This is a genomic window from Streptomyces deccanensis (genome assembly GCF_022385335.1).
In the GTDB taxonomy this organism is placed as follows: Bacteria; Actinomycetota; Actinomycetes; order Streptomycetales; family Streptomycetaceae; genus Streptomyces; species Streptomyces deccanensis.
In genome coordinates this window covers 515,894-631,236 of the sequence record NZ_CP092431.1, presented here as the reverse complement: position 1 = coordinate 631,236, position 115,343 = coordinate 515,894, and the positions used below count along the sequence as shown (strand labels likewise).

At 72.1% G+C, this 115,343-nt stretch carries 96 protein-coding genes (2 of these 96 running past the window's edge); 53 read left to right on the top strand and 43 right to left on the bottom strand.

What is annotated here, in order from left to right; translation table 11 throughout:
* Nucleotides 1-554, bottom strand: partial view of an ABC transporter substrate-binding protein gene (locus L3078_RS02845; RefSeq protein ID WP_239750428.1) — the beginning only. Its footprint begins 982 nt before the window's first position; only the first 554 of its 1,536 coding nucleotides appear in the window; the start codon lies at nt 552-554; its stop codon lies beyond the left edge, outside the window.
* Between the two features lie 516 nt (nt 555-1,070).
* Between L3078_RS02845 and L3078_RS02840 the strand changes: the two genes are divergently transcribed.
* A complete protein-coding gene (locus L3078_RS02840) occupies nt 1,071-2,066 on the top strand; it encodes a LacI family DNA-binding transcriptional regulator (protein WP_239750427.1) in 996 nt (331 codons plus the stop codon).
* Between the two features lie 27 nt (nt 2,067-2,093).
* Here L3078_RS02840 and L3078_RS02835 read toward each other — a convergent pair whose 3' ends face one another.
* Complete coding sequence (locus L3078_RS02835) at nt 2,094-2,321, bottom strand: hypothetical protein (RefSeq protein ID WP_239750426.1); 228 nt, start codon at nt 2,319-2,321, stop codon at nt 2,094-2,096.
* Nucleotides 2,322-2,463: 142 nt separating this feature from the next.
* On the opposite strand from L3078_RS02835, the gene L3078_RS02830 reads away from it, so the two are divergent.
* Nucleotides 2,464-3,690, top strand: coding sequence for a PucR family transcriptional regulator (locus L3078_RS02830; protein WP_239750424.1), 1,227 nt, complete (start codon nt 2,464-2,466; stop codon nt 3,688-3,690).
* Here the strand turns inward: L3078_RS02830 and L3078_RS02825 are convergent.
* On the bottom strand, nt 3,680-5,551 hold the full coding sequence (locus L3078_RS02825) for an alkyl/aryl-sulfatase (protein WP_239760185.1): 1,872 nt from the start codon (nt 5,549-5,551) through the stop codon (nt 3,680-3,682). The genes L3078_RS02830 and L3078_RS02825 overlap by 11 nt on opposite strands.
* A 328-nt stretch (nt 5,552-5,879) precedes the next feature.
* Between L3078_RS02825 and L3078_RS02820 the strand changes: the two genes are divergently transcribed.
* The gene (locus L3078_RS02820; protein ID WP_239750421.1) at nt 5,880-7,937 is read left to right on the top strand and encodes an alpha-L-fucosidase; all 2,058 of its coding nucleotides are present in this window, start codon (nt 5,880-5,882) and stop codon (nt 7,935-7,937) included.
* Nucleotides 7,938-8,040: 103 nt separating this feature from the next.
* Here L3078_RS02820 and L3078_RS02815 read toward each other — a convergent pair whose 3' ends face one another.
* The 11 genes from L3078_RS02815 to L3078_RS02765 form a co-directional block, all read right to left on the bottom strand.
* Entirely contained in the window at nt 8,041-10,008 is a 1,968-nt protein-coding gene (locus tag L3078_RS02815; RefSeq protein ID WP_239750420.1) for a glycoside hydrolase family 97 protein, read from the bottom strand.
* Between the two features lie 109 nt (nt 10,009-10,117).
* Nucleotides 10,118-12,505 carry a carbohydrate binding domain-containing protein gene (locus L3078_RS02810; protein WP_239750419.1) on the bottom strand — a complete coding sequence of 796 codons (2,388 nt, stop codon included), beginning with the start codon at nt 12,503-12,505 and terminating at the stop codon, nt 10,118-10,120.
* The gene (locus tag L3078_RS02805) at nt 12,502-13,083 is read right to left on the bottom strand and encodes a hypothetical protein (RefSeq protein WP_239750418.1); all 582 of its coding nucleotides are present in this window, start codon (nt 13,081-13,083) and stop codon (nt 12,502-12,504) included. The genes L3078_RS02810 and L3078_RS02805 overlap by 4 nt, the downstream gene beginning before the upstream one ends.
* Nucleotides 13,080-14,018, bottom strand: a complete 939-nt coding sequence (locus tag L3078_RS02800) for a glycoside hydrolase family protein (RefSeq protein ID WP_239750417.1) — start codon at nt 14,016-14,018, stop codon at nt 13,080-13,082. The genes L3078_RS02805 and L3078_RS02800 overlap by 4 nt, the downstream gene beginning before the upstream one ends.
* A gap of 12 nt (nt 14,019-14,030) precedes the next feature.
* Complete coding sequence (gene arfA / locus L3078_RS02795; RefSeq protein WP_239750416.1) at nt 14,031-15,560, bottom strand: arabinosylfuranosidase ArfA; 1,530 nt, start codon at nt 15,558-15,560, stop codon at nt 14,031-14,033.
* Nucleotides 15,561-15,618: 58 nt separating this feature from the next.
* Nucleotides 15,619-16,698 (bottom strand): lactonase family protein, encoded by a 1,080-nt coding sequence (locus L3078_RS02790; RefSeq protein ID WP_239750415.1) that lies wholly within the window; start codon nt 16,696-16,698, stop codon nt 15,619-15,621.
* A gap of 41 nt (nt 16,699-16,739) precedes the next feature.
* Complete coding sequence (locus tag L3078_RS02785) at nt 16,740-17,642, bottom strand: sugar kinase (RefSeq protein WP_239760184.1); 903 nt, start codon at nt 17,640-17,642, stop codon at nt 16,740-16,742.
* A 62-nt stretch (nt 17,643-17,704) separates the two neighbouring features.
* Nucleotides 17,705-18,364, bottom strand: coding sequence for a bifunctional 4-hydroxy-2-oxoglutarate aldolase/2-dehydro-3-deoxy-phosphogluconate aldolase (locus tag L3078_RS02780; RefSeq protein WP_239750414.1), 660 nt, complete (start codon nt 18,362-18,364; stop codon nt 17,705-17,707).
* A gap of 87 nt (nt 18,365-18,451) precedes the next feature.
* The gene (locus L3078_RS02775; protein WP_239760183.1) at nt 18,452-19,273 is read right to left on the bottom strand and encodes a carbohydrate ABC transporter permease; all 822 of its coding nucleotides are present in this window, start codon (nt 19,271-19,273) and stop codon (nt 18,452-18,454) included.
* On the bottom strand, nt 19,273-20,316 hold the full coding sequence (locus L3078_RS02770; protein WP_239750413.1) for a carbohydrate ABC transporter permease: 1,044 nt from the start codon (nt 20,314-20,316) through the stop codon (nt 19,273-19,275). The genes L3078_RS02775 and L3078_RS02770 overlap by 1 nt, the downstream gene beginning before the upstream one ends.
* The gene (locus L3078_RS02765; RefSeq protein WP_338059451.1) at nt 20,313-21,659 is read right to left on the bottom strand and encodes an extracellular solute-binding protein; all 1,347 of its coding nucleotides are present in this window, start codon (nt 21,657-21,659) and stop codon (nt 20,313-20,315) included. Before L3078_RS02765 ends, L3078_RS02770 begins: the two co-directional genes overlap by 4 nt.
* Nucleotides 21,660-22,134: 475 nt before the next feature.
* Here L3078_RS02765 and L3078_RS02760 point away from each other — a divergent pair, with 475 nt between their 5' ends.
* The 8 genes from L3078_RS02760 to L3078_RS02725 all read left to right on the top strand — a co-directional run bounded on the left by L3078_RS02760 (nt 22,135) and on the right by L3078_RS02725 (nt 33,391).
* On the top strand, nt 22,135-23,184 hold the full coding sequence (locus L3078_RS02760; protein WP_239750412.1) for a LacI family DNA-binding transcriptional regulator: 1,050 nt from the start codon (nt 22,135-22,137) through the stop codon (nt 23,182-23,184).
* Nucleotides 23,181-23,945: an SDR family NAD(P)-dependent oxidoreductase gene (locus L3078_RS02755; protein ID WP_239750411.1), complete on the top strand. Its 765-nt coding sequence runs from the start codon at nt 23,181-23,183 to the stop codon at nt 23,943-23,945. The genes L3078_RS02760 and L3078_RS02755 overlap by 4 nt, the downstream gene beginning before the upstream one ends.
* A 200-nt stretch (nt 23,946-24,145) precedes the next feature.
* Nucleotides 24,146-25,291, top strand: coding sequence for a galactonate dehydratase (dgoD, locus tag L3078_RS02750; RefSeq protein ID WP_239750410.1), 1,146 nt, complete (start codon nt 24,146-24,148; stop codon nt 25,289-25,291).
* 87 nt (nt 25,292-25,378) lie between these two features.
* Nucleotides 25,379-26,245: an oxygenase MpaB family protein gene (locus L3078_RS02745; protein ID WP_239750408.1), complete on the top strand. Its 867-nt coding sequence runs from the start codon at nt 25,379-25,381 to the stop codon at nt 26,243-26,245.
* A gap of 63 nt (nt 26,246-26,308) precedes the next feature.
* Complete coding sequence (locus L3078_RS02740; RefSeq protein WP_239750405.1) at nt 26,309-28,603, top strand: serine/threonine-protein kinase; 2,295 nt, start codon at nt 26,309-26,311, stop codon at nt 28,601-28,603.
* A gap of 112 nt (nt 28,604-28,715) precedes the next feature.
* Nucleotides 28,716-30,332 (top strand): phytoene desaturase family protein, encoded by a 1,617-nt coding sequence (locus tag L3078_RS02735; protein ID WP_239750403.1) that lies wholly within the window; start codon nt 28,716-28,718, stop codon nt 30,330-30,332.
* A gap of 339 nt (nt 30,333-30,671) precedes the next feature.
* Nucleotides 30,672-31,784: an NAD(P)H-dependent flavin oxidoreductase gene (locus L3078_RS02730; protein ID WP_239750401.1), complete on the top strand. Its 1,113-nt coding sequence runs from the start codon at nt 30,672-30,674 to the stop codon at nt 31,782-31,784.
* The gene (locus L3078_RS02725; protein ID WP_275593117.1) at nt 31,781-33,391 is read left to right on the top strand and encodes an acyl-CoA synthetase; all 1,611 of its coding nucleotides are present in this window, start codon (nt 31,781-31,783) and stop codon (nt 33,389-33,391) included. Before L3078_RS02730 ends, L3078_RS02725 begins: the two co-directional genes overlap by 4 nt.
* Nucleotides 33,392-33,440: 49 nt before the next feature.
* Here L3078_RS02725 and L3078_RS02720 read toward each other — a convergent pair whose 3' ends face one another.
* Together L3078_RS02720 and L3078_RS02715 are read right to left on the bottom strand one after the other, a co-directional pair.
* Nucleotides 33,441-34,211 carry an SAM-dependent methyltransferase gene (locus tag L3078_RS02720; RefSeq protein ID WP_239750398.1) on the bottom strand — a complete coding sequence of 257 codons (771 nt, stop codon included), beginning with the start codon at nt 34,209-34,211 and terminating at the stop codon, nt 33,441-33,443.
* Nucleotides 34,212-34,351: 140 nt separating this feature from the next.
* A complete protein-coding gene (locus L3078_RS02715) occupies nt 34,352-36,772 on the bottom strand; it encodes a penicillin acylase family protein (RefSeq protein WP_239750397.1) in 2,421 nt (806 codons plus the stop codon).
* Nucleotides 36,773-37,002: 230 nt separating this feature from the next.
* On the opposite strand from L3078_RS02715, the gene L3078_RS02710 reads away from it, so the two are divergent.
* Nucleotides 37,003-38,502: an acyl-CoA synthetase gene (locus L3078_RS02710; RefSeq protein WP_239750396.1), complete on the top strand. Its 1,500-nt coding sequence runs from the start codon at nt 37,003-37,005 to the stop codon at nt 38,500-38,502.
* Nucleotides 38,503-38,511: 9 nt separating this feature from the next.
* Here the strand turns inward: L3078_RS02710 and L3078_RS02705 are convergent, their stop codons facing one another.
* Nucleotides 38,512-40,131 carry an acyl-CoA synthetase gene (locus tag L3078_RS02705; RefSeq protein ID WP_239750395.1) on the bottom strand — a complete coding sequence of 540 codons (1,620 nt, stop codon included), beginning with the start codon at nt 40,129-40,131 and terminating at the stop codon, nt 38,512-38,514.
* 168 nt (nt 40,132-40,299) lie between these two features.
* Here L3078_RS02705 and L3078_RS02700 point away from each other — a divergent pair, with 168 nt between their 5' ends.
* The 5 genes from L3078_RS02700 (at nt 40,300) to L3078_RS02680 (ending at nt 44,744) form a co-directional block, all read left to right on the top strand.
* Nucleotides 40,300-41,100 carry a crotonase/enoyl-CoA hydratase family protein gene (locus tag L3078_RS02700; RefSeq protein WP_239750394.1) on the top strand — a complete coding sequence of 267 codons (801 nt, stop codon included), beginning with the start codon at nt 40,300-40,302 and terminating at the stop codon, nt 41,098-41,100.
* Between the two features lie 144 nt (nt 41,101-41,244).
* Nucleotides 41,245-42,186 (top strand): Zn-ribbon domain-containing OB-fold protein, encoded by a 942-nt coding sequence (locus L3078_RS02695; RefSeq protein ID WP_239750392.1) that lies wholly within the window; start codon nt 41,245-41,247, stop codon nt 42,184-42,186.
* Nucleotides 42,183-43,253, top strand: coding sequence for a thiolase domain-containing protein (locus tag L3078_RS02690; protein ID WP_239750391.1), 1,071 nt, complete (start codon nt 42,183-42,185; stop codon nt 43,251-43,253). The genes L3078_RS02695 and L3078_RS02690 overlap by 4 nt, the downstream gene beginning before the upstream one ends.
* A complete protein-coding gene (locus L3078_RS02685) occupies nt 43,250-44,416 on the top strand; it encodes a thiolase domain-containing protein (RefSeq protein WP_239750390.1) in 1,167 nt (388 codons plus the stop codon). Before L3078_RS02690 ends, L3078_RS02685 begins: the two co-directional genes overlap by 4 nt.
* Nucleotides 44,417-44,498: 82 nt before the next feature.
* Nucleotides 44,499-44,744 (top strand): DUF397 domain-containing protein, encoded by a 246-nt coding sequence (locus L3078_RS02680; protein WP_045555673.1) that lies wholly within the window; start codon nt 44,499-44,501, stop codon nt 44,742-44,744.
* A 54-nt stretch (nt 44,745-44,798) separates the two neighbouring features.
* Here the strand turns inward: L3078_RS02680 and L3078_RS02675 are convergent, their stop codons facing one another.
* Complete coding sequence (locus tag L3078_RS02675) at nt 44,799-45,719, bottom strand: transglutaminase-like domain-containing protein (protein WP_239750389.1); 921 nt, start codon at nt 45,717-45,719, stop codon at nt 44,799-44,801.
* A 178-nt stretch (nt 45,720-45,897) separates the two neighbouring features.
* Here L3078_RS02675 and L3078_RS02670 point away from each other — a divergent pair, with 178 nt between their 5' ends.
* Nucleotides 45,898-46,500 (top strand): CGNR zinc finger domain-containing protein, encoded by a 603-nt coding sequence (locus L3078_RS02670; protein WP_239750387.1) that lies wholly within the window; start codon nt 45,898-45,900, stop codon nt 46,498-46,500.
* A gap of 68 nt (nt 46,501-46,568) precedes the next feature.
* A complete protein-coding gene (locus L3078_RS02665; RefSeq protein WP_239750386.1) occupies nt 46,569-47,066 on the top strand; it encodes a hypothetical protein in 498 nt (165 codons plus the stop codon).
* Nucleotides 47,067-47,136: 70 nt separating this feature from the next.
* Here L3078_RS02665 and L3078_RS02660 read toward each other — a convergent pair whose 3' ends face one another.
* Complete coding sequence (locus L3078_RS02660) at nt 47,137-49,107, bottom strand: N-acetylmuramoyl-L-alanine amidase (protein ID WP_239750385.1); 1,971 nt, start codon at nt 49,105-49,107, stop codon at nt 47,137-47,139.
* A gap of 230 nt (nt 49,108-49,337) precedes the next feature.
* Nucleotides 49,338-50,480 carry an aminoglycoside phosphotransferase family protein gene (locus L3078_RS02655; protein WP_239750384.1) on the bottom strand — a complete coding sequence of 381 codons (1,143 nt, stop codon included), beginning with the start codon at nt 50,478-50,480 and terminating at the stop codon, nt 49,338-49,340.
* A 236-nt stretch (nt 50,481-50,716) separates the two neighbouring features.
* Here L3078_RS02655 and L3078_RS02650 point away from each other — a divergent pair, with 236 nt between their 5' ends.
* Nucleotides 50,717-52,228, top strand: a complete 1,512-nt coding sequence (locus L3078_RS02650; RefSeq protein ID WP_239750383.1) for a DNA-binding protein NsdB — start codon at nt 50,717-50,719, stop codon at nt 52,226-52,228.
* Nucleotides 52,229-52,263: 35 nt separating this feature from the next.
* Here the strand turns inward: L3078_RS02650 and L3078_RS02645 are convergent, their stop codons facing one another.
* Nucleotides 52,264-53,694: a PP2C family protein-serine/threonine phosphatase gene (locus L3078_RS02645; protein WP_239750382.1), complete on the bottom strand. Its 1,431-nt coding sequence runs from the start codon at nt 53,692-53,694 to the stop codon at nt 52,264-52,266.
* A gap of 376 nt (nt 53,695-54,070) precedes the next feature.
* On the opposite strand from L3078_RS02645, the gene L3078_RS02640 reads away from it, so the two are divergent.
* Nucleotides 54,071-54,484: an SsgA family sporulation/cell division regulator gene (locus L3078_RS02640; protein WP_239750381.1), complete on the top strand. Its 414-nt coding sequence runs from the start codon at nt 54,071-54,073 to the stop codon at nt 54,482-54,484.
* A gap of 41 nt (nt 54,485-54,525) precedes the next feature.
* On the opposite strand, the gene L3078_RS02635 is transcribed toward L3078_RS02640, so the two are convergent.
* The 3 genes from L3078_RS02635 to L3078_RS02625 all read right to left on the bottom strand — a co-directional run bounded on the left by L3078_RS02635 (nt 54,526) and on the right by L3078_RS02625 (nt 58,141).
* A complete protein-coding gene (locus L3078_RS02635) occupies nt 54,526-55,632 on the bottom strand; it encodes a baeRF3 domain-containing protein (RefSeq protein WP_239750379.1) in 1,107 nt (368 codons plus the stop codon).
* A gap of 162 nt (nt 55,633-55,794) precedes the next feature.
* Nucleotides 55,795-56,325, bottom strand: a complete 531-nt coding sequence (locus tag L3078_RS02630; RefSeq protein WP_239750377.1) for a DUF4232 domain-containing protein — start codon at nt 56,323-56,325, stop codon at nt 55,795-55,797.
* Nucleotides 56,326-56,449: 124 nt separating this feature from the next.
* Complete coding sequence (locus L3078_RS02625) at nt 56,450-58,141, bottom strand: alpha/beta hydrolase (RefSeq protein WP_239750376.1); 1,692 nt, start codon at nt 58,139-58,141, stop codon at nt 56,450-56,452.
* A 349-nt stretch (nt 58,142-58,490) separates the two neighbouring features.
* On the opposite strand from L3078_RS02625, the gene L3078_RS02620 reads away from it, so the two are divergent.
* Complete coding sequence (locus L3078_RS02620; RefSeq protein ID WP_239750375.1) at nt 58,491-59,339, top strand: GNAT family N-acetyltransferase; 849 nt, start codon at nt 58,491-58,493, stop codon at nt 59,337-59,339.
* Here the strand turns inward: L3078_RS02620 and L3078_RS02615 are convergent.
* Nucleotides 59,317-60,447 carry an acyltransferase family protein gene (locus L3078_RS02615; protein ID WP_239750374.1) on the bottom strand — a complete coding sequence of 377 codons (1,131 nt, stop codon included), beginning with the start codon at nt 60,445-60,447 and terminating at the stop codon, nt 59,317-59,319. The two genes, L3078_RS02620 and L3078_RS02615, sit on opposite strands and share 23 nt — an antisense overlap.
* Nucleotides 60,448-60,702: 255 nt before the next feature.
* Here L3078_RS02615 and L3078_RS02610 point away from each other — a divergent pair, with 255 nt between their 5' ends.
* Nucleotides 60,703-61,497: a GNAT family N-acetyltransferase gene (locus L3078_RS02610; protein ID WP_239750373.1), complete on the top strand. Its 795-nt coding sequence runs from the start codon at nt 60,703-60,705 to the stop codon at nt 61,495-61,497.
* A gap of 7 nt (nt 61,498-61,504) precedes the next feature.
* Here the strand turns inward: L3078_RS02610 and L3078_RS02605 are convergent, their stop codons facing one another.
* From L3078_RS02605 to L3078_RS02590, 4 genes are all read right to left on the bottom strand, one after another.
* On the bottom strand, nt 61,505-62,383 hold the full coding sequence (locus L3078_RS02605) for a GNAT family N-acetyltransferase (RefSeq protein WP_239750372.1): 879 nt from the start codon (nt 62,381-62,383) through the stop codon (nt 61,505-61,507).
* A gap of 119 nt (nt 62,384-62,502) precedes the next feature.
* Nucleotides 62,503-62,766, bottom strand: coding sequence for a GlsB/YeaQ/YmgE family stress response membrane protein (locus tag L3078_RS02600; protein ID WP_239750367.1), 264 nt, complete (start codon nt 62,764-62,766; stop codon nt 62,503-62,505).
* Between the two features lie 159 nt (nt 62,767-62,925).
* A complete protein-coding gene (locus tag L3078_RS02595; RefSeq protein WP_239750365.1) occupies nt 62,926-63,465 on the bottom strand; it encodes a nucleoside/nucleotide kinase family protein in 540 nt (179 codons plus the stop codon).
* Nucleotides 63,465-64,685 (bottom strand): aminoglycoside phosphotransferase family protein, encoded by a 1,221-nt coding sequence (locus tag L3078_RS02590; protein WP_239750364.1) that lies wholly within the window; start codon nt 64,683-64,685, stop codon nt 63,465-63,467. Before L3078_RS02590 ends, L3078_RS02595 begins: the two co-directional genes overlap by 1 nt.
* An 88-nt stretch (nt 64,686-64,773) precedes the next feature.
* Here L3078_RS02590 and L3078_RS02585 point away from each other — a divergent pair, with 88 nt between their 5' ends.
* Entirely contained in the window at nt 64,774-65,562 is a 789-nt protein-coding gene (locus L3078_RS02585) for an ArsR/SmtB family transcription factor (protein ID WP_239750363.1), read from the top strand.
* A 44-nt stretch (nt 65,563-65,606) separates the two neighbouring features.
* On the opposite strand, the gene L3078_RS02580 is transcribed toward L3078_RS02585, so the two are convergent.
* Complete coding sequence (locus L3078_RS02580; protein ID WP_239750362.1) at nt 65,607-66,056, bottom strand: SPW repeat protein; 450 nt, start codon at nt 66,054-66,056, stop codon at nt 65,607-65,609.
* A 168-nt stretch (nt 66,057-66,224) separates the two neighbouring features.
* Here L3078_RS02580 and L3078_RS02575 point away from each other — a divergent pair, with 168 nt between their 5' ends.
* On the top strand, nt 66,225-67,367 hold the full coding sequence (locus L3078_RS02575) for a MerR family transcriptional regulator (RefSeq protein WP_239750361.1): 1,143 nt from the start codon (nt 66,225-66,227) through the stop codon (nt 67,365-67,367).
* Here L3078_RS02575 and L3078_RS02570 read toward each other — a convergent pair.
* Nucleotides 67,301-68,662, bottom strand: coding sequence for a cryptochrome/photolyase family protein (locus L3078_RS02570; RefSeq protein WP_239750360.1), 1,362 nt, complete (start codon nt 68,660-68,662; stop codon nt 67,301-67,303). The two genes, L3078_RS02575 and L3078_RS02570, sit on opposite strands and share 67 nt — an antisense overlap.
* Nucleotides 68,663-68,826: 164 nt before the next feature.
* Here L3078_RS02570 and L3078_RS02565 point away from each other — a divergent pair, with 164 nt between their 5' ends.
* Nucleotides 68,827-69,324, top strand: coding sequence for a MarR family winged helix-turn-helix transcriptional regulator (locus tag L3078_RS02565; protein WP_239760181.1), 498 nt, complete (start codon nt 68,827-68,829; stop codon nt 69,322-69,324).
* Nucleotides 69,325-69,445: 121 nt separating this feature from the next.
* Complete coding sequence (locus L3078_RS02560) at nt 69,446-71,509, top strand: MMPL family transporter (RefSeq protein ID WP_239750358.1); 2,064 nt, start codon at nt 69,446-69,448, stop codon at nt 71,507-71,509.
* Here the strand turns inward: L3078_RS02560 and L3078_RS02555 are convergent.
* Complete coding sequence (locus tag L3078_RS02555) at nt 71,504-72,424, bottom strand: LysR family transcriptional regulator (RefSeq protein WP_239750355.1); 921 nt, start codon at nt 72,422-72,424, stop codon at nt 71,504-71,506. The genes L3078_RS02560 and L3078_RS02555 overlap by 6 nt on opposite strands.
* A gap of 137 nt (nt 72,425-72,561) precedes the next feature.
* Between L3078_RS02555 and L3078_RS44860 the strand changes: the two genes are divergently transcribed.
* The 6 genes from L3078_RS44860 to L3078_RS02530 all read left to right on the top strand — a co-directional run bounded on the left by L3078_RS44860 (nt 72,562) and on the right by L3078_RS02530 (nt 78,149).
* A complete protein-coding gene (locus L3078_RS44860; RefSeq protein ID WP_385168806.1) occupies nt 72,562-72,645 on the top strand; it encodes a putative leader peptide in 84 nt (27 codons plus the stop codon).
* 126 nt (nt 72,646-72,771) lie between these two features.
* A complete protein-coding gene (gene sfnG, locus L3078_RS02550; RefSeq protein WP_239750353.1) occupies nt 72,772-73,881 on the top strand; it encodes a dimethylsulfone monooxygenase SfnG in 1,110 nt (369 codons plus the stop codon).
* 13 nt (nt 73,882-73,894) lie between these two features.
* A complete protein-coding gene (locus L3078_RS02545; protein WP_239750352.1) occupies nt 73,895-75,112 on the top strand; it encodes an acyl-CoA dehydrogenase family protein in 1,218 nt (405 codons plus the stop codon).
* 59 nt (nt 75,113-75,171) lie between these two features.
* Nucleotides 75,172-75,726, top strand: a complete 555-nt coding sequence (gene ssuE / locus L3078_RS02540; protein WP_239750351.1) for an NADPH-dependent FMN reductase — start codon at nt 75,172-75,174, stop codon at nt 75,724-75,726.
* A gap of 3 nt (nt 75,727-75,729) precedes the next feature.
* On the top strand, nt 75,730-76,959 hold the full coding sequence (locus L3078_RS02535; RefSeq protein WP_239750350.1) for an SfnB family sulfur acquisition oxidoreductase: 1,230 nt from the start codon (nt 75,730-75,732) through the stop codon (nt 76,957-76,959).
* A 47-nt stretch (nt 76,960-77,006) separates the two neighbouring features.
* Nucleotides 77,007-78,149 carry an LLM class flavin-dependent oxidoreductase gene (locus tag L3078_RS02530; protein WP_239750349.1) on the top strand — a complete coding sequence of 381 codons (1,143 nt, stop codon included), beginning with the start codon at nt 77,007-77,009 and terminating at the stop codon, nt 78,147-78,149.
* A 21-nt stretch (nt 78,150-78,170) separates the two neighbouring features.
* Here L3078_RS02530 and L3078_RS02525 read toward each other — a convergent pair whose 3' ends face one another.
* Nucleotides 78,171-79,214 (bottom strand): acyl-CoA dehydrogenase family protein, encoded by a 1,044-nt coding sequence (locus L3078_RS02525; RefSeq protein WP_239750347.1) that lies wholly within the window; start codon nt 79,212-79,214, stop codon nt 78,171-78,173.
* A 247-nt stretch (nt 79,215-79,461) separates the two neighbouring features.
* Between L3078_RS02525 and L3078_RS02520 the strand changes: the two genes are divergently transcribed.
* The 9 genes from L3078_RS02520 to L3078_RS02480 all read left to right on the top strand — a co-directional run bounded on the left by L3078_RS02520 (nt 79,462) and on the right by L3078_RS02480 (nt 88,125).
* On the top strand, nt 79,462-80,343 hold the full coding sequence (locus L3078_RS02520) for a hypothetical protein (RefSeq protein WP_239750345.1): 882 nt from the start codon (nt 79,462-79,464) through the stop codon (nt 80,341-80,343).
* 67 nt (nt 80,344-80,410) lie between these two features.
* The gene (locus L3078_RS02515) at nt 80,411-80,914 is read left to right on the top strand and encodes a MarR family winged helix-turn-helix transcriptional regulator (protein ID WP_239750344.1); all 504 of its coding nucleotides are present in this window, start codon (nt 80,411-80,413) and stop codon (nt 80,912-80,914) included.
* A 49-nt stretch (nt 80,915-80,963) separates the two neighbouring features.
* Complete coding sequence (locus L3078_RS02510) at nt 80,964-81,722, top strand: response regulator transcription factor (protein WP_239750343.1); 759 nt, start codon at nt 80,964-80,966, stop codon at nt 81,720-81,722.
* Between the two features lie 292 nt (nt 81,723-82,014).
* Nucleotides 82,015-82,902 (top strand): glycoside hydrolase family 19 protein, encoded by an 888-nt coding sequence (locus L3078_RS02505; RefSeq protein ID WP_239750342.1) that lies wholly within the window; start codon nt 82,015-82,017, stop codon nt 82,900-82,902.
* Nucleotides 82,903-83,156: 254 nt separating this feature from the next.
* Nucleotides 83,157-84,479, top strand: coding sequence for an ICP22 family protein (locus L3078_RS02500; RefSeq protein WP_239750340.1), 1,323 nt, complete (start codon nt 83,157-83,159; stop codon nt 84,477-84,479).
* Nucleotides 84,480-84,651: 172 nt separating this feature from the next.
* Nucleotides 84,652-85,047: a VOC family protein gene (locus tag L3078_RS02495; protein ID WP_239750336.1), complete on the top strand. Its 396-nt coding sequence runs from the start codon at nt 84,652-84,654 to the stop codon at nt 85,045-85,047.
* 52 nt (nt 85,048-85,099) lie between these two features.
* Nucleotides 85,100-86,176 (top strand): adenosine deaminase, encoded by a 1,077-nt coding sequence (locus L3078_RS02490; RefSeq protein ID WP_239750334.1) that lies wholly within the window; start codon nt 85,100-85,102, stop codon nt 86,174-86,176.
* Between the two features lie 348 nt (nt 86,177-86,524).
* A complete protein-coding gene (locus L3078_RS02485) occupies nt 86,525-87,355 on the top strand; it encodes a hypothetical protein (RefSeq protein ID WP_239750333.1) in 831 nt (276 codons plus the stop codon).
* Nucleotides 87,356-87,519: 164 nt separating this feature from the next.
* Nucleotides 87,520-88,125: a hypothetical protein gene (locus tag L3078_RS02480; protein ID WP_239750332.1), complete on the top strand. Its 606-nt coding sequence runs from the start codon at nt 87,520-87,522 to the stop codon at nt 88,123-88,125.
* A 181-nt stretch (nt 88,126-88,306) separates the two neighbouring features.
* Here the strand turns inward: L3078_RS02480 and L3078_RS02475 are convergent, their stop codons facing one another.
* Both L3078_RS02475 and L3078_RS02470 read right to left on the bottom strand, forming a co-directional pair.
* Complete coding sequence (locus tag L3078_RS02475; protein WP_239750331.1) at nt 88,307-88,813, bottom strand: mycothiol transferase; 507 nt, start codon at nt 88,811-88,813, stop codon at nt 88,307-88,309.
* Nucleotides 88,814-88,914: 101 nt separating this feature from the next.
* A complete protein-coding gene (locus tag L3078_RS02470; protein WP_239750330.1) occupies nt 88,915-89,535 on the bottom strand; it encodes a hypothetical protein in 621 nt (206 codons plus the stop codon).
* Nucleotides 89,536-89,782: 247 nt separating this feature from the next.
* Here L3078_RS02470 and L3078_RS02465 point away from each other — a divergent pair, with 247 nt between their 5' ends.
* Complete coding sequence (locus L3078_RS02465; protein ID WP_239750329.1) at nt 89,783-91,321, top strand: transcriptional regulator; 1,539 nt, start codon at nt 89,783-89,785, stop codon at nt 91,319-91,321.
* Here the strand turns inward: L3078_RS02465 and L3078_RS02460 are convergent.
* Nucleotides 91,311-92,216 carry a LysR family transcriptional regulator gene (locus L3078_RS02460; protein WP_239750328.1) on the bottom strand — a complete coding sequence of 302 codons (906 nt, stop codon included), beginning with the start codon at nt 92,214-92,216 and terminating at the stop codon, nt 91,311-91,313. The two genes, L3078_RS02465 and L3078_RS02460, sit on opposite strands and share 11 nt — an antisense overlap.
* Before the next feature lie 128 nt (nt 92,217-92,344).
* Between L3078_RS02460 and mgrA the strand changes: the two genes are divergently transcribed.
* From mgrA to L3078_RS02435, 5 genes are all read left to right on the top strand, one after another.
* Nucleotides 92,345-93,343, top strand: a complete 999-nt coding sequence (gene mgrA / locus L3078_RS02455) for an L-glyceraldehyde 3-phosphate reductase (RefSeq protein ID WP_275593116.1) — start codon at nt 92,345-92,347, stop codon at nt 93,341-93,343.
* A 487-nt stretch (nt 93,344-93,830) separates the two neighbouring features.
* Nucleotides 93,831-94,241 (top strand): hypothetical protein, encoded by a 411-nt coding sequence (locus L3078_RS02450; RefSeq protein WP_239750327.1) that lies wholly within the window; start codon nt 93,831-93,833, stop codon nt 94,239-94,241.
* Between the two features lie 75 nt (nt 94,242-94,316).
* Nucleotides 94,317-96,641: an FHA domain-containing protein gene (locus L3078_RS02445; RefSeq protein WP_239750325.1), complete on the top strand. Its 2,325-nt coding sequence runs from the start codon at nt 94,317-94,319 to the stop codon at nt 96,639-96,641.
* A 4-nt stretch (nt 96,642-96,645) separates the two neighbouring features.
* Nucleotides 96,646-97,359 carry a hypothetical protein gene (locus L3078_RS02440; RefSeq protein ID WP_239750324.1) on the top strand — a complete coding sequence of 238 codons (714 nt, stop codon included), beginning with the start codon at nt 96,646-96,648 and terminating at the stop codon, nt 97,357-97,359.
* On the top strand, nt 97,352-98,356 hold the full coding sequence (locus L3078_RS02435) for a serine/threonine-protein kinase (protein WP_239750323.1): 1,005 nt from the start codon (nt 97,352-97,354) through the stop codon (nt 98,354-98,356). Before L3078_RS02440 ends, L3078_RS02435 begins: the two co-directional genes overlap by 8 nt.
* Here L3078_RS02435 and L3078_RS02430 read toward each other — a convergent pair.
* Entirely contained in the window at nt 98,328-98,792 is a 465-nt protein-coding gene (locus L3078_RS02430; protein WP_239750322.1) for an RpiB/LacA/LacB family sugar-phosphate isomerase, read from the bottom strand. The two genes, L3078_RS02435 and L3078_RS02430, sit on opposite strands and share 29 nt — an antisense overlap.
* A 32-nt stretch (nt 98,793-98,824) precedes the next feature.
* A complete protein-coding gene (locus L3078_RS02425) occupies nt 98,825-99,280 on the bottom strand; it encodes a MarR family winged helix-turn-helix transcriptional regulator (protein WP_239750321.1) in 456 nt (151 codons plus the stop codon).
* 210 nt (nt 99,281-99,490) lie between these two features.
* Between L3078_RS02425 and L3078_RS02420 the strand changes: the two genes are divergently transcribed.
* Entirely contained in the window at nt 99,491-100,957 is a 1,467-nt protein-coding gene (locus L3078_RS02420; protein ID WP_239750319.1) for an MFS transporter, read from the top strand.
* 9 nt (nt 100,958-100,966) lie between these two features.
* Here the strand turns inward: L3078_RS02420 and L3078_RS02415 are convergent, their stop codons facing one another.
* The gene (locus L3078_RS02415) at nt 100,967-103,840 is read right to left on the bottom strand and encodes a helix-turn-helix transcriptional regulator (protein WP_239750317.1); all 2,874 of its coding nucleotides are present in this window, start codon (nt 103,838-103,840) and stop codon (nt 100,967-100,969) included.
* Nucleotides 103,841-103,965: 125 nt separating this feature from the next.
* A complete protein-coding gene (locus L3078_RS02410) occupies nt 103,966-104,697 on the bottom strand; it encodes a hypothetical protein (RefSeq protein WP_239750315.1) in 732 nt (243 codons plus the stop codon).
* 309 nt (nt 104,698-105,006) lie between these two features.
* Between L3078_RS02410 and L3078_RS02405 the strand changes: the two genes are divergently transcribed.
* Nucleotides 105,007-105,957, top strand: a complete 951-nt coding sequence (locus L3078_RS02405) for a Dyp-type peroxidase (protein WP_239750313.1) — start codon at nt 105,007-105,009, stop codon at nt 105,955-105,957.
* A gap of 3 nt (nt 105,958-105,960) precedes the next feature.
* On the opposite strand, the gene L3078_RS02400 is transcribed toward L3078_RS02405, so the two are convergent.
* A complete protein-coding gene (locus tag L3078_RS02400; RefSeq protein WP_239750311.1) occupies nt 105,961-107,523 on the bottom strand; it encodes an amidohydrolase in 1,563 nt (520 codons plus the stop codon).
* A 228-nt stretch (nt 107,524-107,751) separates the two neighbouring features.
* Here L3078_RS02400 and L3078_RS02395 point away from each other — a divergent pair, with 228 nt between their 5' ends.
* The 3 genes from L3078_RS02395 to L3078_RS02385 all read left to right on the top strand — a co-directional run bounded on the left by L3078_RS02395 (nt 107,752) and on the right by L3078_RS02385 (nt 112,594).
* Complete coding sequence (locus L3078_RS02395) at nt 107,752-109,515, top strand: ABC transporter transmembrane domain-containing protein (RefSeq protein WP_239750308.1); 1,764 nt, start codon at nt 107,752-107,754, stop codon at nt 109,513-109,515.
* Between the two features lie 131 nt (nt 109,516-109,646).
* Entirely contained in the window at nt 109,647-111,530 is a 1,884-nt protein-coding gene (locus L3078_RS02390) for an ABC transporter ATP-binding protein (RefSeq protein ID WP_420864156.1), read from the top strand.
* On the top strand, nt 111,530-112,594 hold the full coding sequence (locus L3078_RS02385) for an iron-siderophore ABC transporter substrate-binding protein (protein WP_239750306.1): 1,065 nt from the start codon (nt 111,530-111,532) through the stop codon (nt 112,592-112,594). The genes L3078_RS02390 and L3078_RS02385 overlap by 1 nt, the downstream gene beginning before the upstream one ends.
* Nucleotides 112,595-112,669: 75 nt before the next feature.
* Here L3078_RS02385 and L3078_RS02380 read toward each other — a convergent pair whose 3' ends face one another.
* Nucleotides 112,670-112,879, bottom strand: coding sequence for an MbtH family protein (locus L3078_RS02380; RefSeq protein ID WP_239750305.1), 210 nt, complete (start codon nt 112,877-112,879; stop codon nt 112,670-112,672).
* A gap of 35 nt (nt 112,880-112,914) precedes the next feature.
* On the bottom strand, nt 112,915-115,343 hold the 3' end of the coding sequence (locus L3078_RS02375; RefSeq protein WP_239750304.1) for a non-ribosomal peptide synthetase. It continues 16,483 nt past the right edge of the window; only the last 2,429 of its 18,912 coding nucleotides appear in the window; its start codon lies off the right edge, out of view — the gene reads right to left on this strand; its stop codon occupies nt 112,915-112,917.

The following is a 115,343-nucleotide window of genomic DNA, read 5'->3' as shown; positions in this document are numbered from 1 at the left end:
CTCGCGGGGTCGGCGACGGACTTGGGGCTGGAGACTGCGCCCCGGTTTCCGTACTGGGACAGCAGCAGGGGCACGATCGGGGACGGCGAGGCGAGGTTGAGCCGGACCGTGTACTCGCCCTCGGTCTCGACGGAGCCGATCGCGAGCGAGGTGACGTACGGTCCGGGCTGCTTGGCGAAGTACTCCAGCCAGGTCTTGACCGCCGCCGCGTTCAGCGGACTTCCGTCGGTGAAGCGGATCCCCTTCTTGAGGGTGAACTCGAAGACCTTGTTCCCGTCTCCGACGTACTTGTAGTCGCTCACCAGGGCCGGGCTGGCGGTGTAGTCGGCGTTCATGTGGAACAGGGACTCGTTCGTCAGCGAACGCAGCACGTTGGGCGCGCCGCCGCCGTCCTTGGCCGGGTCGAGCGTGAACGGGCCGAACGAGAGGCCGATGCGGAGCTCGTTCGCGCCTGTGCGAGCGGCTCCGTCCCCGCCGCTGCCGGCGCCGCATGCTGCTGTGCCGAGTGCCAGTGCCGATGCGGCGAGCAACGCGATCAATGGTCTGCGGTTCATGCGTGTTCTCCTGGAGAAGTCTTGGCTGGGCCGCGAGTGGCTGTGAGCACGCGTCGCCACCTGTGCGAGGGCAGCGGGTGATCGCCGGCCGGTCCACTGGACGGGTGTCCGCCGAACCTGGTGGTCAGGGCGGGGGCGGGGGTAACCGCGTCGGGCGCGGCAGGGCCCTGGCCGTCGCGTGCAGCAGGGCTCGGGTGGGTCGCAGGGGTGCGACGCGGAAGCGCCGTGGTCACCGGACCGGATCAGCGGCGGCAGGTGGCACGCGGCCGGATGTCGTCACGGTGCTGACGGGGATCGTGTCGTCCATGACAGATCTCTCTCGTGTGGACCCACCCCGTCGGCGCCTGCGAAGACGGTGATCGATCGGGGTGGCGGCTCGGGCAGATCAGGTGCGGGGCGTCCGTCCCCCACAAGCCATTGCGGCGACCGAAGCTGCGATCTAATACGTATTAGATCGCCTGGTGGCCGTAACGTAGCCTGTGTCCGAAAGCGTGGCAAGGGGTTCGGGGAGGGGCATTGCCGAGGGTCACCAGCAAGGACGTGGCGCGGGAGGCGGGCGTCTCGCAGACCACCGTGAGCTTCGTGCTCAACGGCAGGGAGGAGCACGGCCTCTCCGCGGAGACGCGCCGTCGCGTGCTGGAGACGGCGAAGCGGCTCGGCTACGTGCCGTCGGGGGCCGGCCGTGCGCTGCGCAAGGGCCGGAGCAGTGTCGTGCTCTGCGTGATTCCGGACTTCCCCGTCGCGGAGGCCATGGAGCAGTTCAAGCTGGCCCTCGGCCGGTCGCTGGGCGAGGCCGGTTACACCTGCGTGTACCTGCACCACGCCGGGACGGCCACGCCGCTGGCAGAGCTGTGGCAGCACGTCCAGCCCGCGGTGGTCGTCGCGTTCGGCAGCCTGCCGCCCGCCGACGCGCAGTCCCTGCACCGGGCGGAAATCCCGCTGCTCGACGGCGTGTTCACGCCGGACGGCACCGGCCTGACCGGGCTGAACCAGGAAGACATCGGACGGCTGCAGATCGAGCACCTCGCGGCCCGTGGGCACCGGCACATCGGCTACGCCGCGCTGGACGACCCACGGGAACGGCCTTTCTGCCTGCCGCGCCTGGAGGGAGCCACCCGGGCCTGCCGTGATCTCGGGCTGCCGGCGCCGCAGGTGGTCAGCATGCCTTACTCGCGGGCCGGCGCCCGGGCCGCCGTCGTGGAGTGGACGAGGGGCGCCACCCCGGTCACGGCGGTCGCCGCCTTCAACGATCTGATCGCCCTCGCGGTCCTGGCGAGCTGCCGTACGCAGCACGTCGTCGTCCCCGACGACCTGGCGCTCATCGGCGTCGACGACCTTCCCCTGAGCTCGCTCGCGGTACCGGCCCTGACCACCATCGGGATGGACCTCACCGCGGCGGCCGACAACCTCACCGCCGGCATCCTCGCGGCGGTCGGGGCTCCGGCTCCAGCGGCGCCGAGCGGGCCCGCCGCGGGCGACATCCTGGCGCTCGTGCAGCGCGAGACCACGTAGCCGCGGTCATTGTCAGGGATATTGAATTCACCCGCTCTCGCGGGGCGCTGTCGCGACTCCCCTGACGTCTCCGGGCAAGCGGACGAAGTCCCCGGCGGCCAAGTCCACCGGTTCGTCGAGGGGGCCGGTGCGCAGCTTCCCGGTGATCACGCAGATGTGGTGCAGGGTGCGTGCGGCATGCGGCGCCACGGTCTCGGGATTCGTGCCACTGGCGTCATCCGACGGCTCGCCAACTGCCGTGGTGTGCTGGGTCATAGGGGGAGGGGGCTCCTTCGCGCAGTCGTGTCACCGGCGTGGCGCCGATCCTGCTGGCTGCGGGCACGGGAGAACACCCATCGGCATCACAGTCGTACGCGCCCGCTACTGTGACGGATCACAATCGGTGGGGAGGTGAGCCATGGCGTACGAGGAACAATCCCGACCGGCTTCCGACGACCGTCCGCCGGGTCTGTCGCCCGCCGCGGCGGCGCTCGCGGCCCGGTGCGAGGCGCAGGTCAACGAACTCGCCCGGCGCATGGCCCGGGGCGCGTTCGAGCAGGTGCGCGGCTACACCGAGCTGCCGGGTGACGTGAAGGACGTGGAGATCGCCGCCACGGCTCGGCACGGCATACGGCTCTTCCTGCGCGGCGCCGCCGACGGATCCCGGTGGGACTCGCTGGAGTACTTCCAGGAACGCGCCGCCCAGCGAGCCGAGGAGGGCATGCCGCTCCACCTGCTGCTGCGCACCTACACCCTGGGCGCACGGGAACTGTGGCGGGCCCTGCGGGAGATGGCCGGCCCCGGCGAGCAACAGGCCCTGGCCGAGCTGACCGAGGCCCTGTTCACGGCAACCGATCAGGTCGTGGGCGCCGTGGCGGAGAGCTACCTCGACGAGCGGGTCGCCCTCGCCTCCGAACGCCACGAGCAGAACCGCTCCCGCGCCCGGGCCCTGCTGGACGGCCGGCCGGTCGTCGACGGGGCCACGCCTGACGGGCCCGTGCTGGTGCTGTTCGTGCGGTTCGGCACGCCGGCGGCCACCGACGGGCCTTCCCCGGTCACCGTCCGGCGGCTGCTGCGGCGCGTCCAGGCGGCACTGGACCGGGCCTTCGACACGGAGGTGCTCGCCGTGCTCGACGGCGACGGCGGGCACGTCGTCGTCCCCGGAGTGACCGAACCGCCCGCTCGGCTGCGGGAGTCGCTGCGTGAGACGGCGGGACCGGAGCTCCGGCTGGCGGCCGCTGCCGCGACGACCGTCGGCGACGTCCCGCGCGCCGCGCACCTGACCTCCGAGGTGGTCCGGGTCGCGGCCGCCTGCGGTGTGCGGCCCGGAATCCACCGGCTCGAGGACGTGCTGCTGGAGTACCACCTGTCCCGCCCGAGCGAGGGCAGCGCCCGCATCGTCGCCATGCTCGACCCCCTCGACGACCGCCCCGAACTCGTCGCGACCCTGCGCACCCACCTGGAACAGCGTCAGGACCGCCGGGCCACCGCCCACCTGCTCAACCTGCACCCCAACTCCGTGGACAACCGGCTCGCCCGGATCCAGGACCTGACCGGCCTGGACCTCGCCGACCCCCGGGACGTGGCCCTGACGCTGGCGGCCCTGCTGCTGCGCGACGCCGACACCGGTGCTGTCACGGAGTGACGAGGGCGAAGTCCGGGTCCGGTGATTCCAGCAGAGAGCCGAACGTGATCAGGGCGCCGGCGTCGCCGTCGAGCACGACGGCCCCGCCCATGATCTCGTCGGCGAAGGTCGTCGCCCCGCCCAGAACCGTGTTCAGGGTGGTGCGGGCCAGCCGCAGCACCACGGCGGGCCGCTCACCCCGCGGAGCGTCACCGCGCATCGGGGTGAGCGCCCCGTTGGACAGCAGCAGCGTCCACACCTCGCCGGTGTCGGTGAACTCCCAGCGCAGCAGCAGGCGGCCGGCCTCGGCCGCGCGCGGGCCGTCGACGCGTACGGCCATGGACTGGAAGATCTGCTCGGCCGTCAGCGCGGCCAGCACGTCCGGTGCGGTGGGCGTCGGCGTCCCGAGGATGCCGTCGCGCAGTTCGGCGGCGCCCATCAGGTAGAAGTTGCGCCATGGCCCGGACTCGGAGCCGTGCCCGAGCCGCTCGAAGGTGTCGGCCTGCAAGGCGCGAGCCTCGGGGTGGCCGCGTTCGGCGAACAGGACGTGGCTGAGCACTTCCGCGACCCACCGCAGGTCCCCGGCCTCGTACGACGCGCGCGCCTTGGCGACCACCGCGTCGGCTCCGCCCATGAACTCCACGTACCGGACGGCGGCTTCGGTGGGCGGATGCTGCCACAGGTGGGCCGGGTTGCCGTCGAACCAGCCCATGTAGCGCTGGTAGACGGCCTTGGCGTTGTGGCTGAGCGTGCCGTAGTAGCCGCGCGCGTGCCACGCGCTGTCGAGCGCGGGCGGGAAGGCCAGCTCCTCGGCGATCTCGGCCCCGGTGCACCCGGCGTTGATCAGCCGGACCGACTGGTCGTGCAGATAGGCGTAGGCGTCGCGCTGCTCCTCCAGGAAGCGGATCGCCCGCTCCTGGCCCCAGGTGGGCCAGTGGTGCGAGGCGAAGACGACGTCGGTGTCGTCGGCGAACAGCCGTACCGTCTCGGTCAGATACCGCGCCCAGGCGCTGGGGTCCCGCACCAGCGCCCCGCGCAGGGTGAGCACGTTGTGCAGCGTGTGACAGGCGTTCTCCGCCACGCACAGCACCCGCAGATCGGGGAAGTGGAAGTTCATCTCCGCCGGAGCCTCCGTGCCCGGCGTGAGCTGGAAGACCATCCGTACCCCGTCGACGGTCTCCGCCTGGCCGGTGCGGCTGATGTCGACCGTCGGCGCGATCAGGCCGACGGTGCCGGTCGACGTCGTCTGCCCGAGCCCGCAGCCGATCTGCCCGGCCGGCCCCTTCGGCAGCGCGGCCCCGTACATGTATCCCGACCTGCGGGCCATCGCCGTCCCGGTGAAGACGTTCTCGCTGGCGGCGTGCTCCAGGAACCCGGCCGGGGCGATGACCGGCACCCGCCCGGCCGTGACCTCGGCCGGATCGACGACGCCGCGGACACCGCCGAAGTGGTCGACGTGCGAGTGGGTGTAGATCACCCCCGTCACGGGCCGTTCGCCGCGGTGCTCCCGGTACAGGGCGAGGGCGGCGGCGGCCACCTCGGCGCTGATCAGCGGGTCGATGACGACGACACCCCGCTCGCCCTCCACGAAGGTCACGTTCGACAGGTCCAGGCCGCGCACCTGGTAGATCCCCGGCACGACCTCGTACAGCCCCTGCCGCGCCACGAGCCCGCTCTGCCGCCACAGCGAGGGATGGGCGGTCGGCGGACACTCCCCGTCCAGGAAGCCGTACGCGTCCGCGTCCCACACGACGCGGCCGTCCGCGGCCCGCACCACGCCGGGCTCAAGGCGGGCGATGAACCCCCGGTCCGCGTCGGCGAAGTCCCGGTCGTCGTCCCAGGCCAGGCCACCGCCCGTGGAATCGTGCCGCCTGCTGGTCATGGTCGTCTCGCTGCTGGTCATGGTCGTCGATCCTCACAGTTGCGGGCCGGTGGCGCCCGATGACGCATCACAGAAGATCCGCTGACCCGTCACAACCGACCGGGACGCCGGGCTGCGCGGTCCGGGAAGAGACCACCTCGATAGATCCGATGTATTGAGGGCGTTCTCGCAGTCGACCGACGTTCTCCCGGGCTCGGCCGCGCCTTCCGAAACTGCCTTCTTGCTGAGCTGATTTGGATGAATCCTGTCTCAGGTATAGACGCGGCCACCTTGGGACTCCTATAAATCCATCCGATGTCTCTTGTGCCCTGACAGATGGAGCCGCGCCATGTCCTCTGCCTCCCTCAGCAGACGCTCACTGATGAAGGCCGCCGCCCTCGCCGGAGGAGTGGTGGCCTTCGGGCTGCCGCAGGCCCTGTGGGCCCCCAGCGCCGAGGCGTACACCGTCCCCTCGAAGATGGACTGGTGGTACCAGGCCAGGTTCGGGATGTTCATCCACTTCGGGTCCTACTCGCACCTCGGCCAGGGTGAATGGGCGTTCGACAATCAGAACTGGAGCAAGGCGGACTACCAGAACGAGGTCACCGAGCCCTTCAACCCGACAGCGTTCAACGCGACCACCATCGCCGAACTCGCCAAGAACGCCGGCATGAAGTACGTCGTGATCACCGCCAAGCACCACGAGGGCTACGCGATGTGGAACTCCGACGTGGCGGGCTTCACCGACACCACCGGCACCAAGCAGTACAACCTGCGTGACTACAACGGCATCCAGACCGACCTGCTCATGGACCTCAAGACGGCGTGCGAGAGCCGGGGCCTCAAGTTCTGCCTCTACTACTCGATCCTCGACTGGAACCACCCGTCCCAGACCGACCGCCACGAGGGCGGTCTGACCACGATGTCCTCGCAGGCCGCCCGCACCGCCTACATCGCCGACATGAAGGCGCAGCTCCAGGAGCTGCTGGACCGCTACGACCCGGCACTGCTGTGGTTCGACGGCGACTGGTTCGCGGAGCCCTCCAGCCCCACCCTGGAGGACTGGTGGCTGACCTCGGACGGCGAGGACCTCTACGACTGGCTCATCGCCCGCAAGCCCGACCTCATCGTCAACGAACGTGTCAAGCGGGACCACGGCCTCGGTGACTACGCGGTCGCGGAGTTCGGGATACCCGACGGACCGATGGGCCGGCCGTGGGAGCGGTGCGCGACCATGAACGGCGCCTGGGGTTACGACGGGGCGAGGGAGAACTCGTACAGGTCGGTCACGGACATCGTCCGAGAGCTCGTGACGGTGGTGTCCCGGGACGGCAACCACCTGCTCAACATCGGCCCCAAGGGCGACGGTTCGGTCAGCGCGGGAAGCCAGACCATCCTGAACGGCCTGGCCTCCTGGATGTCGACGTACAGCGACAGCATCCACGGCACGAGCGGCAGCCCGTACACCACCGAACCCTCGTGGGGGAAGGTCACCAAGAAGACCGGCAAGCTCTTCGCCCATGTCTTCACCTGGCCCACGAACGGCCAGCTCCAGATCCCGGCGATCGACAACACGATCAGCCGCGTCTACCTCCTGAACAACCCCTCGGTCTCGCTCTCGTACACCGTCACCGACCAGATCAACGTCACCGTGCCGAGCACCGCGCCGGACGCCCGGGACTCCGTGGTGTGCGTCGAGGTCCAGGGCATGCCCGTGCGGGGTTCCACGGCGACGGTGTTCCAGAACGTCAACTACCAGGGCAGCCGCGCCGAGTTGCCGGTGGGCTCCTACACCTCCGCCGAGCTGACCGCCGCTGGCCTGGGGCCGGCCACGGCCTCCTCCATCCGCGTGGCCGACGGCTACCAGGTGACGGGTTACTCCGGGAACAACTTCACCGGCACCGCCTGGACGTTCACCTCGGACACCCCCGACCTGCGGGTGACCGGCAACAACGACGCCATCGCCTCACTGAAGGTGATGTTCAAACCCTCCACGTACCTCCGCCTGGTCAACGTCACGAGCAACCTGGCGCTGGACAGCGGCGGCAACGTCGCCAGCGGCTCGAACCTGAAGCAGTACCAGGTGATCGACCACGCCAATCTCCAGTGGCAGGCGGTCGAACTCGGCAACGGCTACTACCGGCTCGTCAACCGCACCAACGGCATGGTCGCCGACGGCTGGGGCTCCACCGCCGACGGCGCCCCCGCCCGGCAGAAGGCCTGGGACGGCAGCCAGACCCAGCAGTGGCAGATCACCCACCGCGGCCAAGGTCAGTACTCGATCGCCAACCGCAGCACGGGACTGGTTCTCGACAGTGGCGGAAAGGTCGCCTCGGGGTCCGTGACCAAGCAGTGGACCTGGCAGCAGAGCAACAACCTGCTGTGGACGATCAAGCCGGTCGGCTGACCGACGCCACCCGACGCAGGCTCGCGGACCGGGCACGGTCGTGAGCGTGCCGGATCCCCGCGCCCAGCGGGGATCCGTACGGGGCGGCGTGGGGCCAGGGGAGTCAGCTCGGCCTGAGGATGACCGCCTGACCACCCGCGCTGGTCATCGCCACGCTGAGGGTCGTCGACGAGGTGACGGTCCGGGTGCTGACCACCGTGGGCGTGGCACGCGGGACCGTTCCCGCCGGGCCGTCGGCGTAGACGGTGGCGGTGTAGGTGACGCCGGCGTCGAGGAAGTCCAGCGGGACCGACAGGGTGCGTGCGGTCTCGTTGGTCATCGCCCCGAGGAACCACGTGGTGCCGCTGCGGCGGGCGACCGCGATGTACTCGCCGATCGAACCGGTGAGGGTCGTGCTCTCGTCCCAGGTGGCGGGGACGGCGTCGAACCACGACAGTCCGGGCCAGTTGGCGGTGGTGGCGTACGACGACGGTGTGGAGTACCAGTAGAGGAAGTTGAGCGGCTGGTAGTACACCGCCGCCATCGCCATCTGGTGGTTGTTGGTCGTCTGGTTGCGGGACTGCCCGTAGCAGATGGTGTAGTCCATCGGTCCGCCGACGTTGCGGGCGAAGGGCAGAGTCACGTTGTGGGTGGCCGTGGGGAACTGCTCGTTGCCCCGGACGCCCTCCAGGCTGATCCAGTTGGGGTAGGTGCGCTCGTAGCCGAACGGCCGCACGTTGTCGTGCATGTCGATCAGCAGGTTGTACTTGGCGGCCGTCTTCGCCCAGGTGATGATCTGGTTGGTCATGGCCTGGGTGCCGTCGTTGATGAAGCCGAGCTTGATGCCGGTGACGCCCCAGCTCTTGTAGAGGGCGAACAGGCTGTCGGGGTTGGTCAGGGCCAGCCGGTTGACGTAGAGGAAGACGCCGATGCCGTTCGTCGTGGCGTGGTTGATCACCATGGGCAGGTCGATCTCCGCGATCGCCGTGGTCGCGTCGGTGGTGGTGAACTCCGGCCCGTACCAGCCCGCGTCGTACTCGATGTAGTCCAGGTTGCGGGCCACGGCGAAGTCCACGCCGGCGATTCCGGCGGCGGTGGTGAGGTTGCAGCGGAACACCTTGCCCGGACGGATCCACGACGTGTCGGCCAGGGCGCCCGCCGGGGCCAGGTTGAGGACCAGTTCGGCGTTGTCGACGAGGTCGGCGTCCGAGGAGCCGAGGACGAGCACCCGCCAGGGCGTGGCGAACGGGGTGGTGACGGTCGAGGTGGTCTGCACGGTGCCGCTGCCCCGAGCGGTCTTCTTCATCAGGTACGTCTTGAGGGTGTTGCTCTGTCCGGAGACCGAAGTGAGCATCCCTCGTGGGTAGTTCACCCGGGAGGACTCACAGACGCAGGCGCGCAGCGCGCCGGGCAGGGTGACCAGCAGCGGCATGTCGGTCAGCGGGCCGACGTCCGTGCCGGACGTGCCGGTGGAGGGGATCGCGTCCGGTGCGACGGCGCTGTACACGTTCTCGTCCCGGGCGCTGTACACGAGGGTGCCGCCGGGGAACACGAAGCTGGTCAGCTCGTCGGAGATGGTGGCCCTGCCCGTGCCGAGCAGCGTGTAGCGCAGCGCGACCCCGGTGTCGTAGGCGCGTATCTGGATGCCGAAGGCGATGCCGCTGCCGCTGTCCTGAAGGTTCCAGCGCATCTCCTGGTAGTGGTCGCGGATCGTCGCGTTGCGTCCGTACACCGGGGTCCAGGTGCTGTCCTTGGTCCAGTGCTGGTAGTTCGTCATCACGGTGTTCGCGGTGCCCAGCGTGGTGCCGTCACTCAACGCGAGTCCGAGCGCCGAGGTGTCGACGACCGTCGCGCCGGCGCGCTTGACGGACCAGGTGAGCGCTCCGCCGACCAGCGACACCGTGATCTTGTTGCTGCCGTCCGGTGACGTGGCGGTCATGGCGGCGTCGGCCGCGTGGGCCGCTCCCGTGCCGGCCAGGCCCAGTGCGGCGGCCCCCGCCGTGACCGCCGCTGTCCTGAGGACCCCGCGCCGGGACACCGTTCCCGGGCGGGCGACTCCGGGCAGACCGGGCTGACTTGCTGACGTTCCCATGGTCGTTTTCCACCTCTCTGTTGAATCCCATGAAGAAGACATCGACACAAGGCGCGCGTGGGCGTCCCGCACGGTCCTGGCCCCGTGCGGGACGCCCACGCGCTGCCGATCACTGCTCGGTCAGGGTGACCTCGTCGCAGTAGCCGTCGCCGCTTCCGGAGACGAGGTGGCAGTAGACGCGAGCGGTCGTCACACCTGCCCCTGTCGTGAAGGTCGTCGACTGCTTGGAGTAGGTGCTCGACGTGGTCGAGGCGCTCGTGACGGCGGAGCCGTTGTAGAGCTTGGCCTCCAGTGCCGTCGCGGTGCCGGCGGTCTGGCTCCTGATCGCGCCGCTCAGCCGGTAGGTGGTGCTCGGCTTGAGGGTGTAGATCAGCTGCCACAGGGTGCCGCCGCTCAGGGACGCGTTCGTCAGTCCGGCGGCGGTGCCGTTGGACGACGTACCCGTGAGTGAGAAGTCACCGTTGCGCCAGGGCACGGTGTGGCCGGACTCGAAGTTGCCGTTGATCACGTGGTTCTTGACGGGGGTGACGGCGAGATCGTCGCAGTAACCGTTCCCGCTGCCGGAGCTCTTGTAGCAGTACAGGCGCACGGTGCCGTTCGCCGCTCCGGTGGTGAAGTCGGCGGAGACGAAGGTCCACGCGGTGCCGCTGGCGCTCGCCACGGTTTCGAGGCCGCCGGTGTTCTTGACGCCGACGTTCATGACCTCACCCGCGACATCGGACTTCACCCAGCCCGAGACCCGGTACGTCGTGCGGGGTGCCACGGGGACGTAGTTCTCCACGGAGGCCGGCGAGGGCCCGACGCGGACCGCGTAGGTGCCGCCGTGGGCGCCCGAGTTCACCACCGAGGCGGAGTTCCACGCGCTCCACGCCGTGAGCGTTCCCTTCTCGAAGCCGAGGTTCTCGTTCGCGAGGCAGGTCGCGTCGGACGGCGAGCTGAACTGGTCGGCGCCGATGTCGGGGGCGCAGACCGAGGGAACGGTCGAGCCCCAGTAGTCCTTGCCGCCGTTGTCGGGCATGACGACTCCCGCGCCGATGGCCGGGGACGACGACGAGCTGATCTGGTAGCCCGCGACGCTGTTGATGCCCGTGCCACCGCTGCCGGGCGAGGTCAGCAGGGGATCGCCGGTGATGTTTCCGTTGCCGGTCGGCTCACTGGAGGGGTGGTTGCCGTAGAAGAGGTTGTTCCGCCAGGAGAAGTTCGAGGCGGGCTGGCCGCTGGTGTAGACGTAGCCGCCGCTGCCCAGGTTGTAGATGAGGTTGTTGGCGAGGGTGAGGTCGTTCCAGGCGCCGTCGACCTCGAAGACGTTCGCGGTCGATCCCGAGGGGATGTAGATGGTGTTGTTGTAGAACTGGGAGTCCTGCGAGCCGAGCATGTTGACGACCCGGAGGCGGTCGTCCTCGCTGACGTTGTAACGGACCACGGCGTTACTGCTCAGGCGTGACCCTCCGCCGCAGCCGCAGAAGAGCAGGAACCCGCCCTCGTTGTCGTGGCTGTAGTTGTACTGGACGACCGTGCCGTCCTGGCCGTAGTCGACGTCGAAGCCCTGGCCGTCGGGGTTCCCGGTGAGCTTCTTGGTCCCGTAGGCCTCGTTGTACTGGATCACGGTCCCGTCGGAGTCCCAGGCCCAGATGCCGGCGTTCGCCGCGTTGGGGGCCTTCGCCGCGTTGTAGACGACGTTGTGCTCGATGAGAGCGTCCTTCGACATCTGCACCACGATGCCGTCTCCGTCGGTGTCATGAACGGTGTTGTTCCTGACGACGACGCCGGTCCACGGGGTCCAGGCGGGGTTGTTGCAGCCGATGGACGGCCGGCACAGCCAGGTGCTGGACATGTTGATGCCGCTGCGGGCGATGTTGGCGACGGTGTTGCCGTCGATGACGACGTCGTCGAAGGCGCTGGGCGTCGTGGTCCCGAGAACGGCGAAGAGGATGCCGGCGCTGCCGTCGACCTCTTTCGAGTTGTTGCCGTTCACGTCATGGATGTTGAGGTTGCTGACCTTGTAGTGGTTGCCGGTGCCGTAGTTCTCGAGCACCACGTACACACCGCGCCGCGCGTTGGCGCCCTTGACCGCGCCGGTGTTCGTGATCTCCAGGTTGGAGATCTCCCAGTACTCCTGGTTGTGCAGGTAGATCGCGTCCGTGGCACCGCCTGCGGCGATGATCGGCAGGGCGCCCGTGCCGTAGGCGTCGATGGAGATCGACCCGTCCGCGGCGCTGCCCGAACCCAGCGGGTGCAGGGTTCCGTTGCAGGTCGTCCCTCTCTTCAGCAGCAGCTGGTCTCCCGGCGCGAAGGTCTTCGCGTTCGGGCCGGCCAGCGAGTTCCAGGGCGAGCCGGAGGTGCCGGTCCCGTTCGCCGCCGCCGAGCAGTCCACGTAGTAGGAGGTGCCGGCCGCCTGGGCCTGCACCGCCGGCGTGAGCACTACCGCGGCGCAGGCGAGCAGCATGGTGACGACCAGGCCTGCGACGAACCGTCTTATGTCGGTGACATGTCTCATGGTGCTTCTCCCCGCACAACATTGTCGGGATGGGTGGTGGGGCTCGCCGTGCTCTTGCGGAGCGCGGCGACGATCGCCTGCGTCGGAGCGGGCTGGTTCGCCCAATCGGCGGCCACGTGTCCGTCGGCGCCGATCAGGAGTGTGTGGAGCTGTCCGTCCTTGGACAGCCGGGTACCGGCGGACGGCGAGTCCGCGGCGACCACGAGTTCGGGCGGGATGGACCAGTTCGCCGCGAAGTTCTTGAGTGCGCCGTCGGTCGTGCGGCCGTCGGAATCGGTGATGAGGACCCGGACCTCGGGGTACTGCAGCGCCACGCTCTTGAGCGACGGGATCTGGCTCCGTGCGTGCGTGGCGCCGACGTCTCCCTGGTCGTCGACGGGGAGGGCGGCTATGAGGGTCGGGCCGGTGACCTCGATCCGGTTGCCGTCGAGCAGGGCCACCCCGGAGCCGGCCGGTTGTTCCTCGGCCTGGCAGGCGGTGACGAGCAGGAGCGCGGGAATCGAGAGGAGCGCGGCGACGAACCTGGTGGCCGCCGGGCGCCGACGTGCCCGCCTGGTCGCGTGTCGGATTCCTGTCATCGGACCGGCCCTTCGAGCGGAAGGACGGGTGCCTGAAGGGCTTCGTCGCGGTCGCACACGAGGGTGTCTCCGCTCACCCGCAGGCGGGAGACCTGGATCGAGCTTCGGCGGTCGTCGCCGTCGCCGTCCGCGCAGCGCCCCGGGTGCGTGAAGTAGAAGACGTAGGCGCCGAGTTCACTGGTGACGACATCGGCGTGGTAGCCGTATCCCCCGTCGTCCGGGCCCTGTCCGGGAAGGTCGAGGACGAGTCCCCGCGGTTCCCAGGTCTCCAGGTCCCGTGAGTGAAGAACGCGCAGGCCGTGCCATTCGTCGACGAGCATCCAGTAACTGCCGCCGAGTTCGAAGACGTTCGGGCCTTCATGCTCCGAGCACTCGACGGCGGGACCCCGGACGGTCCACCGCGCCAGGTCGTCGCTGTCCGCCGCGTAGGTGTGCGCGTGATCGGCCTCGTCCTTGTACCACATGCGGTAGCCGCCGGTGGGGAGCCGCAGGACGCAGGCGTCGATCACCCTCTCGGAGGAGAGCGACAAGGTGGACCGGTAGGTCCAGGTGAAGAGGTCGTGGCTCGTGTAGTGACGGATCACGCGTGCGTGGCCCGCCCACTGGGTGGGAACACCGCGGATCACACTGACGTACATGTGGTACTCGGTGCCGTCGTCCACGATCTCGGGCGCCCAGTAGGTGTGGCGCCCGGGCTCGATGTCCAGCCCTTCGGCGATGCCCCGGTACAGCCAGGTGGCGCCGCCGTCCGCGGAGGACGCGATCCCGATGTCGGACCCGTGGACCCAGCTCACGTCGTTCATCGGCGGCGCGTCGGCGCGCCGGCTCGTGTAGAACATCCACCACTCGCCGGCGTGCCGGTTGAACACGAGCGTGGGGTCGGTCGCGCCGTCGTGAACGGGGTCGCGGAACAGGGGGCGGGCCATGGCTGTCATCGGGTTCTCCCCTCAGTCCTGACGGGGCGTCAGGCGGATCATGTTCCAGGACAGCGGTTCGAGTTCGGCGTGGAGGACGCCGTCGGTGACGCCGGTGCCGAGGGCGGCGTGCGGGGTGACACGGTCGGGCCGGTCCGCGGTGTTGGTGGCCTCCGGGTCGCCGTCCGCCAGCACCAGGTGCTCCACGAGGGTGTGGGCGTCGACGCCGCGCAGGTCGATCGAGAGCGGCAGGGCCTCCGTCTGGCCGCGGTTGACCGCGAAGACGGTGACGGCGCCCGTCGCGTCGTCGATCACCGCGGTGGCGTGCAGCAGCGGTACGTCACCGAAGCGGGCGGTGGGGTACGTCGGGCTGTCCACCTCGACGCGCAGCACCCGGCCGCGTCCGTACGCCGACGCCTGGGCGAAGGGGTAGAACGTGGTCTGCCGCCACGCCGGGCCGCCCGGCTCGGTCATGATCGGCGCGATGACGTTGACGAGCTGCGCGAGGGAGGCCGAGGTGACCCGGTCGGCGTGCCGCAGCAGCGCGATGAGCAACGAGCCGAAGACCACGGAGTCGGTGACGGTGTAGACGTCCTCCAGCAGGCGCGGCGCCTGCTGCCACTCCTCGACGTGGTGCGGGTTGGGCCGCTTCTGGTACCAGACGTTCCACTCGTCGAAGGAGAGGTTGATGCGCTTGTCCGCCTTGAGGCGGGCGCGGACGTGGTCACAGGTGGCGACGACCGACTCGATGAAGTGCTCCATGTCCACGGCGGACGCCAGGAAGGAGTCGCGGTCGCCGTCGATCTCCTCGTAGTAGGCGTGCAGGGAGACGTAGTCCACAAGGTCGTACGCGGCCTGGAGGACGGTCGCCTCCCAGGAGGCGAAGGTCGGCATGGAGGAGCTGGAGCTGCCGCAGGCGACCAGTTCGAGGTCGGGGTCGACCTGCCGCATGGCGCGGGCGGTCTCGGCGGCGAGGCGGCCGTACTCCTCGGGGGTCTTGTGCCCGGTCTGCCAGGGGCCGTCCATCTCGTTGCCCAGGCACCACATCCGGATGCCGTACGGCTCCTTGTCGCCGTGGGCGGCGCGGCGGTCGGACAACTCGGTGCCGCCGGGGTGGTTGGCGTACTCCAGCAGCCGTACCGCGTCCTCGACGCCCCGCGTGCCGAGGTTGACGGCCATCATCGGCTCCATGCCGGTCTTGCCGCAGAAACCCATGAACTCGGAGAGGCCGAATTCGTTGGTCTCGGTGGACTTCCATGCCAGGTCCAGCCGGGCCGGGCGCTCCTCGCGCGGGCCCACGCTGTCCTCCCAGCGGTAGCCGGAGACGAAGTTGCCGCCGGGGTAGCGGACGGTGGTGACGCCGAGCTCCTGGACCAGTTCCAGGACGTCCTGGCGCAGGCCGTCCGCGTCGGCGGCGGGGTGGCCGGGCTCGTAGACGCCGGTGTAGACGCAGCGGCCCATGTGCTCGACGAACGATCCGTACAGACGCGGGTTGACGCTGCCGACGTCGAACGCCGAGTCGAGGGTGAAGCGGGCGGCGGGCGTGGTGCCGGGCTCGGACATGACTGCCTTTCGGATGTGACAGGGAAGGGGGTGGGAGGGGGGAGGAGGGACGGGGAGGTCAGAGGGCCAGCGCGCAGACCACCGAGGGGGCGGGGAGCGGCGGGTGGGGCTGGGTGAGAGTGCCGTCGTCCTGGATCCGCAGGGCGGCGAGCGTGCCGCTGTGCTGGTTGGCGACGAGCAGATGACCGGCCGCCAGGGTGAGGCCGCGGGGCCAGGTGCCGCCGGCGGGGACCTCGCCGAGCGGTTCCAGGGTGGTGTCGGTGAGGCGGAACGCGGCGACCGTGTCCGCGCCCCGGTTGGTCACCCACACGAAGCGTCCGCAGGGGGAGGCGACGATTCCGGCGGGCTGGTTGACGACGCCGTGGGCTGCCGTGGCGGGTACGGAGGACAGAGCTGTCAGGGTGCCGTCGGTGGCGTCGTAGCGGTGGCAGGTGACGGTCGAGGACAGCTCGTCGGCGCTGAACACCAGGTCGCCGCCGGGGGAGAAGGCGAGGTGGCGGGGGCCGGATCCCGCACTCATCGGATTCACCGCGATCCGCTCCAGGGTTCCGGTGAGGGTGCTCAGCCGGTAGGTGAAGACCGCGTCCGCCCCCAGGTCGGTGGCCAGGACGTAACGGCCCGCCGGGTCGACGAGTACCTGGTGGGCGTGGCTGCCCTCCTGGCGTCCGGCGACCGGGCCCGAGCCCTGGTGGACGACGAGATCGGTCGGCTCCAGCAGCCGTCCGTCCGCGCCGAGCCGGTGTACCGCGACCGTGCCCGGCGCGGTGTCGCTACCGTAGTTCGCGGTCAGCAGCCACTCGCCGCCCGGGTGGACGGTGAGGTGGCAGGGGTTCGCCCCGCCGCTGCTCATGGGGTCGCCCAGCGGGGCCAGGGTGCCGGTGCCGTCACCGTCACGGGCGACGGCGCTGACGGTCCCCGCCTCGGTCTCGTTGGTGCTGTAGACGACGTCGAGCGTGGGGTGAGCGGCCAGGAAGGAGGCGCCGCTGACGTGCAGCGGCTTCACCTCCTCGTCGTACGTCGTACGGCCGGTGGTGGGATCGAGGAGCAGTGCGGCGATGCCGGGGCCTTCCCCGCCGGAGTCCGGTGTGTAGGAGCCGGTGAGGAGGGGGAGCGCGCCGGTGGAGGGGCGTGTGGGCATGGGTGGTCCTGAGAGTCGCTGTGCCGGGACGGAAAGGGGTGTCAGCGGACGTTGTCGTCGTGGTGGTCCAGCAGTCCTAGTTCGGAGCGCCGGGGCAGGCCCTCCCAGTCGCCGGCGGTGCTCACCGCGAACGCGCCGAGCAGGGCCGCCGTCTGCAGCCGCCGCTCCGGCGGCTCTCCCGCGAGCAGTTCGGCCAGGTACCCGGCGGCGAACGCGTCTCCCGCGCCCACCGAGTCGTGGACCTGGACCGCGACGGCGGGTTGCCGGTGGGGCTTTCCGTCGATGAGGGCGTATGCCCCGTCGGCACCGATCTTGATCACGGCCCCGCCGGGCCCCAGGTCGCAGATGCCCTGGGCGAGTTCCTCCGGTCCGTCGGCGCCGGGCACCACGAGAGCGGCCTCGTGCGGTCCGGCGAAGACCAGGTCGCTCCTGCGCAGCAGAGGCAGCAGGACCGTCCGGGCCTCGGCCTCGCTCCACAGCAGGGAACGGAAGTTGACGTCCAGCGAGATGGTCACGCCGGCGTCGGCGGCGATGTCGACGGCCCGGGTCACTGCCGAGGCGGGGTCCTTCCCGAGCGCCGGGGTGATGCCCGTGATGTGGAGGACCGCCGCTCCCGCGACGACGTCCTCGGGGATGTCGTCGGCGGTGAGCCGGGCTCCGGCCGTGTGGGTGCGGTAGTAGCGCGTACGGCTGTGGGTGGACGTGCGGCGTTCCTTCAGCAGCAGGGAGGTCGGGGCGCCGTCGCGTACGGCGACGGTGGTGACCCCTTCGGCCCGGAGTTCCCGCAGGACGAGTTCGCCGAGTTCGTCGTCGCCCACCCGGCCGATCCAGGTCGCGGCTCCGCCGAGTCGGCTGACTCCGACGGCGACGTTGGACTCCGCTCCGGCGATGCCCAGACGCAACGGCGTGCCGAGCGCGAACGGGCCGGGATCCCGGGCCGCCATGACGGCGAGCACGTCGCCGAGGGTGACGAGGTAGGGCTCGCCGGACGGGGGTGAGGAGGTGTTCACGCGCCCACCTCCCCGGCCCGTACCGCGTCCAGCAGGGTGCGCGCCCTCGTGGTGAGCGCCTCCAGTGCCTGCTCGGTCGGGTCCTGGTCCGCCCCGCGCAGCAGCGGGGAGCCGATGCCGACCGCGCGGGCGCCCGCGTCCAGGTAGTCCCGCGCCTCGTCGACGCCGACGCCGCCGACGGCGACGAGGGGGATGTCGGGCAGCGGGGCGCGCAGTTGGCGCAGATGGGCGGGGCCACCCGTGCCCGCCGGGAACAGCTTCACGGCGGCGGCGCCGGCCCCCCACGCCTGTGCCACCTCGGTCGGTGTCCAGGCCCCCGGGTAGCACGCGACACCCCGGTCCGCCGCGTACCGGACGACTTCGGTGTCCACGACCGGGGCGACCAGGAACTCCGCTCCCGCCGCCAGGGCGTCCCTGGCCTGGGCGCAGGTGATCACGGTGCCGGCGCCCACCGCCACGTCGGGGCCGAGTTCCGCCCGGACGGCGGCCACTGCGTCGAGCGCTCCGGCGGTGGTGAGGGTGACCTCCAGGCAGGTGATGCCACCGGACGCGAGGGCCCGGGCCACGGCGGGCAAGGCGGAGGCGTCGGCCGACCTGAGTATGGCCATGACCCGTGTCCGGCCGAGCTGCGGGGTGAGGGCGGGACGCTCCGTCATGACCCCACCGCCGCAAGGGGTATGGCAGTCGACTGGGTGTCGGTCATGCGAAGTTCCTTTGCTGCGAGGTGCGTTGCTGAACGGGGGCTACTTGAGCCCGGAGGTGGCGGCGCCGGTGACGAAACCCCGCTGCACGATGAGGAACAGCGCCAGCACCGGGACCACGTACATCACGGCACCCGCGGCGACCAGGTTCGGCAACGGCGAGCCGTGCTCGTTGACGTAGCCGTAGGCGAGCTTGACCGCGAGCGTGGTGTGGGCGTCGTCCAGCAGCAGGGCGGGCGCGATGTAGTCGCCCCAGGTCCAGCTGAAGGAGAGGATCAGGCTGGTGGCGATGACGGGCCAGGACTGCGGCAGGAAGATCCGCCAGAAGATCCGGATCTGCCCGCAGCCGTCCACGATCGCGGCCTCCTCCAGTTCCTTCGGCATGTTCGAGAAGAACTGCCGGAACAGGAAGATCAGGTACGGGGCGCCGCACAGGCCCCACAGCACCCACGGCACATAGGTGTTGGTGAGGTGGATCTTGGCGAACAGCAGATAGGTCGGGATGAGCGTGAGGACCTGCGGCAGCATCATCGTCGACAGCAGTACGGAGAAGATCAGCCGCTTGCCGGGCGCCTGGAGGCGGGCGAAGCCGTAGCCCGCCCACGCGGAGGCCAGGGTGACCAGGACGGCGTAGAGGGTGGCGATCGTCAGGGAGTTGCGGGCGTAGCCGAGGTAGTCGATCTGGGTCAGGGCGTCCCGGAAGTTGCTCAGGGTGGGGTGGTGCGGCCACCAGTGGATGGGCAGCGCGCGCAGCTCGGAGGGAGCCTTCAGCGCGGTCTCCACCAGCCAGGCGAACGGGCCGAGGAAGAGGACGACGGCGCCGACCAGCAAGACGTAGACGGCACTTCTGCGGGGGAACACCATCACTTGCCTCCGATCGTGCGCGGCCGAGAAGGCTTGTCCGGCTCGGGGGCGACGGAGTAGAAGACCGCCCCCTTGCTGAGCCTGAAGACGAGGAAGGTGATCGCGACGATGATCAGGAACAGCACCCAGAGCATCGCCGAGGCGTATCCGTAGCGGCCGTTGGCGAAGTACTGGGCGAACACGTGGATCATGAACAGGTAGTTGCCCTCGGGGACCGCCGAGACGCCCCTGGGGGTGGGATCGAGGGAGATCAGCAGCGGCAGGAAGCTCTGTACGGCGGCGATGATGCCGGTGATGACCTGGAAGAACAGCACCGGGGAGAGCATCGGGACGGTGATCTTGATGAAGGACTGCCAGGCGTTCGCCCCGTCCATGCGGGCGGCCTCGTGGAGTTCCTTGGGGATGTCCTGGAGCCCCGCCAGGGAAATGATCATGGCGTTGCCGCAGCCCCACAGCATCAGGGTGATCAGGACCCAGCGGGCGTAGGGGTCCATCAGCCAGCTCACACCGTTGATGTTCAGGGCGTCGAGGACTCCGTTGGCGGCGCCCGAGTCCCGGTCGAAGATCAGCTTGAAGGTGAGCGCGGCGCCGACCGGTGGCACGACCGCGGGCAGGTACAGCAGGGTGCGGAACAGCCCGCGGGCCCGGACCGGCTGGTTGACCAGCACCGCGAGCAACAGCCCCGCCGCGATGCTCAGCGGCACCGTGATGGCGGTGAAGACGCCGGTGCGGGCGAGGGAGGACAGGACCTCCGGGTCGGACAGGACCTCCCGGTAGTTGTCCAGACCGACGAAGCGGGAGTTGTTCGACAACCCGTCGGAGTTGGTCAGGCTCAGCCACAGCGCGTAGCCGAGCGGGAAGGCCGTCAGGGTGAGGAAGCCCAGCACCCAGGGGCCGGCGAACACGTAGAAGGAGACGGCCCGGCGGGTGGTCAGCGAGGTGCGCCGACGGCCGGCGCGCCCGGGGGTGCGGGGCCCGGGCCGGGCGGCCGTCTCCCCGGAGGGGGACGGCGCGCCCGGCGCGGTGATCTGTCCGGTACTCACCCCACGAGCTCCTTGCCCTGGGCGAGCTGCTCGTTCATCCGGGAGTTGAGCGTGTCGGCCACCTTGCCCGCCGACGTCCCGGACTTCACGGCACCCGGCAGGACCTTGGTGAGCACGCCCTCCAGGGCGGCCTGCTGGGCGTACGGGGTGAAGCTGAGGACGGAGAAGTGCGGCAGCTCCTGCTCCTGCACCTGGAAGGCCTGCTTCTGGAAGGCGCTGGTCTGCGGCATGTTCGCGCGCAGCGACTTCAGGGAGGGGATGCCCCAGCCGCTGGCGGCCCGGTCCTGGGCGGGCTTGCCGCCGAAGTACCACTCGAAGAACTTCCAGGACGCGTCCTTGTTCTTGGCGTCCCTCGGGATCCAGAAGCCGGTGGCGCCGAAGCAGGAGCTGACGCGGTTGCCGCCGAACTGCGGCGCGGGCGCGAAGCGGGAGACCTCGGCGAGCTTGGCGTCGGCGCCGATCAGTCCGCCGAACCAGTAGCCGTTGCAGCTCATCGCCATCCGGTTGGCCTGGTAGGTGGGGCCGTCCCAGCCGTCCGGGTTGGGGTTGACGACGTTCGGGCCTATGTCGGCCTTGGCGTAGTCGAGGTACCACCGCAGCGCCTTGAGCGCCTCGGGGGAGGAGAAGTCCACCGTGGCCAGGTCCTCGGCGAACAGGCTGCCGCCGGCGGAGGCGGTCATCCCCATGAGCTGCGGGAAGACGCCCATGCCGGTGGCGTTCAGGCCGTACACCTTCACCTTGCCCAGGCGGCGCTTGACCAGCTTCTTGCCCAGGTCCAGCCACTCGTCGTAGGAGATCGGCTCGGTCTCGCCGGGCGCGTCCAGCTTTGCGGCCTCGAACATGTCGGTGCGGTACCAGAACATGGAGTCCTGGGAGTAGTCCTTCGCCATGCCGTAGCGCGGTCCGGCACCCTGCTTCTTGCCGTCGTAGCGCCACACGTCGTTGACCGGGTCGAGGTCCGAGTCCTTCAGCACCGAGCTCTTGGCGAAGTACGGGTCCAGGTCCGTCATCAGGCCGCGGGCGGCGAAGTACGGGGTCTCGGTCGCGCCGAAGCCGCGGACCACGTCCGGCGGGTTCTTGGCGGCCAGCATGGCATTGAGCTTGGTGGCGTCCCAGATGATGACGTTGAGGTTCATCCCCAACGACTCTTCCGCGGCCTTGAGGGTCTTCTTGTCCCACTCGTTCTCCACCGTCATCACGGTGAGCGTCGTCTTGCCGCTCCCGGATCCCTTCGTGCCGTTGTCGACGGAGCCGGCACAGGCGGACAGTCCGGTCGCGGCGACCGCGGTTCCGGCGGAGAGGGCGAGGAAGCGCCGTCTGTCGAGGGGCGATGACATGGGCATGTGAATTGCCTTTCGTGGCGGTGCGTGCGGCGGCTGCGGGGTGTGGGCGGAGTCCATGGCGGCATGGGGGGCTGCCGCGAGGAGCGGACGGGTGAGGGTGGCGGCCGGTGGCGCACCGGCTCGCCCGGGGTGATGTGAGACGCGTTGCACCGGGCACAGCCGTCTGCGTGGACGGTGCGCGCACGGTTGTCAGGGGGCCGCGAGTGCGACGGTGGTCGCTTGCGCGGCGGGTCGGAGTGGGACTCCTCGGCCGCGGTTGACGTGGAGTCAACTGTGGCCGACATCTAGCCAAACCGATATGACCGGTTTCGCAGGTTTCGCTCAGGTATACCGCTTATTTCCGTCTGAGGAAACCGGTTGACTGAAACTTTCGCGAACGTTAAGTTGCGTTTCCAGAAGGTGTCAAGAGGCCAGAACGCGTCACTCCGAATCCCGCACGGCGGACCAGGGCGACGCCCGCCGAGAGGGGGAGCACGTGCCGGAACAGCCCGTCCGGGCCAAGCTCGTGGATGTGGCACACGCGGCCGGGGTCTCCAAGGCCACCGTGTCCAAAGTGCTCAACGGCCGCCAGGACCTGTCCGTACGGCCGGAGACCCGCCGGCGTGTCCACGAGGCCGCCGAGGCGCTCGGCTACCGGCCTCACTCCGGGGCCCGGGCCCTCGCGGGAGCCAACACACACGCGCTGGCCCTGCTGATCCCGGCCCTCGCCAACCCCACGTACGTCACCATCGCCCGCGGTGCCTACCAGCGAGCCCGGGAACTGGGCTACCTCTCCCTGCTGGCCGAGGACTTCGACGGGCAGGAGGCCGACGAGTCCTTCAACGACCTGGTCCAGGAAGGCAGGGTCGACGGACTGCTCATCGCCTCGGCCCGCCCGGGTCACCCCCTGCTGGACGCGCTGAGCCGCAGCGCGGTCCCCCATGTCTTCCTCAACCGCTCGGTCGAGGGATCCGGCCGCAACGTCACCATGGACGTCGCCCGCTCCAGCGTGACGGCACTCGACCATCTGCACGGCCTCGGCCACCGCGCGATCGGCCACATCGCCGGTCCCCCCGGGATCACCCCGAGTGAGGTCCGCAAGGAGGCCTTCCTCCGGTACGCCGACACACTCGGGCTGGACGCGGCCCCCGTCGCGTCCGGGGACTTCACCGAGGACGGCGGCGGCTCCGCCGCGCGGGAGCTGCTGCGCCCCGCCGACGGCGACGGGCGGCCACCCGTCACCGCGCTCTGCACCAGCTCCCTCGCGCAGGCGATAGGCGCCATGGCCGCGATCCGCGACCTCGGCCTCCGGATCCCGGAAGACGTCTCCGTGGTCGGCAACGACGACCTGCCCGTGGCCGCGCACCTCAATCCACCCCTGACCACCGTCGCGATGCCCCTGCACGAACTGGGGACCGCCGCGGTGGACGCCCTGGTGGCCACCATCGAGGGCAAGCCGACGGGAGACGTCGTCGTACCGACCGAGCCGCGGCTGGTGCTGCGCGGCTCCACGGCCAGACCGGCAGCACGAGGAGGAACGCCATGACCGTCGCCGTACCGGCGCGTTTCACCGGCCGTACGGCCCTGCTCACCGCGGCCGCCTCCGGTATCGGGGCGGCCACCGCCCACCGGCTGGCCGCGGAGGGCGCGTCCGTCATGGTCACCGACGTGGACGCCGAAGGCGCCCGGCGGGTGGCCGAGGAGATCCGCGCCGGGGGCGGACGGGCGCGGGACCGGCGCCTCGACGTCACCTCGCCGGCGGAGTGGGCCGAGGCCGTCGCCGAGGCGGAGTCCTGGGCGGGACGCCTGGACGTGCTCCATCTCAACGCCGGCCGGAACCTGCCCGCGGCGGCACACGAACTGGACGACACCGGCTGGCACGACCAGCTGCGGCTCTCCCTCGACTCCGTGTTCTACGGCGTCCGGGCCGCCGTGCCCCTGCTGAGGACGGCCGGGGGCGCGGTGGTGATCACCTCGTCCGTGCACGCGGCCATCGGCTTCAAGGGCTTCCCCGCGTACGCGGCGGCGAAGGGCGGGATCGACGCCCTCGTACGCCAGCTGGCCGTCGAGTACGGAGGCCAGATCAGGTTCAATTCCGTCCTTCCCGGAGCCGTGGTCACGGCTCTCTGGGCCGAGACGCCCGAGGAGTACAAGGCACAGACCGCAGCACGCACCCCCGTCGGCAGGCTCGGAGCCCCCGAGGACATCGCCGCCGCCGTGGCCTTCCTCGCCTCCGAGGACGCCGCTTTCGTCACCGGCCAGAACCTGCTCGTGGACGGTGGCCGCAGCATCAGCTCCCAGGAGTAGGCGGCCGACCGCCCCGCCCGCCCCGAGAACGACCCGAGCGCCGCGACACGCCGAGCGGACACCCCGCCGCACGCGCCGCACGGCAGCCCCCGCGCACCACCCCTCCTTGTCGCTCCCCTCGACAGGGCATTCCCCCGCTCGACAGGGCATCCCCCCCCGCGCCATGCCCGCGCACCGCACAGGACCCGGAGGTCCCTCCCATGAAGATCACTGGATACGAGCTCTTCCTCGTCGAACCGCGCTGGCTCTTCCTGCGCGTCGACACCGACGAGGGCATCTCCGGCTGGGGCGAGCCCATAGTCGAGGGCAAGGCCCACACCGTCGCCCGCTGCGTCGAGGAGATGTTCGACTACCTGCTCGGCCAGGACCCGGCCCGGATCGAGGAGCACTGGCAGGTGCTCGCCAAGAGCGGCTTCTACCGCGGCGGCGTCGTCCTGAACAGCGCCCTGGCCGGCATCGACCAGGCACTGTGGGACATCGCCGGCAAGACCCACGGCGTCCCGGTCCACCAACTCCTCGGCGGCCACGTGCGCGACCGCGTCCGCGTCTACGGCTGGGTCGGCGGCGAGACCCCCGAGGAACTGGGCGAGTCGGCGGCCGCGCAGGTCGCCAAGGGTATGACGGCCGTCAAGCTCAACCCCTGCGGCCAGCTGGAGCCCCTCGCCACACCCGCCGCGATCGATGCCATCGTGGCCGGCGTGACCGCGGTCCGCGAGGCCATCGGCCCGGAGCGCGACCTGGCGCTGGACTTCCACGGCCGGTTCAGCGGCGCCATGTCCCGCCGTGTGCTCCCCTTCCTGGAGCCGCTGCTGCCGCTCTTCGTCGAGGAGCCCGTGCTGCCCGAGTTCACCCGGGACCTCGGCGCCGTGGTGCGCTCCACCTCGATCCCCATCGCCACCGGCGAACGGCTGTACTCGCGCTGGGACTTCCGCTCGGTGCTCTCCGACGGCATCGCCGTGGCCCAGCCGGACATCAGCCACGCCGGCGGCATCTCCGAGACCCGCCGGATCGCCGCGATGGCCGAGACCTACGACGTCCTGGTGGCACCGCACTGCCCGCTCGGCCCGATCGCCCTCGCCGCCAGCCTCCAACTCGACTTCGCCATCCCCAACTTCCTCATCCAGGAACAGGCACTGGGCATCGGCTACGGCGACAGCGGCGGCCTGCTGGACTACCTCGCCGACACCACGCCCTTCACGTTCCGCGACGGCTACATCGACCGCCCGACAGCGCCCGGTCTCGGCATCACCATCGACGAGGACGCGGTCCGCGCCGCCGCCGAACGCGGCCACCGCTGGCGCAACCCCGTCTGGCGCAACACCGACGGCTCACTGGCCGCCTGGTAGCCACACACGGCACACACGGCACACACGGCGCGCAGGGCTGCGAACGTGGCCCTGGTGTCGACTGTCGATCCCGGTCACACTGGCGGGGTGGATGCCCCCGATCACCCCGCCCCGGGCGACCCCGGTCTGTTCGGACCGGCCTCCGTGACCTGGCAGGTCCACGGCGACCCCATGATGTGGATCGCCGGGGTCCGCGCGCTGTACCTCCAGGCCCTGCACCCGCGCGCGGTGCGCGGCGTCACGCAGAACTCCGACTTCCGCAAGGACGCCTGGGGCCGGCTGCTGCGCACGGCGAGCTTCGTCGGCACGACGACGTACGGCACCACGGAGGCCGCCGAACACGCCGGCGCCCGGGTCCGGAAGATCCACAGCCTGCTCTCGGCGACCGACCCGGACACGGGGGAGCGGTACGGCGTCGACGAACCGGAGCTGCTGCTGTGGGTGCACTGCGCGGAGATCGACTCCTACCTCCACATCGCGCGCCGCTCCGGCTACCCCCTCACCCAGGCCGCCGCCGACCGGTACGTCGGCGAACACCGCGTCAGCGCCCGCCTGGTCGGCCTCGACCCCGCCGAAGCACCCGGTGACACGGCGGAGTTGGCGGCCTACTTCACGAAGGTGCGGCCCGAGCTGGCGGCCGGCCCCGAGGCACGGGAGGTCGACGACTTCCTGCGGCGCCCGCCCGCCCATCCGTTGCTCGTACCGGCACGTGAAGCACTGTGGCGGCGCGTGGCGAACCTCGCGTACGCCTCCCTGCCGCCGTACGCCCACGAGCTGTACGGCAGACCGGGCCCCCCACCCGACGTGGTCACCCGCCGCCTGCGGCTCACCGGAACCTTTCTTCGCTCCGTCCCCGCACGTCTGCGCTGGCAACTCCCGCCCAAACACATCCTCCGCGCCATGTCACGGCTCGGCCCCGGCTCCCGCCCGGCACCGTACAAAGTCGGCAGATAGGCCGCCATACTGGACGGGCCAGGGGAGGGCGGGTCCGGTCGGATACGGGGGCGATCGTCGGCGATGGGGGACACCAGGCTGATCCAGGGCCGGTACCGGCTGCTCGATCTGATCGGGCGCGGGGGGATGGGCGAGGTCTGGCGTGCGAGGGACGAGTCACTGGGGCGGCAGGTCGCGGTCAAGTGCCTCAAACCCCTCAACAGCCAGCCCGACCAGTCCTTCACACGGGTCCTGCGGGAGCGGTTCCGGCGCGAGGCGCGCGTCGCCGCGGCCCTCCAGCACCGGGGCGTGACCGTCGTCCACGACTTCGGCGAGTCCGACGGTGTGCTGTTCCTCGTCATGGAGTTACTGGAGGGCCGCAACCTCAGCCAGCTCCTGGAGGACAACAAACACCATCCGCTGGCGGTCCCGGCGGTCGTCGAGATCGCCGATCAGGTGGCCTCCGCCCTCGCCTACACCCACCGCCAGGGCATCGTGCACCGTGACCTGAAGCCGGCCAACATCATGCTGCTCACCGACGGCACCGTGAAGATCTGCGACTTCGGCATAGCGCGCCTGGGCCGTGACGTCACCTTCACCTCCCGCCTCACCGGCACCGGCATCGCGATGGGCACCCCGCACTACATGTCGCCGGAACAGATCGTCGGCGGTCAGGTCGACCAGCGGAGCGACCTCTACTCGTTCGGCTGTGTGCTCTACGAGATCGCCACCGGAGTGCCGCCGTTCGACCTCGACGACGCCTGGGCGGTGCTCATGGGCCACCGGGACACCGCGCCGACGCCGCCGCGCAGCCACCGCGACGAGGTGCCCGAGTACCTCGACCGGATCATCCTCGACCTGCTCGCCAAGGAACCCGAGGAACGACCCTACGACGCATGCGAGTTGGGCCGCAGGGTCGACGAGGGGCGGGCGGCGACGGCCGTGCCGCCGGGCCGCCTCCACGTCCTCGCCCCGACCGCGGTACCCCCTCCCGCCGCCCCTGCCGTCGCTGCCGGCGAGCCCCGGCCCTGGACGCGGCCCGGACAACTGCCGTCGCGGGAACCCCGGTTGCCCTCCTGGACCTGGGGCATGACCACCGGCCACAAGGCCGCCGGGACCGGACCGGGCCTCGCCCCGCCGGACGCCTCCGCCGGGCTCACGGGGGAGTGGATCGCCCGCCCCGCCGCCGGTCGCGTCGAGCACCCCGCACAGGACGAACGTCCGGCCCCGCCACCGGAGTTGATCACCACCCTGGCCGGCCGGCACAACGCGGGCCTGAGCCTCGGCCGCCTCGGCCGCTGGACGGAGGCCGGCGAGGTGCACCGCGCGGTCGCCGCCGAACGCGAGCACGCCCTCGGCCCCGACCACCCCGACACCCTCGCCAGCCGCTACGAGGTCGGCTTCACCCTCAGCCGCACCGGCCGCCCCGCCGACGCGCTGCGCGAGTTCGCCCACGTGGCCCGCGCCCGCGAGCACGCGCTCGGCGCCGAGCACCCCGAGACCCTCGCCGCCCGGCAGGAGATGGCGTACGTGCTGGGCCAGTTGGGCCGTCACCTCGAAGCCCACCAGGCCTACACCTCGGTCCTCGCCGTCCGCGAGCGCCTCGCCGGCCCCGACCACCCGGACACCCTGCGCTGCCGCCACAACCTCGCCTTCAACCTCAGCAGGCTCGGCCGTCTGGAGGACTCGTACCGCATGGCGAACGACGTGGCCGCCGCCCGCACCCGGGTCCTCGGCGCCAACCACCCCGACACCCTCGTCACCCGGTACGAGGTCGCCTACGCCCTCGGCCAGTTGGGCCGCTGGCCCGAGGCGCTGCGGACCTACGAGGAGGTCGCCGACGCCCGGGCCCAGGCCCTCGGGCCCGACCACCCCGACACGCTCGCCGCGCGCCACGAGGTCGGCATCAGCCTCGGCCGGCTCGGCCGCAGCGCCGACGCGCTCACCCTCTACCGCGCCCTCGTCGACGACCGCACCCGCGTCCTCGGCCCCGACCACACCGAGACGCTCCGCGCCCGGCACGGCCTCGGCGTCAACCTCGGCCGCCTGGGCCGTTGGGAGGAGGCCCTCGCCGAGTCCCGGGACGTCTGCGCCCTGCGGGAGCGCGTCCTCGGGCCGGACCACCCCGACACCCTCGTCAGCCGCCGCGAGGTCGCCGTCGGCCTCGGCTGGCTCGGCCGCTGGCCCGACGCCCTCACCGAGTACCGGCGGGTCGCGGACGCCCGCGAACACGTCCTCGGCCCCGACCACCCCGACACCCTCGCCAGCCGCAACGACGAGGCACACTGCCTCGAACAACTGGGCCGAGGCCAGGAGGCGGTGGAGCTGTACCGCCGAGTGGCGGCGTTACGCCGACCACGGACTACCGACCACCACTGACCCCACGGCCGGCCGAGGGCGACGCCCTCAGCACTGCTGACGGCCTCCGGACCGTTGATCCACCTGGCACGCAGCCCTGGCCGAGCTCGATCATGGCGTGTTACCAAGAGCCATGCCTGCCACCCCCGCGCCCTCAGATCGGCCCGCACGCCCCGCACATCCCGCACGCCCGAATGGGCCCCGGTCGCACGACTCGTACGACGCCGTGATCGTCGGAGGCGGTCACAACGGTCTGGTCGCCGCCGCGTATCTCGCGCGCGCGGGCCGTTCCGTACTCGTGCTGGAGCGGCTGGACCACACCGGCGGAGCAGCCGTCTCCACGCGCCCCTTCGCCGGGGTCGACGCCCGGCTGTCGCGGTACTCCTACCTGGTCAGCCTGCTGCCCCGGAAGATCGTGCGGGACCTGGACCTCGACTTCCGGGTCCGCGGCCGCACGATCTCCTCGTACACCCCCGTCGAACGCGACGGCCGCCCCACCGGTCTCCTCGTCGGCGGCGGCGAGCGCCGCACCCGCGCGGCCTTCGAACGACTGACCGGTTCGGGCCGAGAGTACGAGGCCTGGCAGCGGTTCTACGGGATGACGGGCCGTGTCGCCGAACGGGTGTTCCCGACGCTCACCGAGCCCCTCCCCACCCGGGACGACCTGCGCCGGCGCGTCGACGACGAGGAGGCGTGGCGGGTGCTCTTCGAGGAGCCGATCGGCGCCGCCGTCGAGTCGACGTTCACCGACGACCTCGTGCGCGGCGTCGTCCTCACCGACGCGCTCATCGGCACCTTCGCGGACGCCCACGACCCCTCGCTGCGGCAGAACCGCTGCTTCCTCTACCACGTGATCGGCGGCGGCACGGGCGCCTGGGACGTGCCCGTCGGCGGCATGGGCGCCCTCACGGACGCGCTGGCCGGCGCCGCGCGCGACGCGGGTGCGGTGATCGCCACGGGGCACGAGGTCCGCCGGATCGCCACCGACGGCCGGTCCGCCGAGATCACCTTCCGGACCGCCGACACGGAGGGCACGGTCGCCGCCCGGCACGTCCTGGTGAACGCCTCCCCGCAGGAGCTGGCCGCCCTGACCGGCGACCGACCGCCCGCCCCCGCCGAGGGTGCCCAGCTCAAGGTGAACATGCTGCTCAAGCGGCTCCCGAGGCTCCGGGACGAGTCCGTGGACCCGCACGAGGCCTTCGCCGGGACTTTCCACATCGCCGAGGGGTACGACCAACTGGCGGTCTCCTACGCCCAGGCCGCGTCGGGTGCGCTGCCCGAGGCCCCGCCGTCCGAGATCTACTGCCACTCCCTCACCGATCCGACCATCCTCGGCCCGGACCTGGTGGAACAGGGCTACCAGACCCTCACCCTCTTCGGTCTGCACACCCCCGCGCGGCTGTTCCAGGCGGACAACGACGGCGTCCGCACGGAACTCCTCAAGTCCACGCTCGCCCAGTTGGACGCCCATCTCGCCGAGCCCCTCGCCGACTGCCTCGCCACCGACGCCGACGGCCGCCCCTGCATCGAGGCCAGAACCCCCCTGGACCTGGAACGCGACCTGGGCCTCCCCGGCGGCAACATCTTCCACCGCGACCTCGCCTGGCCCTACGCCCAGGAGGATGTGGGCCGCTGGGGCGTGGAGACCCGCCACGCCAACGTCCTCCTGTGCGGCGCGGGCGCGGTCCGCGGCGGCGGCGTGAGCGGCGTCCCCGGCCACAACGCGGCGATGGCGGTCCTGGGGGAGTGAGGCAGGGACACCCCCGCCGGCCCCGGCCATTGTCCGGCCGCCCGACCACCCCTGCCAAACAATCCGCCGTGCGCTGAAATCGATGACGCGAGCGGCGCCGGGGGACCGTTCACGGGGGAAAAGGCCCTGCTGATTGCCCGCGATCAGCAGGGCCGCACCCCGCCCCGTAAGGGGCGCGGGGAACTGCGCGACCAGCCCCCACAAACCCGCACCCGCCGAACAACCTCCCAAGGCACCCCCTGACGCGCCCAAGGCGTCCGAGGCCCCCGCGCAGCCAAATCTGACGAGGCATCAGAAAACCCCTTCCCTCGTCCGGAGGACTACGGCATCCTGCGCACCATGCAGACGGAGCTGAGCAACACCCTCGGAGTCCAGTACGCCGTCTTCGGCTTCACCCCGTTCCCCGCGGTCGCGGCGGCCATCAGCCGGGCCGGCGGCTTCGGAGTGCTCGGCGCGGTCCGCTATACGGCCCCCGACGACCTCAAACGCGACCTCGACTGGATCGAGGCCCACGTCGACGGCAGGCCCTACGGCCTGGACGTCGTGATGCCTGCGAAGAAGGTCGAGGGCGTCACAGAGGCCGACATCGAGGCGATGATCCCCGAGTCGCACCGGCAGTTCGTCAAGGACACCCTCGCCCAGTATGGCGTGCCCGAACTCGCCGAGGGCGAGGCTTCCGGCTGGCGCATCACCGGCTGGATGGAACAGGTCGCCCGCAGCCAGCTCGATGTCGCCTTCGACTACCCGATCAAGCTGCTCGCCAACGCCCTGGGCTCCCCGCCCGCCGACGTCGTCGACCGCGCCCACGAGCGGGGGATCCTCGTCGCCGCGCTCGCCGGAAGCGCCCGCCACGCCCGCAAGCACGCGGACGCCGGTATCGACATCGTGGTGGCCCAGGGCTACGAGGCCGGCGGCCACACCGGCGAGATCGCCTCCATGGTGCTGACGCCCGAAGTCGTCGACGCCGTCGCCCCGTTGCCGGTGCTCGCCGCCGGAGGCATCGGCAGCGGACAGCAGGTCGCCGCCGCCCTGGCGCTGGGCGCCCAAGGGGTATGGCTCGGCTCGCTCTGGCTCACCACGACCGAGGCCGAACTGCCCTCGCCCCGGCTGATAGAGAAGCTGCTCGCCGCCGGTTCCGGAGACACGGTCCGCTCCCGTGCCCTCACCGGGAAACCCGCCCGCCAGCTCCGTACGGAATGGACCGAGGCCTGGGACGACCCGGCCGGACCGGGCACCCTGCCCATGCCGCTGCAGGGCCTGCTCGTCGCCGAAGCGGTCTCCCGCATCCAGAAGTACGAGGTGGAGCCGCTGCTCGGCACCCCGGTCGGGCAGATCGTCGGCCGGATGACCAGCGAACGCAGCGTCCAGGCCGTCTTCGACGACCTCACCCGGGGCTTCGAGGAGGCCGTCGACCGCATCAACCGGATCGCCGGAAGGAGCGAGGGACAGTGAGCCAAGCCCCCCAAGGCCAAGCCCCGCAGAGCCAAGCCCCGCAAGGCCAAGCCCCCCGAAGCCAACCTCCGCAGGGCTTCTGGGCCCAGGCCACAGCCGACCCCGACCGTACGGTGCTCATCGCGCCCGACGGGGAGCAGTGGACCGCCGGACGGCTGCACGCCGAGACCAACCGGCTGGTGCACGGGCTGCGCGCGGCCGGACTCGAACGCGGCGACGCCTTCGCCGTGGTCCTGCCCAACGGCGTCGAGTTCCTCGTCACGTACCTGGCCGCCACCCAGGCCGGTTTCTACCTCGTGCCCGTCAACCACCACCTCGTGGGCCCCGAGATCGCCTGGATCGTCTCCGACTCGGGTGCCAAGGTGCTCATCGCACACGAGCGGTTCGCCGAAACCGCCCGCGACGCCGCCGACGAGGCGAAGCTCCCCGACAGCCGCCGGTACGCCGTCGGCACGGTCGAGGGCTTCCGGCCGTACGGCGAACTCCTCGCCGGTCAGCCCGAGTCGGCGCCCACGGACCGGACCCTCGGCTGGGTCATGAACTACACCTCGGGCACCACCGGACGCCCCCGGGGCATCCGACGCCCGCTCCCCGGCAAGCTCCCCGAGGAGTCCTACCTCGGCGGCTTCCTCGGCATCTTCGGCATCCGGCCGTTCGACGACAACGTCCACCTGGTCTGCTCGCCGCTCTACCACACGGCCGTGCTCCAGTTCGCCGGCGCGTCCCTGCACATCGGGCACCGACTGGTGCTGATGGACAAGTGGACGCCCGAGGGGATGCTCCGCGCGATCGACGCCCACCGCTGCACGCACACGCACATGGTGCCGACCCAGTTCCACCGGCTCCTCGCGCTGCCCGAGGAGGTGCGCGCCCGCTACGACGTGTCGTCGATGCGGCACGCCATCCACGGGGCCGCACCCTGCCCGGACCATGTGAAGCGGGCCATGATCGAGTGGTGGGGCGAGTGCGTCGAGGAGTACTACGCGGCCAGCGAGGGCGGCGGAGCCTTCGCCACCGCCGAGGACTGGCTGAAGAAGCCCGGCACGGTCGGCAAGGCCTGGCCCATCAGCGAGTTGGCGGTCTTCGACGACGACGGCAACCGGCTGCCGCCCGGTGAACTCGGCACCGTCTACATGAAGATGAGCACCGGCGGGTTCTCGTACCACAAGGACGAGGGCAAGACGCGAAAGAACCGCATCGGGGACTTCTTCACCGTCGGCGACCTCGGTCTCCTCGATGAGGACGGCTATCTCTTCCTCCGGGACCGCAAGATCGACCTGATCATCTCCGGCGGCGTCAACATCTACCCCGCCGAGATCGAGGCCGCCCTGCTCACCCATCCCGCCGTCGCCGACGCCGCCGCCTTCGGCATCCCGCACGACGACTGGGGCGAGCAGGTCAAGGCCGTGGTCGAACCGGCCCCCGGATTCACCCCGGGACCGGTCCTGGCCGAGGAGATCCTGGCCCACTGCACCCGCCGACTGGCCGGCTACAAGCGCCCGAGAAGCGTCGACTTCACCGAGGCGATGCCCCGCGACCCCAACGGCAAGCTCTACAAACGGCGGCTGCGCGAACCGTACTGGGAGGGCCGGGAGAAGACCGTCTGAATCTCCGTCGGCACCGTCGGCACCGTCGGCACCGTCGGCGCCGTCGGTGTCACGGCTTGCGTGCGACTCCGCCCAGGGCGATGACCTCGCCGTGGACCGGGGTCGCGGGGCCGGGGCGCCAGTCGTTCAGCGGCACCACCCCGGGGTCCTGCAGCTCCAACCCGTCGAAGAATCCCGCGAGTTCGGTGGGGCTGCGCAGGTGGTAGGGGACCGCGCCGCTCTCGTTGTAGCGGCGGGTGGCCTCGGCGTTCGCCTCGTGCGTGTCCACGCTGTCGTTGAACGCGAACCAACTCCCCGACGGCAGCGCGTCCAGCAGCGCGCCGACGATGGCGCGCGCCTCGGCGTAGTCGGCGATGTGGCCGCTGACCTGCATCATCGTCAGCGCGACCGGTCGGGACAGATCGAGCGTCCGCGCGGCCTGTCGCAACACGGTCGCGGGGTCGTGCAGATCGGAGTCGACGTAGTCGGTCGCCCCCTCGGGCGTGCTGGTGAGGAGCGCCCGCGCGTGGGTCAGGACCAGCGGGTCGTTGTCCACGTAGACGACCCGCGCGTCCGGGGCCTGCCGCTGCGCGATCTCATGCGTGTTGTCCGCCGTGGGCAGCCCGGTGCCGATGTCGAGGAACTGACGTATCCCCGCCTCACCGGCGAGGAAGGTGACCGCGCGGCCGAGGAACGCCCGGGAGTCGCGGGCGAGATCGGTGATGCCGGGGAACACCGCGCGGAAGGCGTCGCCGGCCGCGTGGTCGACCGGGTAGTTGTCCTTGCCGCCCAGCCAGTAGTTCCAGATCCGGGCCGAGTGCGGAACCGACGTGTCGATCATGGCCGTCGAATCCGTCTCCCGACGTAACGAGTCCTGCGCCACCGAGGGGCCTCCTCATGAGGAACGGTTATATGCCCATGGCATGAGTGCTGTCATAAGAATGGTGCCGCCCCGCGGCGGGGCGGCACCACACCCCTCGCTCATTGGCTCACACGCACCACCTTCAGCTTCGGCGAGGACAGGATGTCCTTCTCGCAGAACCGCGAGGTCACCCACTTCTCCGCCGAGAACAACCGCGTCTGGTCCAGGTAGTGGGGTGAATTCGGGTTCGAGGACTGCGAGTACGTCAGCAGCGTGCGGGCCACCGGGCAGCGCCCGCCGTCCCAGCCGACCGCCTGGATGTGGCTGGAACCCGACGAGACCTCCGGGTAGCCGCCCTCGGCCCCGCGCCAAGGCGACTCGATCTTGTTCCACACGCCCAGCGACTCCGTACCGCCGGACACCGGGATGCGCAGCCCGTTCCGTACGACGAACTGGTGGTCACCGAGTTTCGCGTCCAACGCGACGCCCGCCGCCCGCAGTTCCGTCACCGTCTCCGCCAGGGCGGTCCCGAAGCCGGGCGCGTCGGTGTTGAGGGTGTTCGGCGTGTTGACCGGGTCCGCCGCCGAGAACGGCACCTTCCACAGCTGCGGGCGCGGCACCATGGCGTTCAGCCGCCGCCAGAACCGGTCGAAGAGCAGCGCGCCCCGACTGCCGCTGTCGACGGTCCGGTCCCAGGACCGCAGCACCCGGCACGCCTCGGACACGTCCACCACCCCACCGTCACCGGCCGTCGCCGTCCCGCCGGGCAGCGCGGCACACGCCCGGACCACGTCGTCGGCCGCGAGATCGGCCGCGGGCACCCGGTTGGCGAACTGCTGCCGTTGGAGGTCCCGTACGGTCAGGCCGCCCTTGTCCGCCATGGCGGCCACGTCCTCGATCGCGCCGCGCGTGCGCAGCGACCGCTGGGTGCCGACATTGCCGAAGACACGCTCGTACCCCGTCAGCGGCCGGTCCGCGTTGGCCAGCCACGCGCTGTCGTTGGAGTTCTCCGCGTACGGCGCGTCCTTCAGCGTCGGCATCCTCGCGGGCCCGAAGATCCCCGGCTGCACGGCGTCGGCGTCGCTGCCGAGCGCGCAGTCCGCACGCGAGCCGTCGAGGATCGCGACGCCCGCCGACGGATAGGTGGCCCGGCCCAGCGGCGTCGAGCAGCGCGCCGCGAGGTCGTCGGTGATCCGGGGGAGGGTCTGGGACTGGGTGAACAGGGTGTGCCCGGCGGAGTCGGCCGCGACGGTGTTCACCCACGGCAGGCCCTGGTGCCGGGCGAGCGACGTGAGGATGTCCGAGGTGCCGCGGGCCTTGGCGAAGCCCAGCGAGGTGTCCGTGAACCGCAGGTTCGCCGCGTTGGGGTCGAACACGGCGTACGCGGTACCGGTGGTCCAGGGCAGTGGAAGGTCGGCGCCGAGCGACGTGACGACCGGGCCGTACCGCGTCCACCACTGGGTGCGGGTGACCGGGGAGCCGTCCTTCACGCCGACCGTCACGGTCCGCTTCGTCATCCGCTCCGACACGCCGTCCACCAGATACGCGGTCGGGTCGGCCGGGTCCAGCGTCAGCTGATGGACGTTCATGGGGACGCCGGTGGCCACGGTGTGGCTCCACGCCACCTTCTCGTTGAACCCGATCTGGGTGACCGGCGAGCCGAGCAACGCCCCGCCGGAGACGTTCAGTTCACCGGGGATCGTCTGCTGCGCCTGCCAGAAGCGGCGCCCACCGGCCCACGGGTAGTGCGGGTTGCCCAGCAGCAGCCCCCGGCCGCCCGCCGTGGTCCCACCGCCGAAGGCCACGGCGTTCGAGCCCATGTCGGCGTTCGCGGCGTCGAACAGCTCGCTCGCGGCGCGGGCGGCGCTCTTCGGGTCCGGGGCGGCGGCCGTGGCCGGGACGCCTGCGGCGGGCGGCTGCGCGGTGGCGATGGTGTCCACGAGCCGGCCCTCGCCGCCGAGCACGGCCAGGGCGTACGCCCGCGAGAACACGTCGAGCGTGGAGACCGGCCGCACCCACGCGGCGCCCTTGCACGCCGGGTCGCTGATCCGGTTCTTCCTCAGCCACGCGTTGTAGCCGGCCGCCCAGCCCCGCATCAGATCCTCGACCGCGCGGCTCGGCCCCAGCGGCTCGGGCCGCTCCAGCAGCCGCCGCACGGTGCCGGCGTCCCGGACACCACGGAAGTACAGGTCGCTCGTGAGGTTCTTGGACGCGGAGGAGAGCGAGAAGTCGGGGGCGGCGTCGGGCCCGAAGTGGCGGGAGCGCTCCCCGCGCACGGTCACGAAGCCGTCGGCGAGCACGCACACCTGGTCGGCGGCCTGCGCCCAACCGGTGCCGAAGCCCAGGTTCGCGTAGTCCTTCGCGACGATGTGCGGAACGCCGTACTCGGTGTAGCGGATCACGGCGGACAGGCCGCCGTGGGACGCGCGCTGCCCACCGGCCCGCTCGCCGTCGGTGGCGGCGGTGGCCGAGGGCAGTACGGCCGAAGCGGTGAACAGAGCGACGGCCGAGACCACCAGCTGTCTCAGACGGGTGCGCATGGGCGACTCCCAACGTCGTCGGAGGAAGAGAGGGTTGAGCATGTCGACACGTGTCTGCGTAGTCCATACGGGTGATGGATCTTCCCTCAAGGTGACTCACCGTCCGAAGGCCCGGGTTGAGCGACTTCCCGCCATGTGCGCCGGGCACCGGCCGTACGGCCGGTCCGCTTGACCTGGCTCGCGCGACGGAACGAGGATCGCGAGGGAACCTGGACGAAGGAGAGCGGGACATGACGGCTGGTCGCAGCGTGACGGTCGACGGGACGCTGCGGCGCAGCGCCCGGCGCACCCCCGCCCGCGTCGCGATCCACTACGGCGAACGGTCCTGGACCTACGCCGAACTGGACGACGCCGTCTCCCGCGCGGCCCGCGCCCTGCGCGACACCGGCCTCGCACCGGGCGACCGGGTCGCCGCTTTCGGCCACAACTCGGACGCCTACCTCATCGCCTTCCTGGGCGCCGCCCGAGCCGGCCTGGTCCACGTCCCCGTCAACCAGAACCTCACCGGCGACGAACTCTCCTACATCCTTGACCAGTCCGGCAGCACCCTCGTCCTCACCGACCCGGACCTGGCCGGCCACCTCCCCGACGGCACCCGCACCCTGGCGCTGCGCGACACGGACGACTCGCTCCTCGCCCGCCTCGCCGCCACCGAGCCCTACGACGGCGACGAGCCCCGCGCCGACGACCTCGTCCAACTGCTCTACACCTCGGGCACCACCGCGCTCCCCAAGGGCGCGATGATGACGCACCGCGCGCTGGTGCACGAGTACCTCAGCGCCATCGCCGCCCTGGACCTTCAGGCGGGCGACCTGCCCGTGCACTCCCTGCCGCTGTGCCACTCCGCGCAGATGCACGTCTTCCTGGTGCCGTACCTCGCGGTCGGCGCCACCAACACGATCCTCGACGGCCCCGACGGCGACCGGATCCTGGACCTGGTGGAGGAGGGCCGCGCCGACAGCCTCTTCGCCCCGCCCACGGTGTGGATCGCGCTCGCGAACCGCCCCGACTTCGACACCCGCGACCTCGGCGGGCTGCGCAAGGCCTACTACGGGGCGTCGATCATGCCAGTGCCCGTCCTCGAACGCCTCCGGGAACGCCTGCCGAAGCTCGCCTTCCACAACTGCTTCGGCCAGAGCGAGATCGGCCCGCTGTCCATGGTCCTCGGCCCGTACGAGCACAAGGGCCGGATGGACTCCTGCGGGCGTCCCGTCATGTTCGTCGAGGCCAAGGTCGTCGACGAGGACGGCGAGGAGGTGCCCGACGGCTCTCCCGGTGAGATCGTCTACCAGTCGCCCCAACTCTGCGAGGGCTACTGGGAGAAGCCGGAGGAGACCGCCGAGGCCTTCCGCGACGGCTGGTTCCACTCCGGGGACCTCGCCGTGCGGGACGCCCACGGCTTCTTCACCGTCGTCGACCGGGTGAAGGACGTCATCAACTCCGGTGGCGTCCTGATCGCCTCCCGCCAGGTCGAGGACGCCCTCTACACCCACGACCGGGTGGCCGAGGTCGCGGTGATCGGCCTGCCCGACGACCACTGGATCGAGGCCGTCGCGGCGGTCGTCGTCCCCCGGGGCGAGGCGACCGAGGACGAACTGATCGCCCACGCCCGCGAGAAGCTCCCGCACTTCAAGGCACCGAAGAGGGTCTTCTTCGTGGACGAACTACCGCGCAACGCCAGCGGAAAGATCCTCAAGCGCGAACTGCGGGACCGCTTCGCGCACCCCTGAGCCTGGACATCACGCGTCCGCCGCCACCGCCACCGAGCGCGCCCAGCGGTAGTCCGCCTTGCCGCTGGGGGACCGTTGGATGGTGTCGGTGAGCACCAGCTGGCGGGGGATCTTGTAGCCGGCGAGACGGGTGCGGCAGTGGGTCTGGATGTCCTCCAGCGACGGCCGGGCGGCCCCCTCGCGCAGCTGCACCACGGCGGCGACATGGTTGCCCCACCGCGCGTCCGGCACCCCGGCGACCAGCGCGTCGTAGACGTCGGGGTGAGCCTTGAGCGCCTGCTCGACCTCCTCCGGATACACCTTCTCGCCACCGGTGTTGATGCATTGCGAACCCCGGCCGAGGACCGTGACGACGCCCTCCTCGTCGACGGTCGCCATGTCGCCGAGCAGCACCCAGCGCTCGCCGTCCCGCTCGAAGAAGGTCTCGGCGGTCTTCCTCGGGTCGTTGTAGTAGCCGAGCGGGACATGACCGCGCTGTGCCACCCGGCCCGGCACACCGACCGGGACGGGTTCGTACGTCGCCGGGTCCACGACCTGGGTACGGGAGTGGACGCGGATGCGGAATCCGTCGCCGGCGCCCGCGTCCTGCGTGGCCGTGCCGTTGAAACCGGACTCCGTCGACCCGAAGTTGTTCAGCAGCACGGCGTTCGGCACCAACGTCTGGAACTCCCGCCGGACCGTCTCCGACATGATCGCCCCGGACGACGACACGCTGAACAGCGACGAGCAGTCGGTGCCCTTCATCGGGCCGCCCAGCGCGTCGATCAGCGGGCGCAGCATCGCATCGCCGACCAGCGACACACTGGTGACCTTCTCCTTCTCGATCGTGCGCAGGACCTCCTCGGGCACGAACTTGCGGTGGATCACCACCCGTTGCCCGAAGTTGAACCCGATGAACGCGGTGAGTGTGGACGTGCCGTGCATCAGCGGAGCCGTGGGGAAGAACGTGATCCCGTCGCCCCCGGCCGCGACCCGCTCGGCCAGCTCCTCCGGCGACTTCACCGGCTCCCCGGTCGGCGCTCCGCCGCCCAACCCCGAGAAGAACAGGTCCTCCTGACGCCACATCACTCCCTTGGGCATGCCCGTCGTGCCGCCGGTGTAGATGATGAACTGGTCGTCGCCCGAGCGTGCCGGGAAGCCCCGGCCGTCGGACGCGGCGGCCTCCGCCTCGCTGAAGGGGACGGCGTCGAGGACGGGCGCGTCCGGCGCGGGGGCCCCCACCCGCACCAGGTGCCGCAGCTTCTCCGTCCGCGGCAGCGTGGCCGCCACCCGTCCCGTGAACTCCGCGTCGAAGACCAGACCGGCCAGGTCGGCGTCCCGGTAGAGGTAGACCAACTCTTCTTCGACGTAACGGTAGTTGACGTTGACCGGCACGATCCGCGCCTTGAGGCAGCCGAGCGCGGCTTGCAGATACTCGACGCCGTTGTAGAGATGCAGGCCGACGTGCTCGCCGGGCTCGATCCCGCGGTCGAGGAGGTGGTGGCCGATCCGGTTGGCCGCCGCGTCCAGTTCCGCGTACGTGAGCCGGTGCTCCGCGCCCGTACCGGGGAGATCGAGGTACGCGAGCGCCGCCCGGTCGGGGACCACGTCGACGACCGACTCGAACAGGTCGGCAAGGTTGTACTCCACCGCACTCCTCCTGACCCCGCTGCCCTCGGATGCCGGTCATCAGAGCAAAGGGCGGCACAACTGTGAAGAGTCCCCGCACAGAAATCTGACTGACTGTCAGAAAACCCTTGAAGTGCCGACCCGCCTACTGCAACCTGTTCTCGTTTCCTGTGGACGAAAGGACACCGGATGGGTGGCACCGAACACCTCACCGTGCGACGCGAAGGCGCCACACTGGTGCTCACGCTCAACAGGCCCGAGGCCAAGAACGCGCTCTCGCTGCCGATGCTGGTCGGCCTGTACGACGGCTGGATCCAGGCCGACGAGGACGAGGAGGTCCGCTCGATCGTCCTCACGGGAGCGGGCGGTGCCTTCTGCGCCGGGATGGATCTCAAGGCCCTCGCGGGCAAGGGGATGGAGGGGCAGGAGTACCGCGACCGTCTCAAGGCCGACCCCGATCTGCACTGGAAGGCGATGCTCCGCCACCACCGGCCCCGCAAACCGGTCATCGCCGCCGTCGAGGGGCACTGCGTCGCGGGCGGCACGGAGATCCTCCAGGGCACGGACATCCGCGTCGCGGGGGAGTCGGCGACGTTCGGCCTCTTCGAGGTCAGGCGCGGCCTCTTCCCCATCGGCGGCTCCACGGTCCGCCTCCAGCGGCAGATCCCCCGGACGCACGCCCTGGAGATGCTGCTCACCGGGCGGCCCTACAGCGCGCGCGAGGCCGCCGGCATCGGTCTCGTCGGGCACGTCGTGGCCGACGGCACCACCCTGGACAAGGCCCTGGAGATCGCCGAACAGATCAACGCGTGCGGGCCGCTGGCGGTGGAGGCGGTGAAGGCGTCCGTGTACGAGACGGCCTCGATGACCGAAGCGGAGGGGCTGGCGGCCGAGTTGCAGCGGGGGTGGCCGGTCTTCGACACGGCCGACGCGAGGGAAGGTGCCCGCGCTTTCGCCGAGAAACGGCCCCCCGTTTACAAGCGCGCGTAGGCGTACTCGCCCGTGAGGTCGTGTCTCGACCGCGGCTGGGTGGGGCTTCTCGCGCCCACGCGGCGGAGCCGCATATCGACAACGCCCCGCGCCCCTGAAAAGACGGGCGCGTGTCCGTGCCCCCATGTGGAGGAGGCAACCCCGATGTCCGCGATCCTCAAAGCGCCCCTCACCGTCGAGTTTCCGTTCACCCGGTCTGTCGGGCCCGTGCAGAGCGCCTTTCTCACCGGACTGCGAGAACGGGTCGTCCTCGGAGTGCGCACCGGTGACGGCAAGGTGCTGGTGCCGCCCGTCGAGTACGACCCCGTCACCGCCGAGGAGATCCGTGATCTGGTGGAGGTCGCGCCGACCGGGACCGTGACCACCTGGGCCTGGAACCACGAGCCGCGCCGGGGGCAGCCGCTCGCCACGCCTTTCGCCTGGGTGCTGGTGCGGCTCGACGGCGCCGACACGGCCCTGTTGCACGCCCTGGACGCGCCCGGCCCCGGCGCCGTGCGCACCGGGATGCGGGTCCGTGTGCGATGGGCCGAGGAGAGGTCCGGCGCCATCACGGACATCGCCTGCTTCGAACCGTACGACGGGCAGCCGGTGGAACCGGCGGGCCACAGCGGAGAGTTCCAGGAGGCGATCACCGGCATCGTCGCCGCCGCCCGCCTCGACTACACCTACTCGCCCGGCCGCGCCCAGACCGGCTACATCGAGGCCCTCGGCGACCGGCGCATCGTCGGCGAACGCTGCCCGTCCTGCCGCAAGGTGTACGTCCCGCCCCGCGGCGCCTGCCCGACCTGCGGGGTGGCCACCGAGGAGCGGGTCGAGGTCGGCCCGGCCGGCACGGTCACCACCTTCTGCATCGTCAACATCAAGGCGAAGAACCTGGACATCGAGGTCCCCTACGTCTACGCCCACATCGCCCTCGACGGCGCCGGACTCGCCCTGCACGGCCGGATCGCCGGCATCCCCTACGACCAGGTGCGCATGGGGCTGCGCGTGGAGCCGGTGTGGACGGAAGGCGCCCGCTACCCCGACCACTACCGGCCCACCGGCGAACCCGACGCGGACTACGACACGTTCAAGGAGTTGCTGTGACGCGCGAAGAAGCCCCGGGCGCCCGTGACGTCGCCGTCGTCGCCTTCGCCCAGACCGACCACCGGCGCACCAGCGAGGAGCTCTCCGAGGTGGAGATGCTCATGCCGGTGCTGCACGAGGTCATGGCGAGCACCGGACTGAGGACGGCCGACATCGGCTTCACCTGCTCCGGCTCCAGCGACTACCTCGCGGGCCGTGCCTTCTCCTTCACCCTCGCCCTCGACGGTGTGGGCGCCTGGCCGCCGATCTCCGAGTCCCACGTCGAGATGGATGGGGCGTGGGCGCTGTACGAGGCCTGGGTGAAGCTCCGGACGGGGGACGCCGACACCGCGCTCGTCTACTCCTACGGCAAGTCCTCACCGGGCTCCGTACGGGACGTCCTCACCCGGCAGTTGGACCCGTACTACCTGGCCCCGCTGTGGCCCGACTCGGTCGCCCTGGCCGCCCTCCAGGCCCAGGCGCTCATCGACGCGGGCGCCACCGACGAACCGGCGCTGGCGGCGGTCGGGGCCCGCAGCCGCGCGGACGCCGCCGGCAACCCGCACGCGCAGCTGCGGGGTGCGGTGCCGCAGGGGGAGTACCTGGTGCGGCCGTTGCGCACCGGGGACTGCCCGCCCATCGGCGACGGGGCCGCCGCCGTGGTCCTCGCGGCGGGGGAGCGGGCCCGGGACCTGTGCGAGCGGCCCGCCTGGATCCGGGGCATCGACCACCGGATCGAGGCGCACGGCATCGGGGTGCGCGACCTGACCGACTCGCCGTCCACCCGGATCGCCGCGGAACGGGCCGGGGCCCTCGAACGGCCCGTCGACACCGCCGAGTTGCACGCCCCGTTCAGCTCCCAGGAGGTCGTCCTGCGGCGGGCGCTGGGGCTCGACGAGACCGTGCGCGTCAACCCGTCGGGCGGGGCGCTGGCCGCCAACCCGATCATGGCCGCCGGGCTCGTCCGGATCGGCGAGGCCGCCGCCCGCATCCATCGGGGCGAGTCCGACCGGGCGTTGGCGCACGCCACGTCCGGTCCGTGTCTGCAACAGAACCTGGTCGCCGTACTCGAAGGGGATCCCCGATGAGCAAGGAGCCCGTGGCCGTCGTAGGCGTCGGCCAGACCAAGCACGTGGCGGCGCGCCGGGACGTGTCGATCGCGGGGCTCGTCCGGGAGGCCGCCCGACGGGCCCTCGACGACGCCGAGTTGAGCTGGGCCGACATCGAGGCCGTCGTCATCGGCAAGGCGCCCGACTTCTTCGAGGGCGTCATGATGCCCGAGTTGTACCTCGCGGACGCGCTCGGCGCGGTGGGCAAGCCCATGATGCGGGTGCACACGGCCGGCTCGGTCGGCGGCTCGACGGCACTGGTCGCGGCGAGCCTGGTCGCCGCCCGGGTCCACGGCACGGTGCTCACGCTCGCCTTCGAGAAACAGTCCGAATCCAACGCCATGTGGGGGCTGTCCCTGCCGATCCCGTTCCAGCAGCCGCTGCTGGCGGGCGCGGGCGGCTTCTTCGCCCCGCACGTGCGGGCGTACATGCGGCGCAGCGGCGCCCCCGACACCGTCGGCTCCCTGGTCGCGTACAAGAACCGGCGCAACGCGCTGAAGAACCCGTACGCCCATCTCCACGAGCACGACATCACGTTGGAGAAGGTCCAGGCCTCGCCCATGCTGTGGGACCCGATCCGCTACTCGGAGACCTGCCCGTCCTCCGACGGGGCCGTGGCCATGGTCCTCACCGACCGGGCGGGCGCGGCCCGCGCGCCCCGGCCGGCCGCGTGGATGCACGGCGGCGCCATGCGCAGCGAACCGACCCTGTTCGCGGGCAAGGACAGCGTGTCGCCGCGCGCGGGGCGGGACTGCGCGGCCGACGTCTACCGGCAGGCGGGCATCACGGACCCGCGCCGGGAGATCGACGCGGTGGAGATGTACGTGCCGTTCTCCTGGTACGAGCCGATGTGGCTGGAGAACCTCGGCTTCGCCGCCGAGGGGGAGGGCTGGAAACTCACCGAGTCCGGTGTCACCGAACTGGACGGGGACCTTCCGGTCGACATGTCCGGCGGGGTCCTCTCCACCAACCCCATCGGCGCCTCCGGCATGATCCGATTCGCCGAGGCCGCGCTCCAGGTGCGGGGCCTCGCCGGGGAACACCAGGTCGAGGGCGCCCGGCGGGTGCTGGGCCATGCCTACGGCGGCGGTTCGCAGTTCTTCTCGATGTGGCTCGTGGGCGCCGAGCCGCCCGCCTCCTGAACCTCCCCCTCGCGCAGCCTGTCCGCGATGGAGGTCGATCGCTAGTCTGGCGGGCGGACGACGAACCGGGAGGAGCACGGACGTGGCCGAGACCACCATGCAGCAGCGATCCCTCGACGGCTGGCACAAGCCGGCGCAACTGGACCTGAGCAACGCGGACTGGCGGTCGAGCAGCCAGGGGCGGGGAGATGTCCAGATCGCCTTTGTCGAGGGCTTCATCGCCATGCGCAACAGCGGCAGCCCCGAGAGCCCCTCGCTGATCTTCACCCCCGCCGAATGGGGCGCCTTCGTGTCGGGGGCCCGTGAGGGCGAGTTCGACCTGACCTGAACCGCCCCGCGCACCGCGTCGGTGGGCGGCCGGGGCCGCCCACCGACGGCGGGGTCAGCGCAGGGTCACCTCCTGCGGGCCGTTGTACGGCGCCAGCGACAGAACGGTCCGCGGTGTCCGCAGCCCCTCGCGATCCGCGAACAGCTCGCGCGCCGCGGCGAAGAGCACCTCGTCGCCCGCCACCGGGGCGACCTCGTCGTACAGTTCGCGGACCGGGTCCGTGAGTTCCCGGCCGACCTCCGTCTCGGTGCCCCAGATGTCCCACAGCAGTGTCTCGACCTTGTTCAGCGCCGCGAGATCGAGCCGGACGTTCCCGGCCACGAACCACTCCCCGTTGAGCGGTCCCTCCTCCGGCGGGTGCAGGCCGAACGTCCGGGGGTCCGCCTCGCCCGCCCGGATCGCCCGCCACGCCTTGCCCGCGACCAGGAAGCGGTCGCGCGGTACGTCCATCGGGTCGAAGTCGATCTTCTGCTCGTCGGCGACCAACGGCTCGGTCAGCTGGGCGTCGGCGAACAGCCAGCCCCGCGCCGGATCCCAGTACTCGGTGACCACGTGGTCACAGTGGAATCCGTTCTCGCCGAAATACGTGGCGAAGCCCGATCGCAGCCGGGCCGGCACACCGATGTGCCGCAGAAATGAGCAGTGCAGCAGCGAGAAGTCGCGGCACACACCGACGAACCGGTCCCCGGGCTCACGGTGCCGCGACAGGGGCGCGCCGTTCCGCTCGACCACGAGCCGCAGGATGTCGTCGAGGTAGCGCGTCTCGGCGTCGTCGTGCAGCCGCTCCCGCGCCACGGTGTGGCCGAAGGTCCCGCCCTCGCCCCGATGGATCATCAGATCCCGTGCCACCCGGGCGAGTCGGGCCGGATCGCGGGGGAGGTCGGCATAGAGCGGGGCGAGGTCGCCCGGGTCGGTGAACGCGCTCTGCGCGGTGTAGAAGGCGGCGACATCCGGTGCGAGGTGTACGGGTGCCATGAGCGAACCCCCAGAAGGAATCGGCCGCGTGTTCGAATTACGGGCCGCTTCGCCTCACCGTGCCAAAATTCACCCGCAATTGTCCACAATTCGCGTCGGGGACGCGGATATCTGGAATTCCCGGTCCGCACGGCGCCGACGCGAATTAATGGATGGCGGCTCCCCTATCATTAGCCCCATGGAGTACTCGATCAGCGGGGACGCGCGGCTCGTCCTGGACCTCGCGCTGACCGTCCGCCACGACGGCAGCGGCGGTGTCACCGACGACCTGGCCGATGTCATGGGGCTCGCCACCTGGGTGAGGGCCCACGCGGACCACGTGCCGTCCACCGTCGGCCCGGCCGTCGACGAGGCCGCGCTCGCCTCCGTACGCGACCTCCGCGCCGCCGTCCGCACCCTCTTCGCCCGCGCCGTCGGCCCCGGCGAACCCAGCCCCGCCGACGCCGCCCGGCTGCTGCCCGTCCCCGAGGCCCTGGCCCGCCTCAACGCCGCCGCCGCGCTCACCCCCACCGTCCCCGTCCTCACCTGGGGCCCCGGCGCCGACCCGGTCGTGCACCACCGACCCGCCACCGGCGAGGACCCGCTCACCGCCGCCCTCGCCCGCGCCGCGCTCACCTTCCTCGCGGGCCCCGAACGACAGCGGCTGCGCGCCTGCCACGCACCACGCTGCGTGCGCTACTTCCTCAAGGAGCACCCCCGCCAGGAGTGGTGCAAACCCTCCTGCGGCAACCGCGCCCGGGTGGCCCGCCACCACGACCGCCACCGGAAGGCCTCGGCCTGACCGCCGGGACGGCCCACCCCGACGCTCCCACGGCCCCACCGTCGCACGGCACGCCGTACCATTGCGGCATGTCCTTCCTCCGCCGCCGCAGCGCCACGCCCGCCGGGCCCGACTTCGACGTACTGGCCATGGACCCGGGCGACTGGCCGGGCAATCTCGGCGCCGGTCTGCTGCCCGCCCCCGACGGCAGCTGCCAGGGTGTCTTCCTGCGCTACGACCTCTACGGCGGCCGCGGCCCCGCGATGATCATCGGCAACCTCCCCGAGGGCTCCCCGGCGCGCGAGGTCGCCGACGGCGAGATCCCCTTCGAGGTCGCCCAGCTGCTGATCGCGCTGGAGAACGAGGAGGAGATCACCGTCGTCGGCTCCGAGGACCTCCCCGTGATGCAGGGCGACAACCTGCTGATCGTCCGCCGCCTCAAGCTCTCCGAGTCCCGGATCTCCTGCGTCCAGTTCGACCGCAGCGACAACGTCCTGGTGACCATCGCCGCCTGGGACCGCCCCATCACCGACGACCTCTACGCGCTGCTCAAGCCGCTCCCGGCGGAGCTGTTCCAGCAGGCCTGAGAGACGCCGAGGACGAACACGGGGAAGGGCCGGGTGTACGTACACCCGGCCCTTCCCCGTGCCCCGCCGCTCACCCGGCCGGCAGCACCCGCACATCCGCCGCCCGCACGAACGCCACCCGGTGGCCGAACTGGATCTCGTAGTAGAGCTCCTTGCCCACCACGAACCGATGCCCGCTCGTGTCGAAGGAGACGGCGTAGTAGTACTCGCCGGGCACCAGGCCCCCGGTGACGTACTTCTGCCCCGCGAGGAGCTTGTACGGCCACGGGGACACCGCCTGCGCGGGCACACCCGCCGGGTACGCCGCCGCCTCCGGATAGGCGCGGCCGTACACCGGGATGTCCGCCAGGCCGTCCCGGGGCGTCACGACCAGACCGGCCGCCCCGACCGCCGTCGGCTTGCTCGTCGGGTTCTGGAACCAGGCCTTCTGCCCCAGGTACCAGATCGCCGTCCAGTCGCCCTGCCGCTCCGCGACCGCGTACTGCTGCCCGGTGGAGACCCGTGAACCGAGGTCGTTCACATTGGTCGTCGAGACGCTGCCGTCCGGCCGCAGCCCGATGTCCTTGATCAGGGGCGAGGTCACGTCGGGCCGGCTGTAGAGGCGTACCGCGCTGGAGCCGTGCACCGCGCAGGCCGCGCCGCCCGACCCGCAGCCGGTGAACACGGGCCGGTTGGTGGCGTAGTCCGGGAGGACGGTGACCATGGTGCTGTCGCTGCCGGACGTCGCTCCGAGCGGCTTGCCCAGCAGCTCGAAGTAGTGCCGCCAGTCCCAGTACGGACCCGGGTCGGTGTGCATCCCCGGGATCGTCGCCGTCGTCGGACCGGGCACCGTGTCATGGCCCAGGATGTGCTGCCGGTCCAGCGGCACGTCGTACGTGTCGGCCAGGTACCTCACCAGCCGCGCCGACGCCCGGTACATCGCCTCCGTGTACCAGGCGTCCGGCGAGGCGAGGAACCCCTCGTGCTCGAGGCCGATCGACCCCGCGTTGACGTACCAGTTACCGGCGTGCCAGGCCACGTCCTTGTGCTTGATGTGCTGCGCGATGTGCCCGTCCGTGGAGCGCAGCGAATACTGCCACGACACGTACGTCGGGTCCTGGACCAGTTCCAGGGTGGTGTCCCAGTAGCCCTCGGTGTCATGGACCACGATGTACCGGATGGGCTGCGAGGTCGGCCGGTCGGCCAGGTCGTGGTTGCCGTAGTCGTTGTCGCCGAACTCCTGGTACGGCGCGGGGATCCACTCGCAGGACACGGTGGTCGGACACTGGGCACCGGTGGCGGCCTTGCGCAGTCCGGCCCGGGACAGCTGACCGGTGTCGGGGGAGAGGTCGGGGTCGGCCGCCAGGGTCACCCGCTGGCCGGCGTCCGTGACCCGCTCGGCACCGGCGCGGATGACCGCGAACACCTCGTTCGCGTAGGCCGCCGCCGTGCCCCGGTCGTCGGCCCCCGAGAAGCGCGCCACCGCCCCGTACCAGTCCGCCGGATCGGCGCTCGGCTCCGCGCCGAGCTGCCGCTGTGCCGCAGCGAGCAGCGCCGCGCCGCCCGCCACGTTCGCCGCGGCGTCGGTGCGCAGCGTCCGCGCGGGCAGACCGGTCAGCTCGGCCGCCCTCGTCAACGTCCGCAGCCGGGCCGGGAGTTCGGACGGCTCCGGCAGCTTCGCCGCGGGCACCGGGAGGGGCCGGGACTCGTCGCCGCGCGCGTCCTCCGCGCCCTCGCTGTGGTGCGGGGCCTCGGCCAGGGCGGTGCGCGCGTCGGTGAGATGCATGGGCCCGTAGCCGCCGGTCACACTGGGCGCGCCGCCGTGCGCGTCCCAACGGGACTGGAGGTAGGAGACACCGAGCAGGACGCTGCGCGGTACGCCGTACCGCTCGGCCGCGGCGGTGAACGCGCCCTGCAGACCGGCGGAGGCCGCAGCGCGGCTCTCCGGCGGGGCCGCCCCCAACAGGGGCAGCAGCAGAACGGCGGGAGCCACGGCGAGCGCGGCTCTGCGGACAGGTCTGTGACGCGGGGTGGGCCTGCGATCGGTGGGGGATCCTCGCAAGGCGGCCTCCTCTGACGGTGGGGCGTTGACGGGGCGGCGGACCGTGCTCCTCCCGCGTGCGCAGCCGAGCGTGGGGAGTGCGTCAGTGCTATCGGTCGGCCGACGATCCGTCAATCATGCCCCCAGGAGGCTGTTTCCCCGGTGATTGCCGGGCACATGGCCGGCCCCCGGTCATGACGAAGGCCCGCGGTGCGCCCTTGCGCAGGCACACCGCGGACCTTCGTATCCCCTCAGCGAGTACCGACCGCCGCCCGTACGGCCTTGCGGGCCAGCTGGCAGTCGTCGTGCAGCCGCCTGAGCAGCAGCCGCTGTTCCTCGCCGGACGGCGCAGCAGCCGGATGGGCCTGAGCCGGTGCCGCCGGGGTCGCGTCGTGCATCGAACGCTGCACGGCCGTCTCGTAGGTACGGATCTCGCGGGTCAGCACGAGCATCAGGTTCACCAGGAACGCGTCCCGGGAGGCCGGGCCCGCCGACTGCGCCAGCTGACTGATCTGCCGCCGCGCCACCGGGGCGTCCCCGAGCACCGCCCACAGCGTCGCCAGGTCGTACCCCGGCAGGTACCAGCCCGCGTGCTCCCAGTCCACCAGCACTGGACCGGCCGGTGAGAGCAGGATGTTCGACAGGAGGGCGTCGCCGTGACAGAACTGGCCCATGCCCTGACGGCCCGACGCGTGCGCGATGCCGTGCAGCAGCTTCTGCAGATCGCCCATGTCCCGGTCGGTGAGCAGACCCAGCTCATGGAAGCGGGAGATCCGCTCCGCGTAGTCCAGCGGGGCGTCGAACGTCCCCGCCGGCGGCCGCCACGCGTTCAGCCGGCAGATCGCGCCGAGCGCCGTCCGGATGTCGGCGCGCGGCGGCGCCTCCACCGGATGCCGCTGCAGAGCGGCCACCCGGCCCGGCATCCGCTCGATGACCAGGGTGCAGTTGTCCGGGTCCGCCGCGATCAGCCTCGGCGCCCGCACGGGTGGGCGGTGCCGGACGAACGAGCGGTATGCGGCTATTTCGTGCCGGGACCGCTCCTCCCAGATGGGCGAATGATCCAGTAAACACTTCGCGACGGCCGTACTGCGCCCTGTCGTACCGACGAGCAGCACCGAGCGGCCGCTGCGGCGCAGCACCTGGACCGGAGTGAACTCCGGACAGATGCGGTGCACCGAGGCGATCGCCGTGCGCAACTGCGCGCCCTGGGGGCCGGACAAGTCGAGTCTCCCGCTGAGCGGTTGGGTGCCGAGCCCCGGCACGCGCCGCGTCCGGCCGCCGCCCAGCATCGGGGCCGCCGTACGCGTGGGGTCGAGGTAGGGGCCGCCGCTGCCCGGCTGGCGGGGGTGCAGCGACCGGGGAGGAGCGGACACGGAGGACGATGCTGCGTACATGGGGGAAGACAGATCCCTTCGTGTGCCGGCGAGGTCACGCGCCACCCGCCCCGGCCGTACCGGGGACACCCTGGGGAGTGCCCGTCGGGGCGACCGGGTCGGGGTGGCGCTTTCCTACCTGACACCGGATGGGCCCTGGCACACCATCTAGCGCACCCTGGCGAAGCCTGGCGAATAGTCCCCGAGCAACTGACAGCGGGCTACATTCAACTCAGCCGAGAACCTGGGGGCTTGACGTGAGCGGACAACCCAATACCCGACTCGGGGACCTGTTCGGCCTGGCCGGCTGGTCCAAGGGAGAGCTCGCGAGGCTGGTCAACCGGCAGGCGGCGGCCATGGGCCACCCCCAGCTGGCGACCGACACCTCACGGGTACGGCGGTGGATCGACATGGGAGAGATCCCGCGCGATCCCGTGCCACGGGTGCTGGCGGCGCTGTTCACCGAGCGTCTCGGCCGTGTCGTGACCATCGAGGACCTCGGTCTGGTCCGGCACGGGCGTACGGGGAAACGGCAGGGCGGCGGGAGTGTGGAACATCCCGACGGTGTGCCGTGGGCGCCCGAACGGACTGCCGCGGTCCTCACCGAATTCACGGGAATGGACCTCATGCTCAACCGACGCGGCTTGGTGGGTGCGGGCGTCGCGCTCACCGCGGGATCCGCACTCAGCAGCGCCATGCACGACTGGCTGCACACCGATCCGGCCCTCGCGGCCGACGCCCCCGACCTCGACCACCCCCTGCACGCCGACCCCGCTGGGTTCGACCGTTACGAGGCCGCCCCCATCGGGTCGCAGGAGATCGAGGAACTGGAGCGCTCGGTCGAGGTGTTCCGGGCCTGGGACGCGGCCCGCGGCGGCGGGCTGCAGCGCAAGGCTGTCGTGGGACAGCTCAACGAGGTGGGAGGCATGCTCTCCTACCGCCACCCCGAACATCTCCAGCGGCGCCTGTGGGGCGTCGCCGCCAACCTCGCCGTCCTCGCCGGCTGGATGTCGCACGACATCGGCCTCGAACCCACCGCCCAGAAGTACTTCATCATCGCCGCCCACGCCGCCCGGGAGGGCGGTGACCGGCCCCGCGCCGGCGAGGCCCTGTCCCGGGCGGCCCGACAACTGGTGCACCTCGGCAAGCCCGACGAGGCGCTCGACCTGATGAAGCTCGCCCAGTCCGGCTCCGGCGACCAGGTCCTGCCGCGCACCAAGGCCATGCTCCACACCGTCGAGGCCTGGGCGCAGGCCTCCCTGGGCAAGGGCCAGGCCATGCGCCGCACCCTGGGCCAGGCCGAGGACCTGTTCGTCTCCGACCGCGGGGACGTGCCGCCGCCGAGCTGGATGCAGATGTTCAACGAGGCGGATCTGTACGGCATGCAGGCCCTGGCCTACCGCACCCTCGCGGAGCACGAACCGGCCGCGGCCCAGCACGCCCGGCACTACGCGGAGAAGGCGCTGGACCTCAGGACGAACGCCCAGGGGAGGTCGCAGATCTTCGACTACCTGTCGATGGCCTCGGCCTGCTTCATCGGCGACGACCCGGAACAGGCCAGCGGGTACGCCCGGCTGGCGCTGGCGTCGATGGGCTCCAACTCCTCGCACCGCACCTGGGACCGGCTGCGTGAGATGTACCGGCTCACCGGTCAGTACTCCAGCTATCCGAAGATCCAGGATCTGCGGGAGGAGATCAAGCTCGCCCTGCCAAAGCCCCAGCCGAAGGCCACGCTGCCGAAGAACAGGGGCGACATCGCCCCGGCGTGACCGCGCGGGGCCCGCTTCTCAGGAGCTGACCCGCCTCAGGAGCTGACCCGGGCGACGAGCACACACGCGTCGTCCGTACGCTCCCTCTCGCCGAACTCCTCCACCACTGTCCGCACACATTCCTGGGCCGTCCGCGCCTCGCCGAAGCGTGGGGCCAGGTCCAACAGCCGCTGGACGGCTGCCTCTCCGCCCCGCCGGGGCACCAGCCCGTCGGTGTGCAGGAGCAGCAGATCGCCCTGTTCGAGCGTCACTTCGGCCTGCCCGTAGACGGCACCCGAGGTCGCTCCGAGCAGGACGCCGTCCGGCGGGGGCAGCACGCGCCCCGTCCCGTCGCGGAACAGCAGCGGGGCGGGGTGCCCGGCCTGCGCCCAGACGAGGGTGCGGGTCTCCGGCCGGTAGCGGCAGCAGACCGCGCTGCCGAGCGCCGGCTGCACGGTGGCGTCCAGTAACTGGTTGAGGCAGGCCATCAGCCGGCCCGGATCGGTGCCCGACATCGCCATACCGCGCAGCGCGCCGATCAGCATCGCCATGCCCGAGGTGACGGTGACGCCGTGTCCGGTGAGGTCGCCGACGCTCAACAGGCTCTCACCGCCCGGTAGTTCGAGGGCGTCGTACCAGTCGCCGCCGATCAGCGCGCTGGTCGAGCAGGGCAGGTAGTGGGCGGCCAGGTCCAGGCTGGCGGGCCCCTGCTGCGGGAGCCGCAGGGGGCCGCGCCACGGTGGCAGCACGGCCTCCTGCAGCTCGACCGCGAGCCGGTGCTCGGTCTGCGCGATGTGCCGCTGACGGTGCAGCGAGTCACGGGTCTCGCTCACCGCCCGCTGGCTGCGCCGCAGTTCGCTGACGTCCCGCAGGACGGCCCACATGGAGGCCGTACCGCCGTCGTCGTCGAGCACGGGCTCGCCCATCATGTGCACGGTGCGCACCCCGCCGTCGGGGAGCACGATCCGGAACTCCCCGTCGATGCGTTGGGCGTCGATGAGGCAGTCCGTGACCATCGCCGTCAGGTGGGGACGGTCCTCGTCGAGGACCAGCGACGGCAGTTCGTCCAGGGTGAGCGGCGGGGCGGCGGGGTCGCGGCCGAGGATCTGGAACAGTTCGCCGGACCAGCTCGCCTCGTCCGTCAGGAGGTTCCACTCGGCGCTGCCGACCCGGCTGAGCAGCGACTCGCGCCGGGGGGCCGGGGGCGGCGCGACCGGGAGGCCGGCCGGGGGCCCGGGGGCGGGCGGCGGGGCCGGCCCGTCCCGAAGCTGGGCCAAGTGGCCGTCCAGGTCCTGCAGTTGATGCAGGGCCAGGTCGTAGAGCGCCCGCTGCCAGCGGATCTCGGGATCGGCCTCGTCGGCGGGCGCGTCGCGTCGTACGGCGTCCATGTCGCCCCGTAGCCGTCGCGTCTGCGAGATGAGCGCGTCGACCGTGCCGCGTCGGGGCGGCTGGGCGGCGGGACGATCCGCAGAGAGAGGGGACGGCATCACGTACTCCGATGGGGGACGGTACGACCAACGCTGACGTAAGGGCCGATTACGACTGTTGCACAGCCCTCGACGCGCTGTAAGGGATTTGGCAAGACGCGATGCGGCGGTGCTTCTGGCATATGCCACCGTCCTCGCCGACGGGGTCCACCGTCGCGGGTCGATGCGCGTCCCGAGGGTCCAAGTCGTAGGAATAGTACGTGACTTGGCGGACCGTCGACCGCGCCCATCTCTCTTTCATTCCCCTGTTCGAGGGGCATATGTGCGAGCGCTTCGGTAAGTCGCTGAGTGACATGGGTCACAGCGATGAATCCAGGAGGCCGCCTGCTGCGAAACCTCTCGGCAGGAAGAGCTTCATCCGAAACGGAGACCGTTCATGACCGTCACGCTGGAACAGCCCGCCCGCGCGCTCCTCGTCACCGACGAGGACCGGGAGGTCCCGGTGCCCGCGAGCCTGCGCTATTCCTCCGACGATCCGCTGGCCGTGCACCTCGACTTCCCGGCCGACATCTCACTGAACGGTTCCATGGTGACCTGGACGTTCTCCCGTGGACTGCTGGAGGAGGGCGTACGGATCCCCGCGGGCGCCGGCGACGTGCACATCCGGCCCAGCGGCCGGTTCCGCACGGTGGTGGAGCTGCACTCCCCGTACGGCATGGCCCTGCTCCGGTTCGAGAAGGCGGCACTCCAGCGCTTCCTGCTGCGCAGCTACGCCGTCGTCGCCGCCGGGAGCGAGGAGGTGGGCCCCGCGCTCGACCGGGGCCTGACGTCCCTCCTGCGGGGTGTCTGACCTTGCTCCCGGCGACGCGGGACGCGAGGCCGGGGCGCGGCTCAGTAGCGCAGCACGCCCGCGATGCCCCGCGCGTCGCCGAGCATGCCGTCGGGGACGAAGCGGACCTCGGCGCCGGTGTCCAGGCACCGCTCGACGATCTCGTCCACGATGTCCTCACGGACGTCGAGGTCACCGCTCTCGGCCGGCACGAGATGCGCGCCGCCGCTGCCGCCGTCCGCGCGGACGGCCGTCCGGAAGTTCTCCTCGACGGCAAGGAGCTGGATCCGGCCCTCCTGGGCGTTCTGCCGGACCTCGTCGACCCCCGCGGCGAACGTCTTGTGGCCGCGCGCCGCTTCGAGCCGTCGCGCCACCGTGTCGGCGTTCCTGCGGTCCTCGGCGGCGACCACCGGTCCGACCGCCTGCCACACGGCCTCCGGGGTGCCGTGCGCGAGACCGCCGTGCGGGATGTGGGTGGCGTCCCTGGTGACCGTGCCGATCTCGTCGAGCAGGGACAGCGCGGCCGTCTCTCCGGTGACGTACAGGGGCCGCCGCCGGGTGCGCAGCAGTCGGGCCAGCGCGGAGTCGGCCTCGCGCAGGAAGTGCCGGGTGTCCTCGTCGCGGAAGGTGGACGGCAGATCGCCGATCCGTTCCACCCGCTCGGCGTCGAAGTTGTCGCGGTCCCTGGTCATCGGGAACCCGCCGCCGCGGGCCTCGGTGACACGGTCGCCGCCGCCGCTCCACAGGGTGACCCGGTCGGGGGAGACCGCGAGCACCCAGAACGACCGCTCGGCGGCGTGCGCGGCCACCAGGTTCCGGGTGAGGAAGGTGTCCGAGAGCACCACACGCTCCGGCACCGGCCGGGTCAGCGACCAGACCTGGTGCTCACCGGGCGCGGCGAAGATGACCAGTCCGTCCTCGGCGTGTGTCAGATCGACCTCGGCCAGCGCCCGGTCCAACTGCTCCACGACGTCGTTGCGCCGCTCCCGGGTGACGGCGGGATCGTGCTCCAGCCGTTTCTTCGCCTCGGCCACGACATTGCGCAGCCGGACCGGGTCCTGGGCGTTCTCGGGCTCCCGGCGGTGCGTCGGCGTCAGCACCGAGACCGCGGGGTAGGGCCGTGGACGGCGCAGTTCGATGAGGGTCGCGGGAGAGAGGGCTTGCTCCATCTCTTCACGATAGGACTGATTCACGCATCGGGCATTTGGGGTAATCGGGTCGCCTGTGAGGGCTTCCCGGCGGGGCTGCCGGGTACGGCGAACGAGCCCGCCGGCGCGCACCAATAAGGGTGCGCGTCGACGGGCTCATCGGTGCGGTGGCCGGCGCGGGGGTCAGCCGACTTCCTTCTTCAGCGCCTTGTCGGCGGCGGCCTTCGACGGCTTCCACCAGGTCGTCACCGGCTCCCAGACCTTGACCTTCTGGCCGGCGCCCAGCTGCTTCAGGGTGAAAGTGCGGCCGTAGAGGTTGGGGTTGGCCGACACCGTGACCGTGGTGACGCGACGCGCCTCGGGGTCCTTGAGATCGGCGATCGTGCGGACCGCGGCGTACACCGTCTTCCCGGCGCCGACCTTGTACGGGCCGCTCTCGCCCGACGGCACGTGCTGGGCCGCTCCGTCGAGGTCGCCGAAGGTGACGACGGGGAGGCGGTCGATCGTGCAGGTGCGGGTGCCGGTGTTCTTGACGCTGATGTGCACGATCCGCTTGTCCTTCGCCTGCTTGGCCCCGAGCTTCAGGACCTTCGACTTGCAGACCGGGGTCTTGGCCGCGGGCTGGGCGGCGAGACCCTGGGGAGCGGCGGTGAGCAGAAGGGCGGCGCCTGCGGTGGCCACGGTGGAGACGGTGAGCAAGGAACGGATACGCATCGGTGGAATCCCCCAGTTTCAGTCACATACGGGTGCGGCACGCGCAAACGTGACGTCTGCCCAGTGTGACGAGCGGGATGCGTCCGGGGTTGTACCGGATGCGCCCGTGTTGCACGCCTGATGCTCAATCGTCGACTCCGCAGGAACTTCCGTCGTCGGGCAGCGTCCCGAACAGCAGGAAGTCGTCGACCTTGTCGTGCACGCACTTCGACGACCCGTACCCGGTGTGCCCCTTGCCCTTGTTGTCGAGGACGACCGCCGAGGAGCCGAGCCGCTTCGCCGTCTCCACGGTCCAGCGGTACGGGGTGGCCGGGTCGCCCCGGGTGCCCACGAGCAGCATCTTCGGGGTGTCGACGTTCCGCACCTCCTCGCGGATGAAGTCGGTGCCCGCGGGGCGGCCGTAGCACATCAGGACCTGGGTGAGCCGGTACCGGCCGAACACGGGGGAGGCGTCCTCGTAGGCGGCGCGCAGGGCCCCCAGATTGTCGGTGATCTTCCTGGCGGTGGGCCGGTCGGGGTCGTCGGCGCAGTTGATCGCCATCAGCGCGGCGGGGAGGTTGTCCGGCGGGATCTCCTCGATGTCGACCAGGCCCTCGTGCGGGGTCGGACTGCCGGAGGGGGTGGGGTCGGGAGGCTCGTGCGGTCGGGCCGGTGGCGGGGCGAGGTAGGGACGAGCCGGTGGCGAGGCGAGGTACGGGCGGGCGGGCGCCGAGGTGCGGTACGGGGTGGCGGGCGGGGCGAAGCCGCCGCCGGTGAGGGCCATGACGCCCCGGGTGTCCCCGTCGTGGACGAGCATGTTGAGCGCCTGGGTGAGCATGGGCCACAGCTGCTCGCTGTAGAGGGCGTGGCCGATGGCGCCCACCAGGTCCTGGCCCGTGAAGTCCTGTCCGAAGTCCGAGGGCACGGGGTACTCGTCCAGCGAGTCGACCAGCGCCACGACCTGCTCACGGGCCGAGCGGGCGTCCTGCCCGAACGGACACGTCAGCTCCTCGGTGCAGGCGTCGAGGTAGTCCTCCAGCGCGGTCTGCTGGCCCTGGGCGGCCACCAGATTCTGTTCGGTCAGCGGCTCGCTCAGGGTGTCCACCCCGTCGAGGGCCATCCGGCCCACCTTCTCGGGGAACTCCGCCGCGTACACCGCGCCCAGGCGGGTGCCGTAGGAGAAGCCGAGGTAGTTGAGCTTCTTGTCGCCGAGGGCGGCGCGCATCACGTCGAGGTCGCGGGCGGCGTCGCGGGTGCCTATGTGCCGCAGCACGGGGCCGGAGTTCTCCCGGCACTCGGCGGCCGCCCGCCGCAGCCGTTCGAGCGCGACCTTCGGGGCGTCGGAGTCCTCGCCGCCGTCGGTCGCCTCCAGAGCCTCGTCGGTGCCGTCGCCGCAGCTGACCGGGGAGGAGCGGCCCACGCCGCGCGGGTCGAAGGAGACGACGTCGTAGGCCTTGGTGAGGTCCATGAAGTCCTTGCCGCCGTAGGCGAGTTCGGGTACTCCCGGGCCGCCGGGGCCGCCGAAGTTCAGCAGCAGCGAGCCGCGGGAGTCGCCGGTGGCCCGGTAGCGGGCCAGCGCCAGGTCGAGGGTGCCGGCCTGCGGACGGGCGTAGTCGAGCGGCACGGTGACCTTGCCGCAGCGCAGATCCCGGGGCATCTCCATGCCCTCGCACCTCGACCACTTGATCTTCTGGTCGTAGAAGCGGCTCAGGTCGGGCCGGCCGTCGTCCTTGTCGTCGTCGGCGCCCGCCGCCAGGGCGGGCAGCCCGGCCCCCAGCAGGGCGAGCACCGTGACCGCGGCTCCGGTGAGAGGGCGCCGTCTGTGCGTGGACCGCATGCGTGCCTCCAGGGAAGCCCGGCCAGGGCGGCCGGGGACGACCCCCGGATCACCATAGGCGGCCCCTCGGGGCCACGCCTCCCGGCGGGCGGGCCGCCCGGAGGTGCCGTACTCTGCGCCGCCCGGGGCCCGCACCGGTGGCGCGGGGAACCGCGGCGGCCACGGCCGGCGCGTAGCCCGTACGCGTGAACCGGGACGTCGGAGCGGCCCGTAGCGCCGCGAGGTCGGCCGTTTCCGGCGTCGCGGGCGTGATCGGGCTTCGGCGAGGATGCTGCGGGGCGCGGCCGACCACCGTGCCCGCGGTCGCACGGCGGCCGCGCACTCGCGACCTCAGCGAAGGAGCGCAGAGATGACCTCTCCGGGCCATCAGGACCTCGTCGTCACCCGGGCCACGCTCGACGACTGGGCGGTGGTCGCCCGGTGGGCGGGAGACGAGGGCTGGAACCCGGGCCTCTCGGACCCGGCGTGCTTCTTCGCGCAGGACCCCGAGGGCTTCTTCATCGGCCGGCTCGACGGGGAGCCGGTCTCCTCCGTCTCCGTCGTCACCTACGGCGACGACTACGCCTTCCTCGGCTTCTACCTGGTCCGCCCGGACCTACGAGGCCAGGGCCACGGCCTCGCGACCTGGAAGGCCGCGCTCGCCCACGCCGGCGACCGCACCGTGGGCCTCGACGGAGTGGTGGCGCAGCAGGACAACTACCGCCAGTCCGGCTTCGAGCCCGCCCACCGCACCTTCCGGTACTCCGGCGTGGTGCCGGAGGCCGTCGTGCCCGCCGACGTCCGGTCCGTCGACGACGCCGGGCTCCTCGCGGCGTACGACAGGGCCTGCCATCCGGCCGACCGACCCCGCTTCCTGGAGCACTGGCTGACCGCCGACGGACACCGGGCCCTCGCGCGGATCGTCGACGGGCGGCTCACCGGCTACGGCGTCATCCGGCCCGGCAGGGACGCCCTGCGCATCGGTCCCCTGTTCGCCGACACCGCCGCCGACGCCCGCGCGCTGTTCGCGGGCCTGGCCGCCGAGGCCGCGGGCCGTGAGCTGGCCGTCGACGTGCCGGAGCCGAACACGGACGCCGTGGCGCTGGTCGAGGAGTACGGGCTGACGCCGTCCTTCGAGACGGCCCGCATGTACACCGGCCCGATCCGGCCGTACGCGGCGGAGCGCGTCTTCGGGGTCACGACTCTGGAGCTCGGCTAGCGGAGGCAGCTCGGTCCGGGGCTGGGGCTCGCTCGGGGGCCTTGCGGAAGGCCCACTCCATGCGGGGCTCGACGACACAGCGGAGCGCGGCCCGTACGGGGGAGGTGCACAGCAGGGTGATGCCGCCGATCGCCACGGCCGTGACCGCGAGTTCCCCGAGCGGGGTGTGCAGCCACTCGACGGCGTACCAGTCCCGGAAACGCGCCCACTTGATCACGAAGCCGTGCAGCAGATAGCCGTACATCGTGCCCGCGCCCAGGGCCGTGAACCACAGCTGCCGGCGCGGCACCCAGGCCAGGAAGCAGGCCGTCAGCAGCACCGCCAGACAGAACAGGGCGGGCGTGGTCAGCAGGCCGGCCCAGCGGGTCACGCCCTGGCCGGTGACGCTGCCCCGGTGGTAGAACCAGCCCGCGTCGAACCACGGGGCCACCCAGTAGGCCACCACGAGCGCCCCGATACCGACCGGGAGCAGCGACAGCCGTGCCCGGCGGGTGCGCAGCCGTTCGAAGTGGGCGGGGCGCAGGGTCAGTCCCAGCACGAAGAACGGCAGGAAGCCCAGCACCCGCTGGATGGAGACGTCGCCGCCGAGATCCGGCGAGACCGCCGCCAGCGTCGCCAGGCCCAGCGCGACCGGCAGCGGGTGACGCAGCATCAGCCACAGCGGCGTGGTCAGCCGCCAGATGAAGAGCGCGACCAGGAACCACATCACGTACCAGGGGTCCAGCAGGCTCAGCGGATAGCCCCAGTCGTCCTCGGCCCACCGGTAGAAGAACGTGTACGCCGTCTCGAACACGACGTACGGCAGGGCCACGCCCGTCAGCAGCCGCTTCAGCCGGCCGGGCGCCATGTCGAAGCTCCGCGAGAAGTACCCGGAGATCAGGGCGAAGGCCGGCATGTGGAACGCGTAGACCGTCAGGTACGCCGCTGTCACGGTCCGGCTGCCGTACGTCAGCGGCTCCCACGCGTGTCCGCAGGCCACCAGGACGATGGTGAGGTACTTCGCGTTGTCGAAGTACGGGTCCCGCGAGGTCCGCCTCGCCCGGGGCCGCTCCCCGTCGGGTGGCGCGGCGGGGGCGGGGCGGGTGTGCTGCACCACGTCTTCGGGCATCGGTGAGAGGTCTCCGGACGACGACTACTGAACCCGGACCGCCTGCCCCGTCCCGCCGGTCTCAGTCACCCTCGACGGCATCGTCGACACATGTGGCGTGGAATCGCCGACGCGGCCCCCGCACCCGCCGACGCGGCCCCCGCACCCGTCGGCTCGGCTCCCGCACCCGCCCGGCGTCGGTGCCCGCACCCCGAGCGGTGGGAAAACGGGCGAATTCCGTTGCCAGGGTGAACGACTGATGATGGAGTGAGCACCATGGATCACGCTGCTGTGCTGGCACTGTTCGACCGGGACATGCGAGAGGGGGCCCGCCCCGACGGGCCCGGAGCCCGGATCGAGCGGGTGGGCGGGGTGGTGCGCCAGGTCGGTTCCGAGCAGGGTTGGAGCGGCGTCGTCTGGTCCGATCTGGACGAGGCGGGCGCCGACGCGGCGATCGCCGAGCAGATCCGGTACTTCTCCGATCTCGGACGCGACTTCGAGTGGAAGCTGTACGGCCACGATCTCCCCGTCGACCTGGGGCACCGACTGCGCGCGGCCGGTTTCACGGCCGCCCCGGAGGAGACGCTGATGGTCGCCGAGGTCGCTGACCTCACCCTCGACGTCGAGCCGCCCGAGGGTGTCCGGATCCTGCCGGTCACCGACCGCGCGGGTGTGGACCTGGTGGCCGACGTCCATGAGAAGGCCTTCGGCACCGACAGCTCCCGGATGCGCCACCAGCTCCTGGCCCAGCTCACCGGCGACACCGAGACGGTCGTGGCCGTCGTGGCGCTCGCCGGGGACGTACCGGTGAGCGCCGCCCGGATGGAGCTGCTGCCCGGCACCCGTTTCGCCGGACTGTGGGGCGGCGGCACCGTCGAGGGCTGGCGCGGCCGGGGCGTCTACCGGGCCCTGGTCGCCCACCGCGCCCGTGTCGCGGCCGACCGCGGCTACCGCTACGTCCAGGTCGACGCACTGGCCCGCAGCCGTCCGATCCTGGCCCGCCTCGGTTTCGAGCCGCTCACGACGACCACGCCGTACGAGTACGCGGTGGGGAGCGCGGCGGCGGCCTGACCGCCGGTCACAGGTCGAGCTGGTACTCGATCGCGGTGTGCGTGGGCCGGTAGCCGAGCAGGTCGTTGACCCGCCGCATGGGGAGGTTGTCCTCGGCGGTGTCGGTGAGCAGAGCCAGGTCCGGGGCCAGATCGCGGGCGTGCCGGATCGCCTCCGCCTTCATCCGCAGCCCCAGACCGTGGCCCCGGTGCTCGGGCAGCACGGCCGTACCGTAGTGCTGGCCCTCGCCCTTGCCGTCGCCCGGCAGGACCAGCTCCGAGAAGCCGACGATCGTGCCGCTCGCCGTGTGGACGGCGGCCACGGTGTGCAGCGTGTCGCCACGCCGCGCGATGGCCTCGGCGGCCGCCACGACCCGCTCGACGTCCCAGACGACCGTGCCGTAGTCGGTGTCGCCCATCGGCATGTCGTCCATCGCGCGGCGTGAGGCGGCGTAGGTGCGGGCGAGCTCCGGCGGCACGACGCCCGTCCAGCGGGTCAAGTGGTAGCCGGGGCAAGGCAGTTCGAGGATCCGGGTGACGTGCTCCGGGTCGGTCCCGGCGAGGTCGAGCCGGGCGTGCAGCAGCGACAGCACCCGGCGGAAGCCGCGTGCCGCGAGGAACGCGTCGCCGGGGGAGCCCAGGTCGGCCTGGGCGATGACCGCGCGGCGCCGCTCGTCCCGCGCCGAGGAGATCGCCGCGTCGAGCAGCGCGGTGCCGGTCCCCCGCCGCCGCTCGGCCGGGTGCACGCGGACGTCCAGCTCCGCGAGATGGGTCTGCCCCTCCTTGGTGAACAGCCGCAGGAAGGCCGAACCGGTGGGTGTGCCGTCCTCCCCGGACGCCAGCCAGGCCAGCCGACGGCTCGACGGGGTGACGGCGGGGTCGGTGAGAGGGGTGACACGAGGTGGCAACGGGGCTCCGGAAGCGTAGAGGGGCGAACGGCGGCGCCCGGCGACGCTAGCCGCCGGGCGCGATCACCCGCAACGCGTTTCCGGACGCGCGTGGGCGCCCGCCGTCGCTCCCGGGCCGCTCAGCGGCGGGCCCGCGTACGGTCCAGTGCCACGATGCCCAGGGCCGCCAGGGCGATCTGGATGAGCCACTCGATCCAGTCGACACCGCCGGTGTCGGCCACGCCGATCCCCGCGGCGAGCGCGCTGCCGATCAGCGCGGCGACGATGCCCACGAGGATCGTCAGCAGGATGCCGATGCGTTGCCGGCCCGGTACGACGAGCCGGCCGAGCACGCCTATGACAATGCCGATGACGATGGCACTGATGATGCCGTCGATCTCCATCTGAACTCCGCCCCTTGTCGTCGGGATATCCGCAACCATGCGAGTGCCCTTCGAACGCGAGTGCAGTCCGTTTCCGTTTCACCTTCTTCACGGGCCCGCCACCTGTCCGGTGCCGGCGCCCCGTCCGGTGTCCGCGCCCCTTGCCGCGCCCGCCACCGGTCAGGCGTCCGGTATCCAGCCCGTGACGGCGAGCACCTCCGCGGCGATGTCCACGACCGTGCGCCCGTCGGTCGCGACGCGCACGGTGTCCGTCGGCGCCCGTTCGTCCAGCAGCCGTGCCTTGCGCGCACTGCCGGTCAGCTCCCGCTCCAGCTCGGATCCGATCTCCCGGCCCCGCAGCCGCCGCTCGGTCGTCTCGTCGGAGGCGGTCAGGAGCACCCGTACGATCCGGACGTCGGCGCCCATGGCCCGCCGGAACGTGCCCTCGATCTCGGCGAGCACGCTCAGGGTGTTGGTGTAGACGAGCCGCCGGTACCCGAGGGCCGCGTAATTGCCCCACACGGCGGTGAGATTGCGCTCGGCGATCGCCACACGGTGCGGATCGCCCGCAGGCGCCGGGTGCACCTGCCCCATGAAGTCGCCCTCGATGACGGCGTGCGCGACCTCGGCGGCCCGCAGCCGGTCGGAGATCTCCCAGCCCACCGTCGACTTGCCGACCCCGGCCCGGCCCCCGATGAGCAGGACCTCGGCACGATCCATCAGCCCGCCACCTCCGCGGAGCCCAGGGTCGGGTGGGTCGCGCAGTGCAGGGCCCTGCGGATCACCGCCGCCGGGTCGCCCTCGTGGTACGGCCGTTCCGAAAGCTCGATGCCGTCGAGGAACTCCTGGTAGCGCACGGCGTACGCGAGGTGCGCCAGCGGCTCGGCCAGGGTGAGCGCTCGGGCGGGGTCGCTCTGCGGGACGTGGGTCCTCCAGGCGTCGACCCAGACCCGGACGGCCGTGGGGCGTACCGCCTCGGGGAGAAAGTCGTACAGACGCAGACAGTCGAGCACCGGGTCGCCCCAGTGGGCGTCGGCGAAGTCCACGACGACCGGTGGCCTGCCGTCGCTGCGCCAGTTGCCCGGGTGGAAGTCGGCGTGCACCAGCGTGTCGGGGAGGCCGCACCGCGCGAGTTCGTCCCAGCGGCCCGTCAACTCCCGTGCCCTGTCCCGCTCCTGTGCGGTGATGTCGAGGTCGGCCCGGCCGTCGAGCAGGTCACGCGTCAGCCCGCCCAGGACCGGAGAACGGCGGTCCCGTAGTCCGGGCGGCCGCCGACCGGCCAGGGCGGCCTGCGCGGCGACCATGCGGCGCACCCCCGACTCGACCGTCGCGGAGTCGGCCGCCCAGCAGTCCTCGCCGGCAATGTGCTCCAGCAGCATCCGCCGCTCGTCGGCGGCGAGCACCGTGGGGACGAGTTGGGCGTCCACCCGGGCGAACGCGGCGATGACGGCGGCCTCGTCCGAGGCGAAGCGCGGGGTCGCCTTGAGCCAGACAGGGCCTCGCGCGGTGGGCAGCCGGAAGAGGCCGGCCAGGTTCCAGGTCCGCCGCTGCTCGACCGGTCCCGTCACGGGCCGCCCCAGCGCGGCCAGGGTCCGCGAGGCCCAGTCGAGCAGTTCCCGCAGCCCGTCGGCGCGTGCCCAAGGGGAGCGGAGGGCGTCGTCCGTGTCCCACCGGGCGCGATCGACGGAGCGTCGCTCCAGCCTTCCGGGTGCGGGCGGCGCCGACGCCTCCACGTGGTACGTCACATGCCCGTCGCGCCCGCCCTCCCCGCCCTCGACGTCCAGCAGCCGCAGCACGAACACGCTCACCCCGAGTGCGCGCTCCAGCCGCTCCACGACGGGCCCGGCCTCGGCCCACCACGGAACGTCGACGGGGAACGGGCCGGTGACGCCGAGGAAGTCCGCACCCGAGGTCACCCATGCGCTGAAAGTCCGACTCACGGCGACAGTGTGGGGCCGACCTTCGACGATTGACATGCAGGTAATTACCTGCATAACGTGGAGTGTGCGATCGGAGAGTGAGCCGGGGATGGACAAGGTCTTCAAGGCGCTGGCCGACGAGACCCGCAGGCGGCTGCTGGACCGGCTGCACGAGCACAACGGGCAGACGCTGGGCGAGCTGTGCGCGCGGATCGAGATGGCGCGGCAGTCGGTGTCGCAGCACCTGGCCGTCCTGGAGGCCGCCAACCTGGTCAGCACGGTGCGGCGGGGGCGGGAGAAGCTGCATTACCTCAATCCGGTCCCCCTCCACGAGATGCAGGAGCGGTGGATCGACAAGTTCGAGCGCCCCCGGCTGAGAGCGCTCGATGCCGTGCGACGACGAGCCGAGGAAGCCATGACCGACAAGCCGACCTTCGTGTACGTCACCTACATCGCGAGCACACCCGAGAAGGTCTGGGAGGCGTTGACCAGCGCCGACCTGACCGCCGACTACTGGGGACACCGCAACGAGTCGGACTGGCGGCAGGGTTCGCGCTGGGCCCACGTCCGCACCGATGGCTCCGGTGTCGAGGACGTCGTCGGCACGGTCGTGGTGAGCGAGCCCCCGACCCGCCTGGTCACCACCTGGGCGTCGCCGGAGAACGAGGGCAGGACGGAGACGTACTCGCGGGTCACCTTCCGCATCGAGCCGCACGCCGACATCGTGCGGCTCACCGTGACCCATGAGGACCTGGAGGGCGAGGGGGCGCTCGCCGAGGTGTCCTTCGGCTGGCCCGCGGTGCTGTCCAACCTCAAGTCCCTGCTGGAGACCGGTCGTGTGCTGCCGCAGGAGCCGTGGGAGGTGCCGCGCGCGAACGGCGACGGCCGATCCGCCTGAGCGGATCGGCCGCCGTTACCCCTCGCGGGCGTTCCTGGTCACACCTACGGTGTGAGGCCCCCACGGGTGCCGCCCTTGGTCGCGGCGCCGGCGCACATCGCTCCCAGCAGCAGGGCCAGGCAGCCGATGATGATGTTGTTGACCACGACACCGGCGTCCGGGCTCTCGCCCACGATCCACGGCGCGATGATCATCCACACGCCCAGTGCGCACATGGCCCAGCTCAGGCCGTACATCCTCTCCGGTGCGGCGGTGAAGCCGAGGGCCAGCAGGCCGATCGCGATGCCCACGATGAGGTTGTGGGTCACCAGAGCGGGCTGGCTCGTCGTGTAGTGGAGTATCCACGGGGACACGGCGCAGTACAGACCGAGCAGGAACACCGGTCCGTCCACGAGCGCCACGTCGCGACCACCGAGCATGCGGGCGTAACGAGCCTGCATTTCGGGTGCGTCGGGGTGACTGGAGATGTCACTCCTGTGTGAGACGTTGGCCATGAGTCGACTCCTTTGAACTCCGCAGGCCTGACCGCGTCTGGTGGGGTATGCGGTAAGCGCCGCGTACGTTCATTCTGCGCTTATTTTGCCTTTATGTGTAGTGGTCGCCGAGGGTGGAAGCGCGCCTGGTTCCGGCTCGCATCGCTTCTGCGTCGTATAGTCATCCGCATGGGTGCATACGGGGAGGAAAACCCTGCCGATCCCGTGCTCACCAGCGGTGCCCTGGCCCGCAGGCTGGGCGTCTCGCCGACCACCCTGCGTTCCTGGGACCGCCGCTACGGCATCGGTCCCGCCGTCCGTGCCGACGGCCGGCACCGGCGCTGGACCCCGCGGGACGTGACGGTGGTGGAGGCGATGTGCCGGCTCACCTCGGCGGGGGTGCCACCGGCGGAGGCGGCCCGCGCGGCGAAGCACGGAGCCGGGGCCCGGCCGGCGGAGGAGGGCCCCCGAGGTTCCCTGACAGGGGACGGGGAACGGCCCCGGCCGCCGCGCGCACCCGGCCCGCCCGCGCCGGGGGACCTCCGCAGGGAGTGCCGGGGCCTCGCCCGCGCCGCCGTACGCCTCGACGCCCCGGCGGTGGAGGACCGGTTGGCCGGTGCCGTCGAGCGGTACGGACTCACGGTCGCCTGGCAGGAGGTGATGGTGCCGGCCCTGCACGCGGTGGGCCGCAAGTGGGCCTCCTCGGGGGACCGCTACGTCGAGGTCGAGCATCTGCTGTCCTGGCACGTCTCCACCACGCTCCGCCGCGGCACCCGGCCGCCCGCGTCCCGCCGCGACGGCACCGCGACCGGACCGGTCGTGCTCGCCTGTGTGCCCGACGAGCAGCACACCCTTCCGCTGGAGGCCCTCAACGCGGCCCTCGCCGAACTCGGCCTGCCCACCAGGATGTTCGGCGCGGCCGTCCCCGCCGAGGCACTCGGCGCGGCGGTCGACCGGCTCGGCCCGGCGGCGGTCGTCCTGTGGGCGCAGGCCCGCTCCACGGCGTGCCTGCCCCTCGCCCGCCACCTCACGGCCCTCCGCTGGGGTGTGAAGGGCGCCCGCCGGCAGCCGCTCGTCCTGCTCGGCGGCCCCGGCTGGCTCGGACACACCGTGCCCGGGACCGTCCGACCGTCCTCGCTGGGCGACGCGGTGGAGATGCTTTCGGGACCGCACGGACGCCCGGAAGGGCTGCGCCTGGGCCGACGTGAGCCCGGTGGCCCGCAGGACCCGCAGTCCTCGCACACCGGCCGGGCCGATGCGGAACCTCAGGACTCGCGCCCCCGCAGGAACCGTTCCCGTCCCTCCGCCAGATCCACGATCGGCTCCGGATAGTCCAGCGCGGCACGGTCCAACCCGGGCAGCTTCCACGGCTCGTGCACCGCCGGCCCCGCGACGTCCGCCAACTCCGGCACCCAGCGCCGTACGTACTCACCCTCCGGGTCGTACCGCTTCGCCTGGGTGACCGGGTTGAGCACCCGGTTGGGGCGGGTGTCGGTGCCGGTCCCCGCCACCCACTGCCAGTTGAGCTGGTTGTTGGCCACGTCGCCGTCGACGAGGAGATCCAGGAAGTGCCGGGCGCCCACGCGCCAGTCGACGTACAGCGTCTTGGTCAGGAAGCTCGCGGTCAGCAGTCGGCCGCGGTTGTGCATCCAGCCCTCGTGGCGCAGCTGGCGCATGGCCGCGTCGACCACGGGATAGCCGGTGCGGCCCTCCCGCCACGCCTCGACCTCGTCCGGGGCGGAGCGCCAACGGTCGTGTCTGGCGCGGTAGTCCACGGTCGCGGCCGTCGGCCGCACGGCCAGCAGCTGGCGGTTGAAGTCCCGCCACGCGAGCTGCCGCACGAACGCCTCGGCGCCCGGACCGCCCGCGCGGCGCGCGAGGTGGACCAGCTCGACGGGGGAGAGGGTGCCGAAGTGCAGGTGCGGCGAGAGCCGGGAGGTCGCGTCGCCCGCCAGATCGTCGTGCCGGTCCTCGTACGCCTCGATGCCGGACCGCAGCCAGGCGGTGAGCCGTGCGCGGCCCTCCGTCTCACCGCCGGCCGCCAACTCCGGGGAGAGACCGGACAGTTCCGCCCGAGAGGGCGGCTCCTCCGAACCGATCCCGTCCGGCACCCGCACCGCCCGCGGCGCGGCCAGCGCGTCCCGTAGCCGCTGCCGGGACCAGTGGCCGAAGTAGGGCGTGAACACCGAGAAGTGGTCCGACGAGGCCGGGGTCACCGCGCCGGGCTCCACGGCGGTCGTCACCGTCTCGTGCACGTGCAGCCGTACGCCCTCGGCCTCCAGGGCGCGCCGCAGCCGCGCCTCGCGCCGCTGGGCGTACGCGCCGGCGTCGGCCGCCAGATGCACCTCGTCGGCGTCCGCCTCGGCGGCCACCTTGCACACCTCCGCGACGACGTCGCCGGAACGCACCACCAGCCGGCCGCCCCGCTCACGCAGTCCCGCGTCGAGGTCGCGCAGGCAGTCGGCGAGGAAAGCGAGCCGGTTGGGCACCGCGAACCCGGCGGCGGCCACGGCACGGTCGCGCACGAACAGCGGGACCACCTGCCGTGATCCGTCGAGCGCCGCGCGCAGCGGCGGATGGTCGTGCAGCCGCAGATCGGAGGTGAACAGGACGACCGAGACGTTCATGGACGGACTCCGGGGAGGAGGGGGCGGATCAGGTGCTCGCGGGAGAACGGATCAGGTGCTCATGCACATCACTTCCTCCGGCGGGGCGCTTCCGGATGCGCCCGGGGCGCATCGCCGCGCGTTCGGGTGATCGGTACGGCGACTACGCTGACCGCGTGGCCACAGTGAACGATCCCGCTCGGCAATCGGGGGACGACGGCGGCGACGCCTTCGGGGCGCCGACCGACCTGCACGCCTTCGCTGTGGCGCTGCGCCGGATGAACGGCGAGATCAACCGGCTGGTGCACGCCTTCGCGGGCGACCACGGGCTGCACGCGACGGACGTCCAGGCGCTCGCGGCGATCCTGGACGCGGAGACCCCCATGACGCCGAAGCGGCTGCGCGAACACCTCGGGCTGACCTCCGGCGCGGTCACCGCCTGTGTCGACCGGCTGGAGCGCGCCGGGCACGTGCGCCGGGTCCGGGAGAGCGCCGACCGCCGGGTGGTGCACCTGTACTACGCGGCCGACGCGCGCGGGGCCGCGCGCACCTACTTCCGGCCCCTCGCGGCGGCGACCGAAGCGGCACGCTCCCGTTTCACCGCCGAGGAACTGGCCGTCGTCCTGCGTTTCCTCGCGGCGATGAACGAGGAACTGGGCGCGGGCGCCGACCACCCCCGCTGAAGCAGGCCCGCACCGGTGCCCTAGGATCGATCCCAAGTAGCTCAATGATTGAGATTGTTTTTCGTTGAGTCATCTGCTTGGGTCACTCGTCGAGGCAACCCCGCCCGGACTCTGGAGCACCATGTCCACCACCCCCGGACGCGCCCGCCGGCTCGTCCCCCTCCTGCTGATAGCTGTCTGGCTCGTCGTCGGAGGCGTCCTCGGCCCGTACGCCGGGCGCCTCGGCGAGGTCGCCACCAACGACCAGGCCGCGTTCCTGCCCCGCAGCGCCGAATCCACCGAGGTCGTCACCGCGCAGCGGGCCTTCCGGCAGGACGAGACGCTGCCGGCGATCGTCGTGTGGACCGGCGACGGGCTCGCCGAGCGGCGCGCCACGGCCGACCGCCTCCTCGCCTCCCTCGCCGACACCCCCGGCGTCACGGGACAGGTCTCGCCCGCGCTCCTGTCGAAGGACGGCGACGCGCTGCGGGGCGTGGTCCCGCTCCGGCCCGACCTGGGCGACGAACTGCCCGACACCCTCGACCGGATCCGCGCCGCCGCCGAACGCCTGCCCGGCACCACCGTCCACCTGGCGGGGCCCGCCGCGAGCCAGGCGGACCTGGCCGACGCCTTCGCCGGCATCGACGGCCTGCTGCTCGCCGTGGCGCTCCTCACCGTGCTGGTGATCCTGCTCCTCGTCTACCGCAGCCTGCTGCTCCCCCTGGTGATCATCCTCGGCGCGGTGTTCGCGCTGGGCCTCGCCTGCGCGGTCGTGTACGTCCTCGCCGACCGGGACGTCGTCCGCGTCGACGGACAGGTCCAGGGCATCCTGTCCATCCTCGTCATCGGCGCCGCCACCGACTACGCCCTCCTGCTCACCGCCCGCTTCCGTGAGGAACTCACCGACCGCGCCGACCGCTTCACCGCCATGCGGGCCGCGCTGCGGCAGTCCTGGGGCGCCATTGTGGCCAGCGCCGCGACCGTCGCGCTCGGCCTGCTCGCCCTGCTGCTCAGCGACCTCACCAACAACCGGGCGCTCGGGCCGGTCGGCGCCATCGGCATCGGCTGCGCCGTCCTCGCCACGCTCACCTTCCTGCCCGCCGTCCTCGTCGCCCTGGGCCGCGCCGCCTACTGGCCCGCCCGCCCGGGTGCCCGCACCGCCTCCGCGCGCGGCGACGGCGTGTGGCGGCGCGTCGCGGACCTCGTCGACCGCGCCCCGCGCCGGGTGTGGGCGGTGACCCTGGCCGTCCTGCTGGCCGGCGCCGCCTTCGCGCCGGCCCTCACCTCCAAGGGCGTCCCCCTGGACGAGACCTTCGTGGGCGACGCCCCGTCCGTCGCCGCCCAGCAGGCCCTCGGCGCACACTTCCCGGCGGGCTCCGGCAACCCCGCCGTGGTCGTCGCGGACGCGGACCGGCTGGAGCCCGTGCTCGGCGCGGCCCGCGACACCGAGGGCGTCGCCGCGGCGATCGTCGTCGGCGGGTCCGGCCGTCCCGGCGGCGAGCCACTGGTCGTCGACGGACGCGTCCGGGTCGACGTCACCCTCGACGCCGCCGCCGACAGCGACGCCGCCAAGCGGACGGTGGCGCGGCTGCGCGGCGCCCTGCACGCCGTGCCCGGCGCGGACGCCCTCGTCGGCGGCTACACCGCACAGCAGTACGACACCCTGCGCACCGCCGAACGCGACCGCACGCTCATCGTCCCCGTCGTCCTCGCCGTCATCCTCCTCATCCTGGTCGGCCTGCTGCGCTCGCTGCTGCTGCCGGTCCTGCTGGTCGCCACGGTGGCCCTGAACTTCCTCGCCACGCTGGGCGTCTCCGCACTCGTCTTCACGCACCTGTTCGGGTTCACCGGCACCGACCCGTCCGTGCCGCTCTACGGGTTCGTCTTCCTGGTGGCGCTGGGCGTCGACTACAACATCTTCCTCATGTCCCGGGTCCGTGAGGAGTCCCTGCGGCACGGGGTGCGCGAGGGTGTGCTGCGCGGCCTGGTCAGCACGGGCGGGGTCATCACCTCGGCGGGCGTGGTCCTCGCCGCGACCTTCGCCGCGCTGGGCGTGATCCCGCTGGCCTTCCTCGCGCAGATCGCCTTCATCGTGGCGTTCGGCGTCCTCCTGGACACCCTCGTGGTGCGCTCGCTGCTGGTGCCGGCGCTGGTACGGGACATCGGGGAGCGCGCCTGGTGGCCGGGGACGACGGGCCGGTCATGATCCGGACCCGGCTCGGGCGCCCAGCGCCCTCGCCCGCCGGACGAACGCCTCGTGCAGATCCCGGGCCGCCCGCGGTACGGAGTCCGCCCTGCGGCGCTGGAGCATCAGCAGGACCCGTGTGGTGTCGTCGGCGATCGGCCGGTGGACGAGGGCGCCGCGCCGCTCCAACGGGTCGCCGACGACGCTGAAGTCCGGCAGGACCGTCGCCCCCAGCCCCTCCGCCACCATCAGTTTGCCCATCTCGGCGCCGTCGGTGGAGTACGCGAAGGCGGGGGCGCGGCCGTCGAGGAGCCGGTGGACGTAGCGGTGCATGACGTACCCGGAGCGCATACCGATCAGCGGCACGGCGAGCAGGTCGTCCACCGACACCGCGTCCCGGGCCGCCAGCGGGCTGTCCGGGCGGACGACCACCACCGGCCGGCCCCGCAGCAGCTCGGTGGCCTCGAACGCGGCCGGCACGTCGTCACCGTCGAGGTGATTCACGAGCCCGAGATCGAACGAACCCTCCAGCAGCGCCCGTTGGATGTCGGTCTGCTGGGCGCCCACCACCTCGACCTGGGTCAGCGGGTGGTCGGCACGGAAGTCACGGATCACCGGGATCAGCAGCGGCACGGTCGCCGCGTTGACCGTGCCCAGGCGGACCATCCGGCTGATGCGGTGCTGCTCACCCGCCGCCGCCCGCAAGCGGTCCACCGCGTCCAGCACCCCGACGATGTGCGGCAGCAGCTCCCGGCCCGAGGCGCTCATCGTCGCGCCGGACCGCTTGCGCTCCAGCAGATCGACGCCCAGCTCGCGTTCCAGATTCCGTACGGTCTCGCTCAACGCGGGCTGGGAGAGCCGTAGTTCCTCGGCGGCCCGGCGCAGCGAACCGAGCCTGGTCACCGCCGTGATGTATTCCAGCTGTTCCGTTCGCACGGCAGCAGAATGCGCGCCGATTTCCGGCCCGTTCAAGGGTTTCCCTGTCACACCTTCGTGAAATTCAATGGTCCGGGATACGAGACCGGTCGGGTTCTCCTTGACGGCCGTCGACGACGGCTGCCACGATCGATGGCATGAAGAAGCGACTGGACCTCACGCGGCGACGCCATGTCGACCTCGCACGCGTCTCCAGTGCCTCCTGTCGCGCCGCGGCCTGATCCCCCTCCGTGATCCGCCGCGCTTTTCTGCTTTCCCGGCCTTCCGCCTGAATTCACTGTGCCCGCGTCCGGCGTGCGCCCGCTGAATTCGGCGTGCCCGAAAACATTCCGCAACAGGAGTTCCGCATGTCTGCCGCGCCCCTGAAATTCGCCTATTGGGTCCCCAACGTCAGCGGGGGACTCGTCACCAGCACGATCGAACAACGCACCGACTGGGGGTACGAGTACAACCGCGAACTCGCCGTCCTCGCCGAGAACAACGGCTTCGAGTACGCCCTCAGCCAGGTCCGCTACATGGCCAGCTACGGCGCCGAGTACCAGCACGAGTCGACGAGCTTCAGCCTCGCGCTGCTGCTCGCCACCGAGCGGCTGAAGGTCATCGCCGCCGTCCACCCCGGACTGTGGCACCCCGGCGTCCTCGCCAAGTTCGGCGCCACCGCCGACCACCTGTCGAACGGCCGCTTCGCCGTCAACGTCGTGTCGGGCTGGTTCAAGGGCGAGTTCACCGCCCTCGGCGAGCCCTGGCTGGAGCACGACGAGCGCTACCGCCGCTCCGAGGAGTTCATCCGCGCCCTCCGCCAGATCTGGACCGAGGACCACACTGAACTCGCCGGTGACTTCTACCGGTTGCGCGACTTCTCCCTCAAGCCCAAGCCCCTCAACACCGCCGAACGCCCTCACCCGGAGATCTTCCAGGGCGGCAACTCCACCGCCGCCCGCGCCATGGCCGGCCGGGTCTCCGACTGGTACTTCTCCAACGGCAAGGACTTCGACGGGGTCACCGAGCAGATCACCGACGTCCGCAAGTCCGCCGCCGAAGTGGGCCGCGCCGCACCGAAGTTCGGCCTCAACGCGTTCCTCATCGCCCGCGACACCGAGGCCGAGGCCCGCGACACCCTGCGGGAGATCGTCGCGCGCGCCGACCGGGAGGCCGTCGAGGGATTCGGCGCCGCCGTCAAACAGGCCGGGCAGTCGGCCGCCGACGGCAAGGGCATGTGGCAGGACTCTTCGTTCGAGGACCTCATCCAGTACAACGACGGCTTCCGTACGGGGCTGATCGGCACCCCCGAACAGATCGCCGAGCGGATCGTCGCCTACAAGCGACTCGGCGTCGACCTCTTCCTCCTCGGCTTCCTGCACTACCACGAGGAGGTCGAGTACTTCGGCCGGCGGGTGCTGCCGCTGGTGCGTGAACTGGAGGCCCAGCTCCCCGAGTCCGTCCCCGCCCAGGTCTGAGGAGGCCATCGAGATGAGCACCGCCACCCCCACCGACTGGAAGACCGGACCCGCCCCGAAGACCGCCCGGGAGTGGATCGCCCGCGCCGGCGAGGTCGCCGCCGTCCTCGCCACCGACGCCGCCGAACGCGAGCGCGCCGGCGCCACCCCGTACGACGAGGTCCGCCTCCTCAAGGACTCCGGCCTCGTCACCCTGCTCGGCCCCACCGAGCACGGCGGCGGGGGCCAGGACTGGCCCACCGCCTACCGTGTCGTCCGCGAGGTCGCCAAGGCCGACGGCTCCATCGGCCAGCTCCTCGGCTACCACTACCTGTGGAACTGGGCCGCCCGGCTGGTCGGCACCCGCGAGCAGTGGGAGCACGTCGAGGCCGAGGCCGCCCGCAACCGCTGGTTCTTCGGTGGCGCCGTCAACCCGCGCGACAAGGACGTGGTGGTCACCGAGGACGGCGACGACCTCGTCTTCACCGGCCGCAAGTCCTTCTCCACCGGCAGCAAGGTCTCCGACGTCACCGTCCTCGAAGGCGTCCTCGCGGGCACCGACGACCACGTCTTCGCGATCGTCCCCTCCGACAGCGAGGGCCTGACCTTCCACGACGACTGGGACAACATCGGCCAACGGCTCACCGAGAGCGGCGGTGTCACCCTCGACGGCGTCCGCACCCCGTGGTCCTCCGCCGCCGGCTATGTCGACAAACAGTTCCGGCCGCGCACGTACAACACCCTCAACGTGCCCACCATCCAGCTCGTCTTCGTCAACTTCTACCTCGGCATCGCCGCCGGCGCGCTGGAGACGGCGGCGACCTACACCCGTACCAAGTCCCGGGCCTGGCTGCACGGCGGGCACGAGCGCGCGGTCGACGAGCCGTACGTCATCGACGTCTACGGCGATCTGACCGCCAAGCTCTGGGCGGTCGAGGCCCTCGCCGACACCGTCGCCGCCGAGGGACAGCGGCTGCACGACGACCCCGACGCCGTCACCGAGCGGACCCGCGGCGACTTCGAGGTCAGGGTGGCCGCCGTCAAGGCCCGCGCCACCGATGTGGCCCTGGAGGTCGCGACGCGCGTCTTCGAGGTGACCGGCGCCCGCTCCACCGCCACCTCCGAGGGACTCGACCGCTTCTGGCGCGACATCCGCACCCACACCCTGCACGACCCCGTCGCCTACAAGCGCCGCGAGGTCGGCCGCTGGGTCCTCGAAGGCGAACTGCCCGAACCCACCTGGTACTCCTGACCGCTCCCTTCCGGGGTGCCCGTCCGCACGGGCACCCCGGGTTCCCAGAAAGAGGACCCATGGCCACCGTTCTGTCCGTCTCCGGCAGCCCTTCCGTCTCCTCCCGCACCGCGAAGCTCGTCCGCCACCTGGACGCCCGGCTGATCGCCCAAGGCCACGAGGTCGTGCCCCTCGACATCCGCACCATCCCCGCCGAGGCCCTGCTCGGGGCGGACTTCAAGCACCCCGCCATCGTCGAGGCCACCGAACTCTTCGCACGGGCCGACGGCGTCGTCATCGGCACGCCCGTCTACAAGGCCGCGTACTCCGGCGTCCTCAAGGCCCTGCTCGACCTGCTCCCGCAGTACGCCCTCACCGGCAAGACGGTGCTGCCCCTGGCCACCGGCGGCACCACCGCCCATGTCCTCGCCCTCGACTACGCCCTGCGGCCGGTCCTCAGCTCCATGGGCGCCCGGCACATCGTCCCCGGCTGGTTCACCCTCGACAAGGACATCACCGTGGGGGACGACGGCAAGGTCACCATCGCCCCGGCGACCGCCGAGGCCCTCGGCCAGGTCGTCGACCAGTTCCTGACCGCGCTCGGCCCGGCCCCGGTCCTGGCCGCCGCGAGCTGACCCATGACCGACACCGCTACCGCCCCCACCGCCGCCCCGGCCGGCCCCCCGGCCGCGAGGGTCATCGCCGACGACACCGAGGCCCTGGCCGTCGCGACCGCGCTCGCCGAGGAGTTCCGGGCCGGGGCCTCGGAACGGGACGCCGAACGGCGCCTGCCGCGCGCCGAGTTGGACCGGCTCTCCGCCTCCGGGCTGCTGGCCGTCACCGTGCCCGCCGCGTACGGGGGAGCGGACGTGAGCCAGGAGACCCTGGCGGAGGTCTTCCGGCTGCTCGCCTCCGCCGACGCGAGCCTCGCCCAGATCCCGCAGAGCCACTTCGCCTACGTCAACGTGCTGCGCCGACAGGGGACCGCGCGGCAGCGCGAGTTCTTCTTCGGAGAGCTTCTCGCCGGGCGCCGCTTCGGCAACGCCCAGTCCGAGGCGGGCACCCGGCACGTCCAGGACATCCGCACCCGGCTGGCACCCCGGCCGGACGGTTCCTATCTCCTCGACGGGGTCAAGCACTACGCGACGGGCGCCCTGTTCGCCGACTGGATCCCGGTCCTGGCCCGCGCCGAGGGGGACGCGCTGCACGTCGCCTACGTGCCCCGGGACGCCCCGGGGGTCACGGTGATCGACGACTGGGACGGCCTCGGCCAGCGTACGACCGCCAGCGGCACCGTCCGCCTGGAGCGCGTCCAGGTGCCGGGCGACCGGGTGCTGCCGCACCACCTCACCTTCGAGGGGCCCCAACTGCACGGCGCCGCGGCCCAGTTGCTGCACGCCGCCATCGACGCCGGCATCGCCGGGGGAGCCCTCGCCGAGGCGGCCGAGTTCGTGCGCACGAAGAGCAGGCCGTGGTTCGAGAGCGGCGTGGAGACCGCGGCCGAGGACCCGCTGCTCATCCAGCGGTTCGGTGAACTCGCCCTCCAGGTGAGGGCGTCGGAGGCGCTGGTGCGAGAGGCCGCGCGGGCGGTGGACGCGGCGCACGGCGCCCTGACGGACGACTCGGCGGCCGAGGCGTCCATCGCCGTGGCCGCCGCCAAGGTGCAGGCGGCCCAGGCCGCCCTGGAGGTGGCGAGCGCCCTGTTCGAGGTGTCCGGCACCCGGGCGGCCCTCAACTCCCTCAATCTGCACCGGCATTGGCGGGACGCCCGCACCCACACCCTGCACGATCCCACCCGCTGGAAGCTGCAGCACATCGGCCGGTACACGCTGAACGGCACCCGGCCGCCCCGCCACGGCCTCCTCTAGCGCCGCGCCCGCAGCGTCACCGGCACCCCCTCAGACAGGAGACCCCCGTGTCCCTCACCTTCCACTGGTTCCTGCCCACCAACGGCGACAGCCGGCATGTCGTCGGCGGCGGTCACGGCACCCCCGCCACCGAGTCCGGGCGGGACCGGCCGCCGACGGTCGCCTATCTGAGCCAGATCGCCCGCGCCGCAGAGGACCTCGGCTTCGTCGGCGCGCTGACCCCCACCGGTGCCTGGTGCGAGGACGCCTGGCTGACCACAGCCATGGTGAGCCAGAACACCGAACGCCTGAAGTTCCTGGTCGCGTTCCGCCCCGGCTTCGTCTCGCCCACGCTCGCCGCGCAGATGGCCTCCACCTTCCAGCGGCAGACCGGCGGACGGCTCCTCCTCAACGTCGTCACCGGCGGCGAGAGCCACGAACAGCGGGCCTACGGCGACTTCCTCGACAAGGACGACCGCTATCGCCGTACCGGTGAGTTCCTGGAGGTCGTGCGCGGACTGTGGGAGGGCAAGACCGTCGACCTGAACGGTGAGCACCTCCGGGTCGAGGACGCGCGGCTGGCCCGGCTGCCGGACCCGGTGCCCGAGGTGTACTTCGGCGGCTCCTCCCCGATCGCCGGGGAGATCGCCGCCCGGCACGTCGACGTCTACCTCACCTGGGGCGAGCCGCCGGCCGTGGTCGCCGAGAAGATCGCCTGGATCAAGGGGCTGGCGGCGAAGGAGGGCCGCACCCTCCGCTTCGGCGTCCGACTGCACGTCATCACCCGCGACTCCGCCGAGCAGGCGTGGGCGGAGGCGAACCGGCTGCTCGACGGCTTCGACCCGGAGACCGTGCGGTCCGTGCAGGCCGGACTCGCCCGCAGCGAGTCCGAGGGCCAGCGGCGCATGCTCGCCCTGCACGGCGGCAGCCGCGACGGCCTGGAGATCCACCCCAACCTCTGGGCCGGCATCGGCCTGGTGCGCGGCGGGGCGGGCACCGCCCTGGTCGGCAGCCACGACGAGGTCGCCGAGCTGATCAAGGAGTACCACGCCCTCGGCATCGACGAGTTCGTCCTCTCCGGCTACCCCCACCTGGAGGAGGCGTACTGGTTCGGCGAGGGCGTCCTGCCCCGGCTCGCCGCCCAGGGCCTGTGGCGTCACCCCTTCGCCGCGCCGGCCGCGCCCACGTCACTGGTGCCGTTCGCGAGCTGACGCGGCGTCGGCCGCGCCGGTTCAGTACGCGGCCGACAGCGCGGCGAGGTGCGCGCGGCGGACCTCGGGGGTCTGGCCCTGGACCAGGAGGAACATCGCCTCGCGGGCCAGGCGTTGGGCGCGGTTGTCCAGATCGATGGCGCGTCCGCCGCCGGCGACGACCGCGGCCGTCGTCGCCGTCCGCATCAGATCGAACGCCTTCGTCTTGAGGGCCAGCCGCTCCTCCATGTGCTCGTGCGGCGCCGGATGGTCGGCGAGGGCGTACGCCTGCCGCCGCACCTTGTCGAGGCGCAGCCGGAGCGCCTTGGTCGTGGGATCGTCCTGGTCCAGCAGACCGAGGGCGGACTCGGCGACCCCGAACACCGCCGGCGAGGCGTTGGTCGGCTTGGGACGGTCGCCGGCCGCCCACGACTCGTACGGCGCGTGCAGGGCCACGGCGTCGTCGGGGACCCACAGCCCGTCGAGCTCGAGCGAGACCGTACGGGCGGCGGTGAGCGCGGCGAGCCGCATGGGCGCCGAGGCCCGCAGCCCGGACTGCTGACGGGCCTCGGCGAACGCGAACACCACCTCGTCCGCGTCCGTGACCCCGGCCAGCAGCATCACGTCGTTGAGGCCCCACCCGGTGTACCAGGGGACCGTGCCGTGGAACCGCCAGCCGCCCCGCCGGGGCACGGCCCGGACCGGGACCCGCGGGTACCGCCGCAGATGCGCGTACGCCACACCGGACAGCAGCTCTCCGGTGGCCAGCTTCCCCAACAGGCGTTCCCGAGCCGGGAGTTCGCTCTTCGCCAGGGTCAGCACGGGGGTGTGGTGCTGGGTCTGCACGAACCAGGTGGAGCAGCACGCCCCCGCCAGGATCTCGGCGATCTCCCGCGCCACCGAGTTCGGCGCACCCGAACCGCCGTACGTCACCGGCGCGCTCACCCCGAGCAGCCCGGACCGTTTGATCGCCTGGATGCTGCTCGCGGGCACCCCCTCCTGGTCGACGCGCTCCGCCTGGGGCGTGAGGACCTCGGCGGCGAGTCCGCGCGCCTGGACGACGAGAGGGTGCGGTGACGTGGTCATGGGGTGATTCTCCCCGGCCCGGGTCCCAGAGATCACCTCATCGGGGCCGGAAGATCACATGTTCGCCGACAGCCTCGCACGGCGTGTGACCTGCGCCACGTCGGCCCGTTGTCAGGTTGCCGGTCGCCATCGGTCAGGCCGCTGGGCTTGCATGTGATCGTCGGGGCCCCGCCCCGGCGGGCTCCCTGAGCGACGGTTCGCTCCACCCCCCCCCACCGGGCCGCTCGGCCCCGTAAGGAGAGAGACCATGAAAGACCGGGCCAAGGTCGAGGACCTCCTCGTCACGTCGGACCTCCAGGTGCGGACCTCGGCGGTCGCGTGGCGGCACGTCGAGGCCGAGTACGTCGACGTGGTCGAGGACATCCTGGCCACGCTGGCGCCGAGCGGGCCGTACGCGTACACGGTCGTCCCCACCCTCGAAGAGGGCAAGGAGATCCCGACGCAGCGGATCGTCGACACGTACGAGGCCATCGAGACCAGCTACCGCAACATGCACCGGTTCGCCGCCGTCGTCGGCATCCGGCCCGTGGCCCAGATCAACGCCTCCTGGTACACCTTCGTCAGCGGCTCGGGCCGCGGGCGCGCCAAGGACACCGGTGCCGAGAGCGAGCGGCCCATCATCGTGCTCTTCCCGACGATGGGTTCCGAGGGCATCACCGGTGAGCTGTTCTGGGGCCGTACGCAGCGGGAGTCGCTGCCGGGTGACCCGGCCGACGGGGCACTGGCCGGCCGGTTCGCCGTGGCGCGGGTGCACGACGCGCTCCTCGACGCCTACCGCAAGGGCGATGTGGACGCCATCGTCGAGCGGGCCCACCCCGAGGTCCAGACGGGCGTCCGGGACTACGCGGCGGGAGTCGGCACCCTCGTGGAACTGCACACCAAGGACGAACTGAGGTCCCACCTCCAGGAGTTCTACGCCCACTACGAGGTCCGGGACATCGAGGTCGTCCAGCAGCACTTCGACGACTGGTTCTTCTTCCACGAGCTGCGCTGGACGGTAGAGGTCCGCCGGGGGCCCGAGGCGGGCGCCGTCCTCCGTCACCACACCGCCGAGTACGCCGAGGTGTCCGGCGCCGGGCTGGTCGTGGCGCACATCGGACACGGCACGGACCAGCTGAAGCTCGGCTGAGCCGGGGAGCGACCACCGTGCAGTGCAGTGTTGCTTGACTTAGGCAAACATCTGTTACGGTGGTCGCATGTCCACACCACGCCCCGTCGAAGCGGCGTCCCTGGGGGACGTGACCGAGATCGAGCGGATGCTCACCCGCGTCACGTATCTGGCCGGGCGGGCCCGCCGCCACGAACGTCTGATGTCCGACAGCGGAGTGTCCCTGGACCGCGCCTCCGTGTCGATCCTGCGGCACATCGCCGAGAGCGAGCCGCTGCGCCCGGGCGTGCTCGCCGTCCGGCTGTCCGTGGAGGCGTCCCATGTGACCCGGCAGCTACGGCAGTTGGAGAACGACGGCTATGTGGTCCGGGTGCCCGACCCGGAGGACCGCCGGGCGCAGCGGGTCCAGATCACCGAGGCCGGGCTCGCTGCCTTCGGCCGCGTCAGGGCGGCCAGCCGCCGGGGCATCGGTGAGGTCCTCGGCGACTGGTCCGCCGAGGACCTCCGGCAACTCGCCGCGCTCTTCCACCGGTTGGCCGACGACTTCGTCGACCACGCCGAGACGGTCGTCGAGCCGCGGCCCGCCGACTGACCGCGCACGACCCGATCCCCCACGCGAGCCCTACTCGAACGGTCTGGTCATGCGCACACAGCTCACCGGGAGAACGCTGCCGCGACGAGACGGCACACTGCTCACCGGGAAACCGCTGCCGCTACGAGACGGCACGCAGCACGTCCTGCTGGTCGCCGACGACCCCGGCATCACCGAACTCCTCACCACCACCATGGAGTTGGCCGGATACCGCGTCGCCGCGGCGGGCACCGGCGCCGAAGGGGCGACCCGGATCGCCCAGGGCGGGTACGACCTCGTCGTCTGGGACGCCGCGCTGCCGGACCCGGAGCGCCACGGACGGGCCCGCCGCGGAACACCGGCGGGCCGTCCGCCGCTGCTCTTCCTGGCCGCCTGTGACGCCCTGCACGAGCTGGTGCCCGGCCTGCGGCCCGGCGCCGAGGACTATGTCGTCAAGCCGCTCCGGGTCGCCGAAGTCCTGCACCGCGCACGGTCGTTGCTGCGCGGGCGGGGAGGCCCCGAGCGGACCGGGGGAGTGCCCTGCTACGGCGACCTGGTCCTGGACGACGCGGCGTGCGAGGCGTGGCGCGGATCCCGGCCGCTCGGCCTCACCCCCGCCGAGTACCGGCTGCTGCGCCATCTGCTGGCCAACGCGGAGCACGTGCTGTCCAAGGAGCAGATCGGGCGGCATGTCTGGGGCGAGTACCGCGCCCACGGCGCGATCGAGAAGCTCGTGGCCCGGCTCCGGCGCAAGATCGACCAGGAGAGGCCCGCACTGATCCACACCCGGCGCGGCTTCGGGTACTGGCTCGGCTGCCCCGACGACTGACCGGGCGGCAGCCCTTGCGTGACCGGCCGGGCGAGTGCCGATGACCGCTGTCGGTGAGCGCCGGAGATCGCTCGTGAGGTGGCCGCCGGAGGTCTGACCTGCCGTCATGTGAGTTGACTGGTCTACACCCTTGACTGGTACAGACCAACGCGGTTGAGTGAGCCCCACACCCCCACCACGGCCGCCCCCACGCCGTGGCCGGCCCCGCCGGCACGTGCGCGCGAGGGACCTCTTCGTCATGCCCTCGGGCCCCCGCCCGGGTGCGGCCGTGCTCCACGAAGGAGTTGGTCACGTGTCGAGGCGCCGCATATCCGCCCTGCTGACCGCGCTGGTCATCGGCGGTTCCACCCCCCTGCTGCTGCCCGCCCAGAGCGCGTCCGCCGCCCCCTGTTCGAGCTACGCGAGCTGGGTGGCCGGCCGGTCCTACGCGGCCGGTGACATCGTGCGCTACACCGACGGCAGGGCGTACATCGCCGAGCACGCCAACCCGGGGTACGACCCGACCATCAGCACCTGGTACTGGGAGCCGTACGCCTGCGAGAACGGCCCCACCAACCCCTCCGGGTTCGTGGTGAGCGAGGCGCAGTTCAACCAGATGTTCCCGAACCGGAACTCGTTCTACACGTACAGCGGACTGCGGGCGGCGATGAGCGCCTTCCCGGCCTTCGCCACCACCGGCAGCGACACCGTCAAGAAGCAGGAGGCGGCGGCGTTCCTCGCCAACGTCAACCACGAGACCGGCGGCCTCGTCCACATCGTCGAGCAGAACACCGCCAACTACCCCACCTACTGCGACTGGGGCCGGCCGTACGGCTGCCCGGCCGGACAGGCGGCCTACTACGGGCGCGGCCCGATCCAGCTCAGCTGGAACTTCAACTACAAGGCGGCGGGCGACGCACTCGGCCTGAACCTCCTGGGCAACCCCTGGCTGGTCCAGAACGACGCGGCCGTCGCCTGGAAGACCGCCCTGTGGTACTGGAACACCCAGACCGGCCCCGGCACCATGACCGGCCACAACGCCATGGTGAACGGCGCCGGATTCGGGCACACCATCCGCAGCATCAACGGCTCGCTGGAGTGCGACGGCAAGAACCCCGCACAGGTGCAGAGCCGGGTCAGCGCGTACCAGCGGTTCGTCCAGATCCTCGGCACGTCCGCGGGCGGCAACCTGTACTGCTGACGCGGCCGCGGCGGGCGGCGGGACGCTCGGTGACCCGCTGTCCGCCGCGTCGCTCTCGGCCCGACGCGGCGGACGGGCGGCGCCACCCTCCGAACGCTTCCACCGGGCGGGGCGCCGGCGAACGCCCTCGCCGAGGCGGGACGTCCGCGAACGCCCTCCGCCGAGGCGGGGCGTCCCGGCAAAGGGGCACCAACGGGTTCATATAGGCTGCCGGTTCTGTCCCTGCCGTTCGTCACCACCCGGGAGAGTCACCCGTGAGCGTACCCACCGCCCACTCCGCACCGGCCGTACCGCCCGCCGACGAGGCGCCCGCGACCGGAGGAGCGCCGACGCGGGACGAGGGTTTCTGGGTCGAGCCCGGAGCGGCCGAGGCGCAGCCCTCCACCGCCCCGCCCACGGCCGAGGTACCGGCACAGCCCCAGCCCTCTGGTGAGTCGGCCCCCACCCGGCAGACGGCCGACGAGGTCCCCGCACCGTCGACCGGTGGCGAGGTTCCTCAGTCGTCCTCCGGCGACGAGATCCCCGGGACGTCGTCCGGCGACGAGATCCCCGCGCAGGCGCACGGCGACGACGCCCCCGTCGGCGTCGTGGATGAGCAAGTCGCGCGGGACGCCCGTGAGTTCGGGGTGTACGCGCGCACCGGCGGCTGGGCCTTCGCACTCAAGGTGGCGCGCAGTGTGCGTCCCGGCGGGGAACTGCCGGGCGAGACGGCGAAGGTGTCGGCGAAGCACTTCGCCGAGCTGGCCGGATGCTCGCCGGAGCGGGTCATGCGCTACTACAAGGCCTGGGACAGGGCCGCCGACGACGGCATGGTCCCGCACTTCGAGGCACTGACCCCCGGCGCGGAGATCGACCTCCCCGACTCGGACGTGTGGCTGTCCTACTACAGCTCCCGCTCCAGCGCGACCTCCGACCGGGGCACCGCGATCACGGCGGCGGCCGAGGCCGAGGGCATCCGCCCGACCAAGGCGCTGGAGGTCGCCGAGAACCCCACCGCGCTGCGCGCCGCGATCCTCGCCGACCCCTCCACCGCGCAGGCGGCCCGCGCCGCGCTGCTGGACCGCCTCAAGGAGGACCCCTCCCTCCAGACCGAGCTGGCCCGCGACATCGCCCGCACCGACGAGCTGAAGAAGGCCGTCGCCAGCGAGACCCAGGCGGCCAGCCGTATCGGCTACGTGCGGCAGATCGTCGAGAACGGGCAGGTCAAGACCCCGGCCGGCCAGGTGATCGACGCCACCGCCGAGCTGCGCGCCGAGGCGGAACGGCACCTGTCCCTCATCGACGAGCTCGACGACGACGAGGACACCGGCGAGTGGGCGACGGAGGCCTACGACACCGTCAAGGAACTCGTCGTCCAGGCCGTGGAGTCCGACCCCGAACTGCGGGTCCAGGAGCGGCGGACCAAGTTCTACAGCAGCCTCCAGAAGGCGACGAAGGTCTTCGAGGAGCTGACCCTCGACGACGCCGTCGACCTCGACGCCATCTACGAGGACGACATGCTGCAGCGCCTTGAGGAGCTCCAGCAGGCACTGAGCACCTGCATCGCCGCCCTGCGCAAGGCGTCGCCGGGCGAGTGACCGCCGGCTGACACCCTCCCGAGTCTCCAGCCCTAAGTCCCGAGGCCCCCTGCCGAGCAGGGGGCCTCGGGCGTGCTCCGGGGCCTCCCGGACGTACGGGAAGAATGCCACTTGCCTCCGGCGCGTGTTACGTATAACCTCCCGGGAACCCCGAGCGACCCGAGAGGCCCCGATGAGACGCATTGCCCTGGTCACCCTCGTGGTCGACGACTACGACGAGGCGATCCGCTTCTACACCGAGGCGCTCGGCTTCACGCTCGTCGAGGACGAACCGAGGCCCGGCGGCGGCCGCTGGGTCGTCGTCGAGCCCGGGAGCGAGGGGCAGAGCGGCGGACTGCTGCTGGCGCGGGCCAAGGACGAGGCCCAGCGCGCCCGGATCGGCGATCAGACCGGCGGGCGCGTGGGGTTCTTCCTGCACACCGACGACTTCGCCCGCGATCACGCCCGGATGCGGGCCGCGGGCGTCAGGTTCCTGGAGGAGCCGCGCCACGAGCCGTACGGCTCGGTCGCCGTCTTCGAGGACCTGTACGGCAACCGCTGGGACCTCCTCCAGCCCGCCACCGGCTGAACCGCCCCCTCCCGACCCACCCCACCGCACCACCTGCCGAGGAACGAACGCCATGAGTGCTACGCGCATAGATGCCGATGTGATCCGCCGCCTCCCCAAGGCCGTCCTGCACGACCACCTCGACGGCGGTCTGCGCCCCGCCACGCTCGTGGAGCTCGCGGCGGAGGTCGGCCACACCCTTCCGGAGACCGACCCGGAGGGCCTCGCCGCCTGGTTCTACGAGGCGGCCAACTCCGGTGACCTGGTGCGGTACATAGCCACGTTCGAGCACACCCTCGCGGTGCTGCAGACCCGCGAGGGCCTGCTGCGCGCGGCCGAGGAGTACGTCCTCGACCTGGCCGCGGACGGGGTCGTCTACGGCGAGGTCCGCTACGCGCCCGAGCTGAACGTCAACGGCGGGCTGACGATGGCGGAGGTCGTCGAGACCGTGCAGGAGGGCCTGGCCGCCGGCATGGCCAAGGCGGCGGCCCAGGGCACCCCGGTCCGCGTCGGCACGCTGCTGTGCGGGATGCGGATGTTCGACCGCGTCCGCGAGGCCGCCGACCTGGCCGTGGCCTTCCGGGACGCCGGGGTCGTCGGCTTCGACATCGCTGGCGCCGAGGACGGCTTCCCGCCCGCCGACCACCTGGCCGCCTTCGAGCACCTGCGCCGGGAGAGCGTCCCCTTCACCATCCACGCCGGCGAGGCCCACGGCCTGCCCAGCATCCACCAGGCCCTCCAGGTGTGCGGCGCCCAGCGCGTCGGCCACGGCGTGCGCATCACCGAGGACATCGTGGACGGCAAGCTCGGCCGGCTCGCGGGCTGGGTCCGCGATCGCCGTATCGCCCTGGAGATGTGCCCCACGTCCAACCTCCAGACCGGCGCGGCCACCTCCATCGCCGACCACCCGATCACGGCCCTGCGGGACCTCGGCTTCCGCGTCACCCTCAACACCGACAACCGGCTGGTCTCCGGCACCACCATGACCCGCGAGATGTCCCTGCTCGTCGACGAGGCCGACTGGACCCTCGACGACCTGCGCACGGTCACGGTGAACGCGGTGAAGAGCGCCTTCATCCCGTTCGACGAGCGCAACGCCCTCATCGAGAACGTGGTACTCCCGGGTTACGCGGCGGCGTCCGACCGCTGAGCCGCTCCCGCACGACGGTCGGCCTGAACTGACGGACCTGCACCGCTTCCTGGACGAAGCGGGGCCACGTCTCGGCCGACCGTCGTCGGTGCACTGATCACGACTGCCTCCACGCGCACACGACGGATGAGGCGATCGCGGCGCGTCCGCCGGGCGCGTCGTGGCATGGCCGTCCCGAACGACGGCCGCTTCCCAAGTCCGGACGTGATCATTCAGCAACAGGATCCACTTTGCGCTGGAGACCCTAGCGTGCGAACCCGTCGCCGATGTCGGAAAGCCTCGATCTCCCACGGGGGCGGCCCACTCCGGAGCACGCTACGGCTTTCGTCGTCCACGTCGGAGCCGCCTGTGCGCTGCCAGCCCCCGTCCCTCGAAGTCGGGACGATCGCCGAGCTCTATTCTCAACTCTCCGGAGTGCTGGCCGGGTTCGCGCTGGCGGCCGTGTTCATCGTCATCTCCCACTTCCTCGGCGAGGCCGCGCCGACCGGCCGCCGAGAACAGGCACTCGGTCAGGCGCTTCCCGCCCTCCTCGCCGCCCTGCTTGGGCTGGTCTTCAGTTCTCTGACCTACTGCATCGTCGCGGCCGACGGACGCAACCCCGGCCGGGCGCTGTTCGAGCACGTTGTGGCCGGCGTCGGCTTCTCGGTCGCCGGAGCGCTGCTCATTTTCGCCGCCGTCCTGCTGATCGAGGGCGTGCTGCCGTACGACCCTGTCCACTATGCCCGGCGCCTGCTCGGTCAGTGCGCGCCCTTGCCGATCTTCGCGCTCCTGTGCGACGGGGCGTACGCCTATGGCAAGGCGTACCACGGAGGAAGAGCCCCCGACTGGCTGGGTGTGATGATCCTGGTGTTGCTGTCGTTGGTGCTCGTTGTCTCCGTCGTGGGGTTCGCCGCCTACGGCCGTTCGGGTCTGGACGGGATCCGGGTGGCCGGCGGCGGGGCCGTTCGGGCGACCGCAGTGGGCGGGCTCTTGGTCGTGACCGTCTGCCTGTTGAGCGTGGTGACGACGATGGGGGTCGCCGGGGAAGGCTGTTCGGTGCCCATCGCTGTCGTGGTCGCCGTGCTGCTCGGCGGATTCCTCACGGCTGTCGGGCTCTGCGTGTGGCTCTTCGTCACCCGCCCTGCCCGGCCCGTCGTCCCGGCCCCGGCCCCCAGGACAGCTCCCGTCGGCCCTGTCTGACCTGGAGCCGACGGGTCCGGCATCCAGGCCCCCGTGCAGGACACCGACGGGACACCGGTTCCACACGAGTATGACGCTGCCCGCCGTCGCGCAGACACCGGCTCGGCAAGGGCTGCTGACGGCAGGTGCGCAAGCGCCCACGGCTCACTGGCAGACTGCGGGCCATGAAGCAGCCGGCCCATCTGCCCTTGACTCCGCGGCCCGTGCCACCGCTCCGCGGAGACGAGTCAGTCATCGGCGTTCCGGACGTGACGGTGGTCGACTTCTGGCGGTTCGCCATGCCTGACCTTCGTATGAACAACACCCGCGGTCTGTTCGCCGAATTCCTGGTTCATCAGGCAGTCGGCTCCCATGAGCCCCGTGTGGAATGGGCCAGCCACGACGTCGAAACCGACGACGGCCTGCGCATCGAAGTCAAGGCCGGCGCCTACCTGCAGGCCTGGGAGCAGCGCACGCCGTCTCACATCCGCTTCAGTGGGCTCCGCGCTCGCACGTGGTCACCCGATCGCGGCTACTCGGAGGAGAAGTCGTACAACGCCGACGTCTACGTTTTCGCCGTTCAGGTCGCCCGTGAACACGCGGTCTACGAACCACTCGACACCGCTCAGTGGGAGTTCTATGTACTCTCCCTCCCAGTGGTGGCCACCCTGGACTCGGACAGTGTCAGTCTGAGCGCGGTTCGCGCGGCGGCTGGTCTGCCGGTGTCCTTTGCCGCCCTCAACGACCGCATCAGGTCGGCCGACCCCCGCCCCGGTACGGCTGGCGGCTGACGAGCGCCCGCCGACCGCGGCGGCCGGGCGGTGTCGGGGGGCCAGGTCGGCGCGTGTATCTCCTGCTCCGGGAGGTCGATGCCCCGCAGGTCCCCCGTCGGCACCGTGGCGTCCGCGGGGCCGAATTCACCCACGAGCCTTGCGGATCTCCTGGACCCCGCACCCGCCCTTCGGGGCCGTCCTAGCTTCCGAGCAGCCCCCGTACGTACGCCGCCTGGCCGGTGTGTTGGAGGTCGTCGGCCAGGACGCTGATCAGGCGTACGCCGAGGGTGACGGCCGGGGCCCATCGCTCGTCCACGACGCGGTCGAGGTCGTCGGGGGTGAGGCCCCGGACGTACTCCACAGTCTGGGCGTGCACGGCGTCGAAGTAGCCGGTCAGCAGGTCGGCCGAGTCGACCCGCACCGCGGCGACCTGCTCCGGGTCGTGCCCGTAGCCCGTGTCCCGGGGCGGCAGCGCGAGTCCGAAGCGTTTCTCCCAGCCCTGGGACAGCCAGACCTGGTCGAGCCCGGCGGCGTCGGCCACATGGTCGTCCTGGATCCGGGTGAGATGCCAGACCAGCCAGGCGACGGAGTTGGCCTCGGGCGCGGGGCGGTCGTGCAGCTGCGCCGGGGACAGGCCGTCCACTGCCGCGTGGACCTCCTCCTTGATCCGGCCGTACGCGTCGATGAGAACGTCCTTCACATCCATACGTCCACCATCGAGCATCGGGCCCGCGCCCGCACCGTCCCCGCCCCCCCAGCGGGGGTTCCCGCAGCGCCGGTCCCCCGATCCGGCGCTGCGGGACCCGGTCAGTGGAGCTTGTTGACGGCGGTGGTCGTCGTCTTCTTGAAGGCCTTGACCGGCGCGCCCTTGAAGCCGCCCATCTGCCCCCAGTCCACGACCGTGACGGTCCTGCCGTCCCGGCCCACCGACAGGAGCCGGATGTCCATGGCACCCCAGGAGGTGACCGTGGCCACGCCGTGGACGCGGGCGCCCTCCTCGACGGGCAGCGTCCCGAGGTCCCGGTACTCGGCCTCGACGTCCGGGTCGGAGGATTCGCTCACACAGTCGCGGAAGTCCTTGTTCAGCCGCTTGGCGAGCGCCTTGGCCTTGCTGTCGCTGCCGGTGACGACGACCGTCTGCCTGGCACTGGTCTCCAGGTCCGTCCGGAAGGAGCGGTGGTTGACGTCGTACGCCAGGAACGCGTCGCCCAGGCAGTACTGGAGCTCCTCCGGGACGCCGTCCTCGATCTTGCCCGCCGTCCAGGAGGACGAGGGGTGCGGCGGGAGCTCGGAGGCCGACAGGTACTTCGGTGCGCCGCCCGCCTTCGCGGCGGCGGCCGGAACGGCGCCGGCGGCGAGCGCGGCGCCCGCGGTGAGGCCCGCCACGACGAGTGCGGTGAGCGTGCGGGCTCGGGTGTGCCTGGGCATGGGTGTCCCCCGTGAAACGAGTACGCCGGATGCGTACGTGGATGAGTGAGTGGTGCCGCTTCGCCGCCGACGCCGGATGGTCCGTCCGGCCCTGGTCGGGGCGACACCAAGAGCATCGGCCGTCACCGGGAGCGAGCGCAACGGCGGACGGCGGATCCGCGGCCATGGAACCATCCCAGCCCCGCTGACGTGCATGTACGGGGAGTGCCTGGGATGCCGTCCCGGGACGGGGAGGACGTGGAGAACAGTGTCGGCAGTACCGGACGACGTGCGGGAGTTCGCGGCGGCGCTCACGCGCCTCAAGGAACGCACGGACCGCAGCTACGGGCAGTTGGCCCGCCGCCTCAACATGAACACCTCGACGCTGCACCGCTACTGCGCGGGCGACACCGTCCCGCTCGACTTCGCGCCCGTCGAACGCTTCGCCGCGCTCTGCGGAGCGACGGCGGAGGAACGGCTCGAACTGCACCGCCTGTGGCTGCCTGCGGTGGCGGCGCGACAGAGGGCGCGTACGGGTGGGGGAGGGGCCGGTACGTCGACGGCAGGGGTTGTTGGGTCGGTTGGGCCTGCTGGGACTGTTGGTCCCGCTGCACTGGCTGGCCCCGCCGAGCAGGCAGGGTCCGACGAGTCGAGCGAATCCGACGAGTCGAGCGAGTCCGTTGAGCCGGTCGAGCCCGGCGAGTCGGTCGAGCTTGCCGATGCCGAAGAGTCGGCCGAGCCCACTGCCCCGGCCGAGCCTGCCGACCCGGCCGAGTCCAGTGAACTGGCCGAGTCCACTGACCCGGTCGCCCCCGTCGCGGCTGGCGAGTCGGGCGGCACGCGCGCGTCGGCGCCGCCGGCCCGTCGCCCCTGGCACCGTCGTCGGCGCACCCTGGTCAGCGCGGCCGTCGGCGCGGTGCTCGTCGCGACGCTGGGCAGTCTCGCCGCGTTGCCGTCCGGCAGGCCCCCGGCCGACACGGGCGCACAGGGGGGCGAACCGACGCCGTCCCGGACGACATCGGCGGCGCAGCGGCCGTCGGCGGCTCCCACGAGCCCGACCCCCGCACCGGGCACCGGCGGCTCGAAGAGCCCTTCGGGCACACCCTCGCCCTCGCCCACCGAACCCGGGAGCGGCCCCTCGACGAAGGACGACGACGACACCGCCGAGCGGAAGCCCTCCGCCACCGGCGTGCCCCTCACCTGGACGGTGAACTCCCAGCTCTGGGCCTCCGGCTGCGGTCATGACTACGTTGTCGCCAAACCGCCCAAGGAGGTGCCCCCGCCACCGGCGCCGCAGGACGCGGAGGTCTGGGCCGCGACGCAGCGGGGGGTGCACGGCCGGAACACGATCGTGGAGATCACGGTCCAGGGGCGGAAGTCCACGGCCGTCGTGCTGAACGCGCTGCGGGTCCGCGTCGTCGGGCGCACGACTCCCGTCGAGGGCAACTCCTACGTGATGGGCGGGGGCTGCGGCGGACGGGTCACGCCCCGGTACTTCGACGTGGACCTCGACAAGGACCGGCCGATCGCCCGCTCGGTGGACGGCGCCGACCTGGACGTCCGGATCCCCGCCGTGCGGTTTCCGTACAGCGTGTCGGCCACGGACCCGGAGGTGCTGAAGGTCTCCGCCGAGACCGAGACCTGTGACTGCAGTTGGTACCTGGAGCTGGACTGGTCCTCCGAGGGCCGTACCGGCACGGTCCGGATCGACGACGGCGGCAGCCCGTTCCGTACGAGCGCGGTCAAGGGGCTGCCGCGCTACGAGTACGACACCGTGAACCGCGGGTGGGTGCCCGTCACCGACTGACCTCAGGAGACCCCGGCGGCGGGTCGAGGAGTTCCATCAGGGCGCGCGCCGCCGGGCTCATGGCCTGCGGGGGCGGCAGCAGGGCGACCGTCTCGTACACGGTCCCGCCGCCGCCCTCGACGTCGAGCGCGACGAGCGAGTCGCGCTTGTGCCGGAAGTGTCGGGGGACGACGGCGACGCAGAGGTTCTCCTCGACGAGTTCCAGCAGGCTGTGCACGTCGTTGACCTCCAGGGCGACCGTCCGGCGGACACCGGCGGCGGCGAACACCGCGTCGGTGGTCCGGCGCGGGCCCCAGTCCGGGTGGAAGTCGACGAAGACCTCGCCGCCCAGCTCCTCCGGGGTCACCGCGGAGCCCGCGGCGGCGAGGTGATGGCTGGGATGGCACAGGACCGTCATCGGCTCGCCGGACAGCGGGACGACGCGCAGCTGGTCGGTGTCCTTCTGCGCGGCCCGCACGGCGAACGCGAGGTCGAGGCGGCCGCTCGCGACCTCCTCGGCCAGCGCGCCCGAGCCCGCCTGCCGCAGACAGATCTCCACATCCGGATGACGGCGGCGGAACGACGCCAGCAGCCCCGCGACGTTCAGCCCGGCCACACACTGCTCGAACCCCACCGCCAGCATGCCCCGCAGGACGCCCTGCACGGCGGCCACCGCCTCTCGCGCCGACCGCACCTGTGCGAGGATCCGCTCCGCCTCGCTCAGCAGTGCCCGTCCGGCGGGGGTGAGCGTCACCCTGCGGGTCGTCCGCACGAACAGCGGCGTCTGCAGCTCGCGCTCCAGGGCCCGGACGGAGGCGGACAGGCCCGACTGGGAGACCAGCAGCCGTTCGGCGGCCCGGGTGAAGTGCTCCTCCTCGGCGACCGCGACGAAGTGCTGGAGATGACGGAGTTCCATGACTGAGAAGCGTAGGCGCTGAATCTGATCGGATTCTTCTGTTGGACCAATGCCCCCAGGTCGCGAAAGAGTGGACCCCGGTTCTCAGGGACCCCGGCCCCCCCCGTGCCAACCTCTCAGGAGTCGCGTTGTACACCGCACACCCCGACCGCTACGCGGACATGCCCTACCGGCGCACCGGACGCAGCGGCCTCAGGCTTCCCGCGCTCTCGCTCGGCCTGTGGCACAACTTCGGCCCCGACCGTTCCGTCGAGACGCAGCGCGCGATCCTGCGCCGCGCCTTCGACCTGGGCGTCACCCACTTCGACCTGGCCAACAACTACGGCCCGCCGCCCGGCTCCGCCGAAGCCGCCCTCGGCGAGGCCCTCAAGGACGACTTCGCCCCGTACCGCGACGAACTGGTCATCTCCACCAAGGCCGGCTATCTGATGTGGCCCGGCCCGTACGGCGAGTGGGGCTCGCGCAAGTACGTGCTCTCCTCGCTCGACCAGAGCCTGAAGCGCATGGGCCTGGACTACGTCGACATCTTCTACTCGCACCGCCCCGACCCGGAGACTCCGCTGGAGGAGACGATGGGCGCGCTGCACTCGGCGGTCCAGCAGGGCAAGGCGCTGTACGTCGGCGTCTCCAACTACTCCGCCGAGCAGACCCGCGAGGCCGCCCGCATCCTCGGCGAGCTGGGCACCCCGCTCCTCATCCACCAGCCGCGCTACTCGATGCTCGACCGGCGCCCCGAGAGCGAGGGCCTGCTCGACGCCCTCGACGAACTGCAGGTCGGCTCCATCGTCTTCTCCCCCCTGGAGCAGGGCCTGCTGACCTCCCGCTACCTCGACGGCATCCCGGAGGGCTCCCGCGCGGCGAGCGACAGCCCCTTCCTCAACTCCGACGCCGTCACCGAGGACCTGGTGGGCAGGCTCCGCGCGCTGGACGAGGTCGCCAAGTCGCGCGGCCAGACCCTGGCCCAGCTCGCCCTGGCCTGGACGCTGCGCGGCGGCCGGGTCACCTCCGCCCTCGTCGGCGCGAGCAGCGCCCGTCAGATCGAGGACAGCGTCGGCGCCATCGCCCGCCTCGACTTCGAGGCGGACGAGCTGGCCCGCATCGACGCCATCATCGAGGGCAAGGGCTAGCCCCCTCGTCCGCCTCGGTCATCTGCGGGCGCGTGGGGGCTGGTCGCGCAGTTCCCCGCGCCCCTGAAAAGCAGGGGCCCCGCCCCGTGCTTTTCGGCCCGGAGGGCCGTAGGTCCGTTCCGTTGAACGCTCCGCCGAGGCCATACGTATGGGACGGAGGCGATCGGGTCCGGAGCTCCCCCTCCGCTCCCCATGCCCCCAGAAGCCCCGCTCAGCGGGCCCTTCGCAGTGTTTCGGCCAACCGCGCCCTCGCATATGCCAGGAGACTGGCCGAATTGGCATGGTGACAGAGGGTCAGGAGTGGCGATACTCGACTGACAGGGCGATTGAGTCATGAACGAACGCGCACCCATGCGCGCTCTTCACGTCACTGTGCGTGACGTTCTTGTCGCCAGAGGTGCACGACCAGCAAGTCTGCGAGGCGAGAGCAAGTCCGCGCGGCGTGTCGGGCCGCGCGGGGTCGGCGGTGCGATCGGGGGAGCGAAGCGTGCACGACGAATTCCTGTGCCATGTCACCGCGTACGGCTGGTGCGGCGGTCAGCGCGTCGGCGTGCCCCTCGGAACCTATCGCGCCCCCACCCTGGCCCTGGCGCTGTGGTGGATGCGCGACCGTGCGTTATGGATCGCCGAACGCCTCGACCCACGACCCGAGAACCCGAACTTCCCCCCGAACGCGGTCGTCCCGGTCGCCGACACCGTACCCGACGTACCGAGCCAGCTGCGCGCCTGGTCCGCCGACGACGCTCAACAGGTCCTGGTCGCCGAGGAGTTGGCCGCCGGGAATCTGGTGCGGATCGCCACCAACGACGACACCACGGAGTACGAACTGCTCGCGGAGTCCGTCGACGCCGTCCGCATGCAGCGCATCGCCCAGAGAATCGCCGCCCCCGCAGCCTGAGCGGGGGGCCTGCTCTCCGGGCCTCGCCGTAGCGGCCGGGCGCGCATATCGGGACGCATCGGTAGAATTTTCGGCATGGCAGAGCGGTCGATCGCGTCGACTGCGCCCGCACTCGTGCTGGAGACCGAGTCGGGCTCCACCGTGCTGGCCCCGTCCCACGCCTACCACGTGGGCCGCGACCCGCTCAGCGACGTCGTCCTCGACGACGACCGGGTCTCCTGGCACCACGCGGTGCTCCGGGCCCAGGCCGACCACTGGACCATCGAGGACGAGCACAGCACCAACGGCACGTACGCCGACGGCCACCGCGTCCACGAGTGGGACGTCGGCCCCGGCACGGTCATCCACTTCGGGAGCCTCCCCGACGGCCCCCGCGCGGTGCTCACCGGCCTCGCCCCCGAGCGGCCCTCCGGCATCCACCGCCCCGCCACCACCGGCACCTTCCGGCAGCCCACCAGCGTCCACCCGCTGCCCGAGCGGACCGTCCACATCGGCCGCGCCGCCGACAACGACCTGGTCATCGACGACCTCGTCGTCTCCCGCCGGCACGCCGAGCTACGGGCGCGGCCGGAGGGCACGTACGAGATCGTCGACCTCGGCAGCCACAACGGCACCTACCTCAACGGCACCCCCGTCGACCGTGCCCCGGTCACTCCCGGTGACATCGTCGGCATCGGTCACTCCGCGTTCTGCCTGGTCGGCGACGAACTCCAGGAGTACGTCGACACCGGGGAGGTCTCCCTCGACGTCCAGGAACTCACCGTCGCCGTCGACCGCGGCCGGAAGACGCTGCTGGACGGGGTGTCGTTTCCGGTCGGCGAGAAATGCCTCCTCGCCGTCGTCGGCCCGAGCGGAGCCGGCAAGTCCACCCTCCTGAACGCCCTCACCGGACAGCGCCCCGCCGACAGCGGCAGCGTCCTCTACGACGGCCGCGACCTCTACCGCGACTACGCCGAACTGCGCCAGCGCATCGGCCTGGTCCCGCAGGACGACATCCTGCACGCCCAGCTGACCGTGCGCAGGGCCCTGTCCTACGCCGCCGAACTCCGCTTCCCCCAGGACACCGCGAAGGCCGAACGGCAGGCCCGCGTCGACGAGGTGATCCGCGAACTGGGCCTCGAACAGCGGGCGGGCCAGCCCATCCACAGCCTCTCCGGCGGCCAGCGCAAACGCGTCAGCGTCGCCCTGGAACTCCTGACCAAGCCCTCCCTGCTCTTCCTGGACGAACCGACCTCCGGGCTCGACCCCGGCATGGACCGGTCCGTGATGCACATGCTGCGCGGCCTCGCCGACGACGGCCGCACCGTCATCGTCGTCACCCACAGCGTCCTCAGCCTCGACGTCTGCGACCGCCTCCTCGTCCTCGCGCCCGGCGGCAGGGTCGCCTACTACGGCCCCCCGGAGGACGCCCTCGCCTTCTTCGGCTTCGAGCAGTGGCCGGAGGCGTTCGAGGCCTTCGAACGGGACCGGGAGCGGGACTGGGCCGAGGAGTACCGCGACTCTCCCTTCCAGCGCCAGTACGTCACCGCCGCCATGGGACAGCCCTACCAGCCCGACGCGGAGCCGGTCGCCGTGGCGCCGCCGCCCAAGCCGCAGAGCTGGGGCGCCCAACTGGGCACCCTGGTCCGCCGGTACGCGGCCGCGCTCGGCGCCGACCGCACCTTCCTCGCCATCATGATCGCGCTGCCGTTCGTGATGGGCGCGATGGCCAGGGCCCTCGCGGGCGGCACCCTGGACCGGGAGACGGCCATGAACGCGCTGCTCATCCTGTGTGTGGGCGGGGTGCTGACGGGGGCGGCGAACGCCGTGCGCGAACTGGTCAAGGAGCGGGTGATCTACCAGCGCGAACGGGCCGTGGGGCTGTCCAGATCCGCGTACCTGATGTCCAAGGTCGTCGTCCTCGGCACGGTCACCGTCCTCCAGGCGATCGTCCTCACCCTGGTCGCGCTGCTCGGCGTCGACCTGGGCGCCCCCGGCGGCGAAGGGGTGCTGATGCCGCCGCTGGTCGAGATCACGATCGCCGTGGCCCTGCTCGCCTTCACCGCGATGATGCTGGGCCTGGTCGTCTCCGCGCTGGTCCGCAAGGAGGAGGTCACCATGCCGCTGCTGGTGCTCCTCGCGATCGTGCAGGTCGTGTTCTGCGGCGCCCTGCTGGACGTGCGCGGCACGATCGTCCTCGAACAGCTGGCCTGGCTGGTGCCGTCGCGGTGGGCGTTCGCCGCGATGGCCGGCACGATCGACCTGGAACGCATCGTCCCCGACACCTCGGACCCGCTGTTCGCGCACTCCGCGGGCGTCTGGCTGCTCGACCTGGGGATGCTCGTCGTCCTGTCCCTGCTCTGCGGCTGGGCCGTCGCCCGGTTGCTGCGCCGCCGTGAGCCCGCGGTGATGCGGAAGTGACGGCATGACGACCCCCGGCTTCCTGCCCACGCATGTCGTCCCGCCGGGCGGCCTGTCCGCCTGGGAGAGCCCCGACCCGGCTCACCCGACCGTGGCCCTCGACGCGCTGCTGCCGGTCCAGCTGCTGGAGCGGCGCGGCGACTGGGGCCATGTCCTGTGCGCCAACGGGTGGTCCGCCTGGGTGGACGGCCGGCTCCTCGTCGCCGTACCGCAGGACCCGCCCGCCGCCGGAGCCGTACCCGCCCGGACGGCCGACCCGCGCCCGCTGCTGGCCCGCGCCGAGGAGGCCCTGACGCGCTACCGCACCGAGGCGGAGGCGCTGGCCGCCGGGCACCGCGACGGGGAGTCGTTCCGCGAGCGTACGAAGGGGCTGCGGATCGGGGTCGTCGTCGACGGCGAGTCGCTGTGGCTGTTCGACGCGGCGCACGAGCGATGGGTGTACTGCGACGGGGCGCGGCTGAACACGTTCGCCGCGGTGGAGGAACCACGCGAGACCCCGGCCGCCCCCCGCTTCGCACCGGCCGCCCCCGCCCCTTCACCGGAACCGACGAGGGTCGTGGGGGAACCGGCACGCGAACAACGCGAACCGGAGGACCGGCGGCCGACCGACTCCCGGCCCGGCGGCACCACCAGGCCGGCCGATCGCGCGCCGGCCGATCGCGCTGCGGGCGAGGGCGAACCCACACGGGTGGTCCCGCCGGTGAGCCGCGATGAGTGAGACACAGCCGTACGCGGGGCGCCCCTCCGAGCTGGTCGGGCGGCGGATCGCCGGCTATCGGGTCGAGCGCGAGATCGGGCGGGGCGGGATGGCCGTCGTCTACCAGGCGAAGGACCTGCGGCTGGAGCGGACGGTCGCGCTGAAGCTCCTCGCCCCGGAGCTGGCCCGCAACGACACCTTCCGGCGCCGTTTCACCCACGAGTCACGGGTCGCCGCCGCGATCGACCACCCCCACATCGTGCCGGTCTTCGAGGCGGGCGAGACCGACGGCGTCCTCTACATCGCCATGCGGTACGTCGCCGGCAGCGATCTGCGGCACCTCCTGGACCGGGAGGGCCCGCTGCCGGTCACGACCGCGACCCGGATCGCCGCCCAGGTCGCCTCCGCGCTCGACGCGGCGCACGACCACGGCCTGGTGCACCGCGACGTGAAGCCCGGCAACATCCTGGTCGCGCGGGGTACGGACAGCGACCACCCCGAGCACGTCTACCTCACCGACTTCGGGCTGACGAAGAAGTCGCTGTCCCTGACCGGCTTCACCACCGTCGGCCAGTTCGTCGGAACCCTCGACTACGTGGCGCCGGAGCAGATCTCGGGCAAGCCGGTCGACGGCCGCTGCGACGTCTACAGCCTCGCCTGTGTCGTCCACGAGACACTCGCCGGCCGACCGCCGTTCCAACGGGACGACGACATGGCCCTGCTGTGGGCCCACCAGTACGACCAGCCGCCCCCGCTGACCGGGACGCGCCCCGATCTGCCGCCCGCGGTGGACGACGTGATGGCGACGGCGCTGGCGAAGTCCCCGGACGACCGGTACGACTCCTGCCTCTCCTTCGTGGCGGCGCTCCGCGCGGCCGGCACGGCACGGGGCTTCCCGCCGGGGCCCGCGCCGACCCGGGCGGTCCCGCCGACCGCGTCCGGACCGCCCGACGCCCCGCCCGAGCCGCCCCGGTGGGCCGCGCCCGTGTTCATCCGGCCCGGCCGTCACCCCGGCTGACGTCGAGCCGCTCGACGTGGGCCACGTTCTCCCGGTCGTCGGCGTCCGTGCCTGCCTCGGCGGCGAACCAGGCGTCCAGGATCTCCTTGAGCAGTGGCTCGGAGGTCAGCCGCAGCCCGATCGCCAGCACGTTGGCGTCGTTCCACCGCCGGGCGCCGTCGGCCGTGTAGGCGTCCGTGCACAGCGCAGCCCGTACGCCCGGCACCTTGTTCGCGGCGATCGACGCGCCCGTGCCGGTCCAGCAGCACACGACAGCCTGGTCGGACGCGCCGGAGGCGACGTCGCGCGCCGCCGCCTCCGAGCAGACGGCCCACCGGGCGTCGTCCCCTTCGCGCAGCGCGCCGTGCGGCACGACGTCGTGGCCCCGGGCACGCAACTCCGCGAGGAGGAGACGCGCGACGGGCTCGTCCATGTCCGAGGAGACGGAGATCCGCATGCTCCCGAGGCTACCCGGGCCCACGGACCCGGCTACGGGCGCGGCCACGGCTTTCCCGCCAACCGCTCGATGCTCGTGTTGAACCGCTCCAGATAGTCGGCGAACCCGGCGATGTCCTCGTCGGACCAGCCCTCCAGGACCATGGCGAGCGTACGGACGTTGCCCTCCCGCTCCTCGTCCAGCCGGCGTTCGCCCTCCTCGGTGATGCGGAACTTCCGCGCGACCCCGCCCTCGGGGTCGAGCGTGTGCTCGACCAGTCCGGCCCGCAACGCGGCGGCGGTCTGCCGGCGCAGGGTGGAGGCGTCCAGGCCGAAGGCGTCGCTCAGCTCGCTGATCGACATCGGTCCCTCGATCCGGATACGGCTGAGGACGATGTACGCGCTGCGCTCCAGCGTGGAGTCCTTGCGGCGCCCCTTGCTCTTGCTCAGGTGCTGGTAGCGCCCGAGCAGCATGTTCTCGTACTCGACCCGGCGCGTCGGCTCTTCCACGGTCGCCTACCTCCTCGTTGCGGACTCCGCCAGGGCGATCTTTCCATCCCGTCCGGCCCGCACCGCCGGGCCGGACGCCCACCCGCGCATGTGCATCATGCACGACGCGTGTCCCATACACGTCACGTGTGTCATGCATGGTGCGGGTATGCTGCACGCCAGGTGCATGACGTATGCCCGGTCACCGGTTCATCGCACGGAGGAATCCCCTTGACGGCCAACCCCCCGACCGCCGCCCGCCCGGGTGGTGTCATCGCGACGCTGGCACTCGCCGGCATCGTCGCCGCGATCATGCAGACACTGGTGACACCGCTGCTCACCGAGCTGCCCACGATCCTCGACACCAGCGCCGCCAACGCCTCCTGGGTGATCACCGCGACGCTGCTGACGGGAGCGGTCTTCGGCCCGATCGGCGGGCGCCTCGGCGATCTGTACGGCAAGCGCCGCATGCTCCTGGTGTGCTGCGCCCCGCTGATCATCGGCTCGGTGGTGTGCGCCCTGTCCTCGTCCGTCGTACCGATGATCGTGGGCCGCGGGCTGCAGGGCATCGGCATGGGCGTGGTGCCGCTCGGCATCAGCCTGCTGCGTGACGTCATCGCGCCGGAGAAGCTCAGCGGCTCCATCGCCCTGGTCAGCGCCTCCCTCGGCATCGGCGCCGGTCTGGGCCTGCCGATCGCCGCCGCGGTCGCCCAGTACGCCAGCTGGCGTGTGCTGTTCTGGGGCGCCGCCGGGCTGGCCGTCGCGGTCACCGCCATGGTCTGGTTCCTCGTCCCCGAGACCTCGGCCGGCGCCAGGGGGCAGCGCTTCGACTTCGTCGGCGCCCTCGGTCTCGGCGGCGGTGTGGTGTGCCTGCTGCTCGCGGTGTCCAAGGGCGCGGACTGGGGCTGGGGTTCGGCGACCACGCTGGGCCTGTTCGTCGGCGCCGCCGTGCTGCTGCCGGCCTGGGGCCTGTGGGAACTGCGCACCCGCGAGCCGCTGGTGGACCTGCGCACCACCGCGCACCCGCGCGTGCTGCTCACGAACGTCGCCTCGGTCCTCGTCGGCTTCGGCATGTACGCCCAGTCGCTGATCACTCCGCAGCTGCTGAGGTTGCCTGAGGCCACCGGCTACGGGCTGGGCCAGTCCATGCTGGCGATGGCCCTGTGGATGGCTCCGGCCGGGCTGATGATGATGGCGCTCTCCCCGCTGGGCGGAAAGCTCACCAACGCCCGTGGCCCCAAGTTCACCCTGGTCACCGGCTCGCTGGTGATCTCCGCCGGCTACGGTCTCGCGCTGGTGCTGATGGGCTCCACCTGGGGTCTGCTGATCGTCTCCCTCGTCGTCAGCTCCGGCGTCGGCCTCGCCTACGGGGCCATGCCCGCCCTGATCATGAGCACGGTGCCGCTGTCCGAGACGGCCTCCGCCAACAGCTTCAACACGCTGATGCGGGCCCTCGGCACCTCCACCGCGGCGGCCGTGGTCGGTGTGGTGCTCGCCCAGATGACCACCACGCTCGGCGGCTTCAGCCTTCCCTCGGAGGCCGGCTTCCGGACCGGTCTGCTGATCGGTTGCGGTGCCGCGCTGGTCGCCGCGGCGGTCGCCGTGTTCATCCCCGGCGCACGGGCCGCCACCGACGCCGGCCCGGAGCCGGACGAGCGGGAGGCGAGCACGGCGGAGGCGCCGGCTTCCGCCGCATGAGCCGGCCGGTCAGCCGGTCCGGCGCAGCAGTGCGGACAGGGTGAGGCGGGACGAGACGCCGAGTTTGCGGTAGACGCGGAACAGGTGGGTCTCCACCGTGCGCGGGCTGAGGAAGAGCCGCTCGGCGATGTCGCGGGTGCGCAGCCCCTCCGCCGCGAGTTGGGCGATCTGTCTCTCGCGGTCGCTGAGCAGGTTCAGCGCGTTGACCGCCGGGTCGCTCCCGGACAGTTCGGCGCGCAGTTCCTCCACCCGCTCCCGTACGAGCGAAGCGCCGTAGGAACGGGCGACCGTCTCGGCGATGTCGAGCCGCCGCCGGGCTTCGGTCAGGCCCTCGGCCTCCGCGCACGACGGGGCGCCGACCGTCAGCGTCCAGGCGTACTGCACCGGCATGTCGGCGGCCCGGAACGCCCGCGCGGCCAGGGCGAAGAGTTTGGCCGCCGCGTCATGTTCGCCGTCGGCGGCGTGGAGCCGGGCGCGGGCCTCCTGCACGTACGCCTCCTGCACCGGCAGTCCGAGCCGGCCGACCTCCACCTCGGCGGCCTGCACCAGATGGTGCGCCTTGTCGCGGTCCCCGCACTCCAGGGCGGCCGTGGCCGACAGGGAGAGGAGGAACGGCCGGGAGAACGGGCGCACCAGGGGCAGCCGCTCGCCTCCCACGCCCTCCAGCAGGGTCCGCCGACATCCGGCGGCGTCACCGGCGAGCAGCCGTGCCTGCGCGAGCAGCCCCGTCGCCGAGGTGGCCCACCAGCTCTGGCCGGGCGGGGTGACAGTGGTCGCCTCCTCGACCAGCGCGACGGCCTCGGCGGCGTGGCTCCGGCCACGGGACCAGACGAGCGCCGTCGCACGCATCGCCCGCGCCAGGGTGACCGCGCCCTCGGCGCCGATGGCGCGGGCCAGGGTCTCGACCTGTCGGGCCCGCCGCTCGGAGGCGTCCAGGCGGCCTGTCCACTGCTCGACCATGGCGAGGGCCAGCAGCCGGTGCATCAGGATGGGCCGCCCCGCGTCCGAGTCCGCCGTCTCCAGCCCCCGGCCCAGATGCCGTGCCGCGTCCGCGAACCGCTCCAGGTAGAGCTCGGCGCATCCCAGCAGGGCGAGCGTCTCCGGTGTGCGTCCGGCGAGCGGGTCGGGCAGGGCGTCCAGCAGCCGGGCGCAGTCCGTGACCTCGGGGCCCGCTTCGTCGATGTCCCCGGCGTGGGTGGCGCACAGGGCGGACAGGACGCGGAGCACGGTGCGGTCCGCGCGATCGGCTCCGCCCGCCGCCCGCGCGGCCTCCCGGAGCAACGTCCGCGCCTGCTCGTGGGTGCCGCGGACGACATGGATCAGGCCGTATTCGATGGCGAGGCGGACCGCCTCGGCCGGCAGCGGGTCGGGCAGCGGCCGGGGCAGCAGGCCGAGCGCGGCCTCCACGACGGCCGTCGCCTCCTGGTACCGGCCGAGCTGCCGCTCGGCGTCGGCCCAGACGGTGTGGGCCTGGAGCGTCTGGCTGTCGGTGAGCTCCGCCCGGGGGTCGCCCAGCAGTTCATGGGCGCGGGCGCGTGCCTCCTCCGGCTGCCCGGAGGCGATCAGGGCGCGGCAGCAGGCGAGTTCGAGGGCGGTCCGGGCGGCGCGGTCACCGTCGCGGTCGGGCATGGTCTCCAGGGCCAGGCGGAACCAGCGGGCCGCGGTCGCCGGTGTCCGTGCGGCGACCTCGGCGGCTCCCTCGGCCAGCGTGCGGGCGGCGTCGACGCCGTCGGCGCCCAGGAGGTGTTCGGCGTGGCGGGCCCGTTCGGCGGCCCGGCCGCCACGGGCGGTGACCAGGTCCAGGGCGCGGTGGTGGGCACGCAGCCGGACCGACGACCCGGCCCGCTCGTACGCGACGTGGCCTACGACGGGGTGACGGAACCGCAGACCCCCGCTCCAGCCGGCCGGCCGGACCAGGTCCGCGCGTTCCAGCTCGGCGAGCACGTCCAGGGTGGGGTCCAGGCCCAGCCCGGAGACCTGGGCCACGTCCTGCGGGCGGAACGGGGAGCCGAGCACGGCGGCCGCCGCCATCGCCGTCGCGGCCCGGGGTGTCAGCGCGTCGAGTTCGGCGATCAGCGGCTTCGCCTCGCGGAGCAGCCCGTCCAGGTCGGTCCCCGGCCGGTCGGGCCAGTGGCCGGGGCGCCAGCCCGCCGCGACGAGCAGGCGCAGATGGCGCGGGTTCCCCTCCGCGGCGGCGCACACCTGACCCGCGAACTCCCGCAGCGCGGCGGGTTCGTGGGTGTACGGAGCGGGGCCCGCGGGTTCGTGCGTGGGCGGCGCGGTGCTCGCGGACGCGTGCCGGCCGGTGAGCAGGGCGGCCGCCGCCTCCGCGTCGAGCGGGCCCGGTTCGATCCGCGTCACGGTGCCGGCCCGGACCCCGTCCTCCAGCGCCTCCCGCAGCTCGGGCGGGGTCTGCCGGGGCCGGTGGGCGAGCGCGAGCACGAACGGTCCGGACACCACGGAGCGGACCAGCCGGACGAGTGCCGCCGTCGACACGGGATCGCACCAGTGCACGTCGTCCAGCACCAGGACACCCCCGGAGGCCCAGCGGGCGGGCCGGTCGCGGAACTCGGCGAACGCTCTGCCGCCACCGCCCGTCGGCCGGGGGAAGCCCCGCCGGGCCTCGAAGGCGTCACGGAACACCTGGAGCGGGGTCGCGCCGCCGCGCACGGCATGGGCTCGGGCGACCGGGAGCCGTCGGCGTGCCGCCAGTTCCACGAGGGCCGTCGCGAGGCGGGTCTTGCCGATGCCCGGCTCGCCGGTGATCTCCACCACCGAGCCCCGGCCGTTCCCCAACGCCTCGACCACCTGCGCGAGCCGCGCGAGTTCGGCCTCCCGCCCGACGGGGAGCCCTCCGGTCTCCGGTACGGGCACCGCGCTCATGAGTGCCGTTCCCCCTCCGCGTACGGTCCGGCGTTCCCCGGCTCGCTCCGGGCTCGGGGAATCCTCGGGGCAACCCTACAGAAGCAAAAGAGGGTGATCCGCTCGTATGACGTGGGGTGGGGCGGTCAGGGTGAGCCGGGCGGATCCAGGGGGCGGACGACGATCGACCACGGTCCGTCGGAGCGGGCGTAGAGGAGGCAGGGGCCGGTGAGCGGGGCTTCGCCGTGCCAGGGGCCCACGTGGTTGGCCAGCTCGTCGAGGAAGCCGGTGCCGTCGGGTTCGAAGGTGTCGACGAGGAAGTACCCGCCGTCGTCCGCGCGCGGATCGCCCTCGTACCGGAGCGTCGCGACGCCCGGACCTCCGGTGTGGCGCAGCACGTCCGAGGCCGGACGGCGGGTGTGCCCCTCGCAGGGCAGCGCGCTCGACAGCGGGCTCACGTCGACCGTCCACGGTCCGTCAGCCTGGACGCGGAGCGCCCGCACCGGCCGGTCGTCGGCGTTCACCAGGGCCCGGCAGGAGAAGGGGCCGTCGGTGTAGACGAGTTGGCTCTGCGAGTGCAGCCTGCCGTCCAGGGCGTCCACGACGAAGTGCCCGTTCCCCGCGTGCGTGATGTCGAGGATGACCGGCCCCGTCCCGGTGGTCAGCCGGACGACCTCGTCGCCGTCGCCACCGATCCGCTGGAGCGCCGGGCCGCCCGCGGTGAGCAGCGGGGGCGCGTGCCGGGGCGGCTCGTCGCACTTGCCGACGCCGGAGAGCGGCACCGAGCCGGACGGCACCGAGCCGGAGGACGGCAGTGCGCCGGAGGACGGCACCACGGGGGCCTGTCGCCGCGCACGGTCGCGTCGGAACCACTTCATGGAGCCCCCCTGGTGACGTCTGCGCACAGTATTGGGCGTCCGGGACTCCGCGTACACAACGAGGGCCGCACTTCGCCAACCGGCTTCGCGGCGTGGGGGATTGTGGCGTTCCTCATTGTTTGCGGGGGAGTGCGGTCCGGCCGGCATCGTCCTCGTCCCGACCGGGCATGGTGAGGAGGGCGCAACGCGCCCGGGGCGGGCGGTGCGCGACGACGGGGGCGTGTGCGCGCCCACGGCGCCGCCCGAGCCGTCCTGAGTGAATGTCGTCCACGCGTGGTGCGCACGTGTGGTGCGTGAAGAGGGGGAGCCATGGTGCCGCCGGTCGTGCCCGAGGACATTCTGTCGCAGCCGATGCTGAGCCCGCTGACACCCGCCGCCGTCTTCCTGGTCGTCGGCGTCGTCCCCGGCGGCGAGCCGACGGCCCGCGGGGTGCTGGCCGGACTCGCCGGTCTGGAACGGGCGGTGGGCTTCTCCAGCCCCGACGGCGCCCTCGGCTGTGTGGCCGGGATCGGCGCCGACGCCTGGGACCGCCTCTTCGGCACGCCCCGCCCCGCCGCCCTGCACCCCTTCCCGCAGCTGGACGGCCCCCGGCACCGGGCCGTGTCCACCCCGGGCGACCTGCTCTTCCACATCCGGGCGTCCCGCGTCGACCTCTGCTTCGCGCTGGCCGCCGAGATCATGCGGCAACTGCGCGGCGCGGTCACCCTGGAGGACGAGGTCCAGGCCTTCGCGTACTTCGACTCCCGCAACCTCCTCGGCTTCGTCGACGGCACGGAGAACCCGGTCGGGCGCGTGGCCGCCGACGCCGTGCTCGTCGGTGACGAGGACCCCGGTTTCCGGGGTGGCAGCTATGTGCTCGTGCAGAAGTACCTGCACGACCTGGAGTCCTGGGAGAAGCTCCCCGTCGAGGCCCAGGAGAAGGTCATCGGCCGGACCAAACTGACCAACCTGGAGCTGGACGTGGAGGGTTCGCACGTCGACGTGAACACCCTCCTCGGCCCGGACGGCACGGAACAGCGGATACTGCGCGCCGCCATGCCGTTCGGCAGGCCCGGGCAGGGCGAGTTCGGCACGTACTTCATCGCCTACGCCCGCGACCCCTCGGTCCCCGAGGCGATGCTGCGGAGAATGTTCCTCGGCGAACCGCCGAACGGTCACGACCCGATCCTGGACTTCTCCCGGGCCGTGACCGGAACCATGTTCTTCGTGCCGTCGGCGGACTTCCTGCGCACCATCCCGGCCCGGCGCCCGCCGGTCTGACCCTCAGTACGCGTCCTCGCCCCCGACGAACGTCCGCACCACCTCGATGTCCCCGATCCGGGACACGTCCACCCGGCGCGGGTCGTCCCCCAGCACGACGAGATCGGCCCGCCTGCCGGGGGTGAGGCTGCCGGCGTCGCCGTCCCAGTGGCAGGCGCGGGCGGCCTCGACGGTGTACGCGCGCAGCGCCTCCTCGACCGTGATCGCCTCGGCGGGGCCGATGAGGCGGCCGGACTCGGAGGCCCGCTCCACCATGAACTGGATCGCCCGCAGCGGCGCGCCGTTCGCGACCGGGCGGTCCGAGCTGCCGGCGACCCGGACACCGTGGTCGAGGAAGCCCCGGCCCCGGTACAGCCAGCCCGCCCGCTCCTCGCCCATGATCGTGGCGTAGTCGTCGCCGTAGTAGCGCAGGAAGCTCGGCTGGACGACGACCGTGACACCGAGCGCGGCCAGCCGGGGCAGTTGGTCGGGGCGGACCAGACCGGCGTGCTCGACCCGGTGGCGTGCCTCCGGGCGGGGCTTCAGCTTCTGGGCCTTCTCCAGCGCGTCCAGGGCGACGTCCAGGGCCCGGTCGCCGATCGCGTGCACGGCGAGCTGCCAGCCCGCGAGGTGCCCCTCGACGATCGTGCTCTCCAGGACCTCGGGCTCGTGCATGAGTTGACCGGAACCGTCGCTGCCCAGGTAGGGGCTGGTGAGGGCCGCCGTACGGGCCATCATGCCGCCGTCGGTGAAGATCTTGAGCGAGCCGAGGGACAGGGCGCCCTCGCCGAAGCCCGTGCGCAGCCCGAGGTCGATCGCCCGGCCCGTGGTGTCGTCGGCGTCGGCGCGCACCGGGCGCAGCGCGTCGGCGGCCACCATCAGCCGTACCCGCAGCGGCAGTCGGCCCGACTCGTGGGCGAGCTGGTACGCGGCGCCCTCGATGGGGCTGTGCCCGAACAGCCGGGCCCCGACGCCCGCTTCGGCGCACCCGGTGATGCCCTCGGACCGGCAGACGCGGGCGGCGTGCTCGATCGCCGACGCCAGTTCGGTGAGCGAGTGGGGCGGCCGGGACTGCAGCGCGGCCCCCATGGCGCCCTCGGCGAGGAAACCGTCCGGCCGGGCCACCTCCGCCGGAAGTCCTTCGAGCACCGCCGAGTTGACGAGGCAGGCGTGTCCGGAGAGATGGCCCAGATACACCTTGCGTCCGGCGCTGACGGTGTCCAGGTCGCTCGCCGTGAGCGGGCGGTCGAGGGTGCGCTGATCGTAGCCGCCGAAGTCCACCCAGCCGCCGGCGGGCGCCTGCGCCGCCGCGTCGGCGACCACGCGGAGCACGTCGTCCGCGCTGCGGCTCGGCGCGACACTGGGCGCCTTCGCCTTCAAGCCCGCCCACGCCAGGTGCACATGGGCGTCTATGAACCCCGGCAGTACGGTCGCCCCGCCCAGGTCGAGCGTCCGCCGTGCCGGAAGGCCCGCCACGTCCTCGTCCAGGCCGACGATCCGCCCGCCCCAGATGCCGAGTTCCCGGGCGGCCGGGCGGTCCGGATCCATGGTGACGATGTGGGCGTTGGTGATCCTGGTGCTGAGCACGGACAGGTCCTTCCGGTCGGGGCGGAGCGCCCGGTGTGTTCTCGTATCGGTGAAGTCGCTTGGTCCGTATGCCAGTTGACGGTCGATTCGGCTAATGTCCCAGCGTTCGGGGAGGTCGCTCAGGTCTCGAAGACATCTCAGGGCTGGTCCAGGAAGACAAATGTAGTTAGCCTTACCTAAGTTTTCTTGTACGTATCCTGTGTTGGCGAAACCGGTCCGGAGTGTTGCGTGAGAAAAGCGGACCCACCGGGACGGAACGTCCTGTGGCGCGCGGTGGGCGGTCAGCGTCGGGACGTCGTGCTCGGCGCGGTGCTGGGGATGGGGCACCAGACGGGCGAGGCCCTGGTGCCGGTGCTCATCGGACTGGCCATCGAGCGCGGCGTCGTGGACGGCGACATTCCCGGACTGCTGCTGTGGCTGCTCGTCCTGGCCGCCGTGTACGTCGGGCTCTCCTTCAGCTTCCGGTTCAGCGCGCGGGCGGGTGAACGCGCCGCCGTGACCGCCGCGCACCACCTCAGGACCGCCCTCGTCGGCCGTGTCCTCGCACCTGAGGGCGGCGCCGAAGAGGGCAGGCTGCCGGGCGAGTTGACGAACATCGCCACCGAGGACGCCAAGCGGGTCGGCGCCGTCGCCATGGCCCTCATCGTCGCCTTCGCCGCCACCGCCGGGCTCGTCGTCAGCGCGGTCGCCCTGCTGCGGGTCTCGCTCGTCCTGGGCCTGCTCGTCCTCCTGGGCACCCCGCTGCTGCTGTGGCTGGGGCACCTGCTGAGCAAGCCCCTGGAACGGCGCAGCGAGACCGAGCAGGACCGCGCCGCCCAGGCCTCCGGCGTCGCCGCCGACCTGGTGGCCGGGCTGCGCGTCCTCAAGGGCATCGGGGCCGAGCAGGCGGCCGTCGCCCGCTACCGGCGCGTCAGCCAGGACTCCCTCGCCGCCACGCTGCGCGCCGCCCGCGCCGAGGCCTGGCAGAACGGCGTCGTCACCATCCTCACCGGTGCCTTCATCGCCCTGGTCGCCCTCGTCGGCGGACGCCTTGCCGCCCGCGGCGACATCGGCCTCGGTGAACTCGTCTCCTCCGTCGGGCTCGCCCTGTTCATCGTCGGCCCGCTGTCCGAGTTCGCCTGGATCAACGCCGAACTCGCCCAGGGCCGCGCCTCCGCCGCCCGGATCGCCGAGGTGCTGGACGCGCCCGGCGCCGTGCCCGCGAAGGGTTCCGCCGATGCCGCCCCGCCGGCCGGCGTCCAGGGACGGCTGACGCTGCGCGCCCTCACCTACGGGCCCTTGCGCGGGGTCGACCTCGACATCGCGCCCGGTGAGACCGTCGGCGTCGCCACCACCGACCCCGCCGACGCCACCGCGCTGCTGCGCTGCCTCGGTCGGCACACCGACCCCGACGACGGCACCGTGGAACTCGACGGCACCGACCTGACCACGCTCGGCCCCGACGACGTCCGCGCGGCGCTGCTCGTCGCCGACCACGACGCCGACCTCTTCGAGGGCACGGTCCTGGACAACGTCACGGCGGCGATCGCCCCCGGCGCGCCCTCGGGAGCGCCGGGGGGCGCCGCCGACACGGGGGCGGGAGGCGCGGCCGTACCGGCGCACGTCACCGCCGCGATGGTCGCCTCCGGAACCGACGAGGTCGCCCGCGCCCTGCCCGACGGCGTCCACACCGCCGTCACCGCCCGCGGCCGTTCGCTCTCCGGCGGCCAGCGCCAGCGGGTGGCCCTGGCCCGTGCCCTGGCTGCCGACGCGCCGGTCCTCGTCGTGCACGAACCGGCCACCGCCGTCGACGCCGTCACCGAGACCCGCATCGCCGCCGGCATCCGGGACGTCCGCGGCGGACGCACCACCCTCCTGGTGACCAACAGCCCCGCCCTGCTCGCCGTCACCGACCGCGTCGTCCTCCTCCACGAAGGCCGTGTCCTCGCGACCGGCGACCACGAACGCCTCGTCCACGAGCGCGCCGACTACCGGACGGCGGTCCTCGCATGACCGATCAGGTGAGATCCACCGAGGCGGAGGCCGGGGCTGAGGCCAAAGCCGGGGCCGAGGCTGCGGCCGGGGTCGGCGAAGCCCCCGAGCGCTCAGAAGCCTCCGTGGCCTCCGTGGCATCCGCGGCAGCCGTGGCCTCCGCGGCCTCCGCGGCCTCCGGCGCCGACGAGGCCGAACCCCCGCGCGGTGGGCGTGCCGAACCCGTGCTGCTGCCCGTCGCCAGTGCCGCCCGTACGCGGGCCGCGGTCGCCGAACTCCTGCGGCCGCAGCGGCGGTTGGCGGTGTCCGCGTTCGCCGTCATGGTCGGGTCCACCGCCGTCGGGCTGCTCGTGCAGCCCCTGCTCGGCCGGATCGTCGACCTGGCCGCCGACCGGGGGTCCGCCGACGCCATCACCGCCACCGCGGCGCTCCTGGTCGTCGTCGCCGTCGCGCAGGGTGTCACCGCCGGGTTCGGGCTGTCGCAGATCGCCCGGCTCGGCGAGACCACCCTGGCCCGGCTGCGCGAACGCTTCGTCGAGCGCGCACTGGCCCTCCCCCTGGACCGCGTGGAGAAGGCCGGCGCCGGCGACCTGACCGCCCGGGTCACCGCCGACGTCTCCCTCATCGCCGACGCCGTACGCAACGCGCTGCCCGCCCTCGGACGGTCGGTGCTCACCATCGTCCTCACCTTCGGCGCCCTCGCCCTGCTCGACTGGCGGTTCCTGCTGGCCGCCCTGCTCGCGGTCCCCGTGCAGGCGGCCACCGCCCGCTGGTACGTCGCCCGCGCCATCCCGCTCTACGCCGAGCAGCGCGTGGCGGCCGGCGCCCAGCAGCAGCAGATGCTCGACACCATCGGCGGCAGCTCCACCGTGCGGGCGTTCCGGCTGGGCCGCGAGCACACCGACCGGGTCACCGAGCGGTCGTGGTCCGTGGTGGCGCTGACCATGCGGGGCGTACGACTCGTCCTCGGCTTCTACAGCCGGCTGCACATCGCCGAGTACATCGGGCTCGCCGCCGTCCTCGTCACCGGCTACTGGCTGGTCCGCGACGGCTCCGCCAGCATCGGCACGGCGACCGCCGCCGCCCTGTACTTCCACAGCCTGTTCGGCCCCGTCAACGCGGCCCTCGCCCTCCTCGACGACGCCCAGTCCGCCACGGCGGGCCTCGCCCGGCTGGTCGGCGTCACCGACGAACCCGTGGCGCCGCCGCCGCCGACGCGCACCGTCGGCGCCGGCGGTGTCGACGTCACCGTGCGCGGGCTCAGCCACGCCTACCGGCCGGGCCACCCCGTTCTGCACGACATCGACCTGACGATCCGCCACGGCGAACGCGTGGCCCTCGTCGGCGCCAGCGGCGCGGGCAAGACCACCCTGGCCCGACTCGTCGCGGGCATCCAGCCGCCCACCACCGGCGACGTCCTGGTGGGCGGGATCGCGCCCACCGAGCTCGGCGCCGCCGCCTCCCGCACGATCGCCCTGATCACCCAGGAGACCCATGTCTTCGCGGGCCCCCTCGCCGACGACCTGCGGCTCGCCAAACCCGACGCCACCGACGACGAACTGCGCGCCGCGCTCGACCGCGTCGACGCCCTCGCCTGGGCCGAGGCCCTGCCCGACGGGCTCGCCACGGTCGTCGGTGACGGCGGCCACCGGCTCAGCGGCGAGCGCACCCAGGCCCTCGCCCTGGCCCGGCTGATCCTCGCCGACCCGCCCCTGGTGATCCTCGACGAGGCCACCGCGGAGGCGGGCAGCGCCGGCGCACGCACCCTGGAGAAGGCCGTCGCCCGCGCCGTCGACGGCCGGACCGCGCTGATCGTCGCCCACCGCCTCAGCCAGGCGGCGACCGCCGACCGCGTCGTCGTCATGGAGGCCGGCCGCGTCGTCGAGAGCGGCACCCACGACGAACTCCACTCCGCGCGAGGTCCCTACGCCGCCCTCTGGTCGGCCTGGTCGGACGCCCGCGACACCGGCCCCCGGCCGGCCCCCGAGACCCCCACACGCACCGCTCCGCAGAAACCCGAACCGAAGGACCGCTGATGTTCCGCTCCCGCAGAGCGCCACGGCTCGCCGTCGTGCTCGCCTCCGCCTCCCTGCTCCTCGCCACCGCGTGCGGCGGCGGCTCCGACTCCGACGACGCGTCGGGCGCCGGCGCGGAGGCGAGCACCTCCGGTGACTCCGCCTTCCCGGTCTCCGTCGACCACAAGTACGGCAGCACCACGATCAAGGCCGAACCCAAGCGGATCGTCACCGTCGGCCTGACCGACCAGGACTCGGTCCTCGCCCTCGGCAAGGTCCCCGTCGGCACCACCGAATGGCTCGGCGGCTACAAGGGCGCCATCGGCCCCTGGGCCGCGGACAAGCTCGGCTCCGCCGAGGCGCCGACCGTCCTGAAGGACACCGGCACCGGCCCGCAGGTGGAGAAGATCGCCGCCCTCAAGCCCGACCTGATCCTCGCGGTGTACGGCGGACTCACCAAGGAGCAGTACGAGTCGCTGTCGAAGTTCGCGCCCGTGGTCGCCCAGCCGAAGGCGTACAACGACTACGGCGTCCCGTGGCAGGAGCAGACCGAGACGATCGGCAAGGCGCTCGGCAAGGCCGACGAGGCCGCGAAGGCGGTCGCCGACACCGAGGCGAAGATCAAGGCCGCCGCCGACGCCAACCCCGGCTTCAAGGGCGCCACGGCCGTCATGGCCACCCCGTACGAGGGCATGTTCGTCTTCGGCAGCCAGGACCCGCGCTCGCGCCTGCTGACCGGGCTGGGCTTCACCCTGCCCAAGGACCTCGACAAGGTGATCGGCGATCAGTTCGGCGCGAACATCAGCAAGGAGCGCACCGACCTGCTCGACCAGAGCGCCCTCGTCTGGCAGGTCGGCGACGTCACGAAGGACGCCGCCAAGCTGCACAAGGACGCCTCCTACAAGGACCTGAAGGTCGTGAAGGAGGGCCGTGAGGTCTACGTCAACGAGACCAGCGACTACGGCAACGCCCTGTCCATGGGCACCGTCCTCAGCCTGCCGTACGTGATCGAGCGCCTGGCGCCGCAGCTGGCGGCGGCCGTCGACGGCAAGGCGGACACCAAGGTGGAGCAGCCCGCCTCCTGACGCGATCAGGGGCGATCCGCCAGCACGACGAGGGGGGCCGGTCACCGACCGGCCCCCTCTGGTGTGTCTCCCGTGTCAGCCGTCCATCGACTCGGCCAGACTGCGCGGCCGCATGTCCGTCCAGTGGGTCTCGACGTGCTCCACGCAGGCCTGCCGGGAGTCGGGTCCGTGGACCACCCGCCAGCCGGCCGGCACGTCCACGAAATCCGGCCACAAGCTGTGCTGGTTCTCGTCGTTGACCAGCACCAGGTAGGTGCCCTCGGGGTCCTCGAACGGGTTGCTCATGCCACTCCTCTTTCCGACGTCACTCACTGCTTCCGTCACTTCGGGTTCCGCTCCGCCCACGCGACGAGCCCCTTGAGGGCCCCGAACCAGGTCTCGGCGAGATCCTGGACCATGTCGCGCGGCAGCAGTCCTTCCAGATACGACCAGTGCGCGGCCAGCACCGGCCCGTCCGCCCGGTCCTCGGTCACCACGTTGATCTCCAACGCGTGACCCTCCCGCATCGAGTCCTCCGCCCCGATGTCCGCGGCGTCCTCCTCCGGCGCGTACGACCAGTCCGTCTCCTCCGGGATGCCGAACCGACCCAGGTAGTTGAACTCGACACGCGGCGGTTCGTAGGCCGCCAGCACCTCACGGGTCCGGGGGTTGAGGTGCCGCAGCATCCCGTATCCGACCCCGTTCGCGGGCAGTGCCGCCAGGTGCTCCCGCACCCGGCGCACGGCCTCGGCCGCCGCCGGGCCCCCGGCGAAGGCCTCGGCGGGGTCGGCCGGACCCGGATCCAGCCGGACCGGGTAGACGCTGGTGAACCAGCCGACCGTACGCGACAGATCGACGCCGTCCCCGCCCAACTCCTCCTCGCGACCGTGGCCTTCGAGGTCGACGAGGACGGAGGTCTCCGCACCGCCGTCCCGGCGCCGCCGGTCCGCGAAGGCGAGCGCGAGCCCGGCCAGCAGGACGTCGTTGACGGCGGCGCCGAACGCGGCCGGTACCGCCGACAGCAGGGGACCGGTGTGCTCGGCGGGCAGCCGGAGCACGACCTCGCGCCGGGTGGCGCTGGTGTCACGGTCGGGGTCCCGGTCCCGCGCGAGCGGCAGGGAGGCCGCGCCGCCGGCGAGAATCGCCTCCCACACGGGGAGTTCGGCCTCCCGCTCCGGCCGCTGGGCCAGCTCCGTGAGCAGCCGCGACCAGCGGGCGAACGACGTCTCGACGGGCGGCAGCCCGACGGGCCGCCCGGCGGACACGTCCTGCCAGGCCGCCGCGAGGTCCGGCAGCAGCACCCGCCACGACACACCGTCCACGACGAGGTGGTGCCCCATCAGCAGCAGCCGCCCGGGGGCGTCGCCCGCGTCGAACCACACGGCCCTGACCATGACTCCGGCGTCCGGGTCGAGCGTCGCCCGCGCCGCGACGGCGTGTTCCCGCACGGCCTCGCCCAGCGCGGTCGCGTCCAGGCCGGATATGTCGACCCGCTCGATCCAGTCGGCCGGGTCCACCGTGGCGGCGGGCGGCACGTGCAGCGACCACCCGTCGGTGTCCTCGGCGGAGGGCCGGACCAATCGGGCGCGCAGCAGGTCGTGACGGTCGACGAGCGCCCGCAGCACGGCGGTCAGACCGGGCAGGTCCAGGGCCGCCGGAGTGCGGACCAGCGCCGCCTGGTGGTAGGAGGCGAAGGGGCCGCCCAGTTCACGCAGCCAGTGCATGACCGGGGTGAGCGGCACCGTGCCGGTGCCGTCGTCCGCCGGGCGCGGCGCGGAGACGTCGGCCGCCTCGGCCACCGTGGCCAGCGCGGCGACCGTACGGTGCCGGAACACCAGCCGCGGGCTGATCCGCAGGCCCGCCGCACGAGCCCGCCCCACGAGCTGCATGGCGACGATGCTGTCACCGCCGAGGGCGAAGAAGTCGTCGTCCACACCGACCTGTTCGAGGCCGAGCACCTCCGCGAAGACCGCGCACAGCAGCTCCTCCACGGCGGTCGCCGGTGCCCGTCCCGAGGACAGCGCGGCGAAGTCGGGCGCGGGCAGGGCGGACCGGTCCAGCTTGCCGTTGGCCAGCTGCGGGAACCGCTCCAGGGTGACCACGGCCGCCGGGACCATGTGGTCGGGGAGCAGACCGGCGACATGGGCACGCAGCGCCGCCGGTTCGGGCGCGGTGTCCGGGACCGGCACCACATGGGCCACGAGCAGCTTGCGCGGACCCTCCTGATGGACCGTCACCAGTGCCTGACCGACCTCCGGGTGGGCGGTGAGGGCCGCCTCGATCTCTGCGGGCTCGATCCGGAAACCACGGATCTTGACCTGGTCGTCGGCGCGGCCGAGGTAGTCGATCCGCCCGTCGGTGGTCCAGCGGGCCAGGTCGCCCGTGCGGTACAGCCGTGATCCGGCCGGGCCGAACGGGTCGGCCACGAACCGCTCGGCCGTCAGACCCGGGCTGCCCAGATAGCCGCGGGCGAGACCGCCGCCCGCGAGGTACAGCTCACCGGGGACACCGGGCGGCACCGGCCGCAGCCGGTCGTCGAGGACGTACGCCCGGGTGCCGGCCACCGGCCGCCCCACGAGCGGCCGTTCGCTGTCGCGGACGCGCCCCACGAGGGCGTCCACGGTCGACTCGGTCGGCCCGTACAGGTTGAACGCCTCGGTGCCGGGCAGTTCGGACAGCCGCTTCCACAGGGCGACCGGGACGGCCTCGCCGCCGACGCCGACGACCGCGAGCGGGCAGTCGCCGCCCTGCAGCAGCCCGCTGTCGGCCA

Excerpts from the sequence above, each read along its gene's own strand:
- L3078_RS02835 (WP_239750426.1), bottom strand. The coding sequence starts at position 2,321 with ATGACCCAGCACACCACGGCAGTTGGCGAGCCGTCGGATGACGCCAGT.
- L3078_RS02830 (WP_239750424.1), top strand. The coding sequence starts at position 2,464 with ATGGCGTACGAGGAACAATCCCGACCGGCTTCCGACGACCGTCCGCCG.
- L3078_RS02825 (WP_239760185.1), bottom strand. The coding sequence starts at position 5,551 with ATGACCAGCAGGCGGCACGATTCCACGGGCGGTGGCCTGGCCTGGGAC.
- L3078_RS02820 (WP_239750421.1), top strand. The coding sequence starts at position 5,880 with ATGTCCTCTGCCTCCCTCAGCAGACGCTCACTGATGAAGGCCGCCGCC.
- L3078_RS02815 (WP_239750420.1), bottom strand. The coding sequence starts at position 10,008 with ATGGGAACGTCAGCAAGTCAGCCCGGTCTGCCCGGAGTCGCCCGCCCG.
- L3078_RS02810 (WP_239750419.1), bottom strand. The coding sequence starts at position 12,505 with ATGAGACATGTCACCGACATAAGACGGTTCGTCGCAGGCCTGGTCGTC.
- L3078_RS02805 (WP_239750418.1), bottom strand. The coding sequence starts at position 13,083 with ATGACAGGAATCCGACACGCGACCAGGCGGGCACGTCGGCGCCCGGCG.
- L3078_RS02800 (WP_239750417.1), bottom strand. The coding sequence starts at position 14,018 with ATGACAGCCATGGCCCGCCCCCTGTTCCGCGACCCCGTTCACGACGGC.
- arfA (WP_239750416.1), bottom strand. The coding sequence starts at position 15,560 with ATGTCCGAGCCCGGCACCACGCCCGCCGCCCGCTTCACCCTCGACTCG.
- L3078_RS02790 (WP_239750415.1), bottom strand. The coding sequence starts at position 16,698 with ATGCCCACACGCCCCTCCACCGGCGCGCTCCCCCTCCTCACCGGCTCC.
- L3078_RS02785 (WP_239760184.1), bottom strand. The coding sequence starts at position 17,642 with ATGGCGGCCCGGGATCCCGGCCCGTTCGCGCTCGGCACGCCGTTGCGT.
- L3078_RS02780 (WP_239750414.1), bottom strand. The coding sequence starts at position 18,364 with ATGACGGAGCGTCCCGCCCTCACCCCGCAGCTCGGCCGGACACGGGTC.
- L3078_RS02775 (WP_239760183.1), bottom strand. The coding sequence starts at position 19,273 with ATGGTGTTCCCCCGCAGAAGTGCCGTCTACGTCTTGCTGGTCGGCGCC.
- L3078_RS02765 (WP_338059451.1), bottom strand. The coding sequence starts at position 21,659 with ATGCCCATGTCATCGCCCCTCGACAGACGGCGCTTCCTCGCCCTCTCC.
- L3078_RS02755 (WP_239750411.1), top strand. The coding sequence starts at position 23,181 with ATGACCGTCGCCGTACCGGCGCGTTTCACCGGCCGTACGGCCCTGCTC.
- dgoD (WP_239750410.1), top strand. The coding sequence starts at position 24,146 with ATGAAGATCACTGGATACGAGCTCTTCCTCGTCGAACCGCGCTGGCTC.
- L3078_RS02740 (WP_239750405.1), top strand. The coding sequence starts at position 26,309 with ATGGGGGACACCAGGCTGATCCAGGGCCGGTACCGGCTGCTCGATCTG.
- L3078_RS02735 (WP_239750403.1), top strand. The coding sequence starts at position 28,716 with ATGCCTGCCACCCCCGCGCCCTCAGATCGGCCCGCACGCCCCGCACAT.
- L3078_RS02730 (WP_239750401.1), top strand. The coding sequence starts at position 30,672 with ATGCAGACGGAGCTGAGCAACACCCTCGGAGTCCAGTACGCCGTCTTC.
- L3078_RS02720 (WP_239750398.1), bottom strand. The coding sequence starts at position 34,211 with ATGATCGACACGTCGGTTCCGCACTCGGCCCGGATCTGGAACTACTGG.
- L3078_RS02715 (WP_239750397.1), bottom strand. The coding sequence starts at position 36,772 with ATGCGCACCCGTCTGAGACAGCTGGTGGTCTCGGCCGTCGCTCTGTTC.
- L3078_RS02710 (WP_239750396.1), top strand. The coding sequence starts at position 37,003 with ATGACGGCTGGTCGCAGCGTGACGGTCGACGGGACGCTGCGGCGCAGC.
- L3078_RS02700 (WP_239750394.1), top strand. The coding sequence starts at position 40,300 with ATGGGTGGCACCGAACACCTCACCGTGCGACGCGAAGGCGCCACACTG.
- L3078_RS02695 (WP_239750392.1), top strand. The coding sequence starts at position 41,245 with ATGTCCGCGATCCTCAAAGCGCCCCTCACCGTCGAGTTTCCGTTCACC.
- L3078_RS02685 (WP_239750390.1), top strand. The coding sequence starts at position 43,250 with ATGAGCAAGGAGCCCGTGGCCGTCGTAGGCGTCGGCCAGACCAAGCAC.
- L3078_RS02675 (WP_239750389.1), bottom strand. The coding sequence starts at position 45,719 with ATGGCACCCGTACACCTCGCACCGGATGTCGCCGCCTTCTACACCGCG.
- L3078_RS02670 (WP_239750387.1), top strand. The coding sequence starts at position 45,898 with ATGGAGTACTCGATCAGCGGGGACGCGCGGCTCGTCCTGGACCTCGCG.
- L3078_RS02665 (WP_239750386.1), top strand. The coding sequence starts at position 46,569 with ATGTCCTTCCTCCGCCGCCGCAGCGCCACGCCCGCCGGGCCCGACTTC.
- L3078_RS02655 (WP_239750384.1), bottom strand. The coding sequence starts at position 50,480 with ATGTACGCAGCATCGTCCTCCGTGTCCGCTCCTCCCCGGTCGCTGCAC.
- L3078_RS02645 (WP_239750382.1), bottom strand. The coding sequence starts at position 53,694 with ATGCCGTCCCCTCTCTCTGCGGATCGTCCCGCCGCCCAGCCGCCCCGA.
- L3078_RS02640 (WP_239750381.1), top strand. The coding sequence starts at position 54,071 with ATGACCGTCACGCTGGAACAGCCCGCCCGCGCGCTCCTCGTCACCGAC.
- L3078_RS02635 (WP_239750379.1), bottom strand. The coding sequence starts at position 55,632 with ATGGAGCAAGCCCTCTCTCCCGCGACCCTCATCGAACTGCGCCGTCCA.
- L3078_RS02630 (WP_239750377.1), bottom strand. The coding sequence starts at position 56,325 with ATGCGTATCCGTTCCTTGCTCACCGTCTCCACCGTGGCCACCGCAGGC.
- L3078_RS02625 (WP_239750376.1), bottom strand. The coding sequence starts at position 58,141 with ATGCGGTCCACGCACAGACGGCGCCCTCTCACCGGAGCCGCGGTCACG.
- L3078_RS02620 (WP_239750375.1), top strand. The coding sequence starts at position 58,491 with ATGACCTCTCCGGGCCATCAGGACCTCGTCGTCACCCGGGCCACGCTC.
- L3078_RS02615 (WP_239750374.1), bottom strand. The coding sequence starts at position 60,447 with ATGCCCGAAGACGTGGTGCAGCACACCCGCCCCGCCCCCGCCGCGCCA.
- L3078_RS02610 (WP_239750373.1), top strand. The coding sequence starts at position 60,703 with ATGGATCACGCTGCTGTGCTGGCACTGTTCGACCGGGACATGCGAGAG.
- L3078_RS02600 (WP_239750367.1), bottom strand. The coding sequence starts at position 62,766 with ATGGAGATCGACGGCATCATCAGTGCCATCGTCATCGGCATTGTCATA.
- L3078_RS02595 (WP_239750365.1), bottom strand. The coding sequence starts at position 63,465 with ATGGATCGTGCCGAGGTCCTGCTCATCGGGGGCCGGGCCGGGGTCGGC.
- L3078_RS02585 (WP_239750363.1), top strand. The coding sequence starts at position 64,774 with ATGGACAAGGTCTTCAAGGCGCTGGCCGACGAGACCCGCAGGCGGCTG.
- L3078_RS02580 (WP_239750362.1), bottom strand. The coding sequence starts at position 66,056 with ATGGCCAACGTCTCACACAGGAGTGACATCTCCAGTCACCCCGACGCA.
- L3078_RS02575 (WP_239750361.1), top strand. The coding sequence starts at position 66,225 with ATGGGTGCATACGGGGAGGAAAACCCTGCCGATCCCGTGCTCACCAGC.
- L3078_RS02570 (WP_239750360.1), bottom strand. The coding sequence starts at position 68,662 with ATGAACGTCTCGGTCGTCCTGTTCACCTCCGATCTGCGGCTGCACGAC.
- L3078_RS02560 (WP_239750358.1), top strand. The coding sequence starts at position 69,446 with ATGTCCACCACCCCCGGACGCGCCCGCCGGCTCGTCCCCCTCCTGCTG.
- L3078_RS44860 (WP_385168806.1), top strand. The coding sequence starts at position 72,562 with ATGAAGAAGCGACTGGACCTCACGCGGCGACGCCATGTCGACCTCGCA.
- sfnG (WP_239750353.1), top strand. The coding sequence starts at position 72,772 with ATGTCTGCCGCGCCCCTGAAATTCGCCTATTGGGTCCCCAACGTCAGC.
- L3078_RS02545 (WP_239750352.1), top strand. The coding sequence starts at position 73,895 with ATGAGCACCGCCACCCCCACCGACTGGAAGACCGGACCCGCCCCGAAG.
- ssuE (WP_239750351.1), top strand. The coding sequence starts at position 75,172 with ATGGCCACCGTTCTGTCCGTCTCCGGCAGCCCTTCCGTCTCCTCCCGC.
- L3078_RS02535 (WP_239750350.1), top strand. The coding sequence starts at position 75,730 with ATGACCGACACCGCTACCGCCCCCACCGCCGCCCCGGCCGGCCCCCCG.
- L3078_RS02525 (WP_239750347.1), bottom strand. The coding sequence starts at position 79,214 with ATGACCACGTCACCGCACCCTCTCGTCGTCCAGGCGCGCGGACTCGCC.
- L3078_RS02520 (WP_239750345.1), top strand. The coding sequence starts at position 79,462 with ATGAAAGACCGGGCCAAGGTCGAGGACCTCCTCGTCACGTCGGACCTC.
- L3078_RS02515 (WP_239750344.1), top strand. The coding sequence starts at position 80,411 with ATGTCCACACCACGCCCCGTCGAAGCGGCGTCCCTGGGGGACGTGACC.
- L3078_RS02510 (WP_239750343.1), top strand. The coding sequence starts at position 80,964 with ATGCGCACACAGCTCACCGGGAGAACGCTGCCGCGACGAGACGGCACA.
- L3078_RS02495 (WP_239750336.1), top strand. The coding sequence starts at position 84,652 with ATGAGACGCATTGCCCTGGTCACCCTCGTGGTCGACGACTACGACGAG.
- L3078_RS02490 (WP_239750334.1), top strand. The coding sequence starts at position 85,100 with ATGAGTGCTACGCGCATAGATGCCGATGTGATCCGCCGCCTCCCCAAG.
- L3078_RS02480 (WP_239750332.1), top strand. The coding sequence starts at position 87,520 with ATGAAGCAGCCGGCCCATCTGCCCTTGACTCCGCGGCCCGTGCCACCG.
- L3078_RS02475 (WP_239750331.1), bottom strand. The coding sequence starts at position 88,813 with ATGGATGTGAAGGACGTTCTCATCGACGCGTACGGCCGGATCAAGGAG.
- L3078_RS02470 (WP_239750330.1), bottom strand. The coding sequence starts at position 89,535 with ATGCCCAGGCACACCCGAGCCCGCACGCTCACCGCACTCGTCGTGGCG.
- L3078_RS02460 (WP_239750328.1), bottom strand. The coding sequence starts at position 92,216 with ATGGAACTCCGTCATCTCCAGCACTTCGTCGCGGTCGCCGAGGAGGAG.
- L3078_RS02445 (WP_239750325.1), top strand. The coding sequence starts at position 94,317 with ATGGCAGAGCGGTCGATCGCGTCGACTGCGCCCGCACTCGTGCTGGAG.
- L3078_RS02440 (WP_239750324.1), top strand. The coding sequence starts at position 96,646 with ATGACGACCCCCGGCTTCCTGCCCACGCATGTCGTCCCGCCGGGCGGC.
- L3078_RS02435 (WP_239750323.1), top strand. The coding sequence starts at position 97,352 with ATGAGTGAGACACAGCCGTACGCGGGGCGCCCCTCCGAGCTGGTCGGG.
- L3078_RS02430 (WP_239750322.1), bottom strand. The coding sequence starts at position 98,792 with ATGCGGATCTCCGTCTCCTCGGACATGGACGAGCCCGTCGCGCGTCTC.
- L3078_RS02415 (WP_239750317.1), bottom strand. The coding sequence starts at position 103,840 with ATGAGCGCGGTGCCCGTACCGGAGACCGGAGGGCTCCCCGTCGGGCGG.
- L3078_RS02410 (WP_239750315.1), bottom strand. The coding sequence starts at position 104,697 with ATGAAGTGGTTCCGACGCGACCGTGCGCGGCGACAGGCCCCCGTGGTG.
- L3078_RS02405 (WP_239750313.1), top strand. The coding sequence starts at position 105,007 with ATGGTGCCGCCGGTCGTGCCCGAGGACATTCTGTCGCAGCCGATGCTG.
- L3078_RS02385 (WP_239750306.1), top strand. The coding sequence starts at position 111,530 with ATGTTCCGCTCCCGCAGAGCGCCACGGCTCGCCGTCGTGCTCGCCTCC.
- L3078_RS02380 (WP_239750305.1), bottom strand. The coding sequence starts at position 112,879 with ATGAGCAACCCGTTCGAGGACCCCGAGGGCACCTACCTGGTGCTGGTC.